Raw genomic sequence first — 81,517 nt, 5'->3', positions numbered from 1 at the left:
GGCGAGCACGCCGGCGATGAATCCGACTGCCAGACCCGGCAGGGTCAACAGGAACAGACGGCGCATCGCTTCCATCTCCTAACCGAGGTCCACGACGCCGAACCGGAACATGCTGTAGAAGAGCATGCCCAGGTAGAACACCGCACCAAACCCGATGATCACGTTGGACCACCACTTCGGCCGGATCGGTTTCGGCAACATCCGGTTGTTCACCAGCAACAACACGATGCAGTAGGCACCCATGGCGAACGTGGACAGGAACGCGAGGATGTCGAGAATGCCCTCCGGTCCGTCGGCCGGGCCGAACAGCAGGATCAGGATGCCGAACGTGATGACACCCCAGAGGAACCCCGCGTACAGGTGGGACATCTTGAACCGCTTCGCACCTGGGAAGTGGAAGTAGGTCATGTCGGACTGACCACGCGAGAACGAGTCGAACAACCCGAGGGTGGCGTTCACGCCGATCAGCGCGATGAACCCGAAGAACAACCCGCCGAGCACCGAACCGCCGACCGAGGCGAACGAGTCGGACATCGCCTGCAACGCCGCCGACCGCTCGCCGTTCTCGATGACGTCCTTGACGTTCGGGTTCTCCCGCGCCGCGGACTGGGCCAGCACCGTGAACGAGATCGTGACCAGCATCGTGATGCCCCAGAACAGCAGGAAGGCATCGAAGGTTATCCACTTGCGCCAGCCGCGCCACTTCGCCATCTCGGCGGGGTCCGACGTGTCGAACATGAACCCATGCGCGGGGATCTTCTCCTGCTCGCCCGCGGTACGCAGGCCGCGGATCTTCGGGACGTGCGCGCCCATGCCGGCGCCGGACTCACGCAGGTGGAGCGTGTACCACATCTGCTGCATGCCGGACGGCCCGGCGAACGCGATCGAACCGACCACGATCGGGAACCACTCCGCGGACATCATGTCCTTCGGGAAGTACCCGAACGCGAACATCCCGGCGAGCGTGGAGCCGAGGTCGGCCCAGCTGCCCGCGATCGAGGCGATGATCGTGGTGCCGATCACCAGGATGCCGATCAGGAACCCGAGAATATTCTCCACGACGTCGTAGATGACGCTGGCCAGGCTGAACAGGATCCCGACCAGGACCAGCACCACGATCGCCGAGACCACCCATGGTATGCCGGTCAGCTGTTCGAACGCGGACATGCCGGCCGACAGGTGGCCGGGCCACATGTAGACCAGGATGGCCGTGACGAAGAAGAACCACATGATCGGCTTGAACACGCGTGCCGCACCGGTGAAGATGCTCTCCCCGGTGGCCATCGCGTAGCGCGCCATCTCGAGCATCACCACGGCCTGCAAGGTGACGCCGATCAGGAACAACCACCGGATCTCCGGGCCGAAGACCAGCACCAGCCGTGGCCACATGTACGACTCGCCCATGCCCACGCCGAGCGCGAGCAGGAAGACCGTCGGACCCAGCAGGTGAATGGACGGGGGCGCGTCCGGTAGCGGGCGAATGGGCATCGGTTCGAGCTTTCCGGCTCGCCATACCCGTTCCTCGCCCGCGACAGTGCTCGGGTTGTTCACCTCGGCACTGCCCGCGGCGCGGGGATTGTGAGAATCCACCATTGGACCTCCAGTGTTCGAATTCCGCCTGCCTGTCGACCCCTGCTGGTGACCGCCGTTCCCGTCCTGGCGGCCACCCGGTACTGCTTCCCTCTTGTTTTGGTCGGCGGCCGTCAGCCGGATCGAGGACGACGCGAGAGGCCACCGGCACCGGCCAGGTGCCACACGGACCTCGCGAGCCGGCTCATTCCGGCCTGCCCTCGCCGATCAAGCCGGCGGCCCGCGCCCACCGGTACTTGGCACCGAGGACCGCGACCGGCTTCTCGGTGGTGTAGGGGTAGGCGATCACGCGATGCTCGAACAGGTACTCGCTCGCCTGCTCGACCTCCGTGTCGCCCGCCAGCGAGGCCACCACCGGCTTGTCGATCCCCTTGGCCCGCGCCTCGGCGAGGACCTTCGCGGTGAGCTCGGCGAACACCATCGGCGGCGTGACGATCGTGTGCCAGTAGCCCAGGATCAGCGCGTGGATGCGCGGGTCCTCGAGGCCAAGGCGGATGGTCGCCTCGTACGTCGACGGTGGCTCGCCACCGGTGATGTCGATGGGGTTGCCCGCCGCGCCGAACGGCGGGATGAACTTGCGGAACGCCTCGTCGAGATCCGGCGGGATGTCCATCAGGGACAGTCCCTCCGCGACGCACGCGTCCGACAGCAGCACACCGGAGCCGCCGGCACCGGTGATGATGACGACGTTCTCGCCCTTCGGCGTGGGGAGCAGCGGCAGGCCGCGCGCGAACTCGAGCATCTCGTTGAGCCCGGGGGCACGGACCACGCCGGCCTGCCTTAGGATGTCGTCGTAGACCTTGTCGTCGCCGGCCAGCGCGCCCGTGTGCGAGCTCGCGGCCCGCGCGCCCATGGCGGTGCGACCCGCCTTGAGGACCACGACCGGCTTCTTCTTCGTCATCCGCTGGGCGGTCTCCACGAACGCCCGGCCGTCCTTGAGGTCTTCCAGGTGCATGGCCACACACTGGGTGTTGTCGTCCTGCTCGAAGAACGTGAGCAGGTCGTCCTCGTCCACATCAGACTTGTTGCCGAGCCCGACGATGGCCGAGACACCCATCTTCGTCGTCCGGGCGAAGCCCAGGATCGCCATGCCGATGCCGCCCGACTGCGAGGTGAGCGCCACCCCGCCCTTCACGTCGTACGGCGTGCAGAACGTCGCGCACAGGTTCTGCGGCGTGTAGTAGTAGCCGTAGATGTTCGGGCCGAGCATCCGGATGCCGTAGCGGTTCGCGATGCCGACGATCTCGTCCTGCAACTCCTGGTTGCCGGTCTCGGCGAACCCGGACGGGATCATCACCGCGGCCGCGACGCCCTTCTCACCGCACTCGGTGAGCGACGCCGGTACGAACTTCGCCGGCACGGCGAACACCGCGACGTCCACGTCGCCCGGCACGTCGCCGACCGACTTGTACGCCTTGCGCTCCATGATGGTGTCGGCCTTGGGGTTGATCGGGTAGATCTCCCCCGCGTAGCCGCCGTTGATCAGGTTCTTCATCACGGAGTTGCCGATCTTGCCCGCCTGCTCGGACGCGCCGATGACGGCCACCGACCGCGGGTTCATCAGCCGGTCCATCACGCGCAGGATCTCGTCCTGGCTGTACTGGACCTTCTCCGCGCGCGCCTCGGTCTCCAGCAGGATCCGCACGTCGGCCGCGGTCGCCCCGGCCGCCGAGGCGAACACCGGGTTGAGGTCGAACTCGCTGATCTCCGGGAAGTCGGTGACCAGCCGCGAGACCTTCGCGATCACGCCGGCGAGCGCGTCCAGGTCGACCGGCTCCGCGCCGCGAGCGCCCTGGAGCACCTCGGCCGCCTTGATGCCGGTCACCATCGAGCGCGCCTCGGCGTCGTCGAGCGGCGCGAGCCGGAACGTCACGTCCTTGAGCACCTCGACGAGCACGCCGCCGAGGCCGAACGCGACGACCTTGCCGAACGTGCCGTCGGTCGTGGCGCCGACGATGACTTCCTGGCCGCCCGCCACCATCTCCTGCACCTGGACGCCGGCGATGCTCGCGGACTCGGAGTACCGCTTGGCGTTCGCCACGATCTCGTCGAACGCCGTGCGGGCGGCGTCCCCGCCGGACACACCGACGATCACACCGCCCGCCTCGGTCTTGTGCAGGATGTCCGGCGAGACGATCTTGCAGGCGACCGGCTTGCCGATCTCCTCGGCGATCCGGGCCGCCTCGTCGGCCGTCGTCGCGAGACCCTCACGTGGGGTGGGGATCCCGTACGCGTCGCAGACCCGCTTGCCTTCCGGCGCGGTGAGCGAGTCCCGGCCTTCGGCCCGGACCTTGTCCAGGACCTCGCGGACGGCGCTCTTGTCTACCTCGGCCATGACCTCAGATCACTCCATTCGCCTTGAGCTCGGCCAGCTCGTCGTCGCCGAGGCCGAACTCGCCGTAGATGTCGTGGTTGTGCTCGCCCAGAAGCGGCGAGCGGCGCACCTCGGCGGGCGAGTCGGACAGCTTGATCGGCATGCCGACCGTCGCGAACTCGCCACGCTGCGGGTGGTCCACCTTGACGACGATCTCGTTCTCCACCAGCGAGGTGTCCTCGATGATCTCCTTGGTGGACAGGATCGGACCGCAGGGGATGTTGTGCGCGTTGAGCTTCGCGAGCACCTCCCACTTGTTGTGTTCGATCGACCAGTCCTCGATCATCTGGAACATCTTGTCCAGTTTGGACAGCCGCGCCTCCGGCGTGGCCCATTCCGGGTCGTCCACGAGCTCGGGGCGGCCGATCAGCTTCGCGATCGGCTCCCAGCCCACCGGCTGGACGATCACGTAGATGTAGTCGTTCGGGCCGCCGGGCGCGCACTTGACCGCCCAGCCGGGCTGGCCGCCGCCGGACGCGTTGCCCGACCGCGGCACGGTGTCGCCGAACTCCCTGTTCGGGTACTCGCCGAGCGGGCCGTGCGTGAGCCGCTGCTGGTCGCGCAGCTTCACCCGGCACAGGTTGAGCACGGCGTGCTGCATGGCGACCGTCACCCGCTGGCCGCGGCCGCTGCGCTCGCGCTGGTAGAGCGCGGCGAGGATGCCGGCCACGGTGTGGATGCCGGTGCCGGAGTCACCGATCTGCGCGCCCGTCGCGAGCGGCGGGCCGTCCTCCATGCCGGTGGTGGACATCGAGCCGCCCATCGCCTGCGCGACCACCTCGTATGCCTTGAAGTGGGTGTAGGGGCCGTCGCCGAAGCCCTTGATGGACGCGTAGATCAGCCGCGGGTTGATCTCCTGGAGCCTGTCCCAAGAGAACCCCATGCGATCCACCGCGCCCGGGCCGAAGTTCTCCGCGAGGATGTCGAACTTCTTCACCATCTCGGTGAAGAGCTCCTTGCCCTTCTCCGACTTCATGTTCAGCGTGATGCTGCGCTTGTTGCAGTTCAGCATCGTGAAGTACAGGCTGTCCACATCGGGCAGGTCGCGGAGCTGCTTGCGGGTGATGTCCCCCGTCGGGGCCTCGAGCTTCACCACGTCCGCGCCCATCCAGGCGAGGATCTGCGTGCACGACGGTCCGGATTGGACGTGGGTCATGTCGAGGACCCGGACGCCTTCGAGTGCCTTTCCCATGACGTGCCCCTCCTGAGGTCGATTCAAAACAGGTCTGCTTCTGGTCATCGGCTGCTATGTGGGGTTCGAACCGACCTCACTTGTACATGGTCTGGTTCATGGTCCCGGGCGCGTAGACCTCGGGATCGACCCAGACGTTGATCAACGACGGCAGGCCGCTCTCGCGCGCCCGCTCCAGTGCCGGGCGGATGTCCTTGGGATCGCGGACCTCCTCGCCGTAGCCGCCGAGCATCCGCGCGAACTCGTCGTAGCGCACGTCCCCGAGCGTGTTGCCGACCCGGCCGCGGTCCGCACCGTACTTCTGGATCTGGCCGTAACGGATCTGGTTCATCGACGAGTTGTTGCCGACGATGCCGACGAACGGCAGGTTGAACCGGACCAGCGTCTCGAAGTCGAAGCCCGTCAGGGAGAACGCGCCGTCCCCGAACAGGGCGACGATCTCCTTGTCCGGCCGCGCGTACTTCGCCGCCAGCACGAACGGCACGCCGACGCCGAGTGTCCCAAGTGGACCGGGATCCATCCAGTGGCCGGGCGACTTGGGCTGCACGACCTGGCCGGAGAACGTGACGATGTCACCGCCGTCCCCGATGTAGATGGAGTCCTCGGTGAGGAACTCGTTGATCTCGTGCACCAGCCGGTACGGGTCGATCGGCGAGGCGTCCGAGTGCTGGCGCGGCAGCCGCTTCTCGTAGGCCTGCGTCTCCACCGCGCGCAGCTCCTCGAGCCACGCCTTGCGGGCCACTGAGCCGTTGTCCACCCGGCCGGACGCGGCCTGGGTGACCGCGGCGAGCACGGCGCCGGCGTCGCCCACGATGCCGAGGTCGATGTCGCGGTTCTTGCCGACCGTGCGGTAGTCGAGGTCGACCTGTACCACGGTGGCATCCTGGGAGAGCCGCTTGCCGTAGCCCATCCGGAAGTCGAACGGCGTGCCGACGATGATGATCAGGTCGGCGTTCTGGAAGGCGTAGCGGCGGGCGAGCTGCAGGTGGTGCGGGTCCTTCGGCGGCAGCGTGCCGCGGCCCGAGCCGTTCATGAAGGCCGGCACGTTGAGCGTCCGGACGAACTCGACGGCCGCGTCGGTGCCGCGGGTGGTCCACACCTGGCTGCCGAGCAGCACGCACGGCTTCTCCGCGTTGACCACGAGGTCGGCGAGCCGCTCGATGGCGGCCGGGTCGCCCGCGCTCCTCGTGGACGCGCGGTAGGCGCCCGCCTTCGGGATGCGGGCCTTCTCCACGGGGACCTTCGCGTCGAGGATGTCGCGCGGGATCTCCAGGAACGCGGGGCCGGGGGCACCGAGGTAGCACTCGCGGAAGGCCATCGACACCAGATCCGCGACGCGCTCGGTGTGCGGCACCGTCGCGGCGAACTTGGTGATCGGGCTCATCATGTCGACGTGCGGGAGGTCTTGCAGCGAGCCCATCTTGTGCTGGGAGAGCGCACCCTGGCCGCCGATCAGCAGCATGGGGCTCTCCGCGCGCAGGGCGTTGGCCACGCCGGTCACCGCGTCGGTGGTGCCGGGGCCGGCGGTGACGACCGCGCAGCCGGGCTTGCCCGTGATGCGCGCGTAGCCGTCGGCCGCGTGGGCGGCGACCTGCTCGTGGCGTACGTCGATCACGTCGATGCCTTCGTCGACGCAGCCGTCGTAGATGTCGATGATGTGTCCGCCGCACAGCGTGAAGATCACGTCCACGCCCTCGGCTTTCAGCGCCTTCGCCACCAGGTGCCCACCGGAGATCAGCTCGGGTTGGTTCTCGGCTGGTGCCGCGACCGATTTGGCGCTGTCCGGCGCGCCGATCGGACCTGTCTCGACCGATGAAGCCATCTGCCTGGTCATCTCCTCGTGTCCATCAGGGTAATTCGTGGTGGCGCATACTGCATACCGTATGACTCTAATGACGGCCGGCGTCCTGGTCTACGTTTTCTCGTCGGCGCTGGTCGCGGCTATCGCCTGACCGCCGGCCGCCTGCTTCCAGCCCGTCCTCGGGTCCGCTGTCGCGTCTGCTTCGGACACTCCCCTGCGCAGGGCCGAATGCATGCTCACCACTTTCCGTCTCGCAGAACATCTCATACTGTATGCTGCATACCATTTGCATGCAAGAACGGAGCTTGCCGGTGAAAGTTGCTGTTCTTGGGGCCGGCGCCATCGGCGCGTACGTCGGTGCGGCACTGCACCGCGGCGGAGTCGAGGTGCACCTGATCGCCCGAGGTCCCCACCTGAAGAAGATCCGCGAGTCGGGGGTGCGAGTCGAGAGCCCGCGCGGAGACTTCACCGCCCGTCCACACGCGACCAACAATCCCGCCGAGGTGGGCCCGGTCGACCACGTGTTCCTGGGCCTGAAGGCCAACCGCTACGCGGACGCGGGCCCGATGGTCAAGCCACTGCTGCACGACGAGACGACGATCATCGCCGCGCAGAACGGCATCCCCTGGTGGTACTTCCACGGCGTCGACGGCGAGTACGCCGGGCGCCGCATCGACGCCGTCGACCCGGACGGCAGCGTGAGCGCCGCGCTCCCGGTGGAGCGCGCGATCGGCTGCGTGGTCTACGCGGCCACCGAGATCGCCTCCCCCGGCGTGATCCGCCATCTGGAGGGCACCCGGTTCTCCATCGGCGAGCCGACCGGTGAGATCTCACAGCGCTGCACCACGTTTTCGGACGCCATGATCGCCGGTGGCCTGAAGTGTCCGGTAGAGCCCGACCTGCGCAGGGACATCTGGCTCAAGCTGATGGGCAACATCGCGTTCAACCCGATCAGCGCCCTGACCCGCGCCACGATGGCCGGCATCTGCCGGCACATCGACACCCGTGAGCTCGTGGTGCAGATGATGACGGAGACCCTCGACGTGGCCACCCGTCTGGGCGCGCACCCGGAGATCTCCATCGCACGCCGCCTGGCGGGCGCCGAGCGCGCGGGCGAGCACAAGACCTCCACGCTCCAGGACCTGGAGCGCGGCCGCCCGCTGGAGCTGGACGTGATCCTGAAGGCGGTCGTGGAGCTGGCGGACCTCACCGGCGCCTCGGCGCCCACGTTGCGCGTGGTGAGCGCACTGGCGGACCTGCTCAACGAACAGGTCGCCGCCCCGGTTCCGGGCTGACCCAGACCGGTCGCACCTCCTGTCCGGCGCGCCTCCTTCGGTGCTCCACCGTCGGGGGCGCGTCTTTGTACGCAACTTTGTGCGCAACGCGACCGGTACCGCGATGCCGTCGCCGAAAGCAGGACTCGGCCGATCCGGCGCACCCGCGGCGGCAGTTCGTCGACACATTGTCGATCTTGGCTCCGCGACATCGTTGATCGGCTTCGACGCCTGTGTGACTCACAGTGCGCCTTCGGTGGCGCATTCAGCTCTTGAACGCAACGCGGACTGCTCCCTAAGTTGACTCCGTTATTGCGCCGAAAGGCGTAGCGTAGGGAGAACCCGTGAAGTGGTGGTCCGCCGCCACGCAGTGGCGCAACTGGCCGTTGCAGGTGAAACTGGGGATGGTGCTCGTCGTGCCGGTAATCGGCGCGGGAGTCCTCGGTGCGCTGCGGGTGCAGAACGACGTGCAGCTCGCCGGCTCCTACGCTGCGACGGAGCGCATCGCAGATCTTCGGGCACAGCTGCTCACCACGCTGACAGCCATCCAGGACGAGCGCACTGCGGCCGTGCAGCAGAGCCGTGACCTGGACAAACTCTCGCGAAGCACAGACGCGGAGATCGCGCGGGCCAACGCTGCCGTCGAGCAGAACACCGACCTCGGCGAGGACGCCATACAGCGCTTCCGATACGTGACGGACGCGGTCGGCGTGCTCCACGACGCGCGCGAGCAGGTGGCCGAACGCGCCGACGGCGACCTCGTACTCGGCTCCTACGACGTCGTCACCGGTGCCGTGCTGGACTTCGACCGCGCGCTGATCGGCCGCTTCCCCGACGCGGAGCTGACCAACATCTCCATCTCGCTCAACGAGCTGCAGGCCGCCCGCGAGCAGGTCGGCATCCAGCACGCGGCCGGGCTCATCGCCGCACGCAACGGCCGGATCTCCGACTTCGAGCGCACGACCTTCGTCAAGACCGATGCCCGGCTGGACGACAACCTCAACGACTTCCGGGCGGTGGCGCCGGACGCGCTGCGGCAGGGCTACGAGTCGACGGTGTCGGGACCCGACGTCATCAAGCGGCAATCGCTGGTGCGGGCCGCCCGGATTCCCGGTATCGACGCTCCGCGCTACACCGAGGAGGAGTGGAACACGTCGTTCGGCGCCACCACCGATCTGATGTTCGACGTGACCAGGAACGCGAGCAACTCGCTCCGCGAGAAGTCCGCGGCGCTGTCCGACGACTTCGGCACCCGGGCGGGCGTGGTGTCGGCGGTGCTGCTGATCGTGGCGCTGCTCGCGCTGGGTATCGGCTTCGTGATCGCCCGTTACCTGCTGCGCTCGGTCGGCGTGTTGCGCCGCACCGCGCTGGACGTGGCGCACGAGCGGCTACCGGCGGCCGTGGAGAGCATCCGTGCCGGCGAGTTGGAGAAGGCCGCGATCGACCCGGTGCCGCTGCACACCACCGAGGAGTTCGGCCAGCTGGCGCGGGCGTTCGACGCGGTGCACGCCCAGGCCGTGCGCTCGGCGGCCGAGGAGGCGGGCCTGCGCAGCAACCTCGCCAGCATCTTCACGAACCTGTCCCGCCGCAGCCAGGGCCTCGTCGAGCGGCAGCTACGGCTGATGGAGCAACTGGAGGAACAGGAGGACGACCCGGACCAGCTGTCGAACCTGTTCAAGCTCGACCACCTCGCCACGCGGATGCGGCGCAACAACGAGAACCTGATGGTGCTGTCCGGCGCCGGGCTCAGCCGCCGGTTCGCCGAACCCATGCCCGTGTCCGACATCCTGCGCGCGGCGGTGTCCGAGGTCGAGCATTACCAGCGCGTGCTGGTCTCCTCGGTGCCCGACGTCCGGGTCGTCGGCTACGTCGCCGGGGATCTGATCCGATCGGTGTCCGAGCTGATCGAGAACGCGACGAAGTTCTCCCCGCCGGACACCCCGGTCGTGATCGCGGGCCGGCTGGAGGCCGACGGCTCGGTGCTCGTGGAGATCACCGACGAGGGCGTCGGCATGGCCGGCGAGGAGCTGCTGGAGGCGAACAACCGCGTCGCCGCCGGCGGCGGAGTCGACGTGCCGGTGTCCCGGCAGATGGGGCTGTTCGTGATCGGCCGGCTGACCGTCCGGCACGGCATTCGCGTGTGGCTCTCCCCGCGGGACGACGGCAAGGACGGCCTGCGCGCGTTCGTGCGCGTGCCGGTGGCGGTGGTGGTGACGGGCGGGACGGTCACCCGGTCTCCTGCGACGGCCGCGCCGCAGCCGTCGAACCCGGCACCGAGCCCGCCGATAGGAGCATCGACGGTCGCCAGTCGGCTCGAGGTGGCCGGCATTCACGTCCAGCTGACCGACTTCCCGTCGGCGACCTCCCCGGCGTCGATCCTGTTCGTCGCGACGCGGCTGGCCGAAGAGCCGGTGGCGGCCGTCGCGGCGGCCGCGGCTGCGCCCGGCGAGGCCGCGTTCACCTGGCTCAACCGTCCGGTCACCGCGGAAACACCGCGGCCCGCCCCACCGACATCCGGTGTGGAGCAGCAGACTGACCCGAACGGCCTCCCCAAACGGGTCCCGCGAGGACAGCCGCATGTCCCGCCGGCGAACGACCGGCCCGCGACCCGCACCCGCGACGCGGAGCGAACCCGAGGGTTCCTCAGCAGCTTCCAGGCGGGTGCCCGGCAGAGCGAGCCCCGAGAGGAGGCGACCGACGGATGAGCGCCGATTCACACCAGGTCGGCAAGTTCGGCTGGCTGGTCGACAACTTCGCCGAGAGCGTGCCCGGTGTCGCGCACGCCGTGGTGGTCTCCGTCGACGGCCTGTTGCTCGCCGCGTCGGCCCGGCTGCCGGCCGAGCGCGCCGCGCAGATGTCGGCCATCACCGCCGGGATGGTCAGCCTGAACCTCGGCGCGGCCAGGTGCCTCGACGGGGGCGAGGTAGTGCGCGCGGTCGTCGAGATGGACGACGGCGCGCTGCTGCTGACTTCCATCCGGGACGGTTCGTGCCTCGCCGTGCTGGCGGGCATCGACTGTGACGTCGCGCAGGTCGCCTACGAGATGACGGTCCTGGTAGAGCAGTTCGGGAAGATCTTGACACCACAGCTGCGCGCGGCGCTCGCCGCGACCTGAGCCATGACCGGGCACGAGTCACCCGAGGTCATCCTCGCCGGCGTCGCAGAGGCCGTCAGCTCGCACGGTGGCGAGCCGCTCGAGGAGTACTCGTCGAGCGTCCGCGCGTACGCATGGACCGGTGGCCGGACCCGGCCGAGCGTCAAGCTGGAGGTCGAGACGCTGGTGTCGACCACCGAACGAGCCGAAGGCATGCTCGACGCGCTGCGCAGCGAGCACCAGCCGGTGGCCCGGCTGTGCCACCGCTCGATCTCGGTTGCGGAGGTCAGCGCGTTGCTGTCACTGCCGCTGGGTGTGGTCCGGGTGCTCCTGGACGACATGGCCGGGCTCGGCCTCATCAACGTTCACGGCGCCCAGTCCGGCCCCGACGACCGGCCGAACCTCGAGCTACTGGAGCGCGTCCGCCGCGGCCTGGTCAACCTGGATCGCTAGCGGCACCCGGCCAAGGCAAATCCCCCGACAAGCCCAGCCGGTCATCTGCCGTCGTGCATCTCTTCGGAGAAGACGAACACGCGGATCGCGTTGCCGGTGTCCGGGTGCACCTGCGCGAGGTAGGCGCTCGCCGGCCGGCCGATGATGCTCTCGACGGCGTCGAGGAAGTCCTTGCGGGTCGCCTCGTGCAGCGCCTCGTGATGACGGATCACCGCCTCGCGGTGGCCGCGTTCGCCCAGTACCGCGTCGGCGACGGTCAGGCTGTCGATCGACAGCACGACGAGGCTCACCGGATCGTCGTCGCTGACCGATACCTGTACGTTGCGCGGACCGCGGCCGTAGAACGTCCGCTCCAGGCTCGTGATCCGCTCGGCCACGGCATTGCGCTGCGCCTTGGTTATCCGCATGGCGCCATTCCCTTCGCCGGGCGCCGGGCCCGTTGTCCCCCCGCTCCCCCGCCCGATATTCTCGCGGCGGCGCTAACCATAGCGGCTGATCGGGCCGGACCGCAGTGTGCTCGCCGAAGCCGGGCGGGTCGCGCGGCGGAGCGGCTCGAGCGAGATACACCTCGTCGTGGCTCCGAGCGAAGGCCGGGCGCCGGCCGGCGTGCGGGGACACCACGGGTGTCAAGCGAAAGGGCTTGTCTCGTGGATATGCATCCGCAATTCGCCGTGCCCGCAGACCCGGCGAACTCTTTCGATTTCCTTTCGCCGGCGAAACTCCGCGAAATCGTCGCGGAATTCGCCGGCGCTCCCGCCCGCTGGGCCGATCTGGTGCGATTCGACCTGACCCAGCGGTTCTATTCCCGGTTGCGTCTCGACGACGCCGCCGAGGTGTGGCTGATCTGCTGGGACATCGGGCAGGACACGCTGCTGCACGACCACGGCGGCAGCGCGGGCGCGTTCACCGTGACGCGCGGCTCCCTGCTCGAGGACTTCGGCACGGTGCGTGGCCCGGGGTTGCGCACCCGCCGGCACGTGGCCGGCACCGCGGTGGGCTTCGGAGCCGACTACCTGCACAACCTGGTCAACGTGGGGACCGAGCCGACCGTCTCCATCCACGCCTACTCACCCCCGCTGCGCGCGATGAACTTCTACTGCTGGCTGCCGACCGGGATGCACCACCTGCGCGAGATCCCGTGCGACACGCCGGAGCCGGACGTCGGCGCGCTCGAGGCGGAGGCCGCCGCACTGCGCGGGGCCGCCTCGTGAACGGATCGTCGGAGCGAGCGGAGCCAGGCGCGGCGACCGACGTGATCACCACGCTGCTCGAACACGCCCGCGGGCTGATCACGCGGTACCCGCCCGCCGCGGCGGCGGAGGCGATGCGCCGCGGCGCGCTGCTGGTCGACCTGCGGCCGACCGAGTACCGGTGGCGCTTCGGCGAGGTGCCCGGCGCCATCGCGGTCTCCCGGCACGTGCTGGAGTGGCGCCTGGACGTCACCAGCGAGCACCGGCTCAAGGAGCTGCGGCCCGGCGACCGCGACCAGGAGATCGTCCTGATGTGCAACGAGGGGTACACGTCGAGCCTGGCCGCGCACCAGGTGATGGCGCAGCTCGGGCTGACCCGGGTGGCCGACGTGGCCGGCGGGTTCGTCGCCTGGCAGGCCGCCGGGCTGCCGACGGTGTCGCGGCTTACCCGCTAGCCTCGCTAGAACTCGTTCTAGCGAGGAGGCGGCATGGCACGCACGGCGCGCGGCGCGGTCCACGACATCAGCGGCGGCCGGGCAACGTACTGAAGACATACCAGGGCGCACCTGGCGACCAGGGATTCCGCCAGGTGCGCCCCAGTTATGCACTCACCCTGGTAGGGACCAGAAGCGTGCCGGGCAGGCGGTCGTCCGGGAGCGCAAGCATCGCGCCGAGCACGTGGTGCGCCGGGCCGACCTCCTGCCAGAACACCTGGCGAGGGGCGAGCACGTCCTGATCCGTGGGCATCCGGGTGGCGACGACCTCGTCCTCCCCGTGCAGCTGCACCACGTCGACGACATCGTGGTGGGCGCGGATCCCGACCACCGCGACCACGTCGCCGTTCTCGTCTCTGGGGTCGATGAACCGGAAGCCGCGCGCCACGAGCGCGCGAAGCTGGGCATCGGTGCTGGTCGCGGTCGACACCGACGACCTCGCACTGCTGACCATCAAACCTCCCGATTCCGCACGCCGGCCAGGAAGGCCGCGAGGTCGGGGCTGGCGAAGGCGAGCACCGGGCCGTGTGGGTCACGCGAATTGCGGACCGCCACCACGTCATGGCCCGGCCAGGTGAGCTCGACACAGTTGCCGACAGCGCCGCTACGGCTGCTCTTGCGCCACGCGGCGCCTTCGAGTCTGTCGGCGGGCATGCCGTTGTGAACCGTGTCTGCCACCGTCCCCACCTCTCCCGACTACCAACAGTGGGTGCACCTGCACGTGCAGCTGCATACAAAGAAGATAGCACCTGCGATTGCAGCGGTAAATGCACGTGCATATGGCGCGGGCGCTGGCCAGAGGGCCAAATCTCGTCACCGATGGTGTCCGCCCAGGTCAGTGCAACTTGCAGGGCGCAGCGCCCGCCTGGGTACCGAACATCATCACCCGATCGAGTGGCGCTAGATCTCCGCGCGAAGCTTGGAGATGAGCTGCCGGCTGCGATCCGGCGTCTCCGCGTCGACCGCGAGGCGGTCGATGACGCGGCCGTACACCTCGATCTCGTGTGGCCGGTCGAGGTACAGCGCGCCGCTGAGATGTTCGATGTAGACGACGTCGGGCAACGTCGGCTCGGCGAAGCGCAGCATGCTGAACGGGCCCTCCGCGGAGTAGCCGCTCATCTCGTACGGCACCACCTGGAGCGTGATGTTCGGCTGCTTGGTGACGTCGAGCAGGTAGTCCAGCTGCCGGCGCAGCCCGGCGTGCCCGCCGATGGGCCGGTGCAGCACGGACTCGTCCACGACGGCCCACAGCCGCGGGGCGCCCTGCCGGAACAGCACCTTCTGCCGCTGCAGGCGCAGCTGCACGCGGCGCTCGCTCTGCTCGTCGAGGTGCGCCGGCTGGCCGTGGCTGACGACCGCGCGGATGTACTCCTCGGTCTGCAGCAGGCCCGGCACGAACAGGACCTCGTAGTTCTGGATGAGGGAGGCGGACTCCTCGAGGCCGACGAAGTTGGAGAACCAGTCCGGCATGAGGTCGTTGAACCGGTGCCACCAGCCGCGCTCGTTGGACTTGCGGACCATGTCCAGGTAGAAGGTGCGCTGGTTCTGGTCGGTGACGCCGTACATGGTCAGCAGGTCGGCGACGTCCCGTTCCTTGAAGCCGACCCGGCCGAGCTCCATCCGGCTGATCTTCGAGTCCGAGCCGCGGATCGCGTAGCCGGCGTCGGCGCGGGTGATCTCGGCCGCCTCGCGGAGGCGGCGCAGCTGGGCGCCGAGGACGATCCGCCGGGCTGTCGGGGCTCCGCTGACCTCGCCTGTCGCGGGCGCGGAGAACTCCTCCGCCCCGCCGCGTGGGTCGTCCGCGGCCATGTCCCGCCTCCAGTACTCGCTCGACCGGTCACCGTCCAACGACTCAGAGTACGCGCTCGACGGCGGCAACGGGAGTGGAACCGGACTCGCAAACGGAAACTTGCAGCCTGACAGACCGAGCGGCCCGGACGGTCGCGGAGCGTGACTCCCGTCCGCGCGCGACGATCCGGTTGAGCCGGTAACCAGGCCGGATCGCCTTCGCCGCATCGAGCGACGCCGGCGTGTGCGGTAGCCGCGCCACGTCCGCACCGGCCGCCGCACTGTCCGATGTGGTCAGTACGCGACGGTACTTTCGCCGCACTTTCGCCGCACTTTCGCCGCACTTTCGCCGCCGCGCGGGCCTTCGTCCGCTTCTACAGTGGCCGCATGACCTCCACCGCGCACGACATCACCTCCCCCGCACCGCCGCGCCTGGAGGAGGTGAGCGACGGCGTGTACGCCTACATCCAGCCGGACGGCACGTGGTGGATCAACAACACCGGCTTCCTCGTCGGCGACCGCGGCGTGGTCAGCGTGGACGCGTGCTCGACCGAGCGCCGCACCCGCGCGTACCTCGACGCGATCCGGCGGGTCACGCCGCTTCCCGTGCGCACGCTGGTCAACACCCACCACCACGGCGACCACACGTTCGGCAACTACCTCTTCGCCGGCGCGACGATCGTGGGCCACGAGGCGACCCGCGAGGCCGTGCTGGCCTGGGGCAAGCCGTTCGACGAGCCGATCTGGACCAAGGTGGACTGGGGTGCGGTGGAGATCGAGCCGCCGTTCCTCACCTACACCGAAGCCGTCACGCTGTGGGTCGACGACCTGCGCTGCGAGGTCCGCCACGTCGGCACGCCCGCGCACACCACGAACGACTCGATCGTGTGGATTCCCGAGCGGGGCCTGCTGTTCTGCGGCGACCTGCTGTTCAACGGCGGCACGCCGTTCCTCGTGCAGGGCTCGATCGCGGGCGCGATCCACGTCCTCACCGAGGTGGTGAAACCGTTGGGCGCCACCACGATCGTGCCCGGTCACGGCCCGGTGTGCGGGCCGGAGGTGATCGACGACGTGCTCGGCTACCTGCGGTTCGTCCAGGCCACCGCGCGCGAGGGCACGGCGGCCGGCCTCGCGCCGCTGGAGGTCGCCCGCGAGCTCGACCTCGGCGAGTACGCGAGCCTCAAGGACAGTGAGCGGATCGTGGGCAACCTGCACCGCGCGTACGCCGAGGTGGCCGGGGCCGCGCCGGGTGCGCCGATCGACGCCGCCGCGGCGTTGGGCGACATGGTCGTCTACAACGGCGGAAAGCCGTTGTCATGCCTGGCATAGCGCCGGCGCGGTATCTTGGATGCCTCCAAGGCAGGTGATGGACCGGGTGACCGAAACCCACCAGGGGGCGAACCAGGTGGCCGACCCGTCGGTCGGCCGCGCCGTGCGCCTGTTCGAGTTCCTCGGCCGTACCCAGCAGCTTCGCAACCTCCCGCCGCGCACCGTGGACGGCTACCGCGACGTGCTCTGGCTCGACGAGCTGCCCGAGCACCCGGCCGTCACCGTGGCCCACCGCGGCGAGCCGGGACCGGACGACCCGATCCTCACCATCGACCGGGTGGCCCGCGTGGACCCGCCCGTGCCCGAGTTCGGCGTGGACCGCTTCGACGACCCCGGCAACGTCGCCCCGCCGCCCGAGGATCCGGAACTGCGCGCGCGGTACGACGAGTGGCTTCCCGGCTGGCAGGAGTGGGCGGCCGCCGAGCGCCGCGACCGGCCCGTCCGTGCCTGGTACGGCCAGCTGTTCGCCACCTACGTCGCGGCGACCGGCAACCCCGAGGAGCTGGAGCTCGTGGTCGGCGTCGGCTGCCTGGCGTGGCGCCCGCCCGACCACCCGGAGGTACGCCGGCACGTCGTCACGGCGCCGGTGACGATCACCCTCGACGACGACACCGGCCAGCTCGCCGTCCGCCGTGTCGAGTCGGTCGACGCCGCGGACGTCGAGCTGGACATGCTCGACCCCGGCCGCATCCCGAACCCGCGGCATGTCAACGACATCCGCGCGCAGGCCCGCGAGCTGGCCGGCCACCCGCTGGACCGGACCGAGGCAGGCGCGCTGGTCCGCCGGGTCGTGCACATGCTCGACGCGGGCGGCGAGTACCGCGATGGGGGCGCGGTGCCGATGCCGGCCGCACACGCGGTGGCGTCGTTCGCGCCCGCGGTGATCCTGCGCCGCCGCTCGCAGCAGGGCCTGGTGGAGATCTTCTCGACGATCGTCGACCAGCTCACGGAGTCCGGCGAGGTCCCCGACGGGTTGCGCCCGCTCGTCGACCCGGACCACCGGCCGGCCCCGCGCGCCCCCGGTCCGGTAGCGGGCGCGCTCGTGAAGGTGGACGACGACGAGTTCCTGCCGCTGCCGGTCAACGACACGCAGCTGCGGATCATCCGGCAGGTCGACACCCAGGCGCAGACGCTCGTGCAGGGCCCGCCCGGCACCGGCAAGACGCACACCGCCGCCGCGCTGCTGTCGCACCTGCTCGCGCAGGGCAAGCGGGTGCTGGTCACCGCGCACACCGACCGGGCGCTGCGCGAGGTACGGGACAAGCTGCCGGCCGCGATCAAGCCGCTGTCGGTGGCCGTGGTCGGCACGTCCCGCGAGGACATGTCCGACCTGAAGGTGGCCGTCGAGCGGATCGCGGCCGCGGCCACCGACCACGACGAGGCCGCGGCGGCGAAGACGATCGAGGCCTGCCTGGACGACATCGAGCGGCTCCGCGTGCGCCGCGCCGACCTGCACGACCGGCTGATCGAGGCCCGCGCGGACGAGGTCCGCGAGCACTCGCACGCCGGCTACCAGGGCACGCTCGCGGCGATCGCCCGGGCGCTGGAGGCGCGGCGCGGGCGGTTCGGCTGGCTGCCCGAGCACGCGGACGTCCGCGCCGACGAGCCGCCGCCGGTCACCGCCGCGGAGCTGGCCGGCTGGCGCGGGCTGCTGCTCGACCGGACGCTGTCGGCCGACGAGCTCGAGGCGGGCGGCCGGCTCGTCGACCTCACCACCGTGCCCCCGCCGCCCGGCTTCGCCGACCTGGTGACCGCCGAGAACGCCGCGGCCGCCGCCGACGAGCAGCACGACCTGGAGAAGGCGCACCTGGCGTTCGAGGCGGTGCGCCGGATCGACGCGGGTGCGCGCGAGCAGCTGCGCCGCCGGCTGCGCGAGCTGGCCGACGAGGCGGACGACCTGGCGCGGCGCCGGGAGACGTGGATGAACGACGCGCTCGCCGACGTCCGGTCCGGGCGCGGGCGGGTGTGGCACGGCCGGGCGCAGCAGCTCGGCGCCCTCGCCGCGCAGGCGGAGCAGCTCGCCGCGCGTCTCGGTCCACTCACGACGGTCGAAGTGGACGGTAACGTGACGCTGCTGGTGCCGGTCGCGCAGCAGCTGCACGCCCACCTCGCCGGCGGCGCTCTGAAGACCGGAGCGGACGGGCTGCCGAAGCTCGGCCCGCTGACGCCGCGGCCGGTCAAGCAGGCGCAGGCGTTGTTCGCGCAGGTCCGGGTGGACGGGCTGCCGCCGGTGAACGCCGTGCAGGTCGCGGCGTTCCTGGTGTGGGCCGACCTGGTCAAGGTGCTGGCCGCACTGGACCGGGCGTGGCCGGCCGGGGTCGCGGTGGCCTCCGGTTCGGTGCACGAGCGGGTGGCCTGGCACGGCACGGAGCTGGACCAGCTGCGCCGCGTGCTGCGGCTGTCCGAGGCGCTGGAGACCGAGCAGCGGGCGCTGGCGGACGCGGGGCTGCCGCGTCCGGATTGGACGGACCTGGACGCGGTGCGCACGTACGCGCGGCTCGTCGACGTGGCGGCGGCGGCCGACGCGCACGCGGCGGCGACCGTGCCGCTGCGCCGGATCGAGGCCACGCTCTCGGTCGCGGCCGGGCACGCCGACGCGGCGCCGTGCGTGCGGGCCCTGCGCGAGGCGGCGCGCCAGCGCGACCCGGACGCGTACGCGGTGGCGCACAAGCGACTCGAGCGGCTGCACGAGGTGCGCCGGCTGATCAACCGGCGCGACGCCGTCGCCGAGCGGGTGCCGGCGCGGCTGCGGACCGCGGTCGAGACGACGGCCGCGGACCCCGCGTGGGACGACCGGCTCGCGTCGTTCGGCGAGGCGTGGTCGTGGGCGGCGGCCGGCGCGTGGGTGCTGGACCAGGGTGCGGCGGACGTCAACGCGCTGCAGGCGGAGATCGGGCTGACCGAGCAGCGCATCCGGGCACGGGTCGAGGAGCTCGCGGCGACCCGGGCGTGGGGCCACGCGGTGTCGCCGGACCGGCTGACCGGCCAGGCGCGGGCGAACCTCGAGCACTACGCCTACCTCGTGCGCCGGCTGGGCAAGGGCACCGGCCGGTACGCGGCGCAGCGGCGGGTCGAGGTGCGCCAGGCGATGGACCGCTGCCGGCCCGCGGTGCCGGTGTGGATCATGCCGGTCTACCGGATCGCGGAGCAGCTGCGGATCCGGCCGGACATGTTCGACGTGGTGATCGTCGACGAGGCGTCGCAGGCCGGGCTGGAGGCGACGTTCCTGCAGTACCTCGCGCCACGCATGGTCGTGATCGGGGACGACAAGCAGGTGTCGCCGTCGGCCGTCGGCGTCGACCAGCAGCAGCTGCGCGACCTCGCCGGCCAGTACCTGGCCGACGACCCGTACCGGTCGGCGTGGCAGGACCCGCAGCGGAGCCTGTTCGACGAGGCGAAGATGCGCTACCGCGGCCTGCTGACGCTGACCGAGCACCGGCGGTGCGTGCCGGAGATCATCGCCTTCTCGAACCGGGTCGCCTACGAGCCGGACGGGATCCGGCTGGTGCCGGTGCGCCAGTACGGCGCCGACCGGCTCGAGCCGATCCGCCCGGTGTACCTGCCGGACGGGCACGTGGTGGGCACGACGAACAAGATCAACCCGGTCGAGGTCGAGGCGGTCGTCGAGCAGCTGGAGAAGTGCGTCGCGGACCCGCGCTACGACGGGATGACGTTCGGCGTGATCTCACTGCTGGGCAGCGCGCAGGCGAAGGCGATCGAGCGGCGGCTGCTGGAGCGGATCGCGCCGGAGGACTGGGCGGCGCGGCGGATCCAGTGCGGCGACTCGGCGGACTTCCAGGGCGCGGAGCGGGACGTGATGTTCCTGTCCATGGTGGCGGCGGGCCCGTCGCAGGTGCCGCTGACGCGGGAGCTGTTCGTGCAGCGGTACAACGTCGCGGCGTCGCGGGCGCGGGACCAGATGTGGTTGTTCCACTCCATCCCGCCCGGCTCGCTGGACAACGCCGAGGACATGCGGTTCCAGCTGCTGGACCACTGCTACGGCGTGGTCTCGTCGCCGTCCGACGTCTTCCTGCGGCTGCCCGCGCCGGCCGACACGCTGGTGGAACCGTTCGGCTCGCTGTTCACCCAGCACGTGGCGAACGAGCTCGTCTCGCTCGGCTACTCGGTCGTGCCGCGGTACACGGTCGACTCGGTCGTGCTGGACCTGGTGGTCGTCGGCGCCCGGTCGCGGCTGGCGATCGTGTGCGAGGGCGACGAGTGGCGGGGCGCGGCGGCGTACGAGCGTGACCTGGCCCGGCAGCGCGACCTGGAGCGGTGCGGGTGGCGGCTGTTCCGCATCCGCGCGTCGGCCTTCTACGTCTCGCCGGCCGCGGTCCTGGAGCGGCTGGTGGCGGTGCTGCGGGCGCTGGAGATCGAGCCGCGGGCGCACCACTAGGGGTGCCCCGGATTCTTCCCGGATTTGGCGCGTTCGCCCTGGCCGGTCGCGGTTCGCGGGGTGACTCTGGAGGCATGAGTCACGAGTTGAGCAGCGCGGACATCCGGGCGATCACCCGCCTGGCCGACGACCCGGCGCGCCGCTACGAGCTGTCCGCGGAGATCACGATCATCGTCCACGACCTGGACGCGCTGCGGGCGGCGGCACGCAAGGCCTTCGACCACGGCCGCTTCGCCAGCGAGGCCGAACGCGCCCGAGCCTGGGCGGCCATCGAGGACAACCCCACAAGCCTGATCTCCCAGGCCATCGACTTCGCGAGGCTCACCGAGGACATCCCCGGCATCCTGGCGCACACCGCCGACTGGCGGGTCACGCCGCCTCCCCGGAACTGACAGTGCCGGTCGCGGTCCGGCGGGTCAGGTCCGGCGGGTGCGGGCCGGGAGGTCCGCCTCCACGTTGGCTGCCGTCTTGAGCAGCGGCGGCAGCAGGTCGCGGCGCATGGCTTCCAGCGACGTGCGGCTCGCGTGCGCCGAGACGTTGAGCGCCGCGACCACCTTGCCCGCCCGGTCCCGGATGGGCACCGCCAGCGCGCGCAGGCCCTCCTCCAGCTCCTGGTTCACCAGGGCCCAGCCCTGGGACCGCACCCGCGCCACCTCGCCGCGCAGGGCCGCCACCGAGGACACCGTCCGGGCGGTCAGCGGCTCCAGCCGCACCGCCGACAGGTAGGCGGCGAGCTCCGGCTCCGACATGCCCGCCAGCAGCACCCGGCCCATCGACGTCGCGTAGGCCGGGAAGCGGGTCCCCACCGAGATGGACACCGTCATGATGCGGCTCACCGGTACGCGAGCCACGTAGACGACATCGTGACCGTCCAGCACCGAGACCGACGACGACTCGTTCACCTCGCCGACCAGCGCCTCCAGGTGCGGCTCCGCCACCTCCGGCAGCGACAGGCTCGACAGGTACGCGTATCCCAGCTCCAGCACCTTCGCCGTCAGCGAGAAGAACCGGCCGTCCGAGCGCACGTAGCCGAGCGACGCCAGCGTCAGCAGGAAGCGGCGCGCCACCGCACGTGTCACGCCCGTCACCGCGGCGACCTCGCTCAGCGTGAGCTCGGGACGCTCGTGGTCGAACGCGCGGATCACCGACAGCCCGCGCTCGAGGGACTGCACGAAGTCCGGCCCGCGCCCCGCCACGACAACACTCCTAACGGCTAGACACTGAAGAAGACCGTCTCACCCGCGCCCTGCAGCCGGATGTCGAACCTGTACCCGTCCCCGGCCGGCGCCGCTACCAGCGTGTCCCGCAGCCGGGCGGGTACCGACGAGAGCACTGGATCGTCCACGTTGGACGGCTCGGCCGGAAGGTACACCCGGGTCACCACCCGGTCGAGCAGGCCACGCGCGAACACCGACAGGTCGATGTGCGGCGCCTGCAACCTACCGTCCGCGCCCGGCACCCGGCCGGGGCGCACCGTGTGCAGACCCCACCGGCCCGCCGCGTCCGTGGGGCAGCGGCCGAAGCCGCGGAAGCCCGCGACCGCACCACGCGGGTCGTCGGGGTGGTCGAACCGGCCGTCGGGCGAGGCCTGCCAGCTCTCGATCAGCGCGTCCGGCACGACCTCGCCCGCGCCGTCGTACACCACGCCGCGCAGCCAGAACGCGCCCTCGGCCGACGGCGGCACCACGTACGGGCCGTCCTCCCACGTCAGCGCGTGCGCGAAGAACGGCCCCACGGTCTGCGACGGCGTGAGCTCCACTAGGCCTCCATCGGCGTCTGGTCCCGGCCGCGCAGGACGATGTCGAACCGGTACGCGAGCGCCCACTCCGGCACGGTCTCCGACAGGTCGAAGGCGCAGATCATCCGGTGCCGGGCGCCATCGGGCACGGCGTTGTAGATCGGGTCCTGGTAGAAGAGCGGATCCCCGGGGAAGTACATCTGCGTGACCAGCCGCTGCACGAAGGCGCGCCCGAACAGCGAGAAATGGATGTGCTGCGCGCGCCAGGCGTTCTCGTGGTTGCGCCACGGGTAGGCGCCCGGCTTGAGCGTGACGAACCGGTAGCGCCCGCCGGAGTCGGTGACGCACCGGCCCACGCCGGTGAAGTTCGGGTCCAGCGGTGCCGGGTGCTGGTCGCGGTCGTGGGCGTACCGGCCCGCCGAGTTCGCCTGCCACAGCTCGACCAGGGTGTCCGGCACGGCCCGGCCGTCGCTGTCGAGCACCCGGCCGTGCACGATGATCCGCTCCCCCAGCGGCTCGCCGTCGTGCTGCTTGGTCAGGTCGTGGTCGGTCGGCAGGACCCGGCCCTCGCCGAGCAGCGGGCCGGTGATCTCGGTGAGCGAGTGCGGCAGCAGCACCGGCTCCCGGCTCGGCGCGCGCAGCACGGTCGAGGCGTACGCCGGGGTCAGCAACGGCGGATGCGTGCCGCCGGGATCGCGTCGGTAGCCCGGTGTGCTCACTGTTCCTCCAGCCGGCGCAGCACGGCCAGCTCCTCGTCCGTCGGCGGCTCGGTGACCGCCACCTCGTCGGCGACCTTCAGGTCCCAGCCGGTCGCCGCCCGCACGTCCGCGACGTCCACCCCCGGGTGTACCCGGGTCAGCGTCAGCTCACGCGACACCGGATCGGGTTCGAGCACGGCGATGTCGGTGACCACGCGCACCGGGCCGCGCCCGCGCAGGCCGAGCTTCTCCCGCGAGTCGTACCCGTCGCCGAAGCCGACCGACGTCACGAAGTCCACGCGGTCGACGAACGTCCGCAGCCCGTGGCGCACCATGATGAACACCTCGCGGCACGACGCGGCGATCTCCGGCGCGCCACCGGACCCGGGCAGCCGCACGCGCGGGTCGTCGTAGCCACCGATGACCGTCGTGTTCAGGTTGCCGAAGCGGTCCAGCTGCGCGGCGGACAGGAACCCGACGTCGATCCGGCCGGGCTGCAGCCAGTAGTTGAACACCTCGGGCACGCTCACCACCGCGTCGGCCGTCTCCGCGAGCTCACCGTCCCCTATGGACAGTGGCAGGCGGGACGGTTTCGCGCCGATCGCGCCCGACTCGTAGATGAGCACCAGGCCCGGCGCGTGCACCCGGCGGGCCAGGTTGGCCGCGGTGCTCGGCAGTCCGATGCCGACGAAGCACGACGTGTGCCCGGCGAGCGCCCGGGCCGCCTCGACACTCATCATCTCGGCTGCCGTGAAGTCCGGTGACATCGATTCGCCCGCACGCTCGCTCATGGCGTGGTCACCGCGTAGATGCTCGCCGCCAGCCAGGCCAGGAACCGGTCGCGGTCGCGGCTCACCGCGTCCCACGCCCGGTACGCGTCGTTGTCCCGATCGTAGTAACCCTGCGCGTACGACGGCCGCGCGCCGCCCGGCACCACCGCCACCGCGGACACCACCCACGACGGCAGCACGACCGCGTCCGGCACCGGCTCGAGCGAGTCGACGACCTCCTCGACGGTGACCAGCGACCGCCGCGCGGCGAGCACCGCCTCCTTCTGCACGCCGACGAGCCCCCACAGCTGCACGTTGCCGGCCCGGTCCGCGCGCTGGGCGTGCACGACCGTCACATCCGGACGGATCGCCGGCACCGCGGCCAGCTCCTCGCCGGTGAAGGGGCAGGTGACCGTCTTGATGGTGGCCGTGTGCTTTGCGAGGTCCGTGCCGTGGTAGCCGCGCAGCACCGCGAACGGCAGGCCGGACGCGCCGGCCACGTAGCGGTTCGCCATCCCCGCGTGGCTGTGCTCCTCCAGTTCCAGCGGCGCCGGCCAGTCGTTCTCGACCGCGTCCCGCAACCGGTGCAGCGACCCGACACCGGGGTTGCCGCCCCACGCGAACACCAGCTTGCGCGCGCAGCCCGCGCCGATCAGCTGGTCGTACACGATGTCCGGCGTCATCCGCACGAGCGTGAGGTCCCGCCTGCGCTGCCGGATGACCTCCTGGGCCGCCTGGACCGGGATGAGATGGGTGAAACCCTCCAGCGCGACCGTGTCCCCGTCCCGGACCAGCTGAGATATCCCGTCGGCCAGGCTTACGAGCTCGGCCACTGGCGGCCTCCCCACGGTGTACGCACTACGAACGGGCGTTCTCTGTTCGCACGATAGGTACCGAGCCGACGCCCGTCAACGGTTGACGCTGGCAGTGCCGGCACCTACGTTCTCCATGAGAACGAGCGTGCGATCTCCGAACAACGTCCTCGAACCTGTGGCAGGTGGATGGAGTGCCGCTTATGCGCCGACACCGCGCCTACCTGGGTGTGGCGGGGCTGCTCGGCTTCGCGCTGCTGCTGGAGATCGCGCCGCGGATCGGGCTCGTGCCGCGGCGGTACGCGCCGCCGACGAGCGAGATCATCGGCACGCTCGCCGGTCAGCTGGGCGACGGGCAGTTCTGGTTCGCGGTGCTCGACACCGTCCGCACGTGGCTGCTCGGCCTCGCCGTCGCGGTGGCTGCCGGGGTGGTCCTCGGCGTGGTCATCGGGACCATCCCGGTCCTGCGTGCGGCGACCGCGTCGACGATCGAGTTCCTCCGGCCGATCCCGTCGGTCGCGCTGATCCCGCTCGTCGTCGTGCTGTGGGGCTCGACGATCACCTCGACGCTCGTGCTGGTCGTGTACGCGTCGTTCTGGCAGGTGCTCGTCCAGGTGCTGCACGGGGTCGCGGACATCGACCCGGTCGCGCAGGACACCGCGCACTCATACCGGCTCGGCCGGTGGGACCGGGTGCGCTACCTCGTCTGGCCGACCGCGCTCCCCTACGTCGCGACCGGCGTGCGGCTGGCCGCGACGGTCGCGCTGATCCTCACGATCACCGGCGAGCTGGTCGTCGGCTCGCCCGGTCTCGGGCGGGAGATCGCCACCGCGCGGTCCAGCGGCGCGGTCGCGGTGATGTACGCGCTGATCGTCGTCACGGGTGTGTTCGGGGTGCTCGCGAACGTGCTCACCCGGGCCGCCGAGCGGCGCGCGCTGCACTGGCACCCGGCGATGCGGACGGAGGCGACGCCGGCGTGACGAACGTGCTGAAGCGCACCGGGATCGCGATCGGGCTGCCGGTCGTGCTCGTCGTCGTGTGGTGGTTCGCGAGCGCCGGGAGCACGGACTTCTACTTCCCGCCGCTGAAGAACATCGTCGAGGTGTTCCCGCAGACGTGGTTCGGCCCGCGCCTGGCCGACGACGTGCTGCCGAGCCTCGCGCGGCTCGCGGTCGGGTACGCGGCCGCGCTCGTGCTTGGTGTCGGGCTCGGCATGCTGATCGGGTCGAGCCGGACGCTGCGCGCGACCGTGGAGCCGCTGCTCGAGTTCCTGCGTGCGGTCCCGCCGCCCGTGCTGGTGCCGATCCTCGTGCTGATCGCCGGCATCGGGAACACCATGAAGATCCTCGTGATCATCTCCGGCTGCGTCTGGCCGATCCTGCTCAACACGGTCGAGGGCGTGCGCGCGGTCGACGAGGTGCTCGCCGACACCTGCCGCACGTACCGCATCCGCGGCCGGCTGCGCTGGTGGCACCTGGTGCTGCGCTCGGCCAGCCCGCAGATCGTGACCGGCGCGCGCCAGGCGCTCTCGATCGGCATCATCCTCATGGTCATCAGCGAGATGTTCGCCGCGAGCAGCGGGCTCGGCTACACGGTCATCCAGTTCAAGGACGGGTTCCAGATCCCCCAGATGTGGAGCGGGGTGATCCTGCTGGGCCTGCTCGGAGTCCTGCTGGCCGTGCTGTTCCGGCTGGTCGAGAACCGGGTGCTGGACTGGTACCACGGCAGCCGCGCCGCACAGAAGGAGCGATGATGCTGACGGTCACCGAGCTCCACAAGGTGTACGGCGGCGGTGCGGGGGGCCGCGGCCGCCACGTCGAGGCCATCGGCGAGATCAGCTTCGAGATCGCCGAGGGCAGCTTCGTGTGCGTCGTCGGCCCGTCCGGCTGCGGCAAGACGACGCTGCTGCGCTGCATCGCCGGCCTGTTGCGGCAGACCAGCGGCGAGGTGAAGGTCGCGGGCACGCCGGTCACCGGGCCGCCGGAGGGCCTCGCGGTCGTGTTCCAGGAGTACGGCCGCAGCCTGTTCCCGTGGCTGCGCGTCGCGGACAACGTCGACCTGCCGCTGCGCGCGGCCGGCAAGAAACGCGAGCAGCGGCGCCGGCTGGTCGCCGAGGCCCTGGACGCGGTGGGGCTCGCGGACGCGGCGGCTGCGTACCCGTGGCAGCTCTCCGGCGGCATGCAGCAGCGGGTCGCGATCGCCCGCGCCATCGCCTACCAGCCACGCGTACTCCTGATGGACGAGCCGTTCGCGGCCGTCGACGCGCAGACCAGGGCGGACCTGGAGGATCTCATCCGGTCGGTGTGGCAGCGGTTCGGCGTGACCCTGCTTTTCGTCACTCATGACATAGATGAGGCCGTTTATCTCGGCGAGCGGGTCATAATGCTTTCCGCATCGCCGACGCATGTGGCCGAGGACCTGCCGATCGACCTGCCGGCCGATCGCGACCAGCTGGCGACCCGCGGGGATCCGCGGTTCACGGAACTGCGTGGGAGGGTGTACGCGCAGATCCAGAAGGCCAAGCTGGAAGGAAAGTCTCGATGAGGCTCCGACACCTCGCCGTTCTCCTGTTGTCCACGACGCTGCTGGCGACCGCGTGCAGCGCCAGCGAAGGCACGGAACAAGTGTCGACGTTGCGGCAGCCGGACAAGGTCACGGTGGGTGTCATCCCCATCCTGGACGTGGCGCCGATCTACCTCGGCGTGCAGAAGGGCTTCTTCGCCAAGCGCGACATGGACGTGACGCTCAAGCAGGAGGCGGGCGGCGCGGACATCATCCCGGCGGTGGTCCGCCAGAAGTACCAGTTCGGCTTCAGCAACGTCGTGTCGCTCCTGCTCGCGCAGCAGGAGGGCAACCCGGTGAAGATGGTGTCCAACGGTGTCGCGTCCACCGGCGTGCACGACCAGGACTTCGCCGCGCTGATGGTCCGCGGGGACAGCCCGATCAAGTCGCCGAAGGACCTCGAGGGCAAGACGGTCGCGGCCAACACGCTGCAGAACATCGTCGACACGACCGTGCGCCAGTCGGTCCGCAAGGACGGCGGCGATCCGGCGAAGGTGAAGTTCACGCCGATGCCGTTCCCGGACCAGCCGGCCGCGTTGAAGGCGGGCGACGTGGACGCGGTCTTCGTCGTGGAGCCGTTCCAGCAGGCGGTGCTGGCCCAGGGCGGGCGCAAGATCGCCGACAGCTACGTGGACACCGCGCTGAACCTGACGGTGGCCACGTACTTCACCGGGCTCCAGCAGAAGGTCGACAACCCGGGCATGGTCAAGCGGTTCACGGCCGCGATGCAGGAGTCGCTGGCCTACGCGGACGACCATCCGGACGAGGCGCGGAAGATCATCAGCAGCTACACCGAGATCGACCCGGCGACGATCGAGAAGCTGACGCTGCCGAAGTGGCCGGCCGACGTGAACCGCGACTCGATGCAGACTCTCGCCGACCTGGCGCTCGAGGACGGGCTGCTGGCGAAGCCCGCGCACGTGGAGAACCTGTTCCCGTAGCGAACAGGAAGCTTGAGCAGGAAGGAAAGTCGCCATGACCACATCGATGGCCACCGTGTTGGACCCCGGCGCGTTCGCCGGCAGTGTCTACAGTGGAGGATGGGTCAAGCCGCGCGGTGGCGCCGCACCGATCGTCGAGCCGGCCACCGGTGCCGAGCTCGGTACGACGGGCATCGCCGACGCCGAGGACGTCGCGGCCGCGGCCGCCGGCGCCGCGGTCGCGCAACGCGAGTGGGCGGCGGCGACCTTCACGGAACGGGCCGCGGTGCTCCGCCGCGCCGGCACGCTGATCGAGGAGCACGCCGACGAGCTGCGGGGCTGGGTCGTCCGCGAGACCGGCGCGGTCGCCGGGCTCGCCGCGTTCGCGGTCGGCGTGGCCGCGCAGGAGTGCTACGAGGCCGCCGCGCTCGCGTCCCGCTCGCCGGGCGAGATCCTGCCGACGACCGAGCCGCGGCTCTCGCTGCTGCGCCGGGTGCCGGTAGGCGTGGTCGGCGTGATCTCCCCGTTCAACGTGCCGCTGATCCTCTCGACCCGCTCGGTCGCGCCCGCGCTCGCGCTGGGCAACGCGGTGGTACTCAAGCCCGACCTGCGCACGCCAGTCAGCGGCGGGTTCGCGATCGCCGCCGTGCTCGCCGAGGCCGGCCTGCCCGATGGGCTGCTGCACGTGCTGCCGGGCGGAGCCGAGGCCGGCTCCGCGCTGGTCACCGACCCCAGCGTGCGCGTCGTCTCGTTCACCGGGTCGAGCCGGACCGGGCGCGTGGTGGCCGAGCTCGCCGCCCGCCACCTCAAGCGGGTACACCTGGAGCTCGGCGGGAACTCGGCGCTCATCGTGCTCGACGACGCGGACATCGAGCGCGCGGTCTCGGCCGGCGCGTGGGGCTCCTACCTGCACCAGGGCCAGATCTGCATGACCGCGGGCCGGCACCTGGTGCACGAGGGCGTCGCCGACGCCTACATCGAGGCGCTGTCCGCCCACGCGAACGCACTGCCGGTCGGCGACCCGACCGGCGAGGTGGCCCTCGGCCCGCTGATCGACGCGGGCCAGCGGGACAAGGTGCACGAACTCGTCACGTCCACTGTGGACGCGGGCGCGCGGCTGGCGGCCGGCGGCACGTACGAGGGCCTGTTCTACCGGCCGACCGTGCTCGACGGCGTGCGTACCGACATGCCGGCCTACGCGAACGAGGTGTTCGGCCCCGTCGCGCCGATCGTCCGGTTCTCCTCCGCGGACGAGGCCGCCACGCTCGCCGCGGAGAGCGCCTACGGGCTGTCGCTGTCGATCCTGACCGGCGACGCGATGCGCGGGCTGGCGCTGGCCGAGCGGATCCCGACCGGCATCGTGCACATCAACGACCAGACGGTGAACGACGAGGCCGTCGCGCCGTTCGGCGGCGTGCTCGACTCCGGCACCGGCGCCCGGTTCGGCGGCTCGGCGAACCTCGACGCGTTCACCGACTCGCGGTGGATCACGATGCGTGGCCAGATCCCGGAATACCCTTTCTGAATGCGGACCCAGGTAGCCATCGTCGGCGCCGGACCGGCCGGTCTGCTGCTCGCGCACCTGCTGCACCTGCGCGGCATCGACTCCGTCGTGCTCGAACGGCACACGCGGTCGCACATCGAGGCGCGGATCCGGGCCGGTGTGCTCGAACAGGGCACGGTCGACCTGCTGACGAAGGCCGGCCTGGCCGAGCGGCTGCACCGGGAGCGGCTGGTCCACCGCGGGCTCGAGCTGCTGTTCGACGGCGTCGGCCACCACGTGCCGCTCACCGAGCTGGCCGGCCGGGAGCTGACGATCTACGGCCAGCACGAGCTCGTGAAGGACCTCGTGGCGGCCCGGCTGGCCACCGGCAGGCCGCTGCTGTTCGAGGCGCGCGCCGAGGCGATCGAGGACCACGACACCGGCTCCCCCGTGGTCCGCTACGTCCACAACGGACGGACGGAGGAGCTGCGCTGTGCCGTCGTGGCCGGCTGCGACGGCTTCCACGGCGTGAGCCGGCCGTCGGTGCCGGCGGGCGCGCTGACCGAGTACCACTACGAGTACCCGTACGCGTGGCTGGGCGTGCTCGCCGAAGTCGCACCGTCCGCCGCGGAGCTGATCTACGCCTCGCACGACCGCGGGTTCGCGCTGCACAGCATGCGCTCGCCGCGGCTGACCCGGCTCTACCTGCAGGTCTCGCCGGACGAGTCGGTCGACACCTGGCCCGACGAGCGGGTGTGGGACGAGCTGCGCACCCGGCTCGGCCGCACGACCGGCTTCGAGCTGCACGACGGCCCGATCGTGGACAAGGCGATCACCGCGCTGCGCAGCTTCGTGGTCGAGCCGATGCGCCACGGCCGGGTCTTCCTCGCCGGCGACGCGGCGCACATCGTCCCGGCCACCGGGGCGAAAGGACTGAACCTCGCGGTCGTGGACGTGGCGGTGCTCGCCGCCGCCCTCGACCGATTCTTCGCCAGCGGCGACGAGTCCGGTCTGGAGTCCTATTCGGACGTCTGCCTGTCGCGGGTCTGGCGGGTGCAGCACTTCTCGTGGTGGATGACCTCGATGCTGCACCGCGCGCCGGACGCGGACCCGTTCACCCGGCAGCTGCAGCTCTCCCAGCTGCGCTACCTGACCACGTCGACCGCGGCCGCGGCGTCGTTCGCCGAGAACTACGTGGGGCTCCCGTTCCCGGAAGGAGCATCATGATCCATCGACACGACCCGCGTGGCGGCCGACCGCACCCAAGCGGAACGGCACGCAACCAAGCCACCGGTGCGCACGAGACCGCGCGCCCAGAACCCATGACGACCACAAGTAAGAATTCCGGGGAGGCGGAACGATCATGACTACTCGCGACCTGCCCCCGTTCCGCGCGGACCACGTCGGCAGCCTGCTGCGCCCGGCGAAGCTCCTGGCCGCGCGAGCGGACCACGCGGCCGGCCGGATCTCCGACGAGGACCTGCGCGGCGCCGAGGACGAGGCGATCCGCGAGGTCGTGGCGATGCAGGCGGAGGTAGGCCTGCGGTCGGCGACCGACGGTGAGTTCCGGCGCAGCTCGTGGCACATGGACTTCATCTACCGGCTCGGCGGCATCGGCCGGTCCGACGAGTCGATCAAAGTGCGGTTCGAGAACGCCGACGGGGTCATCGAGTTCACCACCGCCGCGTTGCATGTGGACAGTCCGGTCCGGCTGACGGAGACGATCTTCGCCGACGACTTCACGTTCCTGAGGTCGGTGGCCGGCGACGCGGTGACGCCGAAGCTGACGATCCCCTCCCCCAGCATGGTCCACTACCGGGGCGGCCCGGCCGCGCTGGACCCGGCCGTGTACCCCGACGAGGAGCAGTTCTGGACGGACCTGTCCGCGGCGTACGCGCACCAGGTGGCCGCGGTCGCCGAGCTCGGCTGCCGGTACCTGCAGCTCGACGACACGAGCCTCGCCTACCTCAACGACCCCGACCAGCGTGCCCAGCTCGCGGCCCGCGGCGACGACGCCGAGCACCAGCACCTGCGCTACATCAGGCAGATCAACGCGGCGCTCGCCGGCCGTCCGGAAGGGCTGCGGGTCACCACCCACATGTGCCGCGGCAACTTCAAGTCCTCGTGGGCGGCCGCGGGCGGCTACGACTTCGTCGCGGAGGCGCTGTTCTCCGAGCTCGCGGTGGACGGCTTCTTCCTCGAGTACGACGACCCCCGGTCCGGCTCGTTCGCGCCGCTGCGGTTCGTGCCGCCGGGCAAGCAGGTCGTGCTGGGCCTGATCACGACGAAGTCCGGCCGGCTCGAGAACAAGGACGACATCAAGCGGCGCATCGACGAGGCGGCCGAGTACGTGCCGCTCGAGCAGCTGTGCCTGTCCCCGCAGTGCGGCTTCTCCTCGACGGTCGACGGCAACGTGCTCTCCTACGACGAACAGGTCGCCAAGCTCGCGCTGATCGTCGAGATCGCCGAAGAAGTCTGGGGCTGACAACCGAACGATCGTGCTACTCTGGCCGGGTGAGCAAGGGCGAGGCCACCCGTGAGGCCATCCTGGACGCCGCCGGCCGCCTGGCCGGCCGCGTCGGGCTGGGCGGGATGACCATCGGCTCGCTCGCGGCCGGCACGGGGCTGTCCAAGAGCGGGCTGTACGCCCATTTCCGGTCCAAGGAGTCGCTGCAGGTCCAGGTGCTCGAGCACACCCGGGCCCGGTTCGTGACCGAGGTCGTCGCCCCCGCGCTCACCGCCCCGCGGGGCGAGCCGCGGGTGCGGGCGATCTTCGAGAACTGGCTGCGCTGGGCCGCGCAGCCCAGCGGCTGCCCGTTCGTCGCGTTCTCCAGCGAGCTCGACGACCAGCCCGGACCGGTACGCGACCGGCTCGTCCGCGACCAGCGCGACTGGCGCGACACGCTCGCCGAGGTCTTCCGCACCGGCGTCGCCGAGGGCCAGTTCACCGGTGACCCGGAGCAGTTCGCGTTCGACCTCGACGGCGTGATGCTGTCCTGCCACATGTCGAGCAGGCTGCTCGGCGACAAGGCCGCCGAGGCACGTGCCCGGCGCGCGTTCGAATCCCTGCTGGCCGCCGCCCGGGCGGGTTAGCTCCCCTGTCTCTTCGTCGAAGGAAGGCCACCCGTGTCGACGCAAAAAAGCACGATCGTTCGTTTGTCTGACCGTCTTCGCATGAGAGCCGTCCGCACCGCGTTCGGCACGCTCGAGCGGTTCGCCCCGGAGCTCGGCGCCCGCTTCGCCACGCGGCGCTGGCTGACCATCCCGCCCTACCGGGGCAGACCCGCGGAGATGATCCCGCCGGGCGAGACGTTCCGCGTGCCGGTCGGCGGGCGGCACGTGGTCAGCCGGGTGTGGGGCACCGGGCCGGTCGTGTACCTGGTGCACGGGTGGGGCGGCCACAGCGTCCAGCTGCGGGCGTTCCTCGAGCCGCTGCTGGCCACCGGCCACCGGGTGGTCACGTTCGACGCGCTGAGCCACGGCGAGTCGGACCCCGGCGAGCTCGGCCCGCGGCAGACGTCGATCCCGGAGATGGCCGCGGCCCTCGAGGCCGTCGTCGCCGCGCACGGTCCCGCGCACGCGGTCATCGCGCACTCGCTCGGCGCCAACGCCACGTTCTTCGCGCTGCGCCGCGGGCTGTGGGCGGGCCGGCTGGTGTTCCTCGCGCCGATGACCCAGCCGGTGCCGTACACGGCGTTGTTCTCCGCGGCGCTCGGGTTCGACCGCCGCGTCCGCGAGCGGATGCTGACGCGCGTGGCGCGGCTGGTGGGCCGGCCGTGGTCGTCGTTCGACGTGCCGAGCCAGGTCGACGACCTCCCCGCACCGCCGCCGCTGCTGACCGTCCACGACCCGAACGACCGGGAGACCCGATACGCGGACAGCGTGGCGCTGCGCAAGGCGTGGCCGGGCGCGGAGCTGCTGACCGTGCACGGGCTGGGCCACTGGCGGGTGCTGCGCGACCCCGACACGGTCGCGCGGGCGGTCGCGTTCGTCACCGAAGCCGAGGTGCGCGGCCGCGCGGTGAGCTGAGCCGGTTGCCCATCCGGCTCCGCAGCCGGGGGTGGAGGCGGGCGGCGTTGCCGGCGCCGACATCGAACGCGAGGCGCTCGGCGCCGGCCACGTCGATCACGTCGTCGGCGAGCCACGAGTCGAGCAGGCGCCCGAAGTGGTGGCGCCACAGCACCGCACCCAGGTGGTGCAGCTCGGGTAGCACGTTGCCGTCGGAGGAGTACAGCACCGAGTCGAACGGCGCGAGCTCGAGCGCCTCGGCGAGCACGTCGTCCGCCCGCACCCCGACGAAGGGCAGCGTCAGTCCGATGTCGACGGACACGTGGTCGAACACGTGCGCCAGGTAGGCGGCATTGCGGTGGAACGGCCAGCAGTGCAGCAGCACGACCTCGACGCCGGTGTCCTTCGTGGCCCGCAGGAAATCGGTGAGCAGCAACGGGTCGACCTCGCGCAGGTGCAGGTCCTCGTCGCCGAAGCCGGTGTGGAACTGCAGCGGCAGCTCGAGCTCGGCACCCACACGGGCCGCCTCGTGCACGACCCACGCGTGCAGGACGGGGTCGGTCAGCCGGGCGTCGCCGGAGCGCAGCCAGCCCTGTGCCGCCCGCGCCGCCGCACCGTCCGGCGGGCACTCCCCCGGAACGTCCAAACCGGACCGGTAGGCGACGACGCTCTTGAGAGCGACCACGTCGCCCGCCCGCGCCCGCAGCTCGTCGCGGAACCCGTCGAGCAGCGCGGCGGCCGAGTTCGCCCGCGGGGCAAGCGTTTCCGCCACCTGCTCCACGCGCAGCACCTCGTGCCCGGCGCCGCACACGTCCCCCGGCTCGAGGTTCGGCGAGGGCGCGTACCCGGTGTCGACGAGCCAGTGCGCCACCCCCGCCGCCCGCAGCAGCCGGGCGGTCGCCTCCCACCAGCCGAGCTCGGCGCGCCGCTCCAGGTAGTCCTGGGGCGACACGTGCGGCGGCAGGTCCAGCACCGGGGCGCACCACCGGCGCACGGCGAGGCCGAGCGAGGAGTGCCACCGGTCCCGGGTCCCCGCGGCCGCCGCCTCGGTCAGGCCACCGGCGAACTCCTCCGGCTCGGGGTCGCGCGCCAGCACGCCGTGGCAGTGCTGGTCGACGAGCGGGACGTCGTGCGTGGCGGCCACCGGCTCACCAGCGCCATCTGACCGCGTCGGCCAGGTCCTCGGCGTCGAGGCCGGCGCAGCGTTCCGCCTCCGCGCGGCGGACGGTGACGATCGCGTCGTGCTGCTCGGGTCCGAGCGCCTCGGCGAGCACGGCGGAGGCCTCGAGCGCGTCGGCGGCCCCCTCGGCCGTGGTCGGCAGGCGGCGCGTGCCGGCCGCCGCCCGCTCGTCGTCGGTGCGCAGGGCCGGGTCGCCGGTGACCGGGTCGGGCAGGCGCAGCTCCTCTGTGACGCCCGCCAGGCCGGCCGCGATCACGCAGCCCACGGCCAGGTACGGGTTGGCCGTGCCGTCGAAGCACTTGACCTCCGCGTTCGCCGCCCCCTCGGCGCCCGCGATCATCCGCAGCGCGGTCTCGCGCGTCTCGTGGCCCCAGCACTGCCACACGCCGGCCCACCGCGACGGCTGCAGCCGCAGGAAGCTCGCGGGGTGCCCGGCGCCGATCGCCACGAGCGCCGGCAGCTCGCGCAGCACGCCGGCGAGGAACGCCTCGCCCGCCGGGCGCATCCGCGCGAGCGCGTTGCCCTCGGCGTCGTGCACGGACAGGTGCAGGTGACCGCCCGAGCCGGCGCCGGACGGGTCGACGGTCGGCGCGAAGGTCGCGCGCAGCCCGTACGCGAGGCTGCGTGAGCGGACCGTGTGCCGGACGAGCACCGCGTCGTCGGCCGCGCCCACCGGGTCGTTCGGCGCCACCGACAGCTCCAGCTGCGCGAGCGCGTACTCGGGGTGGAACTGCTGCAGCTCCAGGCCCTCCGCGGCGAGGTCGGCGGCGAGCTCGGTGGCGTAGCCGGCGACCTGCTCCAGGCGGATCTGCCCGTACGCCGGGCCGTCGAAGGCCGGTACGAAGCCCGCCGACTCGGTGCCGAGGATCCACTCGTGCTCGAACGCCATCCGCAGCGTGAGGCCCTGGCGCTCGGCGGCCGCCACCTGCCGGGCGGCGAAGGCCCGCTGGCAGGCGACGAACGGCTCGAGCTCCTTGGTCATCTTGTTCGCCGGCGCCCACGCCCAGCCCGGCATGGCCGACAGCGCCACGGCCCGGTCCATGTCCGGCACGAGGCGCAGGTCGCCGTCCGGGCCGCCGAGGTACTCGCCGGCCACCATGACGTCGTCGGACCCGAACGCCTCGAAGCACGGCGACGCGCCGACCCCGTCGCGCACCGCCGCCTCGACGCGGGCCAGCGGCACGGCCTTCACCCGCGCGATGCCCGCGTTGTCCACAAAGGACAGCTCGAGCATCGTCACGCCGGCGTCGCGCAGGTCGTCGATCTCGGTCATCGGCCCTTTCCGTTCAGGTGGTCCAGCAGGTCGTCGACGAGCTGCTCCGGGCTCGCGTTGCCCTTGCCGCCCTCCGCGAGGTGGCCGGCCGCGGCCAGGTCCGCGGCACCGTGGGCGGTAGCGCGCAGCAGCGAGGCCAGCCGCACCGGATCCCCGGGCGGCAGCACGCCGGTCGCCTGCGTGGCGGCGACGAGGTCGACGAGCGCGGTCTGCGCGGCGTGCGCGGCCTTGGTCAGCTCCTCCGACTCCACCCGCCACGGGCCGAAGACCAGCCGGAAGCGGGCCGGCCGCTCGAGCGCCCAGGCGATGTAGTGGTGCAGGACGGCACGCAGCACAGCCTCCGGCGAACGCTTACGGGCCGCGGTCGTGGCGATCTCGTCGCGGCGGCGCTCCAGCTCGGCCGCGGCCACGGCGGCGAGGAGCAGCTCCTTGCTGGCGAAGTGCTTGTACGGCGCGTTGTGCGAGACGCCGACCTGGCGGCCCACCTCGCGCAGGGTCACCGCCGCCACCCCGCCCTCGTCGAGCAGGGCGGTCGCCGCCACCACCAGCGCCTCGCGGGTACCCACCGAGCCATCGTAGCCATGGTTGACGTCGTCAACCTGAGGCGTTAGGTTGACGACGTCAACCTAACGGGAGGGATCTCATGCGAGCACTGGTCACCGGATCGACGGGCGGCATCGGGGAGGCGATCGCGCGGCGGCTCGCGGCCGACGGCATGTCGGTCGTGCTCGTCGGCCGCAACCGGGAGCGGGCGGACGCGGCCCGGCGCCGGATCGCCGCCGCGGTCCCGGACGCGGACCTGTCCTGCGAGGTGGCGGACCTGTCGCTGATGGCATCCGTGCGGTCGCTCGGCGAGCGGGCAGACCCGTTGCCGGACGTGGTGGTCAGCAACGCGGCGGTGGTCGCGCCGCTGGACGCGGTCACCGCCGAGGGGCTGCAGCTGACGTTCGCCACCAACCACCTGGCGCCGTACCTGCTGCTGCGCACGCTCGCCGCCCGCCTCGGCGACGGGCCGGCGCGGTTCGTGGTCGTGGGCGCCGCGCCGCGAGCGCTGGCCCGCGTCCCGGTCGACCTCGACGACCTGCAGTTCCGCGACGCGCGGACGCTGGGCCCGCTGCCGAGCTTCCGCCCGTTCGCCGCGTACGGGCGGACGAAGAACATGAACGCGATGTTCGGCTACGCGCTGGCCCGCCGGCTCGCGGACACGAGGATCACGGTGAACGGCGGGCACCCGGGCATCGTGCGGCAGACCGGCCTCGGGCGGCACGCCCGCGGCGCGTTCGGCGTGTTCACCACGCTGCTGAACCCGTTCGTGCCGGACGTGGACTTCGGCGCGGACAACCCGCACTGGCTCGCCACGGCGTCCGAAGTGGAGGGCGTGAGCGGCAGGTACTTCGTGCGCCGCGAGGAGGTGCCGACCGCCACGCACACCACGGACATGGCGCGCCAAGACCGGCTGTGGGACTCCTCGGCCCGCCTCGTGGGCCTGCCCGTCACGCTGTAGGTCAGGGAGTGGGGTCCCGCGGCGCCCAGCCGAGCTCGCGCTTCGCCTTGGCGAGGCTCATCGTCCGCTCCCGGGCGTCGCCGCTGATCGAGTAGACGTCGAAGCCGTGGCCGCGGCGGGCGAGTGCCGCGTCGATCGCCGCGGCCACGTCACGGGCGGACGTCGCGATCGCCCGCTGGAACGCGGTGCCCTGGCGCGGCCAGTCGGCCTCGCCGGTCGGGAAGCACAGCCGCAGGCACAGCGCGTCCATCCCGCCCTCGATCGCCGCGTTGCGGCAGACCGCCTCGCCGAGCCGCTTGGCGAGGCCGTAGAAGTCGGTCGCGTCCGGCGGGACCGACTCGTCGGGGTACCGGCCGAGCCGCTGGTCGTCCGGGGGCGGCTGGTCCGGCGGCGGCTCGCGGCCGCCGAGCGGGTAGCGGTACACCGACATGCTGCTCGTGTAGACCAGGTGCCGGACCCCGGCACGCCGCGCGCCGGTCAGCGTCGCGTACATGCCGGGCACGGCGACGTCGAGGTGCGCCCGGGCGGTCGCCGGGCTCCCCCACCCGCGGGCCGGGCCCATCGCCATGAACACGAGCGAGCCGGTGCCCTCGGCGAGCGCGGCGACGAGGTCCACGTCGTGCAGGTCGCCGGTGTGGTACTCGACGCCCTCGACGGGCGCGCGCGGTTCGACGAGGTCGAGCACGCGGATCTCGTGCGCGCGGGCGAGGTGCGGCAGCACCATCGACCCGACCGTCCCGCAGGCACCGACGACCAGCAGACGCACCGCCGCCCCCTATACCCGCACGTGCGCGTCCCGGCCGGCGCGCCACCCGACCACAGTGTGCACGGCCGCGAGGACGGCGAGCACGGCGAGCGGGACGGTCCAGCCGCCGGTCCAGTCGTGCAGCGCGCCGACCGCCACCGGGCCGAGCGCCGCGAACAGGTACCCGATCGACTGGCCCATCCCGGCCAGCGAGGCCGACGAGCGCGGGTCGGCCGCACGCAGGCTGAAGAACGCGAGCGCGAGGAAGAACAGCGTGCCCGCCCCGATGCCGGTGAGCAGCGCCCAGAGGACCGAGAGGTCCGGCGCGACGAGCAGCCCGAGGTAGCCGAGCATCGCGACGGTCGCGCCGCCCGCGGCGATCGCGCGCTGGTCGGCCAGCCGCGGCAGCAGCAGCGGCACGCCGCCGCTCATCACGACGCCGATGATCTGGTAGACGAACAGCATCCAGCCCGCGTACTCCTCGCTCGCGCCGGTGCTGACCACGATCGAAGGGAACCAGGCGAGCATCGTGTAGAAGCCGCAGGCGGACAGCGCCATGAACGCCGAGACCTCCCACGCGAGCGGCGAGCGCCACGGCGCGCGGGGCTTGACGGTCGCCGGCTCGGGCTCGCGGCCGGACCGGCGCAGCTGCGGCGACCACACCGCGAACGCGACCAGCGCGAAGCCGGCCCAGCAGCCGAGCGCCGCGCGCCAGCCGCCCGGGAGCACGCCGGCGAGCGGCACGGCCACCCCGGCGGCGGTGGACGCGACGATGCCGATCACCGCGGTGTAGACGCCGGTGACCGCGCCGATGTGGTCGGGGAAGTCACGCTTGATCATGCTCGGCAGCAGCACGTTGGCCACCGCGATCGCGGCGCCGAGCAGGACCGTGCCCACCCACAGCAGCGCGGCGACCGGCAGCGAGCGCAGCACGATGCCGATCACCAGCAGGCCCATCGCGAGCCAGAGCATGAGGTCGATGCCGAACCGCCGGGCCAGCCGCGGCACCTGCGGGGAGAAGGCGGCGAACGTGAGCAGCGGCAGCGTGCCGATGAAGCCGGCCTCGCCCGCGGTCAGGCCGATGTCGCGGCGGATGGCGTCGAGGACCGGCCCGACCGAGGTCAGCGCCGCGCGCATGTTCGCCGCGATCAGCAGGAAACCGAGCACGAGCAGGGCCTTGTGCAGGCCCGCGCGGGGTTCCTTAGCAGTCCTCACGACCGTCACTCCGCCAAGGTCTCACACGCCGCGCGGCGCCAGCAAATTCCACCCGGTCCGGGTGACGCGCCCGGCCGCGCGCGGGTCTGCTGGAATGGCTGTGTGGCCTGGATTCGACTCGATAACGCTGTCAATGCCCGTGACCTCGGCGAACTGCCGACCGAGACCGGCGCGCGAACCGCGCCGCGCCGGCTGCTCCGATCGGACAACCTGCAGGACCTCTCGCCCGCCGACATCACCCGGCTGGTCGACGAGCTCGGCCTGACCACGGTGATCGACCTGCGCAGCACGAACGAGGTCAAGCAGGAGGGGCCGGCGCCGCTGACCGCGGTCGGGTCCGTCCGGCACGTGCACCTCTCGGTGATCCCGGAGAGCCTGGGCAACACGGACGCGTCCAGCGAGGCGCTCGCCACCAACCGCAGGCGGGCCGAGGAGCGTGATCCGTCGGACCTGATGCGCTCGTTCTACCTCGGCTACCTCGAGGACCGGCCGGAGAACATCGTCGAGGCGCTGCGCACGGTCGCCGGCGCGCCGGGGGCGGCGCTGGTGCACTGCGCGGCGGGCAAGGACCGCACGGGCGTGGTCGTGGCGATGGCGCTGACCGCGGTGGGAGTGCCCCGGGACGTGGTCGTCGCGGACTACGTGGCGACCGGCGAGCGCATCGACCTGGTCCTGGACCGCCTGCGCAGCTCACCCACCTACGCCGACGACGTGGACAAGCTGCCGGCCGCCGAGCACCGCCCGCGCGCGGAGACGATGCACGGCTTCCTCGAGCGGCTGGACACCGAGCACGGCGGGGTGCTCGGCTGGCTGGCCGAACACGGCTTCGGCCAGGACGATGTGACACGGCTGCGCGACAAGCTGCTGGAGGTCTGATGGGACGCTCGGTACTGGTAACCGGGGGCACGGGTGGGCTCGGGGTCGCGGTCACGTCCGCCTTCCTCAAGGCGGGCTGGCGGGTCGTGGTCCCGTGGATCGTCAAGGACGAGCTGGCACGGATGCCGCGGCAGGGCGGTCTCGAGATGGTCCGCGCGGACCTGTTCGACATGGCCGCGGCCCGCGACTGCGCGACGGTCGCGGCGGCCGACTCGGACGCGCCGCTGCGTGCGGTGGTCAACCTGGTCGGCGGCTTCAAGGTCGGCGGCCGGGTGCACGAGACGCCGGTCGAGGAGTTCGAGAACCAGCTGCGGCTGAACCTGCGGGCGACGTACCTGACCTGCCAGCAGACGCTGCCGCACCTGATCTCCGGCGGTGGCGGCGCGATCGTGTGCATGTCGAGCCGGGCGGCCAAGCAGCCGTTCGCCGGGGCGGCCGGCTACGTGACGTCGAAGGCGGCGGTGAACGCGTTCGTGGCCGCCCTGGACGCGGAGTACGCCGACGACGGGATCCGGGCGAACGCGGTGCTGCCGGGGATCATCGACACGCCCGGCAACCGCGCGGCCATGCCCGACTCGAACCGCAAGGACTGGGTCGCCCCGAGCGACATCGCGAACACGATCGTGTTCCTCTGCGGTGACGAGTCCTCGTCGATCAGCCGCGCCGAGGTCCCGGTGGATCGCGCCTGACCGCCGACCGGGGTGGCGGCGGCCGGATGGAGGCGCCGGACCGCGGTCAGATGTCCGCCAGGCGGGAGGCGATCGGGGCGGCCACGTCGTCGATCCACTTGGCCGGGCCGTCGCCTGGAGGCATGAGGATCACCGTCTCGAAGCCCAGCTTCGCGAACGGGGGCATCTCCGCCGCGAACGCGTCCGGGTCGGTGACGGGGCGGTTGTACAGCATCGTCTTCTGGATCTCGGCGTAGTCGCGGCCCACCGCGTCGCAGTGCCCCCGCAGAACGTCCAGCTTGTGGCTTACCTCGTCCGGCGTCGTGGCGAACAGGTTGCACGCGTCGGCGTACTGCGCGACCAGCCGCAACGTCTTCTTCTCGCCACCCCCGCCGATGAGGATCGGCGGCTTGCTGATCGGCTGCGGCGAGCACAGCGTCTCCGCCAGCTGGTAGTACTTGCCCTCGAACGCGCCGTTGTTCTCCGGATCCCACATCTGCCGGCAGATCCGCAACGTCTCCTCCAGCCGCTCGAACCGCTCCGCCACCGGCGGGAACGGCACACCGAGCCCGCGGTGCTCGCGCTCGTACCACGCCGCGCCGATGCCCAGCTCGCCGCGACCGCTCGACAGGACGTCCAGAGTGGACACGATCTTCGCGAGCAGGCCGGGGTGGCGGTAGCTGACGCCGGTGACCAGCAGGCCGAGCCGCGCGGTGGCGGTGTGCGCGGCGAGGAACCCCAGCGTCGTGTACCCCTCCATCATCGGGTCGGTCGCCGGGTGGATCCGCTCCATCTGGAAGTAGTGGTCCATGAACGACAGGTGGCTCACGCCGGCGGCCTCGACCGCCTGACCCACCCTGGCCAGCTCCGGACCGATGGCGGGCGGCCCGCCGGGAACGGTGAACGCGTAGACGTGCACTCCGAGACGCATGCCCCGAGCCTATGAGCTGGAGCGCGCTCCAGCACAAGTACGGAAACCCCGAGGCCCCTAGGGGACAAATCAGGGATGGCGCCCGATGTCCGCGTCAGCACCTGCCAATACGGTTGGCGCGTGGTGCTCATCGAGACCGACGCGCTGGAAAAGCGCTACGACGACAAGGTGACCGCGCTCGCGGATCTCACGGTCGCCATCGAGCCCGGCATCGTCGGGCTCGTGGGGGTGAACGGCGCCGGCAAGAGCACGCTGATCAAGCTCGCGCTTGGCCTGCTCGTGCCGACCGGCGGCCGCATCCGGGTGCTGGGGCTGGACCCGGTCGCCGACGGGGAGGCGGTGCGCGCGCGGGTGGGGTACATGCCCGAGCACGACTGCCTGCCGCCCGACCTGATCGCCGCCGAGTTCGTCACGCACATGGCCCGGGTCAGCGGCCTGCCGGCGGCGATGGCCCGCGAGCGGGCATCGGAGACGCTGCGGCACGTCGGGCTCTACGAGGAGCGGTACCGGCGTATCGGCGGCTACTCCACCGGCATGAAGCAGCGGGTGAAGCTCGCGCAGGCGCTCGTGCACGACCCGGAGCTGCTGCTGCTCGACGAGCCGACCAACGGGCTCGACCCGGAGGGCCGGCGCGCCATGCTCGACCTGGTCCACCGGATCGGCAGCGAGTTCGGCATCTCCGTGGTGGTGTGCTCGCACCTGCTCGGCGAGATCGAGCGGATCTGCACCTCGCTGGTCGCGATCGACGCCGGCCGGCTGCTGCGCTCGGCGTCGCTGTCGGCCATGACCCAGCATTCGGACCTGCTGATGGTCGAGATCGACGAGGACCCGGCGCCGCTGCTCGAGATGCTCTCGTCCGCCGGGCTGGAGGTCCGGCGGAACGACCGGGCGCTGCTCGTGCGGCTCGGCGAGCAGGCCGACGAGACCTACGACCTCATCCGCGACGCGATCGCCGACCTCGACCTGTCGCTGCACCGGCTGGAGCGGCACCGGCACCAGGTCGCCGACCTGTTCCGGGACGTGCCGACCACGGAGGCCAGCTATGCCCGGACCTGAGCACACCGGTGTCATCCATGACATCGGCTACCAGCGGTACGAGGGGCCGCGGCTCGGCAGGGGGTACGCGTCGCGCTCGCTGTTCATCCACAGCGTGCGCGGCGCGTACGGCCTGGGCCGCAGCGCCTGGGCGAAGGTGCTGCCGTTCGGCCTGCTCTCGCTCGCCTGCATGGCCGCGCTGGTCCTCGTCGTGGTCAACACGCAGCTGCCGACCCAGGTGATCGACTACGTCGGCATCGCGTCCACGTTCACCTACGCGGCGACGGTGTTCGTCGCGGTCGTGGCGCCCGAGCTGGTGTCGACCGACCTGCGCGGGAACCTGCTGTCGCTGTACCTGTCCCGGCCGCTGCGGCGCAGCGACTACGCGCTCGCGAAGCTCGCCGCGCTCGCGGCGGCCGGGTTCGTGATGCTCGGGGCGCCGATGCTGATCCTGTTCGTGGGCATGGCGTTCAGCACCGACGACGGCATCGCGGGGGTGTTCAGCGAGGCAGGCGGGCTGCTGCAGGGCCTGCTCGCGGCAGCCGTTCACGCGGTGGTGCTGGCCGCGCTGGCGCTGCCGTTCGCGTCGCTGTCCGGGCGGCGGGTGTTCGCGACCGGCATGATCATCGCGGTCTCACTGCTGACCGCCCCGATCTCCGGCGCCCTGACGGAGTTCGGCCGCGGCGACGCGGCCTACCTCGCCGGGCTCATCAACCCGGTCAACCTGGTCAACGGCATCGACCGGTGGCTGTTCGACGGCGGCACGATCGACCCCGGCCCGTACGGCCCGGTGTACGGCCTCGTGGCGCTGGCGATCGTGGCCATCGGCACGGCGTGCACGGTGTGGCGGTATCGGAGGGTCCAGGCATGACACCAGTGGAGTTGTCCGCCGTTTCGCGCTGGTACGGCAACGTGGTGGCCGTCAACGACGTGACGCTGACCGTCGGGCCGGGGCTCACCGGCCTGCTCGGCCCGAACGGCGCGGGCAAGACGACCGTGCTGCACCTGATGGCGGGGCTGCTCGCGCCGTCGCAGGGCAGCGTGCTGGTGGGCGGCGACCCGGCGTGGCGCAACCCGGCCATGTACAGGACGCTTGGCCTGGTCACCGAGCGCGAGAGCGTGCCGGGGTTCCTGACCGCGTGGCAGTTCGTGCTCGCGTCGGCCAAGCTGCACAAGCTCCGCTCGCCGGCGGACGCGGCGCGCCGGGCGCTCGAGATCGTCGAGATGACCGACGCGCAGGACCGGCGGATCGGCACGTACTCCAAGGGGATGCGCCAGCGCACCCGCGTCGCGGCGGCGCTCGTGCACGACCCGCGCGTGCTGCTGCTGGACGAGCCGTTCAACGGCATGGACCCGCGGCAGCGGCTGCACATGATGGAGCTGCTGCACCGGATGGCCGAGCAGGAGGGCCGGACGATCCTGTTCAGCTCACACATCCTTGAGGAGGTCGAGCAGCTGTCCGGGACCGTGCAGGTGATCGTCGCCGGCCGGCTGGCCGCGTCGGGCGACTACCGGCACATCCGGCGGCTGATGACCAACCGGCCGCACGTGTTCACCATCTCCTCCTCCGACGACCGTGCGCTCGCGACCGTCCTCATGGGACAGGAGTCGGTCACCGGGGTCCGCGTCGAGGACGGGACGCTGCAGGTGCACGCGAACGACTACGGCACGTTCACCCGGACGCTGGCGAAGCAGGCCAGGTCGTCCGGCATCCGGCTGACGAGCGTCCTGCCGGCCGACGAGTCCCTCGAGAAGGTCTTCTCCTACCTGGTGGCGACATGAACCTGACGATCATCGGCCTCACCGTGCGCGCCCTGCTGGGCCGCAAGCGGGTGCTGCTCCTGCTGCCCATGCCGATCGTGCTGATCGGGCTGACCCTGATCGGCGTCTCCGCCGACGTGTCCGACCCCGACTGGGGGCCGACCGTGTTCGGCAACCTCGGGCTGAGCGTGATCCTGCCGCTGACCGCGCTGATCGTGGGCAGCAGCGTGCTCGGCCTGGAGATCGACGACGGCACGATCACGCACCTGCTGACCAAGCCGTTGCCGCGCAGCGAGATCGTGCTGTCGAAGCTGGCCGTGGCGTGGGTGGTGACGACGGTCGCCACCGGCGTGCCGCTGGCGGTGGCCGCGCTGATCGCGGGCTCGGCGACGTTCGCGGTCGGGCTCGTGCTGGCCGCCGCGCTCGGGGCGCTGGAGTACTGCGCGCTGTTTCTGGCGCTGAGTGTGCTGACGAAACGTCCGGTCGCCGTCGGCCTCGTGTACATCATGCTGTGGGAGAACGTGCTGGTCAGCTTCGTGGACGGGGCGCGGGTGTTCAGCGTCCGCGAGCACGCGACGACGCTCGCCGACACGGTCGGCAACACGCCGCTGCTGGACTCGACCGTGTCGTTGAGCACGGCGCTGGTGATGGCGGTGCTGTTCGTGGTGGTGGGCACGGTCGGCGCGACGCAGCGGCTGCGGTCGTTCGCGCTCACCGGAGAGGCCAACTAGCCTGGGTCGCGGTCGATCACCCAGGAGGTCCGCGATGTCCGCCGATTTCGCTGCCCGGTTGCGCAGGCGGGAGCCCGTGGTGGGCTACTGGTGCGCACTGGATGCCCCCGTGGCGACGGAGCGGATCGCGCGGCTCGGGTACGACTACGTGTGCCTGGACGGGCAACATGGCTACCTCGGGTACTCGGGCATCCTGCACGCCCTGATGGCGATCGGCTCCGCGGCCGGGGCAGTGGGCATCGTGCGGGTGGAGGCCAACGACATCACCCCGATCGGCCGGGCCCTCGACGCCGGCGCCGCGGGCGTGATCGTTCCGTTGATCGAGACACCGGCGGACGCGGCGAAGGCGGTCGCCTCCGTCCGGTACCCACCCCTGGGCCGGCGTTCGTTCGCCGCCAACCGCTCCGGCTTGCGCCCTACCGAGGCGAACGAGATGAACGTGGTCATCGCGATGATCGAGACGCCGTCGGCTCTGTCCGAAGTAGACGCCATCTGCGCGACCCCGGGACTGGACGGCGTCTATGTCGGCCCCTCGGACCTGAGCCTCGCCGTGGGCGGCGCGTACCCGATGGACCCAGCGGTCTCGGTCGAGTTCGACGCTGCCGTGACCCGCATCCGCGAGGCGGCCCGGAAAGCAGGCATCGCGGCCGGCATCCACACCCCGAACGGCGAGACCGCCGCCCGCCGGCTGGCGGAGGGCTACACCTTCGCCTCGATCGCCTCGGACCTGAACCACCTGGAGCAGGCGGCGCGAGGGCACCTGAAGGACGCCCGCGCAGAGACGTACTGATCGTGACTTTGGCGCACCAGATGATGGGTGGGCCGCCGACCTGCCACCCCGGCCTCACCCGGCCCGGGAACCACATCAACCGTCAGCCGAGAAGCATCAGGCAATCACCCGCCACCAAGCCTCGTCCACCACCGACTCGGCGCCGAGCGACTCCCCCGGCCGGGGAACCGAAACCCGAACATCCTCCACCGCCGCAGCCTTGACAAGCCGCTCGACGGGCTCCGACCACGCGTGCGGGGCCAGGTTGAACGTCCCCCAGTGCACGGGCACCAGAACGCCGCCGCGAACCGCCTTGTGCGTGGCCACGCCCTCCTCCGGCGTCATGTGGATGTCCGGCCAGTACGGCGAGTACGCACCGATCTGGATGAACGTCATGTCGAACGGTCCGTGCTCCTCGCCGATCTCCTGGTACCCGTCGAAGTAGCCCGAGTCGCCGGTGTAGAAGATCCGGCGCTCCCGGCCCGCCACGACCCAGGACGCCCACAGCGTGCCGTTGCCGCCGGGGCGCAGCCGGCCCGAGAAGTGCCGGGCCGCCGTCGCGATCAGGGTCAGGTCGCCGATCGTCGTCTGCTCGGTCCAGTCCAGCTCGGCCATCCGGGACGCGGGGATGTGCCAGCGTTCCAGGTGTGCGCCCACGCCCAGCGGGACCACGAAACGCGCGGCCGGCCACAAGGCCGCGGCGCGCCGGATCGTGGGCATGTCCAGGTGGTCGTAGTGGTCGTGCGAGATTACCACCGCGTCGATGGGCGGTAAGTCCTCCAGCGCGATCGGCACCGGGTGGAGCCGGCGCGGACCGACCACAGAGGACGGCGACACGCGTTCGCTCCACACCGGGTCGAACAGCAGCCGCCGGCCTTCGAGCTCGACGAGGACCGTGGCGTGGCCCAGCCACGTCACGCGCAGCCCGTCCGCCGGCGGTGCGTCGAACGACGGCACCACCAGCGGAACGGGTTGGGCCGGCTTTCGTAACTCCTTGCCGAACACCATCTCGCGGAAGATCTCGGGCCCACTCGAGGGTGGGGCGATGCTGGCCGGGACCGTGTTGTGGAACTGGCCGTCCCGGTAGTGCGGCGACCGCCGCATCCGCGCGAGCCGCGCACCCTGCGGCCGACCCCCGATCGCGGCAGGCACCTGCCAGCCTGCTCGCATGAGCGCCGCCCCGGCACCCACCGGCACCAGGAGTGCCGAGCGTCGCACCACGTCGTTGAGCCGCATGTCGTGTCCGTCCCTTCGGTCCTGCTTCGATAGTGCCCGCGTCTTCCTGAGGACGGACTGAGAGATCCCCGGTCAGCTCCGTCCGCGGCGGTAGAACCGACCGTGGAGAACCAGGACGGCACTCAGCAGGATGAGGTTCTTGATGACGAACTCACCCTGGGTCGTCAGCAGCAACGGATTTCCACCCTGGAAGGTGACCTCGGGCTGGGTGACCAGGGCCAGGAAGTGCCCACCAGGTGTGCGAACAGCAGCGTCGCGTTCGTGCTTGCCGAACCGGCCTGACCCGCCGCGATCCCCCTCCGCCCGCCCAGCGACCGGACCGGACGAGGCGGGCGCCGGCTTGGCCGCGCCCGCCGCGCAGCGGGCGCCGAACCGGCTGCGGCTATCGGGTCAGCGCGACGCGATGCCCTGTACGACGCCCAGCTCCAGGAGTTCCTCCGGGCGGAGCTTGAGCCGGTCCGCCAACTCGGGCACCTCCGCCGGGTCGCGCTTCAGGATCGCCGCCGCCAGTTCCGGCGCGATCACCGAGAAGTACGCGTCCGGGGCTATCCACAGCCGGTCCGGTGAGCACAGGGCCAGCGCCCCACCCGACCCGCCCTCGCCGATCACCAGCGTCGTCACCGGGACTCGCGCGGTCGCGATCGTCGCGAAGAGGTCCGCGATCGCCGGGGCCGCGCCCGCCCGCTCCGCCGCCGGGCCCGCGGCGGCGCCCGGTGTGTCGACCAGCGTCAGCACCGGCAAGCCCAGCCGGTCGGCCAGGCGCACGAGCCGGCTCGCGGCCCGGTAGCCCGCCGGCGTGTTCGCCGTTCCGGTCTGCGCCGCGTACGCGACCGACCGGCCCTCGTGCCGGCCGACGCCACACAGCATCCCCTCGTCGACGCCGCCGGCCCGGTCGCCGCGGACCGAGCGGCGGGTCGCGAAGTAGTCGTCCAGGTACGCCACCGCCCGCGGCCGCGCTGCCGAACGGGCACGCGTCACCGCCGCCCAGCCCGTCGGCGCCGGCGTCAGCGCACCCAGCGCCCGAGGTACCGGAGCCGGAGCCGCGGACCCGCCGGACAACAGCGCGAGCCAGGCACCCAGCTGCGCGCGCAGGTCGGTGACTAGCTCGTCCACGTTCCCCGCCGCGTGCTGGCCCTCCGCCGTGTACGCGGGATCGTCGGCGGCCGGCCGGACCCGGCGACCGGCGAAGCCGACCTGCGCCCCGCGAAACGCCAGCACCACGTCCGCGCCCGCGCCGAGCGACGCCCACACGCCGCCCGTGGCCGGGTCGCGCAGCACCGCCACGTGCGGCGTGGGCGTCCGCACCGCCTCACCCACGATGACCTGCAGCTGGCGCAGCGAGAGCATGCCCTCCTGCATCCGCGTCCCGCCGGTCGCGATCAGCGACACCACGGGCAGGCCGCCCGCCCGGGCCCGGGCGAACGCGTCCGCGATCCGCGCGCCCGTGGCCGAGCCGACCGAGCCGCCGAGGAAGCGGAAGTCGAACGCGACGAGCACCGCGGCCACGCCGCCGACCGTGCCCTGCCCGCACACCACGGACTCGGTCAGGCCCGACCGGGCCTCCGCGTCCTTGCGGGCGACGCCGTAGCCGGGCCACGACAGCGGGCCGTCCGGACCGTACGGCGAGCCCTCCGCCTCGAACTCGAGAAAGTCGCCCGCGACAGAGGCGAGCACCGCGCGGGCGCCCTCAGCCATCCAGCGCCCGCTTCAGCACCTTGCCCATCTCGTTGCGCGGCAAGGACTCCCGGAACCGCACCACGCGGGGACGCTTGTGCGGCGCGAGCAGCCGGGCCACGTGGTCGGCCAGGTCCTCGGCCGACGGTGCCGGCCCGGCGGGCACGACCCATGCCACGATCCGCTCCCCCAGGTCGGCGTCCGGCTCGCCGGTGACGGCGACCTCGGCGACCCCCGGATGCTCGAGCAGCACGTTCTCGATCTCGCCGGCGCCGATCTTGTAGCCGCCGCTCTTGATCAGGTCGGTGGCGCGCCGGCCGACGATGCGGACGTAGCCGTCCGGATCGCGCACGGCCATGTCGCCGGTGCGGAACCAGCCGTCGCGCATGACCTCCGCGGTGGCGTCCGGCCGGTTGAGGTAGCCGAGGAAGAGGTTCGGCCCGCGCACCTCGATCTCGCCCACCGTCTCGCCGTCCAGCGCGCCGACCGGCGTCCCGGAGTCGTCGACGAGCCGCAGGTCGACGCCCGGCAGCGGCAGGCCGACCGTACCGGGGCGGCGGTCGCCGTCGGCGCGGACGCTGCAGTTCATGAGCGTCTCGGTCATCCCGTACCGCTCGACCACGCGCTGGCCGGTCAGCTCCGCGAGCCGCGCGTGGTCGGTGGCCGGCAACGCCGCCGACCCGGACACGAGCAGCCGCGCGCGGCCGACGGCGGCGGCCAGCGCCGGGTCGTCCGCGCAGTCCGCCACGAGCCGGTGGTACATGGTCGGGACGCCGAACAGCATCGTCGCCTCCCGGGCCAGCTCCGTGCCCACCCCCGAGGAGGAGAACCGGCCCAGGTGGTGCAGCGAACCGCCGCGGCGCAGCGGTCCGACGACGCCGAGGATGAGCCCGTGCACGTGGAACAGCGGCAGCCCGTGCACGAGCACGTCGTCCGCGGTCCACCCCCACGCCTCGGCGAGCGCGTCGAGGTTGGCGGCGAGCGCGCGGCGGGGCAGCACCACGCCCTTCGGCGGGCCGGTGGTGCCGGAGGTGTACACGACGAACGCGGGCGTCTCGCCGTCCGGCTCGGCCGCGGTCGGCGTGGCCACCACGTCGGCGGGGGAGACCTGGACCGGCAGCCGGGCGAGCGAAGCGAGCGGGCCGGGCAGCTCGACGTTGGGCGCCGAGAGCACGACGTCCGGCTCGCTGTCGGCGACGACGTGGGTCAGCTCGCGCTCCCCGATCTTCGGGTTCACCGGCACCACCGGCACGCCGGCGACCAGCGCGGCGACCACCGCGACACACGTCTCCATCGTCGGCGTGGCCCAGACGGCGACGCGTGCACGGCCGCGCAACCGGTCCGCGAGGTGACTCGCGAGCCGGTTGAGGTCACGGTAGGTCAGCTCCGCGGCGGCGAAGCGCAGCGCGGTCCGGTCACTGCCGGCGACCAGTTCGGGAAGCAGCGGGCTGTTCACGTTCACCATGGTGGCCGAAACACCGGCGGAAGGCTGACCGGGTCTCGAGCGCCCGTTGCTCGCGACCGCGCATCCTGCGCGCATGGACGTGCGCGCGCTGCTCGACCGAGCGGAGATCACCGACACCGTCGTGCGGATGGGATGGTGTCTGGACCGCCGCGACTGGGCCGGGCTGCGCGCGCTGTTCACCGACCGGGTCCGCACGGACTACACCGCACTGTGGGGCGGCGAACCGCAGGAAGGCCCGGTCGACCAGCTGCTGAGCACGTCGGCGCAGGGTTCCTGGCGGCGCACGATGGACGGGCTCGAGGCGACCCAGCACCTGATCACGAACGTCCTCGTCGACGTCGAGGGCGACGAGGCGCGCACGACCGCGAACGTGGTCGGCGTGCACCGCCTGGCGAACCCGCACGGATCTCCACTGTGGACGGTCGGCGGCACGTACGACATCCGGCTCGTGCGCCTGTCCACGGGTTGGCGGATCCGGGCGATCACGCAGGATCTCGCGTGGGTGGAGGGAAACCAGCAGGTCCTCTTCCGCGCGGCCATGCGGCACGCGGCCTAGTCCCAGCGCACGTACAGCTCGGGCGGCTTGCGGAAGACCAGGCCGCGCGGCTCGTGCGGACGTCCCGGCGCCAGGCGCAGGTCCGGCAGCCGGGCGAACAACTCGCGTGTCCCGAGCTCCGCCTCCGTGCGGGCCAGGCGGGCACCGAGGCAGAAGTGCGGGCCCTGCGCGAACGCCAGGTGCTGGCGGACGTTCGCGCGCTCGACGTCGAAGCGGTCCGGGTCCGCGAAGACAGCCGGGTCGCGGTTAGCGCCCGCGATCGACACGGTGACGAGGTCGCCCGCCCCGATCTCGGCGCCGCCCAGCGACACGTCGTGCGTCGCGTAGCGGTCGACCACCGCGGCGGCCGGCTCCAGGCGCATCGACTCCTCGATCGCGTTCGGCAGCGCCCCCGCGTCGAGACCCGCCAGCAAGAGGTGCCGCACCAGGTTCGTGATCATGCCGGCGGTGGTGTCGATGCCGCCGAACAGTAGCACCGCCGCGTTCGACACGACCTCGTCCTCGGTCAGCCCGTGCGCGGCCGCGGCGAGCACCGAGTGGGCGTCGCCCGACGCCAGCGTCCGGGACACCGCCGACCGCAGGGAGCCGACCGCCGACGAGCCCGCCGGCGTCGGCGGGCCGCCCGCGGTCACCGTCGACACCGACTCCACGATCGCCTCGTACCACGACAGCACGGTCGCCGCGGCCGCCCCGGCGAGGCCCAGCGCGTCGGCCACCACGGCGACCGCGAGCGGGCCCGCGAACCGCGAGCGCAGCTCCACCACACCGTCCGCGGCGAAGCCCGACACCAGCGACGCCGCGTACGACGCGACGAAGTCCGCGAACCGCTCGCGCACCGGCGCCGGCCGGAACGGCGGCACGAACGGGTCGCGGTGCCGCGCGTGCGCCGCGCCGTCCAGCGACAGCATCGACGGGCCCACCACACGGGCGGTCGAGAAGCGCGGATCGTCCACCGTGAACGTCTCCGCGTCGCGCATCACCCGCAGCGCCAGGTCGTGCCGGGTGACGAGCCAGCCGCCCAGCACGGGCAGCCACGACACCGGCGCGGCCGCGCGCAGCCGCGCGAGGGCCGGGTGCGGGTCGGTGACGAGCTCGTCGAGTGTCACTGCGGCCCCGAGAGGATGGCTCACCGGCGGAAGTCTAGGCGGGACAACAGAAATGAAACGTCCCAAGCGGCAGGTCTGACTGTCTGCTCGAAACTCGACTACCTTTCCTGACAACGCTTGTGAAACGTTTCACAGTGACGGACAGAGGAGCCGTGACAGCGCTACCCGTGCTCCGCGACGTGCACAAGTCGTTCGACGCCGTGCGGGCGCTTCGCGGCGTATCGGTCGAGCTGCACGCCGGCGAGGTGCACGCCCTCGCGGGCGAGAACGGCGCCGGCAAGTCCGCAGAGGTCCGCATCATCGGCGGCGAGCACCAGCCGGACGCGGCGAGCTGCTGCTCGACGGCGAGCCGCACCGGTTCACCGGGCCGCGGGACGCACAGCAGCACGGGATCGCCGTGATCCACCAGGAGCCGGCCCGGTTCCCCGACCTCACCGTGGCGGAGAACGTGTTCATGGGCAGGCAGCCCCTGCGGTCCGGCCGGCGCATCGACCGCGCCGCGATGCGCCGCCGGACCGCGGAGCTGTTCGAGGCGCTCGGCGTGCCGATCGACCCGGACCGCGTGACGCGTGGGCTCTCCATCGACGACCAGCAGATCATCGAGATCACCAAGGCGCTCGCCGCCGACGCGCGGATCATCGTGATGGACGAGCCCACCGCCGCGCTGTCCACTGTGGAGGCCGAGCGGCTGTTCCGGGTGGCGCGCAGGCTCGCCGAGGGCGGTGCCGCGCTGCTGTTCATCTCCCACCGGCTCGGGGAGCTGGAGGAGCTGTGCGAGCGGGTGACGGTGCTGCGCGACGGCGCGCTCGTCACCACCGCAGCGATGGCCGACATCGACCGGAACGGCCTGGTGCGCAGCATGGTCGGCCGGGCGGTAGACGTGCTGTACCCGGACCGCGAGGACGAGCCGGGCGACGAGGCGCTGGTAGTCGACGGGCTGAGCCGCACCGGCGTGTTCCACGACGTGTCGTTCGAGGTGCGCCGCGGCGAGGATGAGCAAGGACATCGCCGTGGTGACGCTGGACTCCGACGCGGCCGAGGACGCCCGCGACGTGTTCATCAACCAGGCGAGCTCTGAGGAGATCGGCCGCTCGCAGGTAAAGCTGATCGCCAAGCAGATCGGCGGCGCCGGCAAGATCGCGATCCTGTCCGCGACGCCGAACGCGACGAACCAGAACACCTGGATCGAGTTCATGCGCGCGGCGGCCGGCTGGGGCGTCTAGATCGAGAACCTGCGCGGATCGCGTCACGCATCGGACATCCGGCACGACTCTAGGGGTGTACCTGGGGACGACCTGGGAGTCACGCCATGTTCGATCCGGTCAGTATGTTCGTGGTCGCGCTGGTCAGCGGCCTGCTCCGCGGCGTCGAGGAGGCCACCAGCAACGCGGTGACGGACGGCTACAAGCTGCTCGTCGGCCAGGTCGGCGACCGCTACGGCACGACGGTCGCCACCAGGATCGAGCGGCTGCGCGCCGACCCCGCGTCCAAGCAGCACCAGCTCGCGCTCGCCGCCACCCTGCGCGAGGCGGGCGGCGAGCAGGACCCGGAGCTGCACCAGGTCGCACGCCAGCTCATCGAGTGGGCCGAGGATCCGCAGGGCTACCAGGTCACGCAGGTGGATCCGGTCGAGCAGCTGATGAAGTTCACCGGCCTGTGCGCGATCGGCGAGGCGCTGGAGGCGCACGTCGGGCAGGTGCAGGCGATCCGGACGCGCTACAGCGTCGAGGACATCGACCTGCTCACCGCGACCGTCGGCGGCCAGCGGGACATCCCGGCCGCCGAGCGGGCGCGGCTCGCGCAGCTGCACGTGCGCATCCGGCAGGTCATCGAGTCGATCGCGATGCAGATGGAGGACAGCCGCTACCGCGGCGTCGAGCACGCGGTGACCGAGCTGCCGACCGGTCTGGCCGAGCGCAACCGCGCGGTGCGCCTGGTGCGCGCGGAGAAGTCGCTGCACGGCTCGTACGAGTCGCTGCGGCTCACCGTCGAGTTCCTCGGCGAGCTCAACCGCAGCATCCTGGCGCGCATCGAGATCGAGGAGTCGCCGGAACGGCTGTCCGCCATGATGTTCGGCAACGCCGTGCTGATCTACGAGCTGTCCGACTTCGTCATCGGGTACGTGCGGGCGTTCGCGCTGGACAACGACCTGGCGCCGCTGCACGACGAGGCCATCGAGCGGCTGCGGGTCGCGCGGGACACGCAGCGGGCGCTGCTGGCGCGGCTGGAGTCCGACACCGCCATCGACGAGTCCGTGCGCGCCGACACAATCGAGGACATCCGCAACCGCGACCACGCGATCAACGAGCTCGAGCGCGAGTGGGACGAGTACCTCGGCGACGTGGCCACAATGGAGCGAACGGTCGCCGACGTGCGCCGCCGGCTCCCCACGCTCGAGGTGATCCGCGAGAACGCGCGGATCCAGATCATGACGCTCCAGCTGTTCGCGCTGCTGCGGTTCCTCAAGCAGAACGACCGGTCCATCCAGGGGACCGTCAACACGCTCGCCGGCTTCCGGCTCGCCCCGCTGACCCCGACGCGGGTGAGCAGGCTGCTCGGCATGGAGGTGACCGCGTCATGACCGAGCCCCGCTTCGAGCCGCGTGTCGAGCCCCGCTTCGAGACGGTGGACTCCGCCGCGCTGGAGGACCTGCTGCGCCGGCCGGACCTGCCGATGGCCGAGCGCCGGGCGATCCAGTACGAGCTGGGCCGCCGGATCGCGGGCAACATCTCCGGCGCGCCGGCCACGCCGGCGCCGCCGCCCTCGCCACCCGTGGGCACGCCGGCCGCGCAGTTCGCCGCACCGTTCGGCACGCCGCCCCACGCGTCGACGCCAGTTCCTTCCGCGCCTCCGGCGTCGCCCGGGTCCGCCGCACAATCCGCACCGACGCCCCCGGCATCGCCGCCCCGCGGTTCCACCGCACCATCCGCATCCGCGCCCCCGGTATCGCCGCCGCGCGGGCCGTCCGGGCCTTCGGTGCCGTACGTTCCGGCCGGGCCGCCGCCGCGGGGGCCCTACCCACCCGCGCAACCACGCCCGTCCCGCAGGTCGGCCGCCGGCGCGATCGTCGGCGTGCTGGTCGTGCTGGCCGCCGCCGTGGGCGCCCTTCTCTACTTCCTGAACGGCAGCGACGAGCCGACCCCACCCTCGGACGGCACCACCTGCTACGCGACCGCCGGGCCGTGCCCGCTGGCCGCCGCGGCCCCCATCGGCTCGCCGTGCACCTGCGTCGACAGCGCCGGCGTGGCCTACTCCGGCACGGTCGGCTAGGACAACCGGTACGCGCGCCGCGCGGTGCCCTCGAAGACCTCCCGCCGCTCGGCGCCGGACAGGGCCTCGGTCAGGGCGCGGGCGGTCTCGGTGACCTGTGCGTAGGTGGCGGCCAGCTCGCACACCGGCCAGTCGGAGCCGAACAGGACGCGGTCCGGGCCGAACACCTCCAGCACGTGCTCGGCGTACGGGGCCAGGTCGCCGACCTGCCACGACGTCCAGTCCGCCTCGGTGACCAGGCCGGACAGCTTGCAGAACACGTTGGGGCGCCGGGCGATCGCGCCGATCGCGGTGGCCCACGCGATGAGCGCGCCGGACGCGATCGGCGGCTTGCCCGCGTGGTCGAGGACCAGGCGCGCGTCGGGCAACCGGTCCGCGACTTCGGCGGCCGACGCGTACTGGGCCGGGCTGACGAGCAAGTCGTAGCTGAGGTCGGCGGCGGCCACCGCCCGCAGGCCGCGCAGGACGTCCGGGCGCAGGAGCCAGTCCGGGTCCGGCTCGTTCTCGACCTGGTGGCGGATGCCGGCGAGCAGGTCGCGGTGCGGGAGCGCGGCCAGCCGGTCGGCGACGTCCGGCGCGGTCAGGTCCACCCAGCCGACGACGCCCACGACGAACCCGCCGCTCGCCGCGGCCGTCGCCAGGAACTCGTCCGTCTCCGCCGCCGAGGACACGGTCTGGACGAGCACGGTGGCGTCCGCGCCGGACACCTGGCGCAGGTCGTCCACTGTGTACGGATGGCGGATCGGGTCCAGCGCCGCGCCGGCCAGCCACGGGTACTCCCGCCGGCCCGGGTCCCAGAGGTGGTGGTGCGCGTCGATCATGCGAACTCCTTCGGCAGCGGGGCGTCCGCGCGCAGCAGGCCCTCGGCGACGAGATCCGGCCACAGCGCCGACGGCACCGGGACCGCCGCGCGGTCGACGTTCGCGTTCACCTGCCCCGGCGAGCCGGCCCCCAGCACGACGCCGTCCACGGCCGGGTGCGCCGCGGGTAGCGCGATCGCCGCGTGCGGCAGCTCGACGCCGTGCCGCTCGCAGACCGCCGCGATCCGCCGGGCGCGGGCCACCAGCTCGGCGGGCGCGTCCGCGTAGTTGTACTTGTCGCCGGGCTGGTGCGTGGCGAGCAGGCCGGAGTTGAACACCCCGGCGGCCAGCACGCGCACGCCACGCTCCTCGCACAGCGGCAGCAGGGTGTCGAGCGCCGGCTGCTCGAGCAGCGTGTACCGGCCCGCGATCATCACGGTGTCCACGTCGGCGCGGCGGACGAGCTCGGCGAGCACGGCGTCGAAGTTCATGCCGAGCCCGATGCCGCGCAGCACACCCTGGTCACGCAGCTCGGCGAGCGCGGGCAGCGCGCCGGCGAGCGCCGCGTCGACGTAGTCCTCCGGGTCGTGCACGAACGCGAGGTCGACCCGGTCCAGGCCGAGCCGCCCGAGGCTGGCCTCGAGCGACCGAAGCACGCCGTCGCGGCTGTAGTCACGCCTGCGCACAATCGTGCGCGGCACGTCGAAGCCCTCGGTGTCGCGCTCCCCCGCGCCGCCGGGGTTGTCGACGAGCAGCCGGCCGACCTTCGTGGAGATCGCGTACTCGTCCCGTGGCCGGGCGGCGAGCGCGGCACCGAGCCGGCGTTCGGACAGGCCGAGGCCGTAGTGCGGGGCGGTGTCGAAGTAGCGGATGCCGCGGTCCCACGCGGTGTCGACGATCGCGCGCGCGTTCTCGTCGGACATCGCGTGGTATAGGTTGCCGAGCTGCGCGCCGCCGAGGCCGAGCTTCACGGCAGCTCCCAGACGAGCTCGAGGCCGGTGTCGTCACCGGAGTAGTCGTCCTCGACGTCGAGCAGCTCGGCCATCCTCGCCTGCCACGGCACGTTGGCGGGGTGGTCGCGCAGCGCGTGGCGCATGGCCGCGTAGTCGGCGACCTCGACGACGTGGAACAGGTCCAGCCCGTCGCGCCAGATCCGCCACGACGAAACGCCCGCCGCGCGCAGTGCGATGTCCAGCTCGTCCGGGATCACCGCATGGACGCGCTCGTAGTCGGTCTCCTTGCCCGGCTTGAGCCGGGTGTGCAGGGCAACACGCATCGGGCCTCCATTCGTGGCACTCTGACGGGAGAAACATCCGAGGTCTGCGTTGAAGGGTCGTGCCATGCCGGTCACCGACGAAGCGATCGACAAGATCAAGGGCATGATCATCTCCGGCGAGCTGGCGCCCGGCGACCGGCTGCCGAAGGAGGCCGACCTGGCGTCCCGGCTGGGACTGTCGCGCAGCTCGCTGCGCGAGGCCGTGAAGGCGTTGTGCCTGATCAGGGTGCTCGATGTGCGGCAGGGCGACGGCACGTACGTCACCAGCCTGGAGCCGAAGCTGCTGCTGGACGCGATGACGTTCGTGGTCGACTTCCACCGCGACGACACGGTGCTCGAGTTCCTGGCGGTGCGCCGGATCCTCGAACCGGCGGCGACGGCATTGGCGGCGCAGCGGATGACCGAGGCGGACATCGCGGAGCTCGCGACGCTCCTCGAAGGACTGGACGAGTCGCCGACCGTCGAGGCGCTGGTGGCCAACGACCTGGAGTTCCACCGGCGGATCGCCCTCGGGTCGGGCAACTCGGTGCTGTGCTCGCTGATCGACAGCCTGTCCGGGCCGACTACCCGGGCGCGGATCTGGCGCGGGCTGACCCAGGAGGGCGCGGTCGCGAAGACGCGCGAGCAGCACCGGGCGATCTACGAGGCGATCGCGGCGCACGAGCCGGAGCTGGCGCGGTCGTGGGCGACCGTGCACGTGGCGGGGGTCGAGCAGTGGCTGCGCAAGACGCTGGGGTCCGCCTCGTGACCGCACGGCGTGCCTACTTGGGGCGCGGGCGCAGGCCGTACATGCCGCCGTCGACCGCGAGCGCGGTGCCGGTGGTCGACGAGGACGAGGGGCTCGCCAGGTAGGCGATCGCCTGGGCGACCTCCTCGGCGGTGACGAGGCGGCCCATGGGCTGGCGGCCTTCCAGCGCCCTGCGTTCGGCCTCCGGATCGTCGGCGGCCTGCAGGAGCCGGCCGACCCACGGCGTGTCCGCGGTGCCGGGGCAGACGCAGTTGACGCGGATGCCGTCGTCGAGGTGGTCGGTGGCCATGGCGAGGGTCAGGCCGAAGACGGCGCCCTTGCTGGCGGAGTAGAGCGCGCGGTTCGGCAGGCCCTGCCAGGCGGCGATCGAGCAGGTGTTGACGACGGCCGCGCTCGTCGAGTCCCGCAGGTACGGCAGGGCGGCGCGGGTCGTCCGGGCCATGCCGACGACGTTCACGTCGAGGACGCGATGCCATTCCTCGTCGTCGTTGGCGGTGACGTCGCCCTGGGCGCCGATGCCGGCGTTGTTGACGAGGATGTCGATGCCGCTCATCGCCGCCGCGGCCTTCTCGACCGCGCTCCTGACCTCGCTGTCGTCGGACACGTCGGCGCGGTAGCCGGTGAGGGGCGCGGGGACGTCGGGCTTGAGGTCGAACACGGACACGGTCGCTCCCCGCTCGGCGAGAAGGGTGGCGGTGGCGAGGCCGATGCCGGACGCGCCGCCGGTCACGATCGCGCGCAGGCCGTCGAATTCGGTCATGCGTTCCTCCACTCCGGACCGTCGGGGTAGGCGTACCGCTCCAGGCTCTCATCACGGATGCGGGCGGAGAAGCCCGGCTGGTCGGGGGCCTGGTAGCGGCCGCCGCGGACCACGGCGGGGTCGGTGAAGTGCTCGTGGAGGTGGTCGACCCACTCGATGGCGCGATCCTCGTCGGTGCCGGACACGGCGACGTAGTCGAACATCGAGAGGTGCCGGACGAGCTCGCAGAGGCCGACGCCGCCGGCGTGCGGGCAGACGGGGACGCCGAACTTGGCCGCGAGCAGGAGGATCGCGATGTTCTCGTTGACCCCGCCCACGCGTGCGGCGTCCAGCTGCAGCACCTGTATCGCGCGCGCCTGGAGCAGCTGCTTGAAGACGACACGGTTCTGGACGTGCTCGCCGGTTGCGACCCTGATCGGCGCGATGGCGTCGGCCACGGTCTTGTGCCCGAGGACGTCGTCGGGCGAGGTCGGCTCCTCGATCCAGTAGGGATCGAACTTCTCGAGGGCGCGCATCCACTCGATGGCCGGTCCGACGTCCCACCGCTGGTTCGCGTCGACGGCGATCCTTATGTCGGGGCCCACCGCCTCGCGCGCGAGGCGCATGCGCCGCGTGTCGTCGGCCAGGTTGCCGCCGACCTTGAGCTTGATCATGTCGAACCCGTCGGCGACGGCCTGCTTGGCGAGGCGGACGAGTTTCTCGTCGGAGTAGCCGAGCCAGCCGGCGCTGGTGCTGTAGGCGCGGTAGCCGGCTCTGCTCAGGTGCTGCTCGCGGTCGGCTCGGCCGGCCTCGGCCGCGCGGAGGATCGCGAGGGCGTCGTCCTCGGTGAGCGCGTCGGTGAGGTACCGGAAGTCCACGAGCCCGACTATCTCCTCCGGCGTCATGCCCGCGAGAAACCTCCACAGTGGACGCCCGGCGCGCCGGCTGGCGAGATCCCAGGCCGCGTTGACCACGGCGCCGATCGCCATGTGGGCGACGCCCTTCTCCGGCCCGAGCCAGCGCAGCTGCGAGTCGCCGACGAGGTCCCGCGAGAGCCTGCCGAGCTCGTCGGCCGTCTCTGGCGTCGCACGCCCGACGACTCGGTCGGCCAGCGCCCGGATGGCGGCGGCCTGGACGTCGTTGCCGCGGCCGATGGTGAAGGCGAACCCGTAGCCGTCGGGCCCGTCGTCGGCGCGGAGGACGACGTAGGCGGCGGAGTAGTCCGGGTCGGGGTTCATGGCGTCGGAGCCGTCTAGCTCCCGAGAGGTGGGGAAGCGGATGTCCAACACCTCGAGCCCGACGATGCGCGCCACGTGTCCCCCTTCCCGAGCCCCGGAACAGACATCCGATGTATACCTGATCGGACCGCCAGAATCCAGAGCCCGAGGTGCGCGGCCCCTCGATTGATCCGATCAGTCTCCGCTGCTGATCCACCCGACCCGTCGGCTCACGCCCTTCCACGCCGAGTGATCCCAAGACAGACGATCCCGAACCAACCGATCCGCAACGGGATAGTCCCGAAGCAGACAATCCAGATCAAACTGATCCCGAACCGGCTGATCCCGAAGCCGACCGGCCCGAAGTGACCGGCCCGAAGTGACCGGCCGCAGAGCCGATCATCTCGGAGCGACCGATCCCGAAGCCGATCATCTCTCAGCAGATCGTCTAGAAGCAGATCGTCTCCAAGCAGACCGTCTCCAAGCAGACCGTCTAGAAGCGGATCGTCTAGAACCAACTCACCCGGAAGCAGACGATCTCGAAACAAGCGATCTCGAAACAGACGATCTCGTGGCAGACGGTCTACCGGCAGACGATCCCACAGCGGACCGTCCCGCGGCCGACCATCCGTAGCGCGTCATCGCCACCAATTCGAAACAGACCATCCCCGGCAAGACGATCTACGAGCGGACCGTTCCGGAGCAGACCATGTCGAGCCCAGACGATCTTGGGCGGGGCCTGCCACGAAGGGCGGCCACAAAGGAGATGTCGGATGTCCGCCATGGCGTAGTTCGGCCACCCTTGACCGCTTCACCCCTCTCCCATCACCGCAAATACTTGGCGGGCAGGCGTCCGTATCAGCACGCCGTATGACGAAGGGCACGTTATGAGACCGAGAATCCCGCTAGTGGTCGCGGCCGTGGCCGCGCTCACCGTCGCCTTGGTGCCGGGGCAGGCCGCCGCGGCGCCGGCGACCACCCCACTCTCCACGGCCGACGGCTTCGTCGCGCCCCTGCACCTCGCCAACCATCGCCTCGACGCCGCCGACCAGGCCCGGCTCGACGCGATCACCGCGCACCTCCCCGCCGACTGGCAGAGCCGGCTCGCGCGCTTCCAGGCGAAGGTCGGCGTCCCGCAGTCGGACGCCGAGCGGGCCGTCGCCGGCGTGATCGACCCGACGCAGTACGAGTGCCAGGACACCGCGTTCTCGAACTACGCCAACTCGCTGATCGACCAGGTCGACATCGGCACCCTGTTCATCCTCATCATCCTGGGCGTGCTCGACTACCCGACCTACGACGCGATCATCTTCGGCAAGCCGAAGGACACCGAGGACTACGGTCTGCCGACCGGCTACAAGTCCCCGATCAACCAGGCCGTCAAGGGCTCGCAGAAGTTCTGGGACGTCAACCTGTTCGACGTGCAGACACTCGCCATGCAGAACGACATGCTCACCGACCACGCCCGCGTCGCCCGCATCATCGGTGTGCTCTTCGGGGTCGACGAGGCCGAGGCCGACGAGACCGCGACCCTCGTCCAGGACGTGCTCAACGAGTCGCCGCAGCTGGACGGCGGGCGCAACCCGATCTTCACGCTCAACGCGTTCGCGTTCACCGCCGAGGGCGAGACCGACCCGGTCTTCGCCGGCCTGCCCGACAAGATGGTCTGGGGCGAAGGTCTGGGCAACGCGCTCGACGCCCTGAGCCTGGGCACCGACGCCGCCAAGGGCGTCATCGGGCACGAGATGGGCCACCACGTCCAGTACGAGCAGGGCTTCTTCGACAGCCCGCTGACCGGCCCGGAGGCCACCCGGCGCACCGAGCTGATGGCGGACTCGTTCGGCACGTACTTCATCGCGCACAAGCGTGGCCTCGGCATGAAGGGCGCCGCGCTGCACAAGGCGGAGCAGGCCTTCTTCGAGGTCGGCGACTGCCAGTTCGACAGCAACGGCCACCACGGCACGCCGAACCAGCGCCTGAAGGCCTCGATCTGGGGCGCGGACCAGGCCGCCAAGGCCCAGCCGCCGTTCCCGATCCTGCCGTCGATCACCCTGTTCGACAAGTTCGAGAAAAAGCTGCCCAACCTGGTCAAGCCGGACGCGAAGAACGCCCCGGCCGCCTGATGCGGCAACGTCCCGTCGCGGCTGGTGTCACAGCCAGCCGCGGCGGGCCGCCTGCACTCCCAGCTGGAACCGGCTGCGCGCGGCGAGCGCGTCCTGCAGCGCCATGATCCGCCGCGTGACGGTCCGCTCGCTCACCCCGAGCTCGCGCGCGATCGACGCGTCGGTCAGGCCCGCACCGAGCATCGACAGCAGCCGCCGGGTGTCCTCGTTCGGGCCCGCCGGACCGGCGTCGCCGACGTGGTCGGCGGCGATCGGCACGCCCAGGGTCCAGTACGTCTCGAAGACCCCGATCAGCGACTCGAGAAAGCCGCCCTCGAAGAACATCAGGCCATGCAGCCGCTCGGGTCCGGGCATCGGCGCGGTGAGCACCGCCCGCTTGCCGTCGGCGATCTGGAGGTTGCACGGCACGTTCGGGAACACCCGAGCGGACTCGCCGGCGTCGACCGACTCCTGCACCAGCGCCATCACCTCGACCTGGCGCAGGATCTGCGCGCCGTACACCACCCGGTACGCGACCCCCCGGCGCAGCGCCTCGGCCGCGCCGGGCTGCCGGTTCGGCGGCGGCGCGGAGTCGCCCCGCGGCCCGATCGACAGCGCGAGGACCTCCTTCTCCGACTCCTCGTGCAGGCGCGTGGTCTCCTCCATGACGCGGGGCGTCGTGGTGAGCACCTCGAGGTAGTCCGGCGCCGACGACTGCCGCGCCCACAGCTGGGCCAGCACCTCCGACGCCTCGCGCGCCGCGGCGGCCGCGCGCACGTAGCGGTCCGCGAGCGCCTGCAGCGGCAGCCGCGGCGGCAGCGGTTCCAGCACGCCGGCCTCGACCTGCACGAGGCCGAGCTCGGTCAGCTCCGCCAGTGCCGCGGTCACGTCGACGCCGAGACGGTCGGCCAGCGTGTCCGGGTCGCGAACCCCCTCGACGATCGTCCGGTAGACGCGCTCGGTCGACTCCGCCAGCCCAGCGTCTCCGGAGTAGTACGAAACGGTCATCGCCCTCACCCTGTGCGCCCTGCCCCGACGCCGAGTGGGCACATGTTAACTAACCGACGACAAGCACTTCCAGGTTTCGGGGACCGTGCACGCCCTCGACCCGATCAAGCTCGATGTCGCTGGTCGCCGAGGGCCCGCTGATGAAGGTCAGCGGCCGGGACGGGTTCAGCCGGGCCAGCGCCTCGGGCACCGTGCCGACGATCTGGGACTCGCGGACCACGCACAGGTGGTAGTCCGGCAGCAGGGTCAGCGCGCGCCTGCCCTGCGCCTCCCCCGCGTCGAGCACGATCGTGCCGGTCTCGGCGATGGCGACCGCGCAGCCGGTCAGCACGCCGTCCGACCGGTCGAGCGTCGCGCGGGACAGCGCGTGCCCGGGCCCGTCGAGCGACCACACGACCTCCCCGACCCGCCACCAGCCCGGCACGTCCGCGGGCGCGACCATCTTGCGGGCCTGCCGCCCGCGCAGCGACTCCTCGATCCGCACGTGCAGCACGGCGTCGCGCACCCGGTGCACCACCGCGCGGTAGTCCGCCACCCGCGACGCGAACAACGGCACCACGTCGCCGACGTCGCGGGCGCGTTCGTAGTCGCGGCGCACCTCCGGCGGGTGCGGCCGGTCCGCCAGCGCCTTGCGGATCCGGCCGAGGACGACGTCGCGCGAGTCAGCCACGGGTCCTCCGCCACCACGCCGAGAACGACTCCGCGGGCGGTGCCGGCACGTCCCGCGAGTCCGTCCACTTCGAACCCGGCCACGGCAGCCGCTTGATCCGCCCGCGCCGCGCGACGAACCGCAGCAACGACCCGGCGCGCTGCGCGAGGTGGAAGCGGCGCGGCGAGCCCATCACCCAGGACGCCGCCGCCATCGCGACCGCCTCCGGCGTGTACGGCCCCTTCTCCGCCACCACCTTCGACCGCAGGTGCACCAGCACCTCCGGGATGTCGATCCGCACGGGGCACACCTCGTAGCACGCCCCGCAGAGCGACGACGCGAACGGCAGCGAACGCAGCAGCGCGTCCGTCTCCGCGTCACCCGAGCCGGCGCCCAGCTGCGGGGTCAGGATCGCGCCGATCGGGCCCGGGTACACCGAGCCGTATGTCTGGCCGCCGGTCCGCTCGTAGACCGGGCACACGTTCAGGCACGCAGAGCACCGGATGCACCGCAGCGCCTGCCGGCCGACGCGGTCCGCGAGCGTGGCCGTGCGGCCGTTGTCCACCAGCACCAGGTGGAAGGTCTGCGGCCCGTCGCCTGGTGTCACGCCCGACCAGATCGACGTGTACGGGTTCATCCGCTCGGCCGTCGACGAGCGCGGCAGCAGCTGCAGGAACACCTCGAGGTCCTGCCAGGTCGGGACGACCTTCTCCAGGCCCATCACGGTGATCAGCGTCTCGGGCAGCGTCAGGCACATCCGCCCGTTGCCCTCGGACTCGACGACCACGACCGAGCCGGTGTCGGCGACCGCGAAGTTCGCCCCGGAGATCCCGACCTTGGCGGAGAGGAACTTGCGGCGCAGGTGCAGCCGCGCGGCCTCGGTGAGCTCCGGCGGCCGGTCGGACACCGTGCGGGCGTGCGGCATCGTGCGGCGGAAGATGTCGCGGATCTCCGAGCGGTTGCGGTGGATCGCGGGGACGAGGATGTGCGACGGCCGGTCGTCGCCGAGCTGCACGATCAGCTCCGCGAGGTCGGTCTCGATCGCGGTGACGCCGCCCGCCTCGAGGGCCTCGTTCAGCCCGATCTCCGCGGTGGCCATCGACTTGACCTTGACGACCTCGCGCGCGCCCGCGGCCCGGACGAGGCGGAGCACGATCTCGTTGGCCTCCGCGGCGTCCCGGGCCCAGTGGACGCGTCCGCCCCGGGCGGTGACCGACCTCTCCAGCCGTGTCAAGTAGACGTCCAAATGCGACAGCACGTCGTCCTTGATCGCCTCGCCGGCGCGGCGCAGCCGCTCCCAGTCGGGCAGCTCGGCGACCGCGGCGGCACGTTTCGTGCGGATGGTCGTGGTGGCGTGCGCGAGGTTGCCGCGCAGCTGGGTGTCGGCGAGCGCGGTGCGGGCGGCGTCCGGGAAGGTCGGGCTGCCCAGCCAGGTCACCGGGTTGCGACCCATGCTATTCCGCCTCCCCGGATTTCAAAGTGTTGGTCGCCTCGCGTTCGTATGCTGCGGTCGGGCGCGTACTTGTGGCTGGGTCGCGTCCCGTTCCCCTTGGGTGCGGTCGGGCGACGGTCACCTTCCACCAGCTCCTCACCGCCATGGCTCTTCCTCCGTGCTGGCCAGGATTTCTGCCAGGTGCAGGGCTCGCACGCCGGTGTTGAGGCGGGACAGGCCGCCGCCGATGTGCATGAGGCAGGAGTTGTCGCCCGCGGTCACCACCTGGGCGCGCGTGTCGAGGACGTTGCGCATCTTGTCGGCGAGCATCGCGGTCGAGGTCTCCGCGTTCTTCAGCGCGAACGTCCCACCGAACCCGCAGCACTGCCGCTCGCCGGGCAGCTCGACCAGGTCCAGGCCGCGCACCGCGCGCAGCAGCTTCAGCGGCTTGTCCCCCACGCCGAGCATGCGCAGCGAGTGGCAGGTCGGGTGGTAGGTGACGCGGTGCGGGAAGTACGCGCCGACGTCGGTCACGCCGAGCACGTCGACGAGGAACTCGGAGAGCTCGTAGGTGCGCGCGGAGACCGACGTGGTCGAGCGGTGCAGGCCCGGGTAGAGGTCGCGGACCATGCCGACGCACGAGCCGGACGGCGCCACCACCGCGTCGTAGCCGTCGAACGCCTTCGCCGTCCGGCGCGCGAGCGACGCGGCCTGGCGGCGGTAGCCGGTGTTGTAATGCATCTGGCCGCAGCACGTCTGCTCCGCGGGGAACTCGACCGTGCAGTCCAGCCGCTCCAGCAACCGGACCACCGCCCGCCCGGTGTCCGGGAAGAACGTGTCGGTCAGACACGTGGCCATCAGCGCCACCCGCGTGGTCAACGCACCCCTTCCCGCTAGGCCTTGGCGAGCGCCGACCGCTGCCGGCCGAGGCCGTCGATCTCGATCTCCATCACGTCGCCGACCGAAAGGTACGGGAACCGGCCCGACAGCGCGACGCCTTCCGGCGTGCCGGTGTTCACGAGGTCACCCGGCTCCAGGACCATGTACTGCGACAGGTCGTGCACGAGCGTCGCGACGCCGAAGACCATGTCCGCGGTGGTCGAGTCCTGGCGCGGCTCGCCGTTGACGAACGAGCGCAGCCCGAGTGCCTGCGGGTCCACCTCGTCGGCCGGCACCAGCCACGGGCCGAGCGGGTTGAACGTCTCCGCGCACTTGCCCTTGCCCCACTGTCCACCGGAGACGGACGGGTCGAGCTGGAAGTCACGCTCGGACACGTCGTTGGACAGCACGTACCCGGCGACGTGGTCCAGCGCCTCGTCCGGCGAGTCGAGGTAGCGCGCGCGGCGGGCGATCACGACGCCGAGCTCGACCTCCCAGTCGACCTTGACCGCGCCGCGCGGCACGAGCACGTCGTCGAACGGGCCGACGACTGTGTTGGGGTGCTTGAAGAACACGACCGGCGCGTCGGGCGGCCGGCCGCCGGACTCGGCCGCGTGCGCCGCGTAGTTCATCCCGATGCAGACGACCGCGGTGGGCCGGGCGATCGGCGGACCGACCCGCTCCCCGGCGATGTCGACCGCCTGAAGCTCGCCCGCGGCCAGCGCGGCCCGGGTGCGCGCGATGCCGTCGCCGGCGAGGAACGTCCCGTCGATGTCGGCGCTCAGCGCGAAGGCCTGGTTCTGGTCGTCCAGCACCACCGGACGCTCGGCGCCGGGGGCGCCCACTCGCATGAGCCGCAAGGCAAAGCTCCCATCGTCGTCCTCCGAACACTCTAGGCCGGGCGGCGACGGTTGGCCCGGAACCACCCGGGTAGCCGGCGAGTGATCACGCTGCACTCCCGGCCGGAACTCCATGCAGCAAGTCATCGGATGTAAGTCGACGATCTCACCGCCGGCCTCTCATGATCCGTGATGGCTGGCATGATTCGTCGGACCACTCTCGCCGTGCGGTTCGCGTACGATCCGGGCCCATGTCGGACACGCTGGGCTGGACGTCGTACGTCGACACCAAGGCACAGGTCGAGCACGACCGGTTGACGTTGCTGCAGGAGGTGTTCGACCCGGTGACCGCGCGGCTGCTGGAGCGCGTGGGCGTGCAGCCGGGGTGGCAGTGCCTCGAGGTGGGCGCGGGCGCCGGGTCGGTGGCGCGGATGCTGGCCGAGCGCGCCGGGCCGGCGAACGTGACCGCGACCGACATGAGCACGGACTTCCTCGAGCCGCTGGCGTCGACGGGGATCCGCGTGATGTACCACGACGTGACGGTGGACGAGCCGCCCGGCGAGTTCGACCTGATCCACTCGCGGTTCGTCATGGAGCACGTCACCGGCCGGGACGCGACGCTGCGGCGGATGGCGTCGTGGCTCAAGCCGGGCGGGCTGATGGTCGTCGAGTGCGGGACGCCGGTGCCCGAGCTCTCGAGCCATCCTTCCGTTCGTGCCTCGCTGACCGCGCTCGGAGAGATGATGTCGGCGTCGGTGGGCACGGACCCGGAGTGGGCACGGCGGCTGCCGCTCCCGCTCGAGCAGGCGGGCTTGGTGGACTGCGTCGCGGAGGCCCATGTCGTGCCGGCCCGCGGGGGCTCGCCGATGGCCCGGTGGCTGACGGCCACGCACCGGTTGATCGAGGAGCCGGCCGTGGCGCGCGGCGTGGTGACGGCGGAGGACCTGTCGGCGGCGTACGCGGCGTACGCGGACCCGGACTTCGTGGACTACACCTGGCTGACGGTCGCGGCCCTGGGCCACCGCGCGGGCTGACGGGCGGCCTCCGGCCCCCGGAATTCAGCGTACGGGCCTGCACCGACGGGCACCGGCGGACGTCGGGAGTCCTGTGGACAGCTCCGCAGACGTGCGCGGCCGTCCACAGGCCGTGACCGCGTGGCCCGGAAACGTCGGGGTTCTTCTCTAGACTGGAAAGCGGGGGGACCCCGCGCGACCGGACCAACGTGTCGCCGGCGACCGGGTGAAGATCGCGAGCTGTCCACAGGCGAGGATGCGGCGAGCCGGAATGTCGGGATCCGTCGCCTAGCTGGTGTTCGGGTGCCGGAAGCCGCCCTGAGCTGCGGATATCACTCTTCTGCTACGAGGCGGAGATCACCCGAGGGTGGCGCGGCCGTCCGATTCGTGTTCGGATGGAGGCCACGGTGCGAGCCTCGTGAGCGCGAGGGCGGTGCACTCCCTGCCGTCCCGCCTGGCGTGCTCCGAGGCGCCAGCGGAGGTGTGATGCGCAAGGAGACGTTGGAGAGTTTCGTTCTCGGCGACGTACTCCGGTCCAGGGCGGACAGTCACCGGACCGAGCCGTTCCTCAAGTTCCGCGACGGGGAGCTGACCTACGGCGACGTCCATGACGAGGCCAACCGGCTCGCTCAGGGGCTGATCGCCATCGGGGTCGGCAAAGGCGACCACGTCGCGGTGATGTTGCCCAACTGCCCGGATTTCGTCCCGCTGATCTTCGCGCTCGCGCGAATCGGGGCGGTCGCGGTACCGGTCAACATCGCGCACCGGGGCGAGTTGCTGCGGCACGTGCTGTTCAGCTCGGACGCCACCACGCTCGTCATCGACGAGTCCTATGTAGACCGCATCCCCCCGGTCGCCGAGCGGTTACCCGGGCTCGGGCGGGTCGTGGTGCGCGGCGACCACACGGTCCCGCTCGGCAAGCCGGCGGTCTCGCTGGCCGGCCTGCGCGACCACGGCGACGACGAGCCCCGCGCCGGCATCATGTTCGCCGACCTGCAGGCGATCATGTACACGTCCGGCACCACCGGCCCCTCCAAGGGCGCCATGTGCTCCCACGCGCTCGCGCTGACCTGCGCCTACGACTCCCTCAACTACCTCGACCGCTGGGGCAAGACGATCTACTGCCCGCTCCCCCTCTTCCACGCCGCCGGCCTCTGGGACGGCATGATGTCCGCCCTGCTCGGTGGCGGCGCGCTCGCGGTCGTCGAGCGGTTCAGCGCCTCCCGCTTCTGGGACGACGTCCGCTACTTCGACGCCAAGGTCGCGATGAGCGTTTTCTCCATGATCCCGATCCTGATGGGCCGCGACCCCACGCCGGACGACAAGAACCACCCGCTCGAGATGTTCTACATGGGCAAGTCCGTGCTCGACGAGCCGCTGCGCGAGCGCTTCGGGGTGCGCTCGGTAGAGACGTACACCTCGACCGAGGCGGGCATCGCCACCGGCAGCCCGTACGGCGAGTGGAAGGTCGGCTCCTGCGGCACCGTCCACTCCGAACGCTTCCACGCCGCCGTCGTCGACGAGCACGACCGCGAGGTCGGGCCCGGCGAGCCGGGCGAGCTCGTGCTGCGGCCCAAGCAGCCGTGGGTGATCACCAGCGGCTACTACGGCACGCCGGAGGCGACCGCGGAGACGTTCCGCAACCTGTGGTTCCACACCGGCGACAAGGTCTGGCAGGACGAGGACGGCTACTTCTACTTCCTGGACCGCATGAAGGACTCGATCCGCCGCCGCGGCGAGAACATCTCCGCTTTCGACCTCGAGTGCGAGGTCAACATGCACCCCGCGATCCTGGAGAGCGCGGCGATCGGCGTGCCGTCCGAGCTCGAGGACGAGGACGTCAAGCTCGCCGTCGTGCTGCGGCCCGGCATGGCGCTGGAACCGGAGGAGCTGATCGGCTTCTGCACCGAGCGCCTGCCGAAGTTCATGGTGCCGCGCTACGTCGAGTTCCTCGACGCGCTGCCGCGCACCCCGACCGACAAGGTCGCCAAGTACCGGCTGCGCGCCGAGGGCCAGCACGGCATCACGCCGTCCACATGGGACCGCGAGGCCGGACCGCAGGCGCCGCCCCGGCAGGCCGCTGGATAGGAGGGTCATGAACTGGGAGGACACTCCCTCAGAAGCCGCGTTCCGCGAGGAGGTGCGCGCGTTCATCAGCGAGAGGTTCCCGGCCGAGTACCGGCCGGACCCGGTCGCGGAGCACAGCCTCGAACCGGAGGACGTGTGGGGCTACAACTGGCCCGCCGACCGGGTCAGCGACGATCCGGTGCGCCGCGAGGGCGCGCACCGGTGGGCCGCCGCCCTCGCGGAGCGCGGCTGGATCACCCCGCACTGGCCGGCCGAGTACGGCGGCGCGGGCCTGTCCGCCATGCGGGAGTTCATCCTGCAGGAGGAGATGATGCGGGCGCGGGTCCCGACGGTGAACGGCATCGGCGCGTTCCTGCTCGGCCCGACGTTGCTCGCGCACGGCACCGACGAGCAGAAGGCCGAGCACCTGCCGCCGATCGCGCGCGGCGAGCGGACGTGGGCGCAGGGTTTCTCCGAGCCGGGCTCCGGCTCGGACCTGGCCTCGCTGCGCACGAAGGCGGTGCGGGACGGCGATCATTATGTTGTCAACGGGCAGAAGGTATGGACCTCCCTCGGGGTGCAGGCGGACTGGTTGTTCGTGCTCGTGCGCACCGACGGCGGCGCCGGCTCGGACGCGCCCAAGCACAAGGGCATCACGTTCCTGCTCGTGGACACGGCGACACCGGGCGTGACCGTACGCCCCATCACCGACATTCGCGGCGACGTGCCGTTCGCCGAGGTCTTCTTCGAGGATGCCCGGATCCCCGTGGCGAACCGGGTCGGGGAGGAGAACCGCGGCTGGTACGTCGCCATGGACGCGCTGAGCTTCGAGCGCGCCGGCATCGGCGCCACGGTCAAGTTCGAGCAGGCGCTGTCCACACTGGTCACCTACGTGAAGGAGAACGGCGACCACATCCGCCCGGACCGCGCCCGCCTGCGGCACGAGATCGCCCGGCGCTACGCCGAGGTCCGGGTCCTCTACAACCTCGCCCGCTACACGGTGTCCAAGCAGGCGAACGGCGAGGTGCCGGGCTACGAGGCGTCGGTGAACCAGCTGTTCGGCGCCGAGCTCGCCGGCCGGATCGCGCGCACCGGCGCGGACGCGTTCGGGCCCTACGCCGAGCTGTGGGGCCGCGAGGGGGCCCCGCTCGGCGCCGCCTTCACCCACCAGCGGCTCGACGCGGTCGCGGCCACCTTCCTCGGTGGCACAACGGAGATCCAGCGCAACGTGATCGCCACCCGGGGCCTCGGCCTGCCCAGGAAGTGAACCTGTCGGAAGATGGAGAACATGGCATACGAAACCCTTGACGTGCAGATCAAAGAGCGGGTCGCCTGGATCACGCTGAACCGCCCGGACAAGCTGAACGCGCTGACGCCGGGCTCCATGCACGAGCTGCGGGCGATCTTCACCGAGATCGACGACGACGAGGACGTGTGCGTCGCGGTGCTGCGCGGAGCCGGCGACCGGGCGTTCTGCGCCGGCATGGACGTGAAGTGGTCCGAGGGCCTCACCCCGAAGGAGCGCGTCGAGCAGGGCAGGCTCGGCGAGAAGACCTTCTCCCTCATCGAGCGGACGTCGGTCCCGGTGATCGCCGCGGTGCACGGCTACGCGGTCGGCGGCGGGCTGGAGCTCGCGCTCGCGGCGGACTTCATCGTCGCCGCCGACGACGCGAAGCTCGGCCTGGTCGAGATCACGCTGTCGGCGCGCCCGCCGTACCAGCCGAAGTTCATGAACGGCGAACCCGACCCGGACCAGCCCGCGTTCGGTGGCTCGGCACCCGGCTGGGGCGGCGTGAAGCGGCTGCCGAAGCGGGTCGGCAAGGCGCGGGCCAAGGAGATGCTGTTCACCGGAGTCCGCCTGGACGCCGCCCGCGCACTCGAGTTCGGGCTGGTCAACAGCGTGTTCCCGGCGGCGGAGTTCGAGGCGCGCGTCGGCGAGCTCGCCGAGCGCATCGCCGCGATGAACCGCTACAACCTCCGGTTGGTCAAGGAGCTCGTGGACAACGAGTACGACTGGATCGAGCCGCACCCGAGCTGAGAGGCAGACATGCGTATCTATCGAATCGACCACGTCGCCCAGCTGGTGCCAGACCTCGACGCGCAGGTCTCGTTGCTGGCGAAGGTGTTCGGGTTCCGCGCGGTCTCCCGCTGGGACAACGCCGCCGCCGGCACCCGCGGCGTGCGGATGGAGATCCCGGGCAGCTGGGGGCACGCCTGGCTGGTGCTCTCCCCCACCGACGAGTCCTCGCCGCTGCAGAGGTGGCTGGACGAGCACAACGGCCGGCCGGGCCTGCACCACGTCGGCGTCGAGGTGCCCGACCTCGACGCGACGATCGCGGAGTTGGAGACGCGAGGCATCAAGCTGACCGACGGCGAGGCGGGCAAGTGGGCCGAGGCGTCGCTGTCGCCGCCGGAGCACGGGCCGGGCGTGCTGTTCCGCATGCGGGGGCCGGGCACGCTGGCGATGGCCGGCGACGACGCGCCGACGGCGGTCCAGCCGTCCGCAGTGGACGGTCCGACGCTCGGTGTGGTGGCGCTCGACCACATCTGCCAGGCGTTCCTCGACCGCGACGAGCTCGCCCGCTGGTACGGCGACCTCGCCGGCTTCGTCCAGGTGTGGCGCACGCCGGACGACGAGCACCCGGACATGGCCGACCTGGTGCTGAACGTGCCGGGCTCGAGCATCTGCTGGGAAGTCATCATGCCGCGCGGCGAGGACTCCTTCATCGAGAAGTTCTTCTCCCGCAACGGCGCCGCCGCACACCACGTCACGTTCCAGGTCGCCGACTGGGACGCCGCGCTCGCCGCGTGCGAGCACCACGGCATGAACACGTTCGACGACGAGGAGGGCGTGACCGACGGGGCGGCGTGGAAGCACACGTTCATCCACCCGAAGCAGACCGGCGGCGTGCTGGTGCAGCTGTTCTGGGAGGAGCGGCCGGGCGTGTGGGTGCGGTCGGACAAGATCCCGCCGGTGTCGCGCTGATGGACCTGACGCTCACCGAGGACCAGGAGCTGATCCAGCGCACGGCGCGGGAGTTCCTGTCCGCGCACGCGGGCGCCTCGGCCCGGGCCGTCGCGGGTGACCCGGCCGGCTACTCGACGGCGACGTGGAAGGAGGTCGTCGACCTCGGCTGGACCGGCGTCGCCTTCGACGAGTCGATGGGGTTTCTCGAGGCGTGCCTGCTGGCCGGGGAGTTCGGCCGGTTCGCGGTGCCGTCGCCGTTCACGGCGTCGCTGGTGTGCGGCATGGCCGTCGAGTCGCTGCGACCGGAGATCGCCGCGGGCCGGGTGTACACGTTCGCGTCCACAGTGGACGGTGTGGCCGAGCTGGTTCCGTACGCGGAGGCCGCGGACGGGTTCGTCGTGGCGGCCGGGGACTCGGTGTCGGTCGTGGAGTCGGCCGCCGAGATCGTGCGCCAGGACGTGATCGGCCTGGACCCGAAGTACCGGGTCCGGTTCGCCGGGCAGGGCGAACCGGTCCACGTCGCGCCGTCGCTGGTGCGCGCGTACGGCGCGGCGGCGACGTGCGCGGAGATGGTGGGCGGGGCGCAGGCGGTGCTGGACGAGTCCGTTTCGTATGCCACGCAACGGGAGCAGTTCGGCCGGCCGATCGGCGCGTTCCAGGCGGTGCAGCACCACTGCGCGAACATGGCCATCGACGTGCTGGGCTCGCGGTTCATCGCCTACGAGGCGATCTGGCGGCTCTCCCGCGGCCTGGACGCGGCCGTCGAGGTGGCGGTCGCGAAGTCGTGGGTGAGCGAGGCGTACCAGCGCGTGTGCTCGCTCGGCCACCAGATCCACGGCGCGATCGGCTTCACCGCCGAGCACGACCTGCACTTCCACACCAGGCACGCGATCGCGAGCGCGCTGGCGTTCGGGGACGCGGACGAGCACACGGAGGCGCTGGCGCGGCAGCTGGGGCTCTAGTCAGAGCGGCCGGGCCATGACCTGGGAGTCGGCGTAGCGGTGGACGACCGTGAAGCCCATCCGCTCGTAGAACCCGATCGCCCGCTGGTTCGCCAGGCCCACGCCCAGGTGGACGGCCGGCGCGCCGAACCCGCGCAGCCCGTCGAACAGGGCCTCCAGGAGCAGGCGGCCGTAGCCGCGGCCCTGCAGGCGCGGCAGCAGGTCGATGTGCAGGTGCGCCGGGTAGCGCTCGACGACGTCCGCGCTCGCCTCGGGCGGATCGTGGATCATCCGGATCAGGCGGTCGTCCGGAGAGTTCGGCGGGTGCACGCCCAGCGGGTAGCGGGACCGGATCGCGGGCCACCACTCGCGCTCGCACGCCTGCTCGAACGCACGGGTGTCCGGCACGCCGAGCACGTAGCCCGCGACGCCGGCCTCGTCCTCCCCCACCAGGGCCAGTGCCGGGGCGAGGTGCAGGTAGGGGCCCACGTAGATCTCGCCCAGCAGGTTCGGGTCGCGGTACATCGTGGACGCGTCCTCGCCGCTCGCGCCCGTGCGCAGGCAGATCTCGTAGAGCGCCCGCTCCTCGCCGGGCCGGAACGCTCGGATCCTCGGTCCCACGGGCACGATTATCGATCACGCCCGGACCCGGCGGTCCACGGGACCACGAACCGGAGCCACGCAGGCGTTGGGCGACCCGTCATTATGATGCCCGGAGAGTGACTGGGGAACTCCGATCCGCTCTGGGGGCGTGATGCGTCGGGTCAGCTGGCTCTTCGGTGTGTTCGCGATGATCTTGTGCGTCGCGCCGGCCACCGTGCTCGTGGGGCGGGAGGTGCACCGGCGCGCGGACGTGGACTGGACGCCCGTGCTGGCCGTGGGCGCGGCAGCGGTCGCCGGGATCCTGATCGCGCGCACGCTGCGCAAGGCGGTGTCCGGCCGCTACCTCCGGACGTCGATCCAGCGCCGCCGCGCCGGCGCCTCGCCGACGTTCGCGTTCACGCTCGTCGCCTGGGTGCTGGCCGGCACCGCCTTCGGGTACGCGGTCGGCACCTGGTTCATCGCCACCAACGTCGGCAAGCCGACTCCGGACAGGTACCTCCAGAACCTCGCCGGCTACCCGCTGCCGATCCTGTTCCTGTTCGCCGGGCTCGCGGTGCTCGCCTCGGCCGGCTACTACTCGTGGAGCTTCCGCAAGCGCCACGAGTTCCCGGTGCTGCGGCAGGCGGGGATCGCGATCGTCACCGAGCCGGGGCCGCCGCAGCCGGTGAAGGTCACGAAGATGTGGCTGACGGGCATGCTGATCGACGCCTCGCTCTTCGCGGGCGCGATCGTGCCCCGCCTGCTGTCCGACGACGACCGGCCGAGCGGGGAGGAGCTCGCGACCGGGGTCTTCGGCGTCCTGGCCGGGCCGGCGATCATCAGCTTCGTCCTCCTGGTTTTCCTGCTGGTGAACTGGTCGACGCGGCGCTCGGCGTTCGACGCGCTGCGGCAGCCGACGTCGATCGCGGCCATCGGCATCGTGCTCGCCGGGTTCGCGCTCGACCAGGCCGGCCAGGAGACCGCGGGCGGGATCGTCGCGCTCGTCGGCGTGCTGATCGGGTCGGCCACACTGCTGAACATCATGGACCGGGGCTCGCAGCCGTGGATGGGCTTCCTGTTCCTCGCGGGCAGCTTCGTGTACGGCTACCTCACCGCGCCGGACGGCCGTTCGGCACTGCCGCAGGGCGTCACGGGCTGGGTCGTCGCCACGCTCGCGGCCGCCTTCACGATCCGGCAGGCATGGCAGCACGGGCGCGACTGGACCAAGCTGGTGCACCCGAGCCCGGCGGCTACGCCACAGCTGTGACCTCGACGAGCCAGGCCTGCTCCGGGGCGAGCACCGGCGGGCGCAGGCCCACCTCGGCGAGCACGCGGCCGGTCAGCTCGCGCGGTGTCCACTCCGGAGCGTGCCCGATCGTCATGGGCGGGCCGGCCGGTTCGGCGACGTCGACCCGGTAGCGGCGCTCCGGGTCCAGGCCGGGCAGGCGCATCGGGGCCGGCACGCCGCGCGCCGACGTCGTCAGCTGGACGTAGGCGAACAGACCGGCCGAGGCGTCCCGCGCGACCACGCCGTGCACGTACGCGGCGGGGTCGGGATGGTCGGCCCGGACCAGCTCGCCCGCGTGCAGCAGGTCGCGCTTCTCCCGGTAGAACTCGATTCCGGCGGCCAGGGCCGCCAGCTCCCCGGGCGAGGCCGACGCGATGTCCCACTCGATGCCGAAGTGCCCGAACAGCGCGGTCGCGAAGCGGAACGGCAGCCCCTGCGTGCGGCCCGACGAGTGCACGGTCGGCGGGCCGACGTGCGCGCCGACCAGCTCGAGCGGCAGCAGCAGCGCGGTCCAGCGCTGGATCGTCTGCCGCTCCAGGGCGTCGTTGGAGTCGCTCGCCCACACGCGGTCCGTGCGAGCCAGGATCTCCAGGTCGACCCGGGCGCCGCCGGACGAGCAGCTCTCGATCTCCACGCCGGGGTGCCGCGCGCGCAGCTCGTCGAGCAGCCGGTACACCGCGAGCGTCTGGCCGTGCACGCCTGGGCGCCCGTCGTGGCCGGCCGCGACGAGGTCCCGGTTGTGGTCCCACTTGAGGAACGAGACGTCGTTGCCGGCCAGCAGCTCGTCGAGCCGCTCGAGGATGTACGCGTACGCCGCCGGCACGTTCAGGTCCAGCACCTGCTGGTGGCGCGCCCGCGGCGGCAGCACGCCGGCGCCCGGTCCGAGCACCCAGTCCGGGTGCGCGCGGTACAGGTCGGAGTCCTCGTTGATCATCTCCGGCTCGACCCAGATGCCGAACCGCATGCCGAGCCCGGTCACGTGGTCGATCAGCGGCCGGAGCCCGCGCGGCCACACGGTCTCGTCGACGTACCAGTCGCCGAGGCCGGCCGTGTCGTCGCGGCGGTGGGCGAACCAGCCGTCGTCGAGGACGAACCGCTCCACGCCGATCCGGGCGGCCACGTCCGCGAGCGAGCGCAGCCGGTCCAGGTCGTGGTCGAAGTAGACGGCCTCCCAGGTGTTCAGCACGACCGGCCGCGGCCGCACCGGATGCCCGGTCCGGGCGCGCATGAACTCGTGGAACGCGGCGGAGAGCCCGTCGATGCCGCGCCCGCTGTAGGCCGCGTACAGCCACGGCGACGCGTACTCCGCGCCCGGCTCGAGCGTCACCTCACCGGAGGACAACAGCTCACCGCCGCCAAGCGTGGCGGTGCCCTCGAGCATCCGCTCGGCGTAGGTCACGTGGTTGCCGCTCCAGGCCACGTGCACGCCCCAGACCTCGCCGTGCCGGAAGCCGAACCCGGCCGTGCCGGCCATGAGCGCCATGGTCGCGTCGTGCCCGGTCCGCCCGCGGCGGCTCTCCCGCGACCAGGTGCCGATGTCGAACGGCCGCCGCTGCGGGTGCCGCTCGCGTGCCCAGTGGCCGGTCAGGTCGAGCAGCTCGGTGGCCTGCGCGGGCACCGGCAGCGCCGCCTCCAGACCGTCCACAGTGTACGGTTCGGCGCCGTCGTTGGTGACCCGCGAGCGCAGCCGCAGCAGGCCGGACGGCGCGAGCTCGACGGTGATCTCCAGGTACAGCAACGCGTCCGGGTCCTCGGCCTCGACGCGCACCGACGACCGGCCGGCGTGGACGTCCGACACCCGGAACGACGTGACCCACGCCCGGCCCGCACGGCTGCCGCGCAGGCCCGGCCGGCCCTGGTAGCCGCGGACCGCCTCGGGCAGCAGCGCCACCGGCACCGGCCCGTCGGGCGTGCTGACCGCGCTCGGCGACACGGTCGCGTCGGCCAGCGCCAGCAGGTCCTCCTCGGACTGTTCGCGCAGCGGCGCACCCCAGTGCACGACCACGGGCAGCCCGCCGCCGCGGGCGTCCAGCACCAGGCTCACGGTGTCCGTGGACAGGTGGACCAGCGTCATCCCTTGGTGGCTCCCAGGGTCAGGCCGGCGCGCAGGTGCCGCTGCAGCACGAAGAAGATCACCAGCGTGGGGATCGCGACGATCACCGAGCCCGCGGACAGCAGGTTGTAGTCGGTGAAGAACTGGCCCCGCAGGTTCTGCAGCGAGCTCGTCACGGGCAGCTTGGCGCCGGTCCGCATGAATGCGACGGCCCAGAAGAAGTCGTTGTAGATCCAGGTGACCTGCAGCACCGACAGCGCGGCGAGCGCCGGGCGGCACAGCGGCAGCACGATCTGCCAGTACTGGCGCAGCACGCCGGCACCGTCCACCTGCGCCGACTCGTACAGCTCGCGCGGCAGCGTCTTCATGTAGTTGCTCAGCACGAACGTGCAGAAGCCGGTCTGGAACGCGATGTTCACCGCGATGACCGCGTAGTACGTGTCGTAGAGCGTGCCGGAGTCGCTGAACCAGAACGGCACCTCGATGTTGAGGAACAGCCGGAACAGCGGCACCAGCAGCGCCTGCTGCGGCAGCAGGTTCGCCGCGGTGAACAGCGCGAGCAGGGTCAGGTTGAGCGCGAAGCTGAAGCGTGCCAGCACGAACGCGACCGACGACGCGAGCAGCAGCGTGATGATCACCGACGGGATCACGATGATCGCGGTGTTGGTGAACGTCTGGCCGAAGTCGCCCTGCTCCCAGGCGTTCTTGTAGTTGTCCAGCGTGAAGCCGCCGACCGAGAAGTAGCCGTGCAGCGAGGTGTAGTCGAAGTCGCGCAGCGAGTTGTAGACGGCCCAGAGGATCGGGAAGATCCACCCCACGGCCATGACCGTCAGGAACACGACCAGCACGACCCGCGCCGGGCGCATCTTCTGCTTCCTGTGCACCGGTGGCCGCCGCGTGGTGGCCGCGTGCGTGCGCACGGTTTGCGTGGTCGTCATCGCTTCTGCTCCCGCATCACCTGGATCAGGTAGATCACGATGAACACGGTCGAGATCGCGATCATGATCGTGGCGAGCGCCGAGCCGAACCCGACCCGGCTCGCCTCGCCGATCACGTTCTGCGTCACCAGCGTGGAGAGGAGCTCCAGGCCGTTGCGGCCCTTGTTGATCACCCAGGCGATGTCGAACGCCCGCAGCGACTCGATCACGGTGATCACCACGATGATGATGTTCACCGGCCGCATCACCGGCCACACGACCTGCAGGAACGTGCGCACCTCGCCGGCCCCGTCGACCGCGGCGGCCTCGCGCAGCGCCGGATCGACGGCCTTCAGCCCGGCGAGGTAGAGCAGCATGATGTAGCCGGTGTGCCGCCAGCCGGCCGCGACGAGCACCGCCCACAGGTTGATGTCCGGGTCGCCGAACCAGTCGGTCTGCGTGCCGAGCACCTCGTTCAGCAGGCCCTGGTCGCGGGAGTAGATCAGCTGCCAGATGAAGCCGACCAGCGCGAGGGAGAGCACCACCGGCAGGAAGAAGATGCTCTGGTAGATCCGGCTGCCGCGCAGCTCGCGATCGAGCATGACCGCGAGCAGCATGCCGAGCAGCGTCGGGCCGACGAAGAACACGACCAGCCAGATGATGTTGTGCTGGATGGCCGGCGGGAACGGCGGGTAGTTCGTGGTGACGTTGCGGTAGTTCTCCATCCCGACGAAGTTGATGTCGCTGATGTTGCCGATGCCGTTCCAGTCCGTGAAGGACAGCACGATCGTGCCGATGGCCGGTCCCCACACCAGCCCGACGACGACGAGCGTCGGGATCACGACCATGAACGCGACGATCAGCCGGTCGGTGCCGGTGAGCGACCGCACCTGACGCGACTTGCGGGGACGGCGTGCGCGCACCGTCCCCGGGTCGCGGACCGCCGTGGCGGTCATCGGGTCAGCCACCGAAGATCGAGTTCTTCTGATCCTCGATCTTCTTGGTCAGCCCGTCGATGTCGTTGGGGTTGCGGATGAACTCCTGCAGCGACGGGATCATCACGGTGGAGGCGAAGTCCGGGCGGGTGTCGCGGTCGAGGAACTGCGAGATCGACTTGGCCCCGCTGACCAGCTCCTCGCCCTTCTTCTGCAATGCGTTGTAGCCGCTGGTGTCCGCGTCGTTGTGCGCGGCGATGTTGTTCGGGTCGGACTTGATGTAGGCCTCTTCCGCCTCCGCCGAGCCGATGTAGCGCAGCAGCTCCCTGGCGCCGTCCTCGTTGCGCGGGCGGGGCGCCATCATGACGCCGTCGATCGGCGCCTCGACCGCGTCGGTGCCCACCGCGGAGTCGACCTCGGGGAAGGGGAAGAAGTCGAGGTCGTCACGCTCGGCGCCCTCGGGGAACTGCTGGCCGACGAACATGCCGAGCAGGTACATCCCGCTTTCCTTCTTCAGCAACGACTGCGCGGCCTCCTGCCAGGTGCGGCCGAGCGCGTCGGTCTGGTGCAGCGGCAGCAGACCCTTCCACGTGTCGAAGACGGTCTTGACCTCGCTGGAGCTCCACGACTTCTCGCCGGCCATCAGCTGGACGTGGAAGTCGTAGCCGTTGATGCGCATGTTCAGGTAGTCGAACGTGCCCATCGCGGGCCAGCCGTCCTTGTCGCCGAAGGCGATCGGCGTCATGCCGTCCTTCTTGATCTGCTCGCAGAGCGCCTTGAAGTCGTCCAGGTTCGCGGCCGGCTCGTAGCCGTTCTTCTCCCAGACGCTCTTCTTGTAGAAGATCGCCCACGGGTAGTTGTAGAACGGCACGAAGTACTGCTTGCCGTCGAGCCCGGTGGAGGCCTTCTTGAAGGCCTCGGAGAAGTTGCCGCCGATCTTCTCCCAGACGTCGCTGATATCGGTTGCCAGGCCGCGCTGGGCGAAGAACTGCATGCGGTAGCCGGCGAACCACATGAACGTGTCCTGCGGCTTGCCCTGCAGGTAGCTGTTGATCTGCTCCTGGAAGGTGTTGTGGTCGACCGTGTTGACGTCGACGGTGCCA

The 81,517-nt window shown here is 71.5% G+C and carries 78 protein-coding genes and 1 pseudogene; 41 read left to right on the top strand and 38 right to left on the bottom strand.

The window, feature by feature from the left end; all coding sequences use genetic code 11:
• Positions 1 to 78: 78 nt before the first annotated feature.
• The 4 genes from VH969_RS31190 to VH969_RS31175 form a co-directional block, all read right to left on the bottom strand.
• Positions 79 to 1,488 (bottom strand): Nramp family divalent metal transporter, encoded by a 1,410-nt coding sequence (locus tag VH969_RS31190; RefSeq protein WP_331980842.1) that lies wholly within the window; start codon positions 1,486 to 1,488, stop codon positions 79 to 81.
• Positions 1,489 to 1,774: 286 nt separating this feature from the next.
• A complete protein-coding gene (locus VH969_RS31185; RefSeq protein WP_331980840.1) occupies positions 1,775 to 3,925 on the bottom strand; it encodes an acetate--CoA ligase family protein in 2,151 nt (716 codons plus the stop codon).
• Between the two features lie 4 nt (positions 3,926 to 3,929).
• Positions 3,930 to 5,156 (bottom strand): formyl-CoA transferase, encoded by a 1,227-nt coding sequence (frc, locus tag VH969_RS31180; RefSeq protein WP_331980838.1) that lies wholly within the window; start codon positions 5,154 to 5,156, stop codon positions 3,930 to 3,932.
• Between the two features lie 76 nt (positions 5,157 to 5,232).
• Entirely contained in the window at positions 5,233 to 6,978 is a 1,746-nt protein-coding gene (locus tag VH969_RS31175; protein WP_331980836.1) for a thiamine pyrophosphate-binding protein, read from the bottom strand.
• 290 nt (positions 6,979 to 7,268) lie between these two features.
• On the opposite strand from VH969_RS31175, the gene VH969_RS31170 reads away from it, so the two are divergent.
• The 4 genes from VH969_RS31170 (at position 7,269) to VH969_RS31155 (ending at position 11,778) form a co-directional block, all read left to right on the top strand.
• A complete protein-coding gene (locus VH969_RS31170; RefSeq protein WP_331980834.1) occupies positions 7,269 to 8,252 on the top strand; it encodes a 2-dehydropantoate 2-reductase in 984 nt (327 codons plus the stop codon).
• Between the two features lie 323 nt (positions 8,253 to 8,575).
• Positions 8,576 to 10,936, top strand: a complete 2,361-nt coding sequence (locus tag VH969_RS31165) for a sensor histidine kinase (RefSeq protein WP_331980832.1) — start codon at positions 8,576 to 8,578, stop codon at positions 10,934 to 10,936.
• Positions 10,933 to 11,346, top strand: coding sequence for a roadblock/LC7 domain-containing protein (locus VH969_RS31160; RefSeq protein ID WP_331980830.1), 414 nt, complete (start codon positions 10,933 to 10,935; stop codon positions 11,344 to 11,346). The genes VH969_RS31165 and VH969_RS31160 overlap by 4 nt, the downstream gene beginning before the upstream one ends.
• Before the next feature lie 3 nt (positions 11,347 to 11,349).
• Positions 11,350 to 11,778: a DUF742 domain-containing protein gene (locus VH969_RS31155; protein ID WP_331980828.1), complete on the top strand. Its 429-nt coding sequence runs from the start codon at positions 11,350 to 11,352 to the stop codon at positions 11,776 to 11,778.
• Between the two features lie 41 nt (positions 11,779 to 11,819).
• Here VH969_RS31155 and VH969_RS31150 read toward each other — a convergent pair whose 3' ends face one another.
• Complete coding sequence (locus VH969_RS31150; protein ID WP_331980826.1) at positions 11,820 to 12,185, bottom strand: Na-translocating system protein MpsC family protein; 366 nt, start codon at positions 12,183 to 12,185, stop codon at positions 11,820 to 11,822.
• A gap of 246 nt (positions 12,186 to 12,431) precedes the next feature.
• Between VH969_RS31150 and VH969_RS31145 the strand changes: the two genes are divergently transcribed.
• Both VH969_RS31145 and VH969_RS31140 read left to right on the top strand, forming a co-directional pair.
• Positions 12,432 to 12,989: a cysteine dioxygenase gene (locus tag VH969_RS31145; protein ID WP_331980824.1), complete on the top strand. Its 558-nt coding sequence runs from the start codon at positions 12,432 to 12,434 to the stop codon at positions 12,987 to 12,989.
• Positions 12,986 to 13,423, top strand: coding sequence for a rhodanese-like domain-containing protein (locus VH969_RS31140; protein WP_331980822.1), 438 nt, complete (start codon positions 12,986 to 12,988; stop codon positions 13,421 to 13,423). The genes VH969_RS31145 and VH969_RS31140 overlap by 4 nt, the downstream gene beginning before the upstream one ends.
• Before the next feature lie 145 nt (positions 13,424 to 13,568).
• Here the strand turns inward: VH969_RS31140 and VH969_RS31135 are convergent, their stop codons facing one another.
• The 3 genes from VH969_RS31135 to VH969_RS31125 all read right to left on the bottom strand — a co-directional run bounded on the left by VH969_RS31135 (position 13,569) and on the right by VH969_RS31125 (position 15,271).
• Positions 13,569 to 13,916 carry a hypothetical protein gene (locus tag VH969_RS31135; RefSeq protein WP_331980820.1) on the bottom strand — a complete coding sequence of 116 codons (348 nt, stop codon included), beginning with the start codon at positions 13,914 to 13,916 and terminating at the stop codon, positions 13,569 to 13,571.
• Positions 13,916 to 14,140 carry a DUF397 domain-containing protein gene (locus VH969_RS31130; RefSeq protein WP_331980818.1) on the bottom strand — a complete coding sequence of 75 codons (225 nt, stop codon included), beginning with the start codon at positions 14,138 to 14,140 and terminating at the stop codon, positions 13,916 to 13,918. Before VH969_RS31130 ends, VH969_RS31135 begins: the two co-directional genes overlap by 1 nt.
• 222 nt (positions 14,141 to 14,362) lie before the next feature.
• Entirely contained in the window at positions 14,363 to 15,271 is a 909-nt protein-coding gene (locus VH969_RS31125) for a Sco1979 family transcriptional regulator (protein WP_331980846.1), read from the bottom strand.
• Between the two features lie 366 nt (positions 15,272 to 15,637).
• Between VH969_RS31125 and VH969_RS31120 the strand changes: the two genes are divergently transcribed.
• The 3 genes from VH969_RS31120 (at position 15,638) to VH969_RS31110 (ending at position 21,367) form a co-directional block, all read left to right on the top strand.
• Positions 15,638 to 16,579, top strand: a complete 942-nt coding sequence (locus tag VH969_RS31120; RefSeq protein WP_331980816.1) for an MBL fold metallo-hydrolase — start codon at positions 15,638 to 15,640, stop codon at positions 16,577 to 16,579.
• Between the two features lie 46 nt (positions 16,580 to 16,625).
• Positions 16,626 to 20,975: a PDDEXK-like endonuclease domain-containing protein gene (locus VH969_RS31115; protein WP_331980814.1), complete on the top strand. Its 4,350-nt coding sequence runs from the start codon at positions 16,626 to 16,628 to the stop codon at positions 20,973 to 20,975.
• A 74-nt stretch (positions 20,976 to 21,049) separates the two neighbouring features.
• A complete protein-coding gene (locus VH969_RS31110; protein WP_331980812.1) occupies positions 21,050 to 21,367 on the top strand; it encodes a hypothetical protein in 318 nt (105 codons plus the stop codon).
• 24 nt (positions 21,368 to 21,391) lie between these two features.
• Here the strand turns inward: VH969_RS31110 and VH969_RS31105 are convergent, their stop codons facing one another.
• The 5 genes from VH969_RS31105 to VH969_RS31085 are packed head-to-tail and all read right to left on the bottom strand — an operon-like array spanning position 21,392 to position 25,014.
• Entirely contained in the window at positions 21,392 to 22,171 is a 780-nt protein-coding gene (locus VH969_RS31105; protein ID WP_331980810.1) for an IclR family transcriptional regulator domain-containing protein, read from the bottom strand.
• Positions 22,172 to 22,188: 17 nt separating this feature from the next.
• Positions 22,189 to 22,734 carry a protocatechuate 3,4-dioxygenase subunit alpha gene (pcaG, locus tag VH969_RS31100; protein ID WP_331980808.1) on the bottom strand — a complete coding sequence of 182 codons (546 nt, stop codon included), beginning with the start codon at positions 22,732 to 22,734 and terminating at the stop codon, positions 22,189 to 22,191.
• Positions 22,734 to 23,432, bottom strand: a complete 699-nt coding sequence (pcaH, locus tag VH969_RS31095) for a protocatechuate 3,4-dioxygenase subunit beta (RefSeq protein WP_331980806.1) — start codon at positions 23,430 to 23,432, stop codon at positions 22,734 to 22,736. Before pcaH ends, pcaG begins: the two co-directional genes overlap by 1 nt.
• Positions 23,429 to 24,202 (bottom strand): CoA-transferase subunit beta, encoded by a 774-nt coding sequence (locus VH969_RS31090; RefSeq protein ID WP_331980804.1) that lies wholly within the window; start codon positions 24,200 to 24,202, stop codon positions 23,429 to 23,431. Before VH969_RS31090 ends, pcaH begins: the two co-directional genes overlap by 4 nt.
• Positions 24,199 to 25,014 (bottom strand): CoA transferase subunit A, encoded by an 816-nt coding sequence (locus tag VH969_RS31085; protein ID WP_331980802.1) that lies wholly within the window; start codon positions 25,012 to 25,014, stop codon positions 24,199 to 24,201. The genes VH969_RS31090 and VH969_RS31085 overlap by 4 nt, the downstream gene beginning before the upstream one ends.
• A gap of 182 nt (positions 25,015 to 25,196) precedes the next feature.
• Here VH969_RS31085 and VH969_RS31080 point away from each other — a divergent pair, with 182 nt between their 5' ends.
• The 9 genes from VH969_RS31080 to VH969_RS31040 all read left to right on the top strand — a co-directional run bounded on the left by VH969_RS31080 (position 25,197) and on the right by VH969_RS31040 (position 33,987).
• Positions 25,197 to 25,973 carry an ABC transporter permease gene (locus VH969_RS31080; RefSeq protein WP_331980800.1) on the top strand — a complete coding sequence of 259 codons (777 nt, stop codon included), beginning with the start codon at positions 25,197 to 25,199 and terminating at the stop codon, positions 25,971 to 25,973.
• Positions 25,970 to 26,746: an ABC transporter permease gene (locus VH969_RS31075; protein ID WP_331980798.1), complete on the top strand. Its 777-nt coding sequence runs from the start codon at positions 25,970 to 25,972 to the stop codon at positions 26,744 to 26,746. Before VH969_RS31080 ends, VH969_RS31075 begins: the two co-directional genes overlap by 4 nt.
• Positions 26,746 to 27,537, top strand: a complete 792-nt coding sequence (locus VH969_RS31070) for an ABC transporter ATP-binding protein (protein WP_331980796.1) — start codon at positions 26,746 to 26,748, stop codon at positions 27,535 to 27,537. Before VH969_RS31075 ends, VH969_RS31070 begins: the two co-directional genes overlap by 1 nt.
• Complete coding sequence (locus VH969_RS31065) at positions 27,534 to 28,496, top strand: ABC transporter substrate-binding protein (protein ID WP_331980794.1); 963 nt, start codon at positions 27,534 to 27,536, stop codon at positions 28,494 to 28,496. The genes VH969_RS31070 and VH969_RS31065 overlap by 4 nt, the downstream gene beginning before the upstream one ends.
• Positions 28,497 to 28,530: 34 nt before the next feature.
• Positions 28,531 to 30,000 carry a vanillin dehydrogenase gene (locus tag VH969_RS31060; RefSeq protein ID WP_331980792.1) on the top strand — a complete coding sequence of 490 codons (1,470 nt, stop codon included), beginning with the start codon at positions 28,531 to 28,533 and terminating at the stop codon, positions 29,998 to 30,000.
• A complete protein-coding gene (locus VH969_RS31055) occupies positions 30,001 to 31,185 on the top strand; it encodes a 4-hydroxybenzoate 3-monooxygenase (protein WP_331980790.1) in 1,185 nt (394 codons plus the stop codon).
• A gap of 136 nt (positions 31,186 to 31,321) precedes the next feature.
• Positions 31,322 to 32,443, top strand: coding sequence for a 5-methyltetrahydropteroyltriglutamate--homocysteine S-methyltransferase (locus VH969_RS31050; protein ID WP_331980788.1), 1,122 nt, complete (start codon positions 31,322 to 31,324; stop codon positions 32,441 to 32,443).
• 29 nt (positions 32,444 to 32,472) lie between these two features.
• Positions 32,473 to 33,051, top strand: coding sequence for a TetR/AcrR family transcriptional regulator (locus VH969_RS31045; RefSeq protein WP_331980786.1), 579 nt, complete (start codon positions 32,473 to 32,475; stop codon positions 33,049 to 33,051).
• An 81-nt stretch (positions 33,052 to 33,132) separates the two neighbouring features.
• Entirely contained in the window at positions 33,133 to 33,987 is an 855-nt protein-coding gene (locus VH969_RS31040) for an alpha/beta fold hydrolase (RefSeq protein ID WP_331980784.1), read from the top strand.
• Here VH969_RS31040 and VH969_RS31035 read toward each other — a convergent pair.
• From VH969_RS31035 to VH969_RS31025, 3 genes are read right to left on the bottom strand one after another with little or no spacing between them, the layout of a single operon-like run.
• Positions 33,950 to 35,110, bottom strand: a complete 1,161-nt coding sequence (locus VH969_RS31035; RefSeq protein WP_331980782.1) for an amidohydrolase family protein — start codon at positions 35,108 to 35,110, stop codon at positions 33,950 to 33,952. The genes VH969_RS31040 and VH969_RS31035 overlap by 38 nt on opposite strands.
• A gap of 4 nt (positions 35,111 to 35,114) precedes the next feature.
• Positions 35,115 to 36,419 carry a type I glutamate--ammonia ligase gene (locus VH969_RS31030; RefSeq protein ID WP_331980780.1) on the bottom strand — a complete coding sequence of 435 codons (1,305 nt, stop codon included), beginning with the start codon at positions 36,417 to 36,419 and terminating at the stop codon, positions 35,115 to 35,117.
• Entirely contained in the window at positions 36,416 to 36,985 is a 570-nt protein-coding gene (locus tag VH969_RS31025; protein WP_331980778.1) for a TetR/AcrR family transcriptional regulator, read from the bottom strand. The genes VH969_RS31030 and VH969_RS31025 overlap by 4 nt, the downstream gene beginning before the upstream one ends.
• Positions 36,986 to 37,062: 77 nt before the next feature.
• On the opposite strand from VH969_RS31025, the gene VH969_RS31020 reads away from it, so the two are divergent.
• Entirely contained in the window at positions 37,063 to 37,923 is an 861-nt protein-coding gene (locus VH969_RS31020) for an SDR family NAD(P)-dependent oxidoreductase (RefSeq protein WP_331980776.1), read from the top strand.
• Position 37,924: 1 nt separating this feature from the next.
• On the opposite strand, the gene VH969_RS31015 is transcribed toward VH969_RS31020, so the two are convergent.
• Both VH969_RS31015 and VH969_RS31010 read right to left on the bottom strand, forming a co-directional pair.
• A complete protein-coding gene (locus VH969_RS31015; RefSeq protein WP_331980774.1) occupies positions 37,925 to 38,689 on the bottom strand; it encodes an NAD-dependent epimerase/dehydratase family protein in 765 nt (254 codons plus the stop codon).
• 9 nt (positions 38,690 to 38,698) lie between these two features.
• Positions 38,699 to 39,883: a CynX/NimT family MFS transporter gene (locus tag VH969_RS31010; protein WP_331980772.1), complete on the bottom strand. Its 1,185-nt coding sequence runs from the start codon at positions 39,881 to 39,883 to the stop codon at positions 38,699 to 38,701.
• Positions 39,884 to 39,985: 102 nt separating this feature from the next.
• Here VH969_RS31010 and VH969_RS31005 point away from each other — a divergent pair, with 102 nt between their 5' ends.
• Entirely contained in the window at positions 39,986 to 40,759 is a 774-nt protein-coding gene (locus VH969_RS31005) for a tyrosine-protein phosphatase (protein ID WP_331980770.1), read from the top strand.
• Positions 40,759 to 41,448 (top strand): SDR family NAD(P)-dependent oxidoreductase, encoded by a 690-nt coding sequence (locus VH969_RS31000; protein ID WP_331980768.1) that lies wholly within the window; start codon positions 40,759 to 40,761, stop codon positions 41,446 to 41,448. Before VH969_RS31005 ends, VH969_RS31000 begins: the two co-directional genes overlap by 1 nt.
• 46 nt (positions 41,449 to 41,494) lie before the next feature.
• Here the strand turns inward: VH969_RS31000 and VH969_RS30995 are convergent, their stop codons facing one another.
• A complete protein-coding gene (locus VH969_RS30995) occupies positions 41,495 to 42,358 on the bottom strand; it encodes an LLM class F420-dependent oxidoreductase (RefSeq protein WP_331980766.1) in 864 nt (287 codons plus the stop codon).
• Positions 42,359 to 42,478: 120 nt separating this feature from the next.
• Between VH969_RS30995 and VH969_RS30990 the strand changes: the two genes are divergently transcribed.
• From VH969_RS30990 to VH969_RS30970, 5 genes are read left to right on the top strand one after another with little or no spacing between them, the layout of a single operon-like run.
• Positions 42,479 to 43,414 carry an ABC transporter ATP-binding protein gene (locus tag VH969_RS30990; RefSeq protein ID WP_331980764.1) on the top strand — a complete coding sequence of 312 codons (936 nt, stop codon included), beginning with the start codon at positions 42,479 to 42,481 and terminating at the stop codon, positions 43,412 to 43,414.
• Positions 43,401 to 44,264, top strand: a complete 864-nt coding sequence (locus VH969_RS30985; protein ID WP_331980762.1) for a hypothetical protein — start codon at positions 43,401 to 43,403, stop codon at positions 44,262 to 44,264. Before VH969_RS30990 ends, VH969_RS30985 begins: the two co-directional genes overlap by 14 nt.
• Positions 44,261 to 45,175 carry an ABC transporter ATP-binding protein gene (locus tag VH969_RS30980; RefSeq protein WP_331980760.1) on the top strand — a complete coding sequence of 305 codons (915 nt, stop codon included), beginning with the start codon at positions 44,261 to 44,263 and terminating at the stop codon, positions 45,173 to 45,175. The genes VH969_RS30985 and VH969_RS30980 overlap by 4 nt, the downstream gene beginning before the upstream one ends.
• The gene (locus tag VH969_RS30975) at positions 45,172 to 45,885 is read left to right on the top strand and encodes an ABC transporter permease (RefSeq protein WP_331980758.1); all 714 of its coding nucleotides are present in this window, start codon (positions 45,172 to 45,174) and stop codon (positions 45,883 to 45,885) included. Before VH969_RS30980 ends, VH969_RS30975 begins: the two co-directional genes overlap by 4 nt.
• A 34-nt stretch (positions 45,886 to 45,919) precedes the next feature.
• Positions 45,920 to 46,675, top strand: coding sequence for an HpcH/HpaI aldolase family protein (locus VH969_RS30970; RefSeq protein WP_331980756.1), 756 nt, complete (start codon positions 45,920 to 45,922; stop codon positions 46,673 to 46,675).
• Between the two features lie 96 nt (positions 46,676 to 46,771).
• On the opposite strand, the gene VH969_RS30965 is transcribed toward VH969_RS30970, so the two are convergent.
• Positions 46,772 to 47,890 carry an MBL fold metallo-hydrolase gene (locus VH969_RS30965; RefSeq protein WP_331980754.1) on the bottom strand — a complete coding sequence of 373 codons (1,119 nt, stop codon included), beginning with the start codon at positions 47,888 to 47,890 and terminating at the stop codon, positions 46,772 to 46,774.
• 102 nt (positions 47,891 to 47,992) lie between these two features.
• On the opposite strand from VH969_RS30965, the gene VH969_RS30960 reads away from it, so the two are divergent.
• Positions 47,993 to 48,172 carry a hypothetical protein gene (locus VH969_RS30960; protein ID WP_331980752.1) on the top strand — a complete coding sequence of 60 codons (180 nt, stop codon included), beginning with the start codon at positions 47,993 to 47,995 and terminating at the stop codon, positions 48,170 to 48,172.
• A 108-nt stretch (positions 48,173 to 48,280) separates the two neighbouring features.
• On the opposite strand, the gene VH969_RS30955 is transcribed toward VH969_RS30960, so the two are convergent.
• Together VH969_RS30955 and VH969_RS30950 are read right to left on the bottom strand one after the other, a co-directional pair.
• Positions 48,281 to 49,585, bottom strand: coding sequence for a carboxyl transferase domain-containing protein (locus VH969_RS30955; protein ID WP_331980750.1), 1,305 nt, complete (start codon positions 49,583 to 49,585; stop codon positions 48,281 to 48,283).
• Entirely contained in the window at positions 49,578 to 51,020 is a 1,443-nt protein-coding gene (locus tag VH969_RS30950; protein ID WP_331980748.1) for an acyl-CoA synthetase, read from the bottom strand. The genes VH969_RS30955 and VH969_RS30950 overlap by 8 nt, the downstream gene beginning before the upstream one ends.
• Before the next feature lie 82 nt (positions 51,021 to 51,102).
• Here VH969_RS30950 and VH969_RS30945 point away from each other — a divergent pair, with 82 nt between their 5' ends.
• Positions 51,103 to 51,585 carry a nuclear transport factor 2 family protein gene (locus tag VH969_RS30945; RefSeq protein WP_331980746.1) on the top strand — a complete coding sequence of 161 codons (483 nt, stop codon included), beginning with the start codon at positions 51,103 to 51,105 and terminating at the stop codon, positions 51,583 to 51,585.
• Here the strand turns inward: VH969_RS30945 and VH969_RS30940 are convergent.
• Positions 51,582 to 52,715: a cytochrome P450 gene (locus VH969_RS30940; protein ID WP_331980744.1), complete on the bottom strand. Its 1,134-nt coding sequence runs from the start codon at positions 52,713 to 52,715 to the stop codon at positions 51,582 to 51,584. The two genes, VH969_RS30945 and VH969_RS30940, sit on opposite strands and share 4 nt — an antisense overlap.
• Before the next feature lie 95 nt (positions 52,716 to 52,810).
• Here VH969_RS30940 and VH969_RS30930 point away from each other — a divergent pair.
• The 4 genes and pseudogenes from VH969_RS30930 to VH969_RS30915 all read left to right on the top strand — a co-directional run bounded on the left by VH969_RS30930 (position 52,811) and on the right by VH969_RS30915 (position 55,961).
• Positions 52,811 to 53,769, top strand: a pseudogene (locus tag VH969_RS30930) (ATP-binding cassette domain-containing protein).
• Positions 53,702 to 53,914: a substrate-binding domain-containing protein gene (locus tag VH969_RS30925; RefSeq protein WP_331980740.1), complete on the top strand. Its 213-nt coding sequence runs from the start codon at positions 53,702 to 53,704 to the stop codon at positions 53,912 to 53,914. Before VH969_RS30930 ends, VH969_RS30925 begins: the two are co-directional and overlap by 68 nt.
• 86 nt (positions 53,915 to 54,000) lie before the next feature.
• Positions 54,001 to 55,272, top strand: a complete 1,272-nt coding sequence (locus VH969_RS30920) for a Het-E N-terminal domain-containing protein (RefSeq protein ID WP_331980738.1) — start codon at positions 54,001 to 54,003, stop codon at positions 55,270 to 55,272.
• Positions 55,269 to 55,961, top strand: coding sequence for a hypothetical protein (locus VH969_RS30915; RefSeq protein ID WP_331980736.1), 693 nt, complete (start codon positions 55,269 to 55,271; stop codon positions 55,959 to 55,961). The genes VH969_RS30920 and VH969_RS30915 overlap by 4 nt, the downstream gene beginning before the upstream one ends.
• Here the strand turns inward: VH969_RS30915 and VH969_RS30910 are convergent.
• From VH969_RS30910 to VH969_RS30900, 3 genes are read right to left on the bottom strand one after another with little or no spacing between them, the layout of a single operon-like run.
• Positions 55,958 to 56,782, bottom strand: a complete 825-nt coding sequence (locus VH969_RS30910) for an amidohydrolase family protein (protein ID WP_331980734.1) — start codon at positions 56,780 to 56,782, stop codon at positions 55,958 to 55,960. The genes VH969_RS30915 and VH969_RS30910 overlap by 4 nt on opposite strands.
• A complete protein-coding gene (locus VH969_RS30905; protein ID WP_331980732.1) occupies positions 56,779 to 57,732 on the bottom strand; it encodes an aldo/keto reductase in 954 nt (317 codons plus the stop codon). The genes VH969_RS30910 and VH969_RS30905 overlap by 4 nt, the downstream gene beginning before the upstream one ends.
• The gene (locus VH969_RS30900) at positions 57,729 to 58,037 is read right to left on the bottom strand and encodes an L-rhamnose mutarotase (RefSeq protein ID WP_331980730.1); all 309 of its coding nucleotides are present in this window, start codon (positions 58,035 to 58,037) and stop codon (positions 57,729 to 57,731) included. The genes VH969_RS30905 and VH969_RS30900 overlap by 4 nt, the downstream gene beginning before the upstream one ends.
• A gap of 64 nt (positions 58,038 to 58,101) precedes the next feature.
• Between VH969_RS30900 and VH969_RS30895 the strand changes: the two genes are divergently transcribed.
• The gene (locus VH969_RS30895; protein WP_331980728.1) at positions 58,102 to 58,785 is read left to right on the top strand and encodes a FadR/GntR family transcriptional regulator; all 684 of its coding nucleotides are present in this window, start codon (positions 58,102 to 58,104) and stop codon (positions 58,783 to 58,785) included.
• 13 nt (positions 58,786 to 58,798) lie between these two features.
• Here VH969_RS30895 and VH969_RS30890 read toward each other — a convergent pair whose 3' ends face one another.
• Together VH969_RS30890 and VH969_RS30885 are read right to left on the bottom strand one after the other, a co-directional pair.
• The gene (locus VH969_RS30890; protein WP_331980726.1) at positions 58,799 to 59,545 is read right to left on the bottom strand and encodes an SDR family NAD(P)-dependent oxidoreductase; all 747 of its coding nucleotides are present in this window, start codon (positions 59,543 to 59,545) and stop codon (positions 58,799 to 58,801) included.
• Entirely contained in the window at positions 59,542 to 60,837 is a 1,296-nt protein-coding gene (locus VH969_RS30885; RefSeq protein WP_331980724.1) for an enolase C-terminal domain-like protein, read from the bottom strand. The genes VH969_RS30890 and VH969_RS30885 overlap by 4 nt, the downstream gene beginning before the upstream one ends.
• Positions 60,838 to 61,649: 812 nt before the next feature.
• Between VH969_RS30885 and VH969_RS30880 the strand changes: the two genes are divergently transcribed.
• Positions 61,650 to 62,864, top strand: a complete 1,215-nt coding sequence (locus VH969_RS30880) for a neutral zinc metallopeptidase (protein WP_331980722.1) — start codon at positions 61,650 to 61,652, stop codon at positions 62,862 to 62,864.
• A gap of 27 nt (positions 62,865 to 62,891) precedes the next feature.
• Here VH969_RS30880 and VH969_RS30875 read toward each other — a convergent pair whose 3' ends face one another.
• The 5 genes from VH969_RS30875 to VH969_RS30855 all read right to left on the bottom strand — a co-directional run bounded on the left by VH969_RS30875 (position 62,892) and on the right by VH969_RS30855 (position 67,671).
• On the bottom strand, positions 62,892 to 63,851 hold the full coding sequence (locus tag VH969_RS30875; protein WP_331980720.1) for a helix-turn-helix transcriptional regulator: 960 nt from the start codon (positions 63,849 to 63,851) through the stop codon (positions 62,892 to 62,894).
• 49 nt (positions 63,852 to 63,900) lie between these two features.
• Positions 63,901 to 64,521, bottom strand: coding sequence for a LutC/YkgG family protein (locus tag VH969_RS30870; protein WP_331980718.1), 621 nt, complete (start codon positions 64,519 to 64,521; stop codon positions 63,901 to 63,903).
• Positions 64,514 to 65,953, bottom strand: coding sequence for a LutB/LldF family L-lactate oxidation iron-sulfur protein (locus VH969_RS30865; RefSeq protein ID WP_331980716.1), 1,440 nt, complete (start codon positions 65,951 to 65,953; stop codon positions 64,514 to 64,516). The genes VH969_RS30870 and VH969_RS30865 overlap by 8 nt, the downstream gene beginning before the upstream one ends.
• 135 nt (positions 65,954 to 66,088) lie before the next feature.
• Positions 66,089 to 66,790 (bottom strand): (Fe-S)-binding protein, encoded by a 702-nt coding sequence (locus tag VH969_RS30860; RefSeq protein ID WP_331980714.1) that lies wholly within the window; start codon positions 66,788 to 66,790, stop codon positions 66,089 to 66,091.
• Between the two features lie 35 nt (positions 66,791 to 66,825).
• The gene (locus tag VH969_RS30855; RefSeq protein ID WP_331980712.1) at positions 66,826 to 67,671 is read right to left on the bottom strand and encodes a fumarylacetoacetate hydrolase family protein; all 846 of its coding nucleotides are present in this window, start codon (positions 67,669 to 67,671) and stop codon (positions 66,826 to 66,828) included.
• A gap of 230 nt (positions 67,672 to 67,901) precedes the next feature.
• Between VH969_RS30855 and VH969_RS30850 the strand changes: the two genes are divergently transcribed.
• From VH969_RS30850 to VH969_RS30825, 6 genes are all read left to right on the top strand, one after another.
• Entirely contained in the window at positions 67,902 to 68,684 is a 783-nt protein-coding gene (locus VH969_RS30850; RefSeq protein WP_331980710.1) for a class I SAM-dependent methyltransferase, read from the top strand.
• A gap of 480 nt (positions 68,685 to 69,164) precedes the next feature.
• Positions 69,165 to 70,751 carry an AMP-binding protein gene (locus VH969_RS30845; protein WP_331980708.1) on the top strand — a complete coding sequence of 529 codons (1,587 nt, stop codon included), beginning with the start codon at positions 69,165 to 69,167 and terminating at the stop codon, positions 70,749 to 70,751.
• Positions 70,752 to 70,758: 7 nt separating this feature from the next.
• A complete protein-coding gene (locus tag VH969_RS30840; protein WP_331980706.1) occupies positions 70,759 to 71,997 on the top strand; it encodes an acyl-CoA dehydrogenase family protein in 1,239 nt (412 codons plus the stop codon).
• Positions 71,998 to 72,018: 21 nt separating this feature from the next.
• Positions 72,019 to 72,768 carry an enoyl-CoA hydratase/isomerase family protein gene (locus VH969_RS30835; RefSeq protein WP_331980704.1) on the top strand — a complete coding sequence of 250 codons (750 nt, stop codon included), beginning with the start codon at positions 72,019 to 72,021 and terminating at the stop codon, positions 72,766 to 72,768.
• Positions 72,769 to 72,777: 9 nt separating this feature from the next.
• Positions 72,778 to 73,716: a VOC family protein gene (locus tag VH969_RS30830; protein WP_331980702.1), complete on the top strand. Its 939-nt coding sequence runs from the start codon at positions 72,778 to 72,780 to the stop codon at positions 73,714 to 73,716.
• Entirely contained in the window at positions 73,677 to 74,660 is a 984-nt protein-coding gene (locus VH969_RS30825; protein WP_331980700.1) for an acyl-CoA dehydrogenase family protein, read from the top strand. The genes VH969_RS30830 and VH969_RS30825 overlap by 40 nt, the downstream gene beginning before the upstream one ends.
• Here VH969_RS30825 and VH969_RS30820 read toward each other — a convergent pair whose 3' ends face one another.
• Positions 74,661 to 75,260, bottom strand: coding sequence for a GNAT family N-acetyltransferase (locus VH969_RS30820; protein ID WP_331980698.1), 600 nt, complete (start codon positions 75,258 to 75,260; stop codon positions 74,661 to 74,663).
• A 130-nt stretch (positions 75,261 to 75,390) separates the two neighbouring features.
• Here VH969_RS30820 and VH969_RS30815 point away from each other — a divergent pair, with 130 nt between their 5' ends.
• On the top strand, positions 75,391 to 76,488 hold the full coding sequence (locus VH969_RS30815; protein WP_331980696.1) for a hypothetical protein: 1,098 nt from the start codon (positions 75,391 to 75,393) through the stop codon (positions 76,486 to 76,488).
• Here the strand turns inward: VH969_RS30815 and VH969_RS30810 are convergent.
• The 4 genes from VH969_RS30810 to VH969_RS30795 all read right to left on the bottom strand — a co-directional run.
• Entirely contained in the window at positions 76,472 to 78,583 is a 2,112-nt protein-coding gene (locus VH969_RS30810) for an alpha-galactosidase (protein ID WP_331980694.1), read from the bottom strand. The two genes, VH969_RS30815 and VH969_RS30810, sit on opposite strands and share 17 nt — an antisense overlap.
• Entirely contained in the window at positions 78,580 to 79,500 is a 921-nt protein-coding gene (locus VH969_RS30805) for a carbohydrate ABC transporter permease (RefSeq protein ID WP_331980692.1), read from the bottom strand. Before VH969_RS30805 ends, VH969_RS30810 begins: the two co-directional genes overlap by 4 nt.
• Positions 79,497 to 80,435 (bottom strand): carbohydrate ABC transporter permease, encoded by a 939-nt coding sequence (locus VH969_RS30800; RefSeq protein ID WP_331980690.1) that lies wholly within the window; start codon positions 80,433 to 80,435, stop codon positions 79,497 to 79,499. The genes VH969_RS30805 and VH969_RS30800 overlap by 4 nt, the downstream gene beginning before the upstream one ends.
• A gap of 4 nt (positions 80,436 to 80,439) precedes the next feature.
• Positions 80,440 to 81,517: ABC transporter substrate-binding protein (locus VH969_RS30795; protein ID WP_331980688.1), on the bottom strand; the 1,078-nt coding region annotated here is incomplete at its 5' end.

This window comes from Actinophytocola sp., assembly GCF_036555685.1.
Classification (GTDB): domain Bacteria; phylum Actinomycetota; class Actinomycetes; order Mycobacteriales; family Pseudonocardiaceae; genus Actinophytocola.
This window is presented reverse-complemented; position numbering and strand designations above follow the sequence as displayed.

Bases quoted from the DNA above. Each gene is read 5' to 3' on its own strand.
- VH969_RS31175 (WP_331980836.1), bottom strand. From the start codon at position 6,978: ATGGCTTCATCGGTCGAGACAGGTCCGATCGGCGCGCCGGACAGCGCC.
- VH969_RS31065 (WP_331980794.1), top strand. From the start codon at position 27,534: ATGAGGCTCCGACACCTCGCCGTTCTCCTGTTGTCCACGACGCTGCTG.
- VH969_RS31055 (WP_331980790.1), top strand. From the start codon at position 30,001: ATGCGGACCCAGGTAGCCATCGTCGGCGCCGGACCGGCCGGTCTGCTG.
- VH969_RS31185 (WP_331980840.1), bottom strand. From the start codon at position 3,925: ATGGCCGAGGTAGACAAGAGCGCCGTCCGCGAGGTCCTGGACAAGGTC.
- VH969_RS30900 (WP_331980730.1), bottom strand. From the start codon at position 58,037: ATGCGTGTTGCCCTGCACACCCGGCTCAAGCCGGGCAAGGAGACCGAC.
- VH969_RS30955 (WP_331980750.1), bottom strand. From the start codon at position 49,585: ATGGCTGAGGGCGCCCGCGCGGTGCTCGCCTCTGTCGCGGGCGACTTT.
- VH969_RS30840 (WP_331980706.1), top strand. From the start codon at position 70,759: ATGAACTGGGAGGACACTCCCTCAGAAGCCGCGTTCCGCGAGGAGGTG.
- VH969_RS30945 (WP_331980746.1), top strand. From the start codon at position 51,103: ATGGACGTGCGCGCGCTGCTCGACCGAGCGGAGATCACCGACACCGTC.
- VH969_RS30980 (WP_331980760.1), top strand. From the start codon at position 44,261: ATGACACCAGTGGAGTTGTCCGCCGTTTCGCGCTGGTACGGCAACGTG.
- VH969_RS30830 (WP_331980702.1), top strand. From the start codon at position 72,778: ATGCGTATCTATCGAATCGACCACGTCGCCCAGCTGGTGCCAGACCTC.
- VH969_RS31160 (WP_331980830.1), top strand. From the start codon at position 10,933: ATGAGCGCCGATTCACACCAGGTCGGCAAGTTCGGCTGGCTGGTCGAC.
- VH969_RS30995 (WP_331980766.1), bottom strand. From the start codon at position 42,358: ATGCGTCTCGGAGTGCACGTCTACGCGTTCACCGTTCCCGGCGGGCCG.
- VH969_RS31040 (WP_331980784.1), top strand. From the start codon at position 33,133: ATGAGAGCCGTCCGCACCGCGTTCGGCACGCTCGAGCGGTTCGCCCCG.
- VH969_RS31120 (WP_331980816.1), top strand. From the start codon at position 15,638: ATGACCTCCACCGCGCACGACATCACCTCCCCCGCACCGCCGCGCCTG.
- VH969_RS31050 (WP_331980788.1), top strand. From the start codon at position 31,322: ATGACTACTCGCGACCTGCCCCCGTTCCGCGCGGACCACGTCGGCAGC.
- VH969_RS30910 (WP_331980734.1), bottom strand. From the start codon at position 56,782: ATGATCGACGCGCACCACCACCTCTGGGACCCGGGCCGGCGGGAGTAC.
- VH969_RS30805 (WP_331980692.1), bottom strand. From the start codon at position 79,500: ATGACGACCACGCAAACCGTGCGCACGCACGCGGCCACCACGCGGCGG.
- VH969_RS30860 (WP_331980714.1), bottom strand. From the start codon at position 66,790: ATGGCCACGTGTCTGACCGACACGTTCTTCCCGGACACCGGGCGGGCG.
- VH969_RS31145 (WP_331980824.1), top strand. From the start codon at position 12,432: ATGCATCCGCAATTCGCCGTGCCCGCAGACCCGGCGAACTCTTTCGAT.
- VH969_RS31110 (WP_331980812.1), top strand. From the start codon at position 21,050: ATGAGTCACGAGTTGAGCAGCGCGGACATCCGGGCGATCACCCGCCTG.
- frc (WP_331980838.1), bottom strand. From the start codon at position 5,156: ATGGGAAAGGCACTCGAAGGCGTCCGGGTCCTCGACATGACCCACGTC.
- VH969_RS30850 (WP_331980710.1), top strand. From the start codon at position 67,902: ATGTCGGACACGCTGGGCTGGACGTCGTACGTCGACACCAAGGCACAG.
- VH969_RS30890 (WP_331980726.1), bottom strand. From the start codon at position 59,545: ATGACCGAATTCGACGGCCTGCGCGCGATCGTGACCGGCGGCGCGTCC.
- VH969_RS31060 (WP_331980792.1), top strand. From the start codon at position 28,531: ATGACCACATCGATGGCCACCGTGTTGGACCCCGGCGCGTTCGCCGGC.
- VH969_RS30875 (WP_331980720.1), bottom strand. From the start codon at position 63,851: ATGACCGTTTCGTACTACTCCGGAGACGCTGGGCTGGCGGAGTCGACC.
- VH969_RS30985 (WP_331980762.1), top strand. From the start codon at position 43,401: ATGCCCGGACCTGAGCACACCGGTGTCATCCATGACATCGGCTACCAG.
- VH969_RS31090 (WP_331980804.1), bottom strand. From the start codon at position 24,202: ATGAGCGAGCGTGCGGGCGAATCGATGTCACCGGACTTCACGGCAGCC.
- VH969_RS30920 (WP_331980738.1), top strand. From the start codon at position 54,001: ATGTTCGATCCGGTCAGTATGTTCGTGGTCGCGCTGGTCAGCGGCCTG.
- VH969_RS30965 (WP_331980754.1), bottom strand. From the start codon at position 47,890: ATGCGGCTCAACGACGTGGTGCGACGCTCGGCACTCCTGGTGCCGGTG.
- VH969_RS31125 (WP_331980846.1), bottom strand. From the start codon at position 15,271: ATGGCCGCGGACGACCCACGCGGCGGGGCGGAGGAGTTCTCCGCGCCC.
- VH969_RS30915 (WP_331980736.1), top strand. From the start codon at position 55,269: ATGACCGAGCCCCGCTTCGAGCCGCGTGTCGAGCCCCGCTTCGAGACG.
- VH969_RS30970 (WP_331980756.1), top strand. From the start codon at position 45,920: ATGTCCGCCGATTTCGCTGCCCGGTTGCGCAGGCGGGAGCCCGTGGTG.
- VH969_RS31190 (WP_331980842.1), bottom strand. From the start codon at position 1,488: ATGCCCATTCGCCCGCTACCGGACGCGCCCCCGTCCATTCACCTGCTG.
- VH969_RS31155 (WP_331980828.1), top strand. From the start codon at position 11,350: ATGACCGGGCACGAGTCACCCGAGGTCATCCTCGCCGGCGTCGCAGAG.
- VH969_RS31070 (WP_331980796.1), top strand. From the start codon at position 26,746: ATGCTGACGGTCACCGAGCTCCACAAGGTGTACGGCGGCGGTGCGGGG.
- VH969_RS30810 (WP_331980694.1), bottom strand. From the start codon at position 78,583: ATGACGCTGGTCCACCTGTCCACGGACACCGTGAGCCTGGTGCTGGAC.
- VH969_RS31020 (WP_331980776.1), top strand. From the start codon at position 37,063: ATGCGAGCACTGGTCACCGGATCGACGGGCGGCATCGGGGAGGCGATC.
- VH969_RS31150 (WP_331980826.1), bottom strand. From the start codon at position 12,185: ATGCGGATAACCAAGGCGCAGCGCAATGCCGTGGCCGAGCGGATCACG.
- VH969_RS31030 (WP_331980780.1), bottom strand. From the start codon at position 36,419: ATGACCGAGATCGACGACCTGCGCGACGCCGGCGTGACGATGCTCGAG.
- VH969_RS30835 (WP_331980704.1), top strand. From the start codon at position 72,019: ATGGCATACGAAACCCTTGACGTGCAGATCAAAGAGCGGGTCGCCTGG.
- VH969_RS31080 (WP_331980800.1), top strand. From the start codon at position 25,197: ATGCGCCGACACCGCGCCTACCTGGGTGTGGCGGGGCTGCTCGGCTTC.
- VH969_RS31135 (WP_331980820.1), bottom strand. From the start codon at position 13,916: ATGGTCAGCAGTGCGAGGTCGTCGGTGTCGACCGCGACCAGCACCGAT.
- VH969_RS31000 (WP_331980768.1), top strand. From the start codon at position 40,759: ATGGGACGCTCGGTACTGGTAACCGGGGGCACGGGTGGGCTCGGGGTC.
- VH969_RS30895 (WP_331980728.1), top strand. From the start codon at position 58,102: ATGCCGGTCACCGACGAAGCGATCGACAAGATCAAGGGCATGATCATC.
- VH969_RS30865 (WP_331980716.1), bottom strand. From the start codon at position 65,953: ATGGGTCGCAACCCGGTGACCTGGCTGGGCAGCCCGACCTTCCCGGAC.
- VH969_RS30800 (WP_331980690.1), bottom strand. From the start codon at position 80,435: ATGACCGCCACGGCGGTCCGCGACCCGGGGACGGTGCGCGCACGCCGT.
- VH969_RS30975 (WP_331980758.1), top strand. From the start codon at position 45,172: ATGAACCTGACGATCATCGGCCTCACCGTGCGCGCCCTGCTGGGCCGC.